Origin of the sequence: Pseudomonas putida, assembly GCF_002025705.1 — a bacterium.
Lineage (GTDB): Bacteria > Pseudomonadota > Gammaproteobacteria > Pseudomonadales > Pseudomonadaceae > Aquipseudomonas > Aquipseudomonas putida_J.
The window spans coordinates 1,107,553-1,220,981 of the sequence record NZ_CP018846.1; the positions used below are offsets into that span (position 1 = coordinate 1,107,553).

Sequence of the window (113,429 nt, forward strand, 5' to 3'; positions counted from 1 at the left end):
TCGCGCCCGCCGTGTGGGCCGCCGATGCCCTGACCGGCGAGGTGCAGAAACAACCGCTGAACGTCCCGGCGATCGCCATGTTCGTGGCCTTCGTCGCCTTCACTCTCGGCATCACCTACTGGGCCTCCAAACGCAACAAGTCGGCGGCGGACTACTACGCTGCCGGTGGCAAGATCACCGGTTTCCAGAACGGCCTGGCGATTGCCGGTGACTACATGTCGGCGGCCTCGTTCCTGGGTATTTCCGCCCTGGTGTTCACCTCCGGCTACGACGGTCTGATCTACTCGATCGGCTTCCTGGTCGGATGGCCGATCATCCTCTTCCTGATTGCCGAACGCCTGCGCAACCTTGGCAAGTACACCTTCGCCGACGTTGCCTCGTACCGTCTCGGGCAGAAGGAAATCCGCACCCTGTCGGCATCCGGTTCGCTGGTGGTGGTGGCGTTCTACCTGATCGCGCAGATGGTTGGCGCGGGCAAGCTGATCGAGCTGCTGTTCGGCCTGGACTACCACGTCGCGGTAATCCTGGTGGGTATCCTGATGTGCCTGTACGTGCTGTTCGGCGGCATGCTGGCCACCACCTGGGTACAGATCATCAAGGCCGTGCTGCTGCTGTCCGGTGCCAGCTTCATGGCGCTGATGGTGATGAAGCACGTCGGCTTCGACTTCAACACGCTGTTCTCCGAAGCGATCAAGGTACACGCCAAGGGCGAGGCGATCATGAGCCCGGGCGGCCTGGTCAAGGACCCGATCTCGGCATTCTCGCTGGGCCTGGCGCTGATGTTCGGTACCGCTGGCCTGCCACACATCCTGATGCGCTTCTTCACCGTCAGTGACGCCAAGGAAGCACGCAAGAGCGTGCTGTACGCGACCGGCTTCATTGGCTACTTCTACATCCTCACCTTCATCATTGGCTTCGGTGCAATCCTGCTGGTCAGCACCAACCCGGAATTCAAGGACGCCGCTGGCGCCCTGATCGGCGGCAACAACATGGCGGCGGTGCACCTGGCCGATGCCGTGGGTGGCAGCGTGTTCCTCGGCTTCATCTCGGCCGTGGCTTTCGCCACCATTCTGGCAGTGGTGGCCGGCCTGACTCTGGCTGGTGCCTCGGCGGTTTCCCACGACCTGTACGCCAGCGTCTGGCGCAAGGGCAAGGCCAACGACAAGGATGAGATCCGCGTGTCGAAGATCACCACCATCGCCCTTGGCGTGCTGGCGATCGGCCTGGGTATCCTGTTCGAGAAGCAGAACATCGCCTTCATGGTCGGCCTGGCGTTCTCCATCGCCGCCAGCTGCAACTTCCCGGTGCTGCTGCTCTCGATGTACTGGAAGAAGCTGACCACCCGCGGCGCCATGATCGGCGGCTGGCTGGGCCTGGTGAGCGCGGTTGGCCTGATGATCCTTGGCCCGACCATCTGGGTGCAGATCCTGGGTCATGAAAAAGCCATCTACCCGTACGAATACCCAGCGCTGTTCTCGATGATCATCGCCTTCGTCGGTATCTGGTTCTTCTCGATCACCGACAAGTCCAAGGCCGCGGATGACGAACGTGCCAAGTTCTTCCCGCAGTTCGTTCGCTCGCAGACCGGCCTGGGGGCTTCCGGCGCCGTTTCGCACTGATCCATCCGGCAATGAAAAACCGCGCCTCGGCGCGGTTTTTCGTTTGTGCCGGCTAGATCATGCCTAGCAACAACAGCACCAGCAGAATCACCAGCACCACGCCGACGATGCCGGATGGGCCATAGCCCCAGCTGCGCGAGTGCGGGAAGACCGGTAAGCCACCAATCAGCAGAAGGATCAGGATGATGATGAGAATCGTGGTCATGACGGAGTCCTTGCGTGGTTGAGGGTCAAGGGCCTCGGACTGCTGGCCTCTTGCTAATTCGGACTGCTGCCGCTTGCGAAAGATTCCATTTGAATACTGCCTGTGCCGGCCTCTTCGCGGCTTTAGCCGCGAAAAGGCCGGCACTGACTACGCGGTCATGCCCGCCCATTCACTATCCTGATGAACCCTGCCTCCCACCAAGGCCTTGATTAGACTCGTTGCACAACCTGTCAGAACAAGGCGTGCCACCATGCAAAACCGCATCATGATCACTGGCGCCGGCTCCGGCCTCGGCCGCGAGATCGCCCTGCGCTGGGCGCGCGAGGGCTGGCGCCTGGCGCTGGCCGATGTCAACGAAGCGGGCCTGCGCGAAACCTTGGAAATGGCACGGGCTGCAGGCGGCGATGGCTTCGTCCAGCGCTGCGACGTGCGCGACTACAGCCAGCTCACTGCCCTGGCCCAGGCCTGCGAAGAAAGGTTCGGCGGCATCGATGTGATCGTCAACAACGCCGGTGTCGCCTCTGGCGGCTTCTTCGCCGAGCTGTCACTGGAGGACTGGGACTGGCAGATCGCGGTCAACCTGATGGGCGTAGTCAAGGGCTGCAAGGCGTTCCTGCCGCAGCTTGAGCGCAGCAAGGGGCGCATCATCAACGTGGCGTCGATGGCGGCCCTGATGCAGGGGCCGGGGATGAGCAACTACAACGTTGCCAAGGCCGGTGTGCTGGCGTTGTCGGAGAGCCTGCTGGTGGAGCTGCGCCAGCTTGAAGTGGCGGTGCATGTGGTATGCCCGTCGTTCTTCCAGACCAACTTGCTCGACTCCTTCCGCGGGCCGAACCCGGCGATGAAGGCTCAGGTCGGCAAGCTCCTGGAGGGCTCGCCGATCAGTGCGGCGGATATTGCCGACTACATCCACCAGCACGTCGCGGCGGGTGAGTTCCTGATCCTGCCCCATGAGGCCGGGCGCCAAGCCTGGCAACTCAAACGCCAGGCGCCAGAGCGGCTGTACGAAGAAATGGCGGACATGGCGGTAAAAATGCGGGCCAAGGCGCAACCTCGCTGATTGCAGGCGTTGTCTGTAGGAGAAATTACCGGGCCTTGTAGGTTTGCTCTGAATTGCTGGTGAAGTATTGTCCAGACGAATATCCCCAAGCACTCTGCGGTTTTTCCTGTTGCGAGAGGACCGGAGCATGTTGGTGATTGGGCGTGAAGTAGGCGAAGTCATCACTGTTGGTGACGATATTCGGATCAAGGTGGTGGAGTCGCGCAATGGCATGGTGCGTTTTGGCGTGGAGGCACCGCGCAATGTGTCGGTGCACCGGGCCGAAGTCTATCGGCGCATCAAGGCGGCGGCAGAGCGCAAGGCTGATTGACCCGCGCCGATCCTACAGCACCCGCGAACTGCTCGATGTCAGTCGAGCAGTTCGCGGGGCACATCATGCTTGGCGAGCAACTGGCACTGCTGGCTCTCCAGGTCGAAAAGGATGAACGCCTGGCCCTTGGCCAACGCCTGGCGCACCCGCAGCACGCGGGTTTCCAGCGGGGTGTCGTCGCCGTTGTCGGTGCCGTCGCGGGTGACGAAGTCCTCGATCAGGCTGGTCAGTGTTTCGGCTTGCAGTTGGTCGTAGGGGATCAGCATGGGCAGCGCACGGTCTTGTTCATCAAGCCTTGCATGCTACGCGATTCTGCAGCCATCAGCTTTTGTTTCCTACCAGGCTGTCCACGGCCGGCACCCGGGTGTCGCTCTCCATCTGTGTATCGTGCTCCAGCTGGTGGCTGAAGCGCTCGAGCGAGGCATTGGCCGGTTGCGAATCGCTGGCGAACACTGGCGGGCTGAGCAGGTAGGCCGAGAGCAGGCGGCTGAGCGCGGCCAGGCTGTCGATATGGGTACGCTCATAGCCATGAGTGGCATCGCAGCCGAACGCCACCAGCGCGGTACGGATGTCATGCCCGGCAGTCACGGCCGAGTGCGCATCGCTGAAGTAATAGCGGAACAGGTCGCGGCGCACCGGGACATCCCGGTCGCCGGCCAGCTTCAGCAAGTGGCGTGACAGGTGGTAATCGTACGGCCCGGACGAATCCTGCATGGCCACGCTCACCGCATGCTCGCTGGAGGCCTGGCCGGGGGCGACCGGGGCGATGTCGATGCCGACGAACTCGCTGACATCCCAGGGCAGGGCAGCGGCGGCGCCAGAGCCGGTTTCTTCGGTGATGGTGAACAGCGGATGGCAGTCGATCAGCGGTTGACGGCCACTTTCCACCACTGCCTTGAGTGCCGCCAGCAGGGCTGCCACGCCAGCTTTGTCGTCCAGGTGGCGGGCACTGATGTGGCCACTTTCGGTGAACTCCGGCAGCGGGTCGAAGGCGACGAAGTCACCGATGGCAATGCCGAGTGCTTCACAGTCGGCGCGGGTGGTGCAGTAGGCGTCCAGGCGCACCTCGACGTGTTCCCAGCTGACCGGCATCTGGTCGATCGCAGTGTTGAAGGCGTGCCCGCTGGCCATCAGCGGCAGCACGCTGCCGCGGAACACGCCTGTGTCGGTGAACACGCTGACCCGGCTGCCCTCGGCGAAGCGGCTTGACCAGCAGCCCACCGGAGCCAGGGCCAGGCGGCCGTTGTCCTGCAATTGGCGTACGCTGGCGCCGATGGTGTCGAGGTGGGCCGACACGGCGCGGTCGGGCGAACTCTGCCGGCCTTTGAGGGTAGCGCGGATGGTGCCGCGGCGGGTCAGCTCGAAGGGGATGCCCAGTTCATCCAGGCGTTCGGCCACGTAGCGTACGATGGTGTCGGTGAAACCGGTCGGGCTGGGGATGGCGAGCATCTCCAGGAGGACGCGCTTGAGGTAGTCGAGGTCGGGTTCGGGGAGTCGTTCGGTCATGGGGATTCCTCGTTTCCTGTACTGGCCTCTTCGCGGGTGAACCCGCTCCCACAGGAATCTCACATCCCCTGAGAACGGCGAAGAGGCCATTGATGTGTCATGCCAGAGGCCGGCTATGCGGGAACAGCAGGTCGACAAACCGTTCAGCCGTCGGCTGCGGTTCGTGGTTGGCCAGCCCGGCGCGCTCGTTGGCTTCGATGATCACGTAATCCGGGTGCTCGGCATCGCGGACCATGAAGTCCAGGCCCACCACCGGGATTTCCAGCGCTCGCGCCGCACGTACCGCTGCATCGGCCAACACCGGGTGCAGGCGTTCGGTCACGTCCTCCAGTGTGCCACCGGTATGCAGGTTGGCTGTGCGCCGCACCGCCAGGCGTTGGCCGGCCGGCAACACATCGTCGTAACCCAGGCCCACGCCGAGCAGGGTACGCTCGGTCTCGTCATCCAGCGGTATGCGGCTTTCGCCACCGGTTGCCGCCTGGCGCCGACGACTCTGCGCCTCGATCAGCTGGCGGACAGTGTGCTTGCCATCACCGATCACCTGGGCCGGGTGGCGAATCGCCGCTGCCACCACCTCATAACCAATCACCAGGATGCGCAGGTCGCTGCCGGCATGGAAGCTCTCCAGCAGCACGCGGCTGTCGAAGCGGCGGGCATTTTCCACGGCCTGGGTCACTTCCTCGATGCAGGTCAGGTTGACCGCCACGCCCTGGCCCTGTTCGCCATCCACCGGCTTGACCACCACTGCGCCATGCTCGTCGAGAAACGCCAGGTTGTCGTCAGCATTGCCGGCCAGCTGCTGCGCCGGCACCTGCAGCCCGGCGTTGTGCAGGGCTTTCTGGGTCAGGCGCTTGTCCTGGCACAGGGTCATGGTCACCGCGCTGGTCAGGTCGCTCAGCGACTCGCGGCAGCGGATGCGGCGGCCACCGAGGCTAAGCGTGAACAGGCCGCCAGCGGCGTCGTCGACCTGCACCTCGATGCCACGGCGCAAGGCCTCGTCGACGATGATGCGGGCGTAGGGATTGAGGCTGGCTTCCGGGCCGGGGCCGAGAAACAGTTGCTGGTTGATGCCATTCCTGCGCTTGACCGCGAAGGTCGGCAGGTTGCGAAAACCAAGCTTCTCGTACAGGCGTTTGGCCTGGCGATTGTCGTGCAGCACCGACAGGTCCAGATACGTCAGGCCACGGCTCATGAAGTGTTCGATCAGGTGACGTACCAGCACCTCGCCAACGCCCGGGCGGGTGCACTGCGGGTCCACGGCGAGGCACCACAGGCTGCTGCCGTGTTCGGGGTCGTCGAACGCCTTGCTGTGGTTCAGCCCCATGACGCTGCCGATTACCGCGCCGCTGTCTTCATCCTCGGCCAGCCAGTACACCGGGCCACCGAGGTGGCGCGGGGTAACCAGTTCGGGGTCGACCGGCAGCATGCCGCGCGCCTGATACAAAGTGTTGATCGCCTGCCAATCGCCGGGGTTCTGCGCCCGGCGCACGCGGAAACCGCGGAACACCCGTTGCGCCGGGCGGTAGTCGGTGAACCACAGGCGCAGGGTGTCGGAAGGGTCGAGAAACAGTTGCTGCGGTGCCTGCGCCAGCAACTGCTGGGGCGCCGCCACGTACAGGGCGATGTCGCGCTCGCCGGGGCGTTCGTCCTGCAGCGCGGCGGCCAGGCTGGCGGCGTCCGGGTAGGTGTGGCCGATCAGCAGGCGGCCCCAGCCACAGTGCAAGGCCCGCGGCTGGTCGTGGGGCTCGCTGCCGTCGCCGGCCAAGCGCGCCTGCAGGCGCTCGTAGGACGGCGCCTGGCCGCGCAGAAGGCGCTGACCGTAAGCGATTTCGTGGGCTTTCATCGGTCAGATTCCTTGTTCGCTGAGCCACAGGTTCAGGGCCGCCAGCTGCCACAGCTTGGAGCCGCGCAGCGGGGTGAGCTGGCCGTGCGGGTTGCTCAGCAGGCGGTCGAGCATGGCCGGGTTGAACAGGCCACGGTCCTGGCTCGGGTCGGTCAGCAGGTCGCGCACCCAGCCCAGGGTCGCACCTTCCAGGTGCTTGAGGCCGGGCACCGGGAAGTAGCCCTTCTTGCGGTCGATCACTTCGTGGGGGATCACCCGCCGTGCGGCCTGTTTGAGCACCTGCTTGCCACCGTCGGGCAGCTTGAAGCGTGCCGGAATACGCGCTGACAGCTCGACCAGGCGGTAGTCGAGGAACGGCGTGCGTGCTTCCAGGCCCCAGGCCATGGTCATGTTGTCGACCCGTTTGACCGGGTCGTCGACCAGCATCACCGTGCTGTCCAGGCGCAGTGCCTTATCCACGGCATCGGGTGCGCCAGGGCGGGCGAAGTGCTCGCGGACGAAGTCGCCAGCAGCGTCGGTTTCCAGCAGCCAAGGAGCCTGGACGGTGTCGCGGTACTCGTCGTGGCTGCGGTCGAAGAAGGCGTCACGGTAGGCGGCGAAGGCATCCTCGGCGCCATTCACTTTCGGGTACCAGTGGTAACCGGCGAACAGCTCGTCGGCGCCCTGGCCGCTCTGCACGCCCTTGCAATGCTTGGCCACTTCCCGCGACAGCAGGTAGAAGGCGATGCAGTCATGGCTGACCATCGGCTCGCTCATGGCGCGGAAGGCGGCTGGCAACTGCTCGATGATCTCGTGCTCGGCGATGCGCAGTTGGTGGTGGCGGGTGCCGTAATGCTTGGCGATCAGGTCGGAGTACTGGAACTCGTCGCCGCGTTCGCCGCCGGCATCCTCGAAGCCGATGGAGAAGGTCGACAGGTCATCTACGCCGACTTCGCGCAGCAGGCCGACCAGCAGGCTGGAGTCGACACCGCCAGACAGCAGCACACCAACGTCCACGGCTGCGCGCTGGCGGATCGCCACGGCATCGCGGGTGGCGTCGAGCACGCGGGTGGTCCAGCCTTCCAGGTCGAGGTCGCGCTCGTCCGGGTTGGGGCCATAGTGCAGCTGCCACCAGGTCTGGCGTTCGACTTCACCGTGGCGGTCGATGCGCATCCAGGTCCCGGGTTCGAGCTTCTGTACGTTGGCCAGCAACGTGCGTGGCGCCGGTACCACGGCATGGAAGTTGAGGTAGTGGTTGAGCGCCACGGGGTCGATCATCGGGTCGATGTCGCCACCCTTGAGCAGTGCCGGCAAGGTCGAGGCGAAGCGCAGGCGCTCGCCGTTGCGCGACAGGTACAGCGGCTTGACGCCGAGGCGGTCGCGGGCCAGGAACAGGCGCTGGTTGTCGCGCTCCCAGATGGCCAGGGCGAACATGCCATTGAGCTTGGGCAGCAAGGCCGCGCCCCAGGCGTGGTAACCCTTGAGCAACACCTCGGTGTCGCCTTCGGACCAGAAGCTGTAGCCCAGATCCTGCAGCTCCTGGCGCAGTTCGGGGAAGTTGTAGATGGCGCCGTTGAAGGCCAGCGACAGGCCCAGAGTGTTGTCGACCATCGGCTGCGCCGAGCCGTCGGACAGGTCCATGATCTTCAGCCGGCGATGGCCGAGGGCGATCGGGCCTTGGCTATGGAAGCCCCAGGCGTCTGGGCCTCGGGGCGCCAAGTGATGGGTGATGCGCTCTACCGCAGCCAGGTCGGCTGGGCGAGGGGCTTGGTCGATGGGGGTGAAACGCAACTCTCCTGCTAATCCGCACATAAGTCCTTACCGGTTTTTCCGTTGGGGAATGAGTGCCCCGGATTAGGGCACCCTGTAAGGAACTGACCTGTGTGGTTTGTGGGAGTTTTAGATCGATCTGTTATAAGCAGTGGTGGGGGGTGGAAGTGTTTGACGATCGTTCTGTGTGGGCATCGAGATCGAGCGCCGCCCGCGCGGCGCATCGCGGATGAATCCGCTCCTACATTTGTTGCAACGTGCCGAACCTGTAACGCCATGGTTGCCAGCCCTGGCGCAAGGCTTGAGCCCTACAAACGGCTGACAACCATGGCCTTACAGGCATGGCCACGTTGCAACAAATGTAGGAGCGGATTCATCCGCGATGCGCCGCGCGGGCGGCGCTCGGTTTCACAGGCGTTGCAAACGTATCGTCATACCGCGCCAACCCTTCTCACTGCCCGCGAATCAGCTTGCGCAACATGAACCGATTGGGATGGCAGGCCTCAGCCACCGCCCGCGGCAACGGCAGCGGCTCACCACTGGCCCAGGCGGCAATCAGCTCGCCACTCAACGGCGCCGTGATCAACCCCCGCGAGCCATGCCCACTGTTCACATACAACCCTTCCAGCCACGGGCACGCCACCTCCGGCACCTGCCGCGCATCCTTGCCGAGCACCGCATAAGCCTCGGCGAACAGCGCCGGGTCGGCCAGCGGCCCGACAATCGGCAGGTAATCCGGGCTGGTGCAACGAAACGCCGCACGGCCTTGCAACTGCGTGGCGTCGAGTGCCCCTGCACCCAGGTGCGAGGCCAGGTCGGTGGAAATCTCGTCCAGCAACGCCAGGTTGCCCTGGTGCTCCGCTTCCGTCGGGGTCAGGTCGTCGCTGTGGAAGTCGAAGCTGGCGCCCAAGGTGTGTTCATCATGCCGGGGCGGTGCGACGTAGCCATCGGCACAAACCACGGTGCGCAATGCACGGCTGGCCTCGGTGGCCGGCAGGCGGGTGATCTGCCCGCGAATACGCTTGAGCGGCAGCTGCGCGCAGGGCGCGAAGCGGCGCACATCGGCGGCCCCGGCCAGCACCACCAGCGGCGCGCTGGCCAGCAAGCGCTCACCCTCCCACGCCTGCCACAGGCCGTCGGCCTTGCGCAGTTCGAGCACATCCTGGTGGAGTTGAAGGCGAATGTTCGGGTGCTGCAGCTGCGCCTGGCACAAGGCGGGTGGGTGCACCCAGCCACCTTGCGGGTAGAACAGGCCACCGGCAGGCAGCGCCACCCCGGCAATTGCCTCGGCTTCAGCCTGCTCCAGTGCACGCAGCAGGCTGCTGTCGAAGGCCTCGGCAAGCTTGGCCTGGCGCTCGCCTTCCTTGCTGTCGAAGGCCAGCTGCAGCACGCCGCAAGCGTCCCAGTCCTGGCCGCGCTGCAACTGCTCCAGCTGGCGCCGGGTGTAGCCGAAGCCGGCCAGGATCATCTGCGACAGGGCGGTGCCATGGGCGGACAGTTTCAGGTAAAGCACGCCCTGTGGGTTGCCCGAAGCCTCCTGCGCGGGAGCCGCGTGACGTTCCAGCACCGTTACTTGCCAGCCGCGTGCGGCCAGGCTGGCAGCACTGGCACTGCCCGCCAGGCCGGCACCGATCACCAGTGCCTGGCGCGGGCCTGCCACGGGGGCGGGGCGGGCGTACCAGGGGGCAGCGACGGCCGCTGATGCGTGCCCGGTGTATACGCCACTCATCACCTCCCACTTTTTGCCGATGCCGGGGATCTTCTTCATGGTGAATCCGGCATCGATCAACCCGCGGCGTACCCAGCCGGTGGTGGTGAAGGTCCCCAGTGCGGTACCGGCGTGAGCCAGCCGCGCCAGTTGCGCGAACAGCTCGGGGGTCCACATGTCGGGGTTCTTTGCGGGTGCGAAGCCGTCGAGGAACCACACGTCGATGCGCGCGTCGAGCTGCGGCAGTTGCTCCAGTACATCACCGATCAGCAGGGTCAGGGTGACCCGGCCATTGTCGAAGCTGAACTGCTGGAAGCCGGGGTGAACCGCCACGTACTGTGCCAGGAACGGCTCGGTGAAGGCCGCCATCTCAGGCCACAGGCGCACGGCGCGGGCCATGTCGTCATGACCGAGCGGGTACTTCTCGACACTGATGAAGTGCAGGCGCGCATCGGCATGGGCCTGTTCGGCGAACAGCTGCCAGGCGCAGAAGAAGTTCATGCCGGTGCCAAAGCCGGTCTCGCCGATTACCAGGCAGCCGTGTGGCGCCAGGTCGGCGAAGCGCTGCGCCAGGCGGGTCTGCTCGAGGAACACGTAGCGAGTTTCGTCGGTGCCTTCGTTTTTTGAGAAGTAGACGTCGTCATACTGCCGCGAGTGGGGGCGGCCCTGGTCGTCCCAGTCGATCTGGGCGTGTTGAAGAAGGGTGGACATGGTTGGCTCGGTTGCAGCGGATGTGCGGATTTTATGTCATCTACCGGGTTTGCACAGGTACAACGCAAATCCGCTAGTCTTGCTTATCCAATGAAGGAGCCAGTGCATGTTCGAATCCGCGGAAATCGGTCACAGCATCGACAAGGAAACCTACGAAGCAGAAGTCCCCGCCTTGCGCGAGGCGCTGCTCGAAGCCCAGTACGAACTCAAGCAACAGGCGCGGTTCCCGGTGATCGTGCTGATCAACGGCATCGAAGGCGCCGGCAAGGGCGAAACGGTCAAGCTGCTCAACGAGTGGATGGACCCGCGCATGATCGACGTGCTTACTTTCGACCAGCAGACCGACGAAGAACTGGCCCGGCCACCGGCCTGGCGCTACTGGCGTGCGCTGCCGCCCAAAGGGCGGATGGGCGTGTTCTTCGGCAACTGGTACAGCCAGATGCTCCAGGGCCGGGTGCATGGCCACTTCAAGGATGCCGTGCTCGACCAGGCGATCACCGGTGCCGAACGGCTCGAAGAGATGCTTTGCGACGAAGGCGCGCTGATCATCAAGTTCTGGTTCCACCTGTCCAAGAAGCAGATGAAGGCGCGCCTGAAATCGCTCAAGGACGACCCGCTGCACAGCTGGAAGATCAGCCCGCTGGACTGGCAGCAGTCGGAAACCTACGACCGTTTCGTGCGCTTTGGCGAGCGCGTGCTGCGCCGTACCAGCCGCGACTATGCACCGTGGCATATCGTCGAAGGGGTCGACCCGAACTACCGCAGCCTGGCGGTGGGGCGCATCTTGCTGGAGAGCCTGCAGGCGGCCCTGGCCAACAACCCAAAGGGCAAGCACCAGGCCAACGTCGCCCCGCTGGGCCAGAGCATCGACAAACGCAGCCTGCTCGGCGCGCTGGACATGACCTTGCGCCTGGACAAGCACGACTATCAGGAACAACTGGTCACCGAGCAAGCCCGCCTGGCCGGCCTGCTGCGTGACAAGCGCATGCGTCGGCATGCCCTGGTGGCGGTGTTCGAAGGCAACGACGCCGCAGGCAAGGGCGGTGCCATCCGCCGCGTGGCGGCAGCGCTGGACCCGCGTCAGTACCGCATCGTGCCGATTGCCGCGCCCACTGAAGAAGAGCGTGCACAGCCGTACCTGTGGCGCTTCTGGCGGCACATTCCGGCACGCGGCAAATTCACCATCTTCGACCGCTCCTGGTATGGCCGGGTACTGGTGGAGCGGGTGGAAGGTTTCTGTAGCCCGGCCGACTGGATGCGTGCCTACACCGAAATCAACGATTTCGAAGAGCAACTGGTGAATGCCGGTGTGGTGGTGGTCAAGTTCTGGCTTGCGATCGACCAGCAGACCCAGCTGGAGCGCTTTGAAGAGCGTGAGCAGATTCCGTTCAAGCGCTACAAGATCACCGAAGACGATTGGCGCAACCGTGAAAAGTGGGACGATTACACCCAGGCCGTGGGTGACATGGTCGACCGTACCAGCAGCGAGATCGCACCTTGGACGCTGGTTGAAGCCAACGACAAGCGCTGGGCGCGAGTGAAGGTGCTGCGCACAGTCAATGAAGCCTTGGAGGCGGCCTTCGCCAAGCACAAGAAATGACCAGGCATGCCATCAGGGAATGACCCGATGAATTTATTTCCCGGTATTTTCCTCCGGCCCTGTGCTTCAAGCCCTTAGAATTCGGTAACCCCCACCACGGGCTTATTCGAGGACTGTATGCACACAACTTCCGGCCGCTGGGGCTATGGCCTGTTCCTGGCACTGTTGACCGCGCTGCTCTGGGGCATCCTGCCGATCAAACTCAAGCAGGTCTTGCAGGTGGTCGACCCGGCGACCGTGACGTGGTACCGCCTTCTGGTCTCCGGCGGCTTGCTGTTCGCCTGGCTGGCCGCCCAGCGGCGTCTGCCTTCGTTGCGCAAACTGGCGCCCAGGGGCAAAGGCCTGGTGGCGGTGGCCGTGGCTGGCCTGATGGGCAACTACGTGCTGTACCTGATCGGTCTGAACCTGCTGAGCCCCGGCACTGCCCAGTTGGTGGTGCAGATCGGCCCGGTCCTGTTGCTGGTGGCCAGCGTGTTCGTGTTCAAGGAGCGTTTCAGCCTGGGGCAGGGCATTGGCTTGCTGGTGCTGCTGTGCGGTTTTGGCCTGTTCTTCAACCAGCGCCTTGAAGAGCTGCTGACCTCGCTGGGCACCTACACCACGGGCGTCCTGACTGTTTTGCTGGCCACCAGCATCTGGGTGTTCTATGCCCTGAGCCAGAAGCAGCTGTTGACGGTGTGGCATTCGCAACAGGTGATGATGGTCATCTACCTGAGCTGTGCGGCACTGCTGACGCCTTGGGTGCACCCGCTGGAGGCGCTGCAATTGACCCCGGTGCAGGGTTGGCTGCTGCTGGCCTGCTGCCTGAACACCCTGGTGGCCTACGGCGCGTTTGCCGAGGCGCTGGCGCATTGGGAGGCGTCGCGGGTGAGTGCCACGCTGGCGCTGACTCCGCTGGTGACCTTTGTCGCGGTGGCACTTGCGGCCGTGGTGTGGCCAGAGTATGTGCAGGCCGAAGACATCAATGCCCTGGGGTATGTCGGGGCGGTGACGGTGGTGGCGGGGTCGACCCTTGTGGCCCTGGGGCCGTCGCTGGTGGCTGGGTGGAAAGCCAGAAGAGCGCGGTTGGCGCAAATTCAATAAGCCAGCGCGCACTTTGTGGGAGCGGCCTTGCGTCGCGAAAGGGCCGCAAAGCGGCCCCAGGATTTCTGCACCGATGCATGTATTGCTGGGGCTGCTTTGCAGCCCTTTCGCGACGCAAGGCCGCTCCCACATTGACCGCGAAGTGGCACTAGGTCGGCTCAGCCCTTGCCGCCCGGCGCCAGCATGTTCTCCGGCCTTACCCACTGGTCGAACTGCTCATTGGTCAGGTACTTCAACTCCAGCGCCGCTTCGCGCAGGGTCTTGCCCTCGCCATAGGCCTTCTTGGCAATCTCGGCTGCCTTGTCATAGCCAATGTGCGGGTTCAAAGCCGTCACCAGCATCAGGCCACGCTCCAGGTGCGCGGCCATCTGCTCGGCATCCGGTTCGATTCCGGCCACGCAATGCTGCTGGAAGTTGCGGCAGCCATCGGCCAGCAGCTCGACCGACTGCAGCAGGTTGTGGATGATCACCGGCTTGAACACGTTCAGTTGCAGGTGCCCCTGGCTCGCGGCAAAGCCGATCGCCGCATCGTTGCCCAGTACCTGGCAGGCCAGCATCGACAGCGCTTCGCATTGGGTCGGGTTGACCTTGCCTGGCATGATCGAGCTGCCCGGCTCGTTAGCTGGCAGGCGTACTTCGGCCAGCCCCGCACGCGGGCCCGAGCCAAGCAGGCGCAGGTCATTGGCGATTTTCATCAGCGCCACCGCCAGGGTCTTCAGCGCACCAGCCAGGCTGGTCAGCGGCTCATGGCCGGCGAGGGCGGCGAACTTGTTGGGGGCAGTGATGAAGGGCAGGCCGGAGAGGGCGGCCAGTTCGGCGGCCACGGCTTCGGCAAAACCATGCGGGGCGTTCAGCCCTGTGCCCACGGCCGTACCGCCCTGGGCCAGCTCGCACACCGCCGGCAAGGTGGCGCGGATGGCGCGCTGGGCGTAGTCGAGCTGGGCGACGAAGGCCGAAACTTCCTGGCCGAAGGTGATCGGCGTGGCGTCCATCATGTGCGTGCGGCCGGTCTTGACCAGCTTGCTGTGGCGCGCCGACAGCTCGGCCAGCCCCGATGAAAGCTCGGCAATCGCCGGCAGCAGTTTTTCATGCACCGCCTGGGCGGCGGCGATGTGCATGGCGGTGGGGAAGCAGTCGTTGGAACTCTGCGAGCGGTTGACGTGGTCGTTGGGGTGCACCGGCACCTTGCCACCGCGGCCCTTGCCGGCCAGCTCGTTGGCGCGCCCGGCGATCACCTCGTTGACGTTCATGTTGCTCTGGGTGCCGCTGCCGGTCTGCCACACCACCAGCGGGAACTGGTCGTCATGTTCGCCGTCGAGCACTTCGTCGGCGGCCTGTTCGATAAGCCGGGCGATGTCGGCAGGCAGGTCGCCGTTGCGGTCGTTGACCCGCGCGGCGGCTTTCTTGATGAGTGCCAGGGCGTGCAGCACCGCGAGCGGCATGCGTTCCTTGCCAATGGCAAAGTTGATCAGCGAGCGCTGGGTCTGCGCGCCCCAGTAGGCGTGCTCAGGAACTTCGACCGGGCCCAGGCTGTCTGTCTCGATACGGCTCATGCTGCGTTCACTCCTTTGTCAGTCAGAATCAGCAGTTTAGGCCCTCATGCGTGCGAGCGGTTCATTCGCTCGTCGTGCCACTTGAGCGCTGCACCCCTGCGGGAGCAGAATGCTCTACTCTGAGGTACCGCCTCCCCCTCCTTGAAGGAAATGCAATGACCCGTCTTCGTGTCCTCTGTGCTGCCGTTGCCCTGGCCTGTGCCAGCGGCCAGGTACTCGCTGCCACCGCCAGCCACAACGCTGCCGCCGAGAAATTCCTGACCCTGGCCAATGCCGACAAGCTGGGCACTCCGGTGTACATGCAGGTCCAGCAGATGTTTGCCCAGCGTTTCGCCCAGACCAAGGCCCCGGCCTCCAAGCAGCCGGTGCTCGAGAGCTACCAGGCCAAGGCTAATGCCGCGCTGGACAACGCCATTGGCTGGAACAAGCTGAAGCCGAAGATGGTCGACCTGTACACCCAGACTTTCACCGAGCAAGAGCTCAAGGACCTGGTCAAGTTCTACGAGTCGCCGCTGGGCAAGAAAGTCCTGCGTGAAATGCCGAAGGTCACCCAGCAGTCGGCCCAGCTGACCCAGACCAGCCTGGAACCGGCCGTGCCGGTGGTCAACAAGCTGCTCGACGACATGACCAAGGAGCTGGACCCGAATGCTGGCAAGGCCGCCGCCCCGGCCAAGAAGTGAGCCATAACCGATGAGCATGCAGCAACGCATCGAGCAGCAACTGGCCGCGCTGGCCCCGCAACACCTTGAAGTGCTCAACGAAAGCCACATGCACAGCCGTGGCCAGGAAACCCACTACAAGGCGGTGATCGTCAGCGAACAGTTTGCCGGGCTCAACAGCGTCAAGCGCCACCAGAAGGTCTACGCCACCATGGGTGAGCTGATGGGCGAGATCCACGCCCTGGCGATCCACACCTACACGGCCGAGGAGTGGGCCAAGGTGGGCGTGGCACCGGCCTCGCCGGTGTGTGCTGGCGGCGGGCACTGAATCCTTTCCGTCGTTCTGGTACAATCCTGCAAAATCCGGGGGCCGCTTTGCGGCCCTTTCGCGACACGAGGCCGCTCCTACAGGAATACGCATTCCACTGTAGGAGCGGCCTTGTGTCGCGAAAGGGGCGCGTAGCGGCCCCATGCTTTTTTAAATTCAAACCCGGTCCGCCCCTTACGAGGGCAACCGCCTGGAGATCCACCTGAATGTCCCAAGCTATCGTCGTGGCGGCGCTGTACAAGTTCGTCACCCTGGAAGACTACGTCGAGCTGCGTGAGCCGCTGCTCAAGGCCATGCTCGACAACGGCGTCAAAGGCACCTTGCTGCTGGCCAACGAAGGCATCAACGGCACCGTTTCAGCCACCCGCGAAGGCATCGACGGCCTGCTCGCCTGGCTGCGCAACGACCCGCGCCTGGTCGATGTCGACCACAAGGAATCCTACTGCGACGAGCAGCCGTTCTACCGCACCAAGGTCAAGCTCAAGAAAGAGATTGTCACCCTCGGCGTGCCGGGCGTCGACCCGAACCAGGCTGTCGGCACCTATGTCGAGCCCAAGGACTGGAACGACCTGATCAGCGACCCCGAAGTGCTGCTGATCGACACCCGCAACGACTACGAAGTGGCCATCGGTACCTTCAAGGGCGCCATCGACCCGAAGACCGAGACCTTCCGCGAGTTCCCCGAGTACATCAAGGCCAACTTCGACCCGAGCAAGCACAAGAAGGTGGCGATGTTCTGCACCGGTGGCATCCGTTGCGAAAAAGCGTCCAGCTACATGCTCGGTGAAGGCTTCGAGGCGGTCTATCATCTTAAGGGTGGCATCCTGAAATACTTCGAGGAAGTACCTCAGGAACAAAGCCTTTGGGACGGCGACTGCTTCGTCTTCGACAACCGCGTCACGGTGCGCCATGACCTGAGCGAGGGCGAGTACGACCAGTGTCATGCCTGCCGCCACCCGGTCGATGCCAAGGACCGCGAGTCCGAGCACTATTCGCCAGGCGTGAGCTGCCCGCACTGCTGGGACACCCTGAGCGAAAAGACCCGGCGCAGCGCCATCGACCGGCAGAAGCAGATCGAGCTGGCCAAGGCCCGCAACCAGCCGCACCCGATCGGTTACAACTACAAAGCCGAGGCTTGAGCCATGACTGCCCGCCTGATCTATGTGATGGACCCGATGTGCTCCTGGTGCTGGGGTTTTGCGCCAGTGGCCGCAGCCCTGGTCGCACAGGCCGCCGAGGCGGGCGTCAGCACCCGTCTGGTGCCGGGTGGCCTGCGCAGTGGCGGCAGCGCGCTGGATGGCTCGACCCGCAAGTACATCCTCGAACACTGGCAGGCGGTGGCTGAAGCCACCGGGCAGCCGTTCCGTTTCGACGGCGCCATGCCTGACGGCTTCGTCTACGACACCGAGCCGGCCTGCCGCGCCCTGGTCACTGCCCGCGAGCTGGACGCCGAGCGCGTCTGGCCGCTGCTGGCGCTGATTCAGCGTTCGTTCTACGAACAGGGTTTGGATGTCACCCGCGCCCCGCAACTGGTCGAGTTGGCCGAACAGGCCGGCTTCGACCGCGAGCGCTTCGCTCAGCATTTCGCCAGCCATGACATTCGCGCCGCCACCGCAGCTGACTTCAGCTGGGTACAGGACCTGGGTATCGCCGGCTTCCCGACCCTGCTGGCCGAACGCAATGGCCAGCTGGCCCTGCTGACCAACGGCTACCAGCCGCTGGACAGCCTGCAACCGCTGCTTGGCCGCTGGCTGCAGCAGGCCGTCTGTGCTTGATCTGCCAGGGTCGCCAGACCCTGTACCAGGGAAGCCTGCCGCTGTGCCCGATCGCCTGAGCTGGGCGGAAATCCGCCGCCTGGCCCTGCATCACAAGAAAAACCTCTGGACCGCCAACCTGGTGGCTGTGCTGGCGGCCTGCTGCAGCGTGCCGATCCCGTTGCTGCTGCCGTTGCTGGTGGACGAAGTGCTGCTGGGCCACGGCGATGCCGCACTGAAATGGATGAATCACCTGCTGCCGAGCGGCTGGCAGGTGGCGGCCGGCTATATCGGCCTGATGCTGGCGGCCACGCTGTGCCTGCGCCTGGCGGCGCTGGCTTTCAACGTGGTGCAGGCCAAGCTGTTCGCCGGGCTGGCCAAGGATATCGTCTACCGCCTGCGCATTCGCCTGATCGAGCGCCTCAAGCGCATCTCGCTCAAGGAATACGAAAGCCTCGGCAGCGGCACCGTCACCACTCATCTGGTCACCGACCTGGATACCCTCGACAAGTTCGTCGGCGAAACCCTGAGCCGTTTCCTGGTGGCCATGCTGACGCTGACCGGCACTGCGGCGATCCTGATCTGGATGCACTGGAAGCTGGCATTGCTGATCCTGCTGTTCAACCCGTTGGTGATCTACTTCACCGTGCAGCTGGGCAAGCGTGTCAAACACCTGAAAAAGCTCGAGAACGACAGCACTTCGCGCTTTACCCAGGCGCTGTCGGAAACCCTGGATGCCATCCAGGAAATTCGCGCCGGCAACCGCCAGGGCTACTTCCTCGGTCGCCTCGGCCTGCGCGCCCGTGAAGTGCGCGACTATGCCGTGGAGTCGCAATGGAAGAGCGATGCCAGTGGGCGCGCCAGTGGCCTGCTGTTCCAGTTTGGTATCGATATCTTCCGGGCGGCGGCGATGCTGACCGTGCTGTTCTCCGACCTGTCGATCGGCCAGATGCTGGCAGTGTTCAGCTACCTGTGGTTCATGATCGGCCCGGTAGAACAGCTGCTCAACCTGCAATATGCCTACTACGCCGCCGGCGGTGCGTTGAGCCGGCTCAACGAGCTGTTGTCGCGGGCAGACGAGCCGCAGTACCCGGCCGCCAGCGACCCGTTCGCCGGCCGCGAAACGGTGGGCATCGAGGTGCGCGACCTGCGCTTCGCCTACGCCGATGAGCCGGTGCTCGACCAGTTGAACCTGGCCATCGCCCCTGGTGAAAAGGTGGCGATCGTCGGTGCCAGTGGCGGCGGCAAGAGCACCCTGGTGCAGTTGCTGCTGGGGCTGTACAGCGCCCAGGCCGGGAGCATCCGTTTTGGCGGTGCCAGCCTGCAGGAAATCGGCCTGGAAACCTTGCGCGAAAACGTCGCGGTGGTGCTGCAGCACCCGTCGCTGTTCAACGACAGTGTGCGCGCCAACCTGACCATGGGCCGCGAATGCACCGACGAGGCCTGCTGGCAGGCACTGCGCATCGCCCAGCTGGATGTCACCATTGCCGCCTTGCCGCAAGGGCTGGACAGCGTGGTCGGCCGTTCGGGGGTGCGCCTGTCCGGTGGCCAGCGCCAGCGCCTGGCGATTGCCCGCATGGTCCTGGCCGAGCCCAAGGTGGTGATTCTCGACGAAGCTACCTCGGCGCTGGATGCCGCCACCGAGTACAACCTGCACCAGGCATTGGCGCGTTTCCTCAGTGGCCGGACCACGCTGATCATTGCCCACCGTTTGTCGGCGGTTAAGCAGGCTGACCGTGTGCTGGTGTTCGACGGTGGGCATGTGGCCGAAGATGGCGACCATCAGCAGCTGATTGCCGAGGGTGGGCTGTATGCCAAGTTGTATGGGCATCTGCAGCAGACCTGACAACGTCCACTAATCGCCTCGCGGTTTTTGTAGGAGCGGCCTTGTGTCGCGAAAGGGCGCGAAGCGGCCCAATATATCCAGCTTCGCAGCGACGATCGATGGGGCCGCTTTGCGGCCCTTTCGCGACACAAGTCCGCTCCTACCAAAATCTCTCCCCGTTCTCGGCGCAAATTCCCCTCCATGTAGATGGCAAATGGCCTACGCTGAGCTTGTCTGGGTTGATTCCAAGTCTTATCTGCTCTGCGACAGGGACTAAATGAAGGGAAATCGCACTCAAGAAGCGCCAAGATTGGTAGGTATCATCTGGCCCTTCATCGCCGTTGTCGTGTTCCAGGTATTGCTGGGTAGCCTCAGCCTTTATGCGTTGTCGGCGGTCCGTGCCTATGTGGCCGGCGAAAGCCTGTGGTCCAAGGCGCAGAAAGACGCCATCTATTACCTCAACCTGTACGCCGATGACCGCGACGAGCGCACCTTTCTGCGCTATCGCCAGGTCATGGCCGTGCCCCAGGGCGACCACGAGCTGCGCGAACTGCTCGATCAGGCCAGCCCTGACCTGGAAGGCGCCCGTCAGGCCGTGCTGCAGGGCGGCAACCACCCCGACGACGTCGACCGCATCATCTGGTTCTACCGCAACTTCCGTCAGATCAGCTATATGCAGACGGCGATCGAGTACTGGAACATCGGCGATGACTACCTCAAAAAGCTTGATGTGCTGGCCAACGAGATGCACGACGGTTTCGCCGTTGGGCAGGTTGGCATCGCTCAGCTCAATGAGTGGAAGGGCCGCATCGTCGCGATAAACGAAGGCGTCACGCCAGCCGCCAAGGCGTTCAGTGATGCCTTGGGCGAAGGCTCGCGGATGCTGTTGCGGGTGCTGCTGGTCACCAACCTGTTGACCGCACTGTTCCTCATCACCATTGCCTGGCGCCGTTCGAGCAAGCTGCTGGCCCAGCGTCAGGCGTTCGCCAGTGCCCTGAGGGAGGAGAAAGAGCGGGCGCAGATCACTCTGGAGGCGATTGGCGATGCGGTGATCACCGCTGATGTCGAAGGTAATATCGGCTACATGAACCCTGCTGCCGAGCATCTGACCCACTGGCAGTCCGGCCAGGCGCAGGGCTTGCCGCTGGGGGCGCTGTTCAGTCTGCTCGACGAGCAGGAGCAGGGCGAAGGCTGCACGCTGGTCGAGCAGGTGCTCAGTGGCAGCCTCAAGGGCGGCGCCGAACATGCCCGGCTGATCCAGCGCCTGGATGGCAGCACGGTATCGGTCAACCTGGTTGGCTCGCCGATCATCAACAACGACCAGGTGGCCGGTATCGTGCTGGTACTGCACGACATGACCCAGGAACGCCAGTACATCGCCAACTTGTCGTGGCAGGCCACCCATGACGCCTTGACCGGCCTGGCCAACCGCCGCGAGTTCGAGTACCGCCTGGAGCAGGCGCTCAATGGCCTGGTGCGCCAGGCTGGGCGGCATTCGCTGATGTTCCTCGACCTCGACCAGTTCAAGTTGGTCAACGACACCTGCGGCCATGCGGCGGGTGACGAGTTGCTCAGGCACATCTGCGCAGTGCTGCAGTCGGGGCTGCGTGAAGGCGACACCCTGGCACGCCTGGGTGGTGACGAATTTGGCGTGCTGCTGGAAAACTGCCCGGCCGAACAGGCCGAGCGCATCGGCGAAAACCTGCGCCAGGCCGTGCAGAGCCTGCACTTCGTGTGGAAGGGCAGGCCGTTCGTGACCACCGTCAGTATCGGCCTGGTCCACATAGCCCAGGCGCCGGGCACGCTGGAGGCTTCCCTGCGGGCTGCCGACATGGCCTGCTACATGGCCAAGGAAAAGGGCCGCAACCGAGTGCAGGTATACCATGCCGACGACAGCGAACTGTCCATGCGCTTTGGCGAGATGGCCTGGATCCAGCGCCTGCATGTGGCCCTGGAGGAAAACCGCTTCTGCCTCTATTGCCAGGAAATCGCCGCGCTGAAGGCCATCGAAGGCCCGGGCCATATCGAAATCCTGCTGCGCCTGCACGACGAAAGCGGCCGCACCATCCTCCCGGACAGTTTCATCCCGGCCGCCGAGCGCTATGGCCTGATGACGGCCCTGGACCGTTGGGTAGTGCGCAGCGTGTTCCAGGTCATCCGCCAATGCCTGGACGAGGGCCGGGACGGGCCGCTGGCGATGTGCGCGATCAACTTGTCGGGTACCAGTATCGGTGACGACAATTTCCTCGAGTACCTGCAGCGGTTGTTCGTCGAATATGCCATCCCACCGCGCATGATCTGCTTCGAGATCACCGAGACCAGTGCCATTGCCAACCTGGGCAGCGCCATTCGATTCATCAACGAATTGAAGGGGCTGGGTTGCAAGTTCTCCCTGGACGACTTCTGTGCCGGGATGTCGTCATTTGCCTATTTGAAACATTTACCCGTCGACTTCTTGAAGATCGACGGAAGTTTTGTCAAAGATATGCTGGACGATCCGGTAAACCGTGCCATGGTCGAGGTGATCAATCACATCGGCCATGTCATGGGCAAGCGGACCATCGCCGAGTTCGTCGAAACACCGTTGATCGAGCAGGCCTTGCAGGAGATCGGCGTGGATTACGCCCAGGGCTATCTGATTGAACGACCGCAGGTGTTTACCTGTGACAGTCTGCAGCGCCAACGGATTGCTGCGCGGCCCTTGCTGCATCGGGCGCCAGGTACTTTTCGCTGAGAACACGTCCGCAAAATCACAAGGATCAAGGAGCTGAAAGTGATTGATGCATTCGTACGTATCGGGCCCTTGATGGACCCGGCCAGTTACCCCCAGTGGGCCCAGCAGCTGATCGAGGATTGCCGTGAAAGCAAGCGCCGGGTGGTCGAGCATGAGTTTTACCAGCGCCTGCGTGATGGCCAGCTGCGCCAGTCGACCATTCGCCAGTACCTGATCGGTGGCTGGCCGGTGGTCGAGCAGTTTTCCCTGTACATGGCCCACAACCTGACCAAGACCCGTTATGCCCGCCACCCTGGCGAGGACATGGCGCGGCGCTGGCTGATGCGCAACATCCGTGTCGAGCTCAACCATGCCGACTACTGGGCCCACTGGTGCCAGGCCCATGGCGTGCACCTGCACGAGCTGCAGGCCCAGGACGTGCCGCCGGAACTGAACGGGCTCAACGATTGGTGCTGGCGCGTTTGTACCACCGAGTCACTGGCGATTGCCATGGCAGCGACCAACTATGCGATTGAAGGGGCGACCGGCGAGTGGTCGGCGGTGGTCTGTGCCGAGGACACCTATGCCATGGGCTTCCCGGAGGATCAGCGCAAGCGGGCGATGAAGTGGCTGAAGATGCATGCCCAGTATGACGATGCGCACCCGTGGGAGGCGCTGGAAATCATCTGCACGCTGGCGGGTGAGAACCCGACAATGGGGCTGCGTAACGAGCTGCGCAAGGCGATTTGCAAGAGCTACGACTGCATGTACCTGTTCCTGGAGCGGTGCATGCAACTGGAAGGGCGCCAGCAAGGGCGCATGCGCCCGGCCTTGGCTGCCGGCTGAGTCCTGTGCCGGCCCCTTCGCGGGCAAGCCCGCTCCCACAGGGAAATCACAAGGCTTGAGGGCGGTGATGTTCCTGTGGGAGCGGGCTTGCCCGCGAAGAGGCCGGAACGGGCAACACAAGGCTCACTGAGCGTTGAAAGCCTGCCCATTCACTTCTTTGCTATCCGGCCCCATCAGGTACAGATAGACCGGCATGATCTCTTCGGGCAGAGGGTTATTCTGCGGGTTTTCGCTCGGGTAAGCCTGCGCCCGCATCGCCGTGCGCGTGGCGCCCGGGTTAATGCTGTTGGAGCGCACTGGCGCCACGCCTTCCAGTTCGTCGGCCAGTGTCTGCATCAGCCCTTCGGTGGCGAACTTCGACACGCCGTAGGCCCCCCAGTAGGCCCGGCCCTTGCGCCCGACGCTGCTCGAAGTGAACACCACGGAAGCATCTTCAGACAACTTGAGCAGCGGCAGCAGCGTGCTGGTGAGCATGAAGGTGGCGTCGACGTTGATGTGCATCACACGCATGAAGTTGTCGCCCGAAAGCTGCTCCAGCGGCGTGCGCGGGCCGATGATCGAGGCGTTGTTGAGCAGGCCGTCGAGGCGGCCGAACTGCTCCTCGATCATCGCTGCCAGTTCGTCGTACTGGTGGGGCAGGGCGGTTTCCAAGTTGAACGGGATTACCACGGGCTGCGGGTGGCCGGCGGCCTCGATCTGGTCGTAGACCTCGTTCAGGTTGGCCTCGGTCTTGCCCAGCAGCAGCACGGTAGCGCCCAGTGCGGCATAGGCTTTGGCGGCGGCGGCGCCGATGCCGCGGCCGGCACCGGTGACCAGGATGACGCGGCCGGCGAGCAGGCCAGGGCGGGCGGTGTAGTCGAACATTGATTATTCCCTATCTCTATGGGCTGACGCGGACCCTGTGGGGGCGGGCTTGCCCGCGAACACGGGCGCAGCCCGTGCCAGCCACAAGCTCCCACAGGGTGGGTCGTCAGTCGTTACGAGTCAGCAGCCGCACAGGGCGCTGTCGATCACCTTGCGCAGTTCCAGCGGGTGGTCCACCACCACATCGGCGCCCCAGTTGTTCGGGTTGTCCTCTGGATGAATATAGCCGTAGCGCACCGCGGCCGTGCGGGTGCCGGCGTCGCGGCCGGATTCGATGTCGCGCAGGTCGTCGCCGACGAATAGCACGCTGGCCGGGTCCAGGCCCAGGGTCTTGCAGGCGAGGATCAGTGGCTCCGGGTCAGGCTTGCTGTTCTTCACGTGGTCCGGGCAGATCAGCAGGGCCGAGCGCTCGGCCAGGCCCAGCTGCTGCATGATTGGCTCGGCGAAGCGCACCGGCTTGTTGGTCACCACGCCCCACAGCAGGTTGCCCTTTTCGATGTCGGCCAGCAGTTCGCCCATGCCGTCGAACAGTTTGCTGTGCACCGCGCAATCACGCTGGTAGCGCTCGAGGAACTCCAGGCGCAGGGCTTCGAAGCCCTCGGCGTCCGGGCTCATGGCAAAGGTTGCAGCGACCATGGCGCGGGCGCCGCCGGAGATCACGTCACGGATCAGCTGGTCATCGATCGCCGGCAGGCCGCGCTCGGCGAGCATGGCCTGGCAGATGGCGATGAAGTCCGGCGCCGTGTCGAGCAGGGTGCCGTCCATGTCGAAGAGTACTGCTCGCAAACGCATGCTCATTCCTCGCGCAGGGTCTGGATCATGTAGTTGACGTCAACGTCGCTGCTCAGCTTGTAGTGCTTGGTCAGCGGGTTGTAGGTCAGGCCGATGATGTCCTTGACCTCGAGGCCGGCAACGCGGCTCCAGGCGCCGAGCTCGGACGGGCGGATGAACTTCTTGAAGTCGTGTGTGCCGCGCGGCAGCATCTTGAGGATGTACTCGGCGCCGACAATGGCCAGCAGGTAGGCCTTGGGGTTGCGGTTGATGGTCGAGAAGAACACCTGGCCGCCGGGTTTGACCATGCGGTAGCAGGCGCGGATGACCGAGGATGGGTCGGGCACGTGCTCGAGCATTTCCAGGCAGGTGACCACATCGAACTGCTCGGGCATTTCCTCGGCCAGGGCTTCAGCGGTGATCTGCCGGTACTCGACTTCGACGCCGGACTCCAGCTGGTGCAGTTGGGCTACGGCCAGTGGCGCCTCGCCCATGTCGATGCCGGTGACGGTAGCGCCGCGCAAGGCCATGGCCTCGCTGAGGATGCCGCCGCCGCAGCCGACGTCCAGCACCTTTTTGCCGGCCAGGCCGACGCGCTCGTCAATCCAGTTGACGCGCAGCGGGTTGATGTCGTGCAGCGGCTTGAACTCGCTTTCACGGTCCCACCAGCGGTGGGCCAAGGCTTCGAACTTGGCGATTTCGGCGTGATCGACGTTGCTCATTGAACAATCCTCTGGAACTTGCACTTCAAATGGGGCGCAGTATACCCGAGCGTCTGCGGCCGAGGGTCGCTATAATCGCCGGCTTTTGATATCCGAACGACGGGGAGAGGCAATGCGCGAGCGACTTTTGGCGGCGGAGAAGGTGACCGGGATGCGCTGGCAAGGCGGCGCCCTGCACCTGCTCGACCAGCGCCTGCTGCCGTCGGAAGAACGCTGGCTGACCTGCGACAATGTCGCGCAGGTGGTGGCGGCGATCCGTGACATGGCCGTGCGAGGTGCCGCAGCCATTGGCATTGCTGCGGCCTACGGCCTGGTCCTGGCCCTGGAAGAGCGCCTGGCCGAGGGCGGCGACTGGGAAATGGACCTGGAAGAGGACTTCATCAGCCTGGCCGAAGCACGCCCCACCGCGGCCAACCTGTTCTGGGCGCTGAACCGCATGCGCGAGCGCCTGCTGCGTGTGCGTGGCGAAGAGGACGTGCTGGCAGCGCTGGAAGCCGAAGCGATTGCCATCCATGAAAGCGATCGCGAAGCCAATCTGACCATGGCCCAGCATGGCATCGACCTGATCCGTCGCCATCAGGGCAACGCGCAGACCTTGCTGACCTACGGCAATGCCGGCGCCCTGGCCAGCGGTGGTATCGGCACGGCTCTTGGGGTGATTCGCGCCGGTTATCTGGAGGGTATGGTCGAGAGGGTGTATGTCGGCGAGACCCGCCCCTGGTTGCAGGGTTCGCGGCTGACGGCCTGGGAGCTGGCCAGCGAAGGTATCCCGGTGACCCTGTGCGCCGACTCGGCGCTGGCCCACCTGATGAAGACCAAAGGCATCACCTGGGTGGTGGTCGGCGCCGACTGCATCGCCGCCAACGGCGATGTGGCCAGCAAGATCGGGACCTACCAGTTGGCCGTCAGTGCGATGCACCATGGCGTGCGCTTCATGGTGGTGGCACCGAGCACCAGCATCGACCTCAACCTGGCCACCGGTGAGGACATCCCGCTGGAAGAGCGTGAAGCCGATGAGCTGCTGGACTACGCCGGAACCCGCGTGGCGCCGCAGGTCGAGGCGTTCAATCCGGTGTTCGATGTGACCCCGGCCGACCTGATCGACGTGATCGTCACCGAACGCGGCATTGTCGAGCGGCCCGATACCGCCAAACTGGCCCAGTTGATGTGCCGCAAGCGGTTGCACTGATCAGGGTGTAGGGCGGGGGATTTTCGGCGCCTGTGAGGTCGAGCGCCGCCCGCGCGGCGCATCGCGGATGAATCCGCTCCTACATTTGTTGCAACGTACCGAACCTGTAAGGCCATGGCTGCCCGCCCTGGCGCATGGCTTAAGCCCTACAGGCAAGGCTGACAACCATGGCCTCACAGGCATGGCCACGTTGCAACAGATGTAGGAGCGGATTCATCCGCGATGCGCCGCGCGGGCGGCGCTCGATCTCCCAGGCGACACAAAACTCACGGCGAGCCCCCCGTCCCAGCTCTCCCCACCGCCCCGCCTTTGTGATAACATTCGGCAGTTTCCAAGACCGCCCATGAAGGCGGCCTTCATTGCGCAAATCCATGCAACAACTCATTGATTTGTCGTAAGTCGTCGCACCCCTATGCGCTGCGGCGGCGAGCTTCGTTCGGCCCTTGATGGAGCTGCGAAGTTTCACCAGAAAAAGGAATCAGGCTTCTCATGGGCGAACTGGCCAAAGAAATCCTCCCGGTCAATATCGAAGACGAACTGAGACAGTCTTACCTCGACTACGCGATGAGCGTGATTGTCGGGCGAGCGCTGCCCGATGCGCGTGACGGCTTGAAGCCCGTGCATCGCCGCGTCCTCTATGCAATGAGCGAACTGGGCAACGACTGGAACAAGCCGTACAAGAAATCCGCCCGTGTGGTCGGTGACGTGATCGGTAAGTACCACCCGCACGGCGACACTGCGGTCTACGACACCATCGTGCGTATGGCCCAGCCGTTCTCGCTGCGCTACCTGCTGGTCGACGGCCAGGGCAACTTCGGTTCGGTCGACGGTGACAACGCCGCGGCCATGCGATACACCGAAGTGCGCATGACCAAGCTGGCCCACGAGCTGCTGGCCGACCTGCACAAGGAAACTGTCGACTGGGTGCCCAACTACGATGGCACCGAGCAGATCCCGGCGGTCATGCCGACCCGCATCCCCAACCTGCTGGTCAACGGTTCCAGCGGTATCGCCGTGGGCATGGCGACCAACATCCCGCCACACAACCTCGGTGAAGTCATCGATGGTTGCCTGGCGCTGATCGACAACCCGGACGTCACCATCGATGAGCTGATGCAGTTCATCCCGGGTCCGGACTTCCCGACTGCCGGCATCATCAACGGCCGTCAGGGCATCATCGAGGCCTACCGTACCGGCCGTGGCCGCATCTACATGCGCGCCCGTTCCGAGATCGAAGACATCGACAAGGTCGGTGGCCGCCAGCAGATCGTCGTCACCGAACTGCCGTACCAGCTGAACAAGGCCCGCCTGATCGAGAAGATCGCCGAGCTGGTCAAAGAGAAGAAGATCGAAGGCATCACCGAGCTGCGCGACGAGTCCGACAAGGACGGCATGCGTATCGTCATCGAGCTGCGCCGCGGCGAGGTGCCGGAGGTGGTGCTCAACAACCTCTATCAGCAGACCCAGCTGCAGAGCGTGTTCGGTATCAACGTGGTTGCTCTGGTCGACGGTCGTCCGCGCCTGCTCAACCTCAAGGACCTGCTCGAAGCGTTCGTCCGTCACCGTCGTGAAGTGGTGACCCGCCGTACCGTGTTCGAGCTGCGCAAGGCTCGCGAGCGTGGCCATATCCTTGAAGGCCAGGCGGTCGCGCTGTCCAACATCGACCCGGTCATCGCCCTGATCAAGGCCTCGCCGACGCCGTCCGAAGCCAAGGAAGCCCTGGTTTCCACGCCGTGGGAATCCAGCGCCGTACAGGTCATGGTCGAGCGCGCCGGCGCCGATTCCTGCCGCCCTGAAGACCTGCCAGAACAGTACGGCCTGCGTGAAGGCAAGTATTACCTGTCGCCGGAACAGGCCCAGGCCATCCTCGACCTGCGCCTGCATCGCCTGACCGGCCTGGAGCACGAGAAGCTGCTGGCCGAGTACCAGGAGATCCTGGAACAGATCGGCGAGCTGATCCGCATCCTCAGCAGCGCCCAGCGCCTGATGGAAGTGATCCGCGAAGAGCTGGAAGCGATCCGTGCCGAGTACGGCGATGCCCGTCGTACCGAAATCCTCGATGCCCGTCACGACCTCAACTACGGCGACATGATCCCGGAAGAAGAGCGCGTGGTGACCATCTCCCACGGCGGCTATGCCAAGACCCAGCCGTTGTCCGCGTACCAGGCCCAGCGCCGTGGCGGCAAGGGCAAGTCGGCCACCGGCGTGAAGGACGAGGACTACATCGAGCACCTGCTGGTCGCCAACAGCCATGCCACCCTGCTGCTGTTCTCCAGCAAGGGCAAGGTGTACTGGCTGAAGACCTACGACATCCCTGAAGCGTCGCGCGCCGCCCGTGGTCGCCCGCTGGTCAACCTGCTGCCGCTGGAGGAGGGTGAGCGCATCACCGCCATGTTGCAGGTCGACCTTGAGGCCCTGCAGCAGAACGCCGACCCTGAAGAAGAGCTGGAAGACGGCGATGACGGTGTCATCGAAGGCGAAATCGTCGAAGCAGAAGAAATCGACGAGGAAGACGGCGACACCCCTGAGTGGGTGGCCGAGCCTACCGGCGCTTATATCTTCATGGCGACTGCTTCCGGTACCGTCAAGAAGACGCCGCTGGCACAGTTCGCCCGCCCACGCTCCAGCGGCCTGATCGCCCTGAAGCTGAAGGAAGGCGACACCCTGATCGCTGCGGCGATCACCGACGGCGCCAAGGAAGTCATGATGTTCTCCGACGCCGGCAAGGTGATCCGCTTCGCCGAAAGCGTGGTCCGCGAAATGGGCCGTACTGCCCGTGGTGTGCGTGGCATGAAGCTGGGCAAGGGGCAGCAGATCATTTCGATGCTGATTCCGGAGTCCGGTGCGCAGATCCTCACCGCTTCCGAGCGTGGCTTCGGCAAGCGCACCCCGCTGTCCAAGTTCCCGCGTCGCGGGCGGGGCGGCCAGGGCGTCATCGCCATGGGTACCAAGGGGCGCAACGGCCTGCTGATCGGCGCCATCCAGGTGCAGGAAGGCGAGGAGATCATGCTGATTTCCGACCAGGGCACCTTGGTGCGCACGCGGGTTGGTGAAGTGTCGAGCCTGGGCCGTAACACCCAGGGTGTGACGCTGATCAAGCTGGCCACCGACGAAACCCTGGTGGGCCTGGAGCGTATCCAGGAGCCATCCGAGGACGAGCTCGATGATGTGGTCGAGACGGATGAAGAGGGCGTCGAGGCCGATGCGCCGGATGATGAAGCTGCAGGCGCCGAAGAGGCCCCGCAGGAATAAGCAAGCGTGAAACCCGAGCGGGGCGACCAAGGTCGCCCCGTTTGACTGATTAGGCCGGGCAATGCCTGGCCCTGTGGGAGCGGGCTTGCCCGCGAATGAGGCACCGCGGTGCATGGCACCGGCTTTGCCGGTGTTCGCGGGCAAGCCCGCTCCCACAGGGTTCCCGCAGAACTAGCTGTTTAGATCTATTAGAGCGAGAGTGGATGTGAGCAAACGAGCCTTTAACTTCTGCGCAGGCCCTGCCGCGCTTCCTGACGCTGTGTTGCAGCGTGCCCAGGCCGAGATGCTGGACTGGAACGGCAAGGGCTTGTCGGTGATGGAAATGAGCCATCGCAGCGACGACTACGTGGCCATCGCCGAAAAGGCCGAGCAGGACCTGCGTGACCTGCTGTCCGTCCCCTCCAACTACAAGGTCCTGTTCCTGCAGGGCGGTGCCAGCCAGCAGTTCGCCGAAATTCCGCTGAACCTGCTGCCGGAAAACGGCACGGCCGACTACGTCGAAACCGGCATCTGGTCGAAAAAGGCCATCGAGGAAGCGCGCCGCTTCGGCACCGTCAATGTCGCCGCCAGCGCCAAGCCCTACGATTACCTGGCCATTCCTGGCCAGAACGAGTGGAAGCTGACCAAGAACGCCGCCTACGTGCACTATGCGTCCAACGAAACCATCGGTGGCCTGCAGTTCGACTGGGTTCCAGAAACCGGCGAAGTACCGCTGGTGGTCGACATGTCCTCCGACATCCTCTCGCGCCCGATCGACGTTTCGCAGTACGGCATGATCTACGCTGGCGCACAGAAGAACATCGGCCCGAGCGGCCTGGTGGTGGTGATCGTCCGTGAAGACCTGCTCGGCCGCGCCCGCAGCAGCTGCCCGACCATGCTCGACTACAAGGTCGCGGCTGACAACGGCTCGATGTACAACACCCCGGCCACCTATTCCTGGTACCTCTCAGGCCTGGTGTTCGAGTGGCTCAAGGAGCAGGGTGGCGTCGAGGCCATGGAGCAGCGCAACCGCGCCAAGAAAGACCGCCTGTACGGCTTCATCGACGCCAGCGAGTTCTACACCAACCCGATCAGCCACAATGCCCGTTCGTGGATGAACGTGCCGTTCCGCCTGGCTGACGAGCGCCTGGACAAGGCGTTCCTGGCCGGCGCCGACGCCCGTGGCCTGCTCAACCTCAAGGGCCACCGTTCGGTCGGCGGCATGCGCGCCTCGATCTACAACGCCCTGGGCCTGGAAGCGGTAGAGGGCCTGGTGGCTTACATGGCTGAATTCGAGAAGGAGCACGGCTGATGTCCGAACAGGAACTCAAAGCCCTGCGCGTACGCATCGACAGCCTCGACGAGAAGATCCTCGAGCTGATCAGCGATCGCGCCCGTTGCGCCGAAGAAGTGGCGCGGGTCAAGACCGCTTCCTTGCCTGAGGGCGAAAAGCCGGTGTTCTACCGCCCTGAGCGCGAAGCTGCCGTGCTCAAGCGCGTGATGGAGCGCAACAAGGGCCCGCTGGGCAACGAAGAGATGGCGCGGTTGTTCCGCGAAATCATGTCGTCCTGCCTGGCCCTGGAAGAGCCACTCAAGGTTGCCTACCTCGGCCCTGAAGGCACCTTCACCCAGGCTGCGGCCATGAAGCACTTCGGCCACGCCGTGGTCAGCCGCCCGATGGCGGCCATCGACGAAGTGTTCCGTGAAGTGGCGGCTGGTGCCGTCAATTTCGGCGTGGTGCCGGTGGAAAACTCCACCGAGGGTGCGGTCAGCCATACCCTGGACAGCTTCCTTGAGCACGACATGGTGATTTGCGGCGAAGTCGAGCTGCGCATCCACCATCACCTGCTGGTGGGTGAAAGCACCAAGACCAACAGCATCACCCGCATCTACTCCCACGCCCAGTCCCTGGCCCAGTGCCGCAAGTGGCTGGACGCGCACTACCCGAACGTCGAACGCGTTGCTGTTTCGAGCAATGCCGAGGCGGCCAAGCGGGTCAAGGGCGAGTGGAACTCGGCGGCGATCGCTGGCGACATGGCGGCCAACCTGTATGGTTTGACCCGCCTGGCTGAAAAGATCGAAGACCGCCCGGACAACTCCACGCGCTTCCTGATGATTGGTCAGCAGGAAGTGCCGCCGACCGGCGACGACAAGACCTCGATCATCGTCTCGATGAGCAACAAGCCAGGTGCGCTGCACGAGCTGCTGGTGCCGTTCCACGAGAACGGTATCGACCTGACCCGTATCGAAACCCGCCCGTCGCGCAGTGGCAAGTGGACCTACGTGTTCTTCATCGACTTCGTCGGCCACCACCGCGACCCGCTGATCAAGGCGGTGCTGGAGAAGATCAGCCAGGAGGCTGTGGCGCTCAAGGTGCTGGGGTCCTATCCGAAGGCGGTGCTTTGATTTGAGAGGGTTGGGGTCGCTTCGCGCCCCATCGCGACACAAGGCCGCTCCTGCAGGTATTGTGCAGACCTCGAAACTGTACTGGTCCCTGTAGGAGCGGCCTTGTGTCGCGATGGGCTGCAAAGCAGCCCCAATGGGTCTCCCAGACTGCTTAGATTTCAGAACAGGGTTCGCAACAGTGGTAAATGCAGCAAAAACCAAACCCGCGCCAATCATCGATCGCTTGGTCGTGGTTGGTCTCGGCCTGATCGGCGGCTCCTTTGCCAAAGGGTTGCGTGAAAGCGGCCTGTGCCGCGAAGTGGTCGGTGTCGACCTCGATGCCCCGTCGCGCAAGCTGGCAGTGGACCTGGGCGTGGTCGATCGCTGCGAAGCCGACCTCGCCGCCGCCTGTGTCGGCGCCGATGTCATTCAGCTCGCCGTGCCGATCCTGGCCATGGAAAAGGTCCTGGCCCGCCTGGCCCAGCTCGACCTCGGTGACGCGATCATCACCGACGTCGGTAGCGCCAAGGGCAATGTCGTGCGTGAGGCGCGTGCCGTCTTCGGCGAACGCCTGCCGCGCTTCGTTCCCGGCCACCCGATCGCCGGCTCCGAGCAAAGTGGGGTTGAGGCCGCCAACGCCACCCTGTTCCGTCGTCACAAAGTCATCCTCACACCACTGGAGGAAACCGACCCGGCCGCCCTGGCCTTGGTCGATCGCCTGTGGCGCGCGCTGGATGCCGATGTCGAGCACATGCCGGTGGAGCGCCATGACGAAGTGCTGGCTGCCACCAGCCATCTGCCGCACCTGCTGGCCTTCGGCCTCGTCGATTCGTTGGCCAAGCGCAATGAAAACCTCGACATCTTCCGGTACGCTGCGGGAGGTTTCCGCGATTTCACGCGAATCGCCGGTAGCGACCCGACCATGTGGCACGACATCTTCCTCGCCAACCGCGAGGCTGTCCTGCGCACCCTCGACACATTTCGCAGCGACCTCGACGCCTTGCGCGACGCGGTCGATGCTGGGGACGGGCACCAGCTGCTGGGTGTTTTCACCCGTGCACGCGTTGCCCGCGAGCATTTCAGTAAAATCCTGGCCCGCCGGGCCTATGTGGACGCTATGAACGCCAACGATCTGATTTTCCTGGCCCAACCGGGTGGCCGCCTGACCGGGCGAATCCGCGTACCGGGCGACAAGTCGATTTCCCACCGTTCGATCATGCTCGGCTCGCTGGCCGAAGGCACGACCGAAGTCGAAGGTTTCCTCGAGGGCGAGGATGCCCTGGCGACCCTGCAGGCATTCCGTGACATGGGTGTGGTCATCGAGGGCCCGAACCACGGCCGCGTGACTATTCATGGCGTCGGCCTGCACGGCCTCAAGCCGCCACCAGGTCCGCTGTATGTCGGCAACTCCGGCACTTCGATGCGCCTGCTCTCCGGCCTGCTGGCCGGCCAGTCGTTCGATGTCACCATGACCGGCGACGCCTCGCTGTCCAAGCGCCCGATGAACCGTGTGGCCAACCCGCTGCGCGAAATGGGTGCCGTGGTCGAGACTGGCCCGGACGGCCGCCCACCGCTGACCATTCGTGGTGGTAGCAAGCTGAAAGCGCTGACCTACACGCTGCCGATGGCCAGCGCCCAGGTCAAATCCTGCCTGCTGCTGGCGGGCCTGTACGCTGAAGGCAAGACCACCGTCACCGAGCCGGCGCCGACCCGTGACCACACCGAGCGCATGCTGCGCGGCTTCGGCTACTCGGTCGAAAGCAACGGCCCGGTCGCTTCGCTGCAGTCTGGTGGCAAGCTCACCGCCACCCGCATCGAAGTGCCGGCGGACATCTCTTCGGCTGCGTTCTTCCTGGTCGCTGCATCGATCGCCGAAGGCTCCGAGCTGGTGCTCGAGCACGTCGGCATCAACCCGACCCGTACCGGCGTGATCGATATCCTGCGCCTGATGGGCGGCGACATCACCCTGGAGAACCAGCGTGAAGTCGGCGGCGAGCCAGTGGCCGACCTGCGCGTGCGTGGCGCCAAGCTCAAGGGCATCGACATCCCTGAAGAACTGGTGCCACTGGCCATTGACGAGTTCCCGGTGCTGTTCGTGGCTGCCGCCTGCGCCGAAGGGCGTACTGTGCTGCGCGGAGCCGAAGAGCTGCGGGTGAAGGAGTCCGACCGTATTCAGGTGATGGCTGATGGCCTGATCACCCTGGGTATCAAGTGCGAGCCGACCCCGGATGGCATCATCATCGATGGTGGCCAGATCGGCGGTGGCGAAGTGCACGGCCACGGTGACCACCGTATCGCCATGGCCTTCAGCGTTGCTTCGCTGCGTGCCAGTGCGCCGATCCGCATCCATGACTGCGCCAACGTCGCCACTTCGTTCCCGAACTTCCTCAAGCTGTGCGCCGATGTCGGTATCCGTGTCGCCGAAGAGGGCAAGTCGTGAATTCGCAAGCACCGGTCATCACCATCGACGGCCCAAGCGGCTCGGGCAAGGGTACCGTTGCCGGCATCCTCGCTCGCGAGCTGGGCTGGAAGCTGCTGGATTCCGGCGCGCTTTACCGCTTGCTGGCGTTCAACGCCAGCAACCACGGCGTCGATCTGACCAACGAAGAGCTGCTCAAGGCCCTGGCCGCCCATCTGGATGTACAGTTCATCGCCGCCGAGCCGGGTAAGCTTCAGCAAATCATCCTCGAGGGCGAGGACGTCAGTAACGTCATTCGTACCGAGACGGTCGGCGCCGGTGCGTCGATGGTCGCCTCGCTGCCGGCAGTGCGTGAAGCATTGCTGCAGCGTCAGCGCGCCTTCCGTGAAGCGCCAGGCCTGATCGCCGACGGCCGCGACATGGGTACCGTGGTGTTCCCGGACGCGCCGCTGAAGGTTTTCCTTACCGCCAGCGCCGAGGAGCGTGCCCGTCGCCGCTACCTGCAGTTGAAGGGCAAGGGTGAAGATGTTAGTCTGTCGAGTCTGCTAGATGAGATTCGTGCGCGCGATGAGCGTGACACCCAGCGTGTAGTGGCCCCGCTGAAACCAGCGGTCGACGCCATTCAGCTGGACTCTACCGAGTTGTCCATCGAGCAGGTGCTGCAACGTATCAGGAGCGAGCTCGCCCAGCGCGACTTGGTCTGATAGCCAGGAGAGCAGGCAGGGGCACCAGTCAACGTCCTGCCGGCTTTCCTTTACTTAAAACAAACCCACATTGTCTGGAATGTGGCGAGGGGCGTCTGTTTCGCCCGAATCTACAGGAATTAAAATGAGCGAAAGCTTTGCAGAACTCTTTGAAGAAAGCCTGAAAACCCTCAATCTTCAGCCGGGTGCCATCATCTCCGGTATCGTTGTCGACATCGACGGCGACTGGGTTACCGTACACGCTGGCCTGAAGTCCGAGGGCGTCATCCCGCTCGAGCAGTTCTACAACGAAGCTGGCGAGCTGACCATCAAGGTCGGTGACGAAGTTCACGTTGCGCTGGACGCGGTCGAAGACGGCTTTGGCGAAACCAAACTGTCCCGTGAAAAAGCCAAGCGCGCCGAGTGCTGGATTGTTCTGGAAGCAGCTTTCGCCGCCGAAGAAGTGGTCAAGGGCGTTATCAACGGTAAGGTTAAGGGCGGCTTCACTGTCGACGTTAACGGCATCCGTGCGTTCCTGCCGGGCTCCCTGGTTGATGTCCGCCCAGTGCGCGACACCACCCACCTGGAAGGCAAAGAGCTGGAATTCAAGGTCATCAAGCTGGACCAGAAGCGCAACAACGTTGTCGTTTCCCGTCGCAGCGTGCTGGAAGCCGAGAACTCCGCCGAGCGCGAAGCCCTGCTGGAAACCCTGCAGGAAGGCCAGCAAGTCAAAGGTATCGTCAAGAACCTCACCGACTACGGCGCATTCGTGGACCTGGGCGGTATCGACGGCCTGCTGCACATCACCGACATGGCTTGGAAGCGCATCAAGCACCCATCGGAAATCGTTAACGTTGGCGACGAAGTCGACGTACGCGTTCTGAAGTTCGACCGTGAGCGCAACCGCGTTTCCCTGGGTCTGAAGCAGATGGGCGAAGATCCGTGGGTAGCTATCACTGCACGTTACCCAGAAGGTACTCGTGTACAGGCTCGCGTTACCAACCTGACCGACTACGGCTGCTTCGCTGAGCTGGAAGAAGGCGTTGAGGGTCTGGTACACGTTTCCGAAATGGACTGGACCAACAAGAACATCCACCCGTCGAAAGTCGTTCAGGTTGGCGACGAAGTGGAAGTCATGGTTCTGGACATCGACGAAGAGCGTCGTCGTATCTCCCTGGGCATCAAGCAGTGCAAGTCCAACCCATGGGAAGACTTCTCCGGCCAGTTCAACAAGGGTGACAAGATCACCGGTACCATCAAGTCGATCACCGACTTCGGTATCTTCATTGGTCTGGACGGCGGCATCGACGGTCTGGTTCACCTGTCCGACATCTCCTGGAACGAAACCGGCGAAGAAGCCGTACGTCGTTTCAAGAAGGGCGACGAGCTGGAAACCGTCATCCTGTCGGTTGACCCAGAGCGCGAGCGCATCTCCCTGGGCATCAAGCAGCTGGAAGACGATCCGTTCTCCAACTTCGTTGCTGTCAACGACAAGGGCGCTATCGTCAAGGGCATCGTGAAAGAAGTTGACGCCAAAGGCGCCATCATCACCCTGGCCGACGACATCGAAGCCACTCTGAAAGCTTCCGAAATCAGCCGTGACCGCGTTGAAGACGCGCGTAACGTCCTGAAAGAAGGCGAAGAGATCGAAGCCAAGATCATCAGTGTTGACCGCAAATCGCGCGTCATCAGCCTGTCGATCAAGTCGAAAGACGACGCTGAAGAGCGTGAAGCCATCCAGAGCCTGAAAAACGCTCCGGAAGCGGCTGCCGACACCACCATGGCTGCGCTGCTGCGCGAAGCAATGGCCAAGCAGAACTGAGTTCTGTTTGATCGGTAAAAAAAAGGGTGGCCTTCGGGCCACCCTTTTTTTATGCGTTCAAGATTTAGAGTGCTGGCTGTAGCGGCTTTATCGAGGTGTCGAGCTACCGCTGGCGCGGGGCAAGGCCGCGCCATCCGCAAGTTGTCTCAGAGCTGAAAGGCGTTACCGAACAGCTGGCTCCGGGCGCGAAACGCCAGTTGCCGAGCTCATTCCCAGGGTTTTCAAGTCCGCTGCCGAAGGCGTGAACGTCACGGTATAGCGGCTCAGGTCATTTTCGTTGCGCTGGAAATGCACTGCAACTCGCTTGCCTTCCCACGAGATGGTCTTCATCTCATAAGAGGCGCCCGAACTTAACTGAATACGACGGTTCAGGCTTGAGCCAGGCTGCCCGAGTGTATCGGTCAGAAAATCATCGACCAGTTCGAGGCTGCTGGAGTTGCCGGTCAGCATCAGCTGGCTGATTGCGCCATCCTTCAGCGCTGCGAAAAGCTGATACCCCGAACTGATCGGAAGGTAAGGCAGTCCGTGAATCTCATACCGATCTGGGTCCGTGGTGCTGGTCCGGCACAGTGTCGGTTGGCGCGGGCTGCTGTCGGGGCATTCAGGGACCTGGGCTTTGAAATCGCCGTGAAACGGAACGCCTAAAAACTCGGAAGGCTCATCGTCCCAAGGCTGGGTGTGGTGGGCGGATTGAGCGAAAGTGCCAGTGGCGCTTACCAGGGTCGCCAGGGCGAGCGAAAGGGGGGTTATCCGCATAAACGATCCTTGTGAGTACGACTCAACGAGCAAGGTAGGTAAGCTGTTCTGCGATCTGCTTTTAACTTGGATCAAAGCAGATGCGTCCTACTCGCGATTATGACAAATCCTACAAGGCTTAGGTGTGTCATCGTGGCGTTTTTCATGTATACGCCGACTTCCTTTCCGCTTTGTGACATGACAGGCACTTGCACAGAAGGGCGACCCGAAGCCGTGTGGCTGGGTTCCGGCTCTTATTTCATTACAATCCAATCTTGAATTTTTTTATTAAGTCAAGAACCACCCTGTTCAAATCCTTCCGAGCGTGCTACAACCTGATTAAGCAATGATCTAGCTGCTTGATAACGAAGGGAAAAATATGACGAAGTCGGAGCTGATCGAACGTATTGTCACCCATCAGGGGCTGCTCTCGTCCAAGGACGTGGAGTTGGCCATCAAGACCATGCTTGAACAGATGTCCCAGTGCCTGGCCACCGGAGATCGCATCGAGATCCGCGGTTTCGGCAGCTTTTCCTTGCACTACCGCGCTCCGCGGGTAGGTCGCAATCCCAAGACCGGCCAGTCGGTGGAGCTCGAAGGCAAGTTCGTGCCGCATTTCAAACCAGGCAAAGAGCTGCGTGATCGGGTCAATGAAGAAGAGCACGAGCACACTTGAGTCAGAAGGAGCAGTCTGATGCGTAACCTGAAGCGCGCCCTGGCGGCGTTGTTCGTGCTGCTGCTGGCGGCTGTAGTGCTGTTCTTCGTGCTGGAGAATCAGCAGGCCGTATCGCTGGTGCTCTTTGGATGGTCGGCTCCGGCCTTGCCGGTGGCGGTGCCTGTGCTGGCGGCGCTGGTGGTGGGGTTGTCTGTTGGTCCGCTGCTTGGTGCTTATGGCGTGCAGCGTAGCAAGCGCAAGATTCGCGCATCGGCACGCCAGGCGGTGCTTAATAGCAATTGATGAAGGCGCCTACAGCTTTGCAGGAGGGCGTCACCTATGCATGCAGCCAGTGAAATGGAGTAATAGACATTCATTCAGCAGCCCGGGCGAGCGTGCAGCACTATGCAATTTCCCAGTATTTCCCATCACGGCGGCACCCGCGGCGTAACCGGGTCCTGTCATCGGCTTCATCTGGACTCAACTACCAGCCTGCTGATTGATTGCGGCCTGGAGCAGGGTGCTGAGGTGGTCTCGGGTTCGGGGTGGCTGCCTTCCGCTTTTGAGGTCCAGGGCATCCGGGCACTGGTAATCACCCATGTGCATCTCGATCATGTCGGGCGCATCCCGGCACTGCTCGCTGCGGGTTACCGCGGTCCCATCATTTGCAGTGAACCATCGGCAAAGCTGCTGCCGTTGGTTCTGGAAGATGCCTACAAACTGACCATCAGTAGTGAACCTGCTCAGGTTGCACATTATCTCGAGTTCATCGGCAGCTTGGTAGTGCCGGTTGCCTTTGGGCAGTGGCATCCAGTGGCCGATCAGCCTGAACTGAAATGCATGATCCGTTTGCAGCGCGCCGGGCACTTGCTGGGCTCCACTTACGTGGAGTGTGACGTGGAGGTTGCAGGTAGCAATCAGCGCATTGTGTTTTCAGGTGATATTGGCCATGAAGGTAATCCGCTGCTGCGCCCGGTACAGCCACCAGAGCGGGCAGATGTACTGGTGCTGGAAAGCACCTATGGTGATCGTCTTCATGCGGATCGAAGAGATCGCCAGCAGCAGCTGGAGCTGGTTATCGACCGTGCTCTGCAGGATCGTGGGACCATCCTTATCCCCGCTTTCAGTCTGGGTCGCACTCAGGAGTTGCTATTCGAACTCGAAGACATCCTCCATCGCAAGGCGCTGCTGGGTGATCCTGCTGTAGTGCAGGGCGACAACGCCTTTGCATGGTCACAGCTACCAGTTATCCTCGACTCGCCGCTGGCTCAGCGTATCACTGGTGCCTACCGGCAGTTGCATCACTTCTGGAATGACGAGGCCAAGGCTCGGGTAACTCAGGGGCGCGACCCGCTGGGCTTCGGTCAGCTGGTATGCGTCGATACACATGCCCGCCACCGGCAAGTGGTTAATTATCTCAAGAGTACGGGGCGGCCAGCGATTGTCATTGCTGGCAATGGAATGTGCTCAGGTGGGAGGATTGTTGGCTATCTCAAGGCAATGCTGGCGGATCCGCGGCATGAGGTGGTATTTGTCGGCCACCAGGCCAAAGGCACCCCGGGCGCCGTGATTCAGGCTAGCGAAGGGGCGGAAGGATTTTTGCAGATTGACCTGGACGGAGGCATGTATGAGATCCGGGCGAAAGTGGTGACGCTGGGCGGGTATTCTGGGCATGCGGATCAGGCGGGGTTGGTGAGGTTCGCGCAAGGCTGCAATGCCCGGCGGGTGGCGTTGGTGCATGGGGAGGAGCGGGCGAAGCAGGCATTGGCAAAAGTGCTACGCGAATCGTTTGCGCAGGCGGGAAATGAGCTGAGCGTCACAGTTCCAGAATGACCATTGGGCGGGAAGCGGCGGGTATGGCAAAAAGTGAGGAACTTCTATAGGTAAGGTCTCTCTACTACTGATTAATGCGAAGTGAGTGAAAGATCGCAAGCAGATTGGCAAATTGCCGCTACGCTTGACCCGAGAGGGGCTGGGAGGGCGTTTGGCCTGGAGGTAGCCCCCTCTGTGATGCAATCAGACGGACCCAAGGAAAAAAAGACTAAATGCGCAATGAACGCGAGCGCCTGAGTGGTAGCGATGAGATTGACCTGGTTGAGCTTGTGCGGGGGGTTTGGCGGCAAAAGCTTTGGATGGCGCTAGTCGCGGTACCGGTAATTGGTGTGGCTTTGGCTTATGTAATGCTCGCTGCCCCGGTGTACGAGGCGAAACTTTACATTCGGTCCCCTACTCAAAATGATATCGCGCAGCTGAATTTTGGCCGAGGGGAGGGCACAGGCCTGACCCCACTGAGCGCCAAGGATGTATACAGCATATATATGAAGGCCCTTCAGTCTGAGGCAGTGCGCGACAAGTTCTTCCGGAATGCCTTTCTTCCCACGCTAACCCAAGATGAGCGTAAGGGGTCCCGTGACGCCTTGTATGCCCAATTCAACGGCATGCTTACGGTGGCTCAGGCGGCGAGGGATGTGCCTGATCGATATGTTATTACCGCTAGCGTTGAGGATCCGCGGTTAGCTGCAATATGGGTGTCCAACTATGCAGAAATGGCCGCAGATCGGGCGAAGGATGAGCTGTTAAGCGGTACTCGCAGTGACATATCAATCATGGCTGACAACCTTGAGCAACAGATTCGGGCTTCGCGTGCCAGTGCCAGTAATCAGCGCGCCGACCAGATTGCGCAGCTTAATGAAGCGCTGCGGATTGCAAAATCCATTGGCTTGGAGAAGCCGCCGATCATCTCGAACACCTTGTCCAGCGAGGTATCTGCCGGTATGGGGGGCGCTCTCACGTACATGCGCGGTGCAAAGGCGCTGGAGGCTGAAATCGCCAACCTCGAAGCTCGGTCATCAAATGATCCGTACATTCCAGGTCTACGTGAGAGGCAAGAGAAGCTCAATTTTCTGCGCAATCTGAAGATTGACCCTTCGCTGGTCGCTATGTATCAGCAGGATGGAGCGGTGTCTCCGCCGGATAAGCCGGTCAAGCCACGCAAGGTGATCATCATGCTGCTCGCAGCGTTGGTGGGCATAGGCATGGGGGCGTGTGTAGCGATCGGTCGCGAGCTGTGGTTGAGGCGACGACCCATTGAGTGATTGAACTTAGCTAGCTTAAGCGGGTCGAGAGGCGTTGTTGTTGGTCACGGAAGGTGCAACAATGCGCCCTCGCCGCCGATGACATGGATAGCTGGAAGAAGGTGCAAGAAGCGCTTGCCTGCCCTGCCTGTCTTGGGTGATACCACCGTTAGCTTGCAGGCAAATCATTTTGAATATCGACCCTCGTGGCCCCTACGTGGCTGCTTCTGGCGAAGTAGATCTTTTCGGTCTTTTCCGTACTATCTGGCGCAGACGTGTATTCATCCTCGCAATGGGGTTGATTTTTGCGATCATTGGTGTCGCCCTGGCCTATGTCATTCCTCCAGTATATGAAGTCTCTACCACCTTGCGACCAGTTGAGCTCAATCAGCTGGATGCATTGAATCGCTCGAAAATCTACTCACTGCCCCCGACGGAAGCGTTGAAAAGGGTGGGTGCAAGGCTGGACTCCTACAATGCAAGGCTAGAGTTTTTTCGAACTAGGCCTGATCTGATCGAAGCCTTCCAGGATGACGGGCAGAGTATTGAGCAGGCTTTTCAGGAGTTCAACAATACTGCACTTAGTGTGGTTCTGGCTGACCCCAAAAAGACCGACTTGTTGAGCGAGTATATTGGGCTAAGGATGCGTTATGGAAAAGATATCAATGGCGCGACTGTTCTCAATGAATTCGTAGATTATGCCGTTGAGCAGGAACGGATTCAGCTGTCTAGGGATGTGCAGGTCATTTTGTCCAATCGCTTGCTTGAGGTAGATTCCAAGCTTAACTCTGCTCTCTCTGAATACCGGGCAGGGAATGATGGGCGTATCGCTCGCCTCGAGGAAGATGACGCTATCAAGCGAGCACAGCTGGACGATGAGCTTAAGGCGTTGCGTGTGCAATTGAAATTGCAGCGTCAATCACGTTTGGCAGAGCTTGATGAGGCCATATCAATTGCCAGTAGCCTAGGCTTGAAGAAGCCATCTACGCCTTCACTTATGGCTGATGAAGTCTCCGCGGGTGGCAATATCATTCGTACCGAAGTTAATGGCCGGCCGGTCCCGTTGTACTTCATGGGCACAGAGGTGCTTGAGGCTGAGCGAGCGGCCTTGCGCAAGCGTGCGTCAGACGATTTTGTTGAGCCAAGAATCGGCCAGATTCGTAAAGAACTCATATTGCTCTCCAATAATCGAAGTGTGGAGGCTATTAAGGCGCGCGCAAACGATCAAGATTTTCTGGAGGGCATCGAAGCTCTGAGGGTTGAGCGTGCACGCCTGCAATCCATTGATACTCAATTGCTAGGTTTGCATCTGGTTAGCATTGACCAGCGAGCGGTGGCTTCCAATATACCGATAAAGCCGCGCAAAGCATTTGTTGTGGGGATTGCAACAGTAGTCGGTCTCCTGCTAGGGGTAATCATTGCTGTCCTGCGGGCAGCTTTCAAAAGTCATGTGCGTCAAATGCGTACACTGCGGCTAGGGGATGCTGTCGCGCCCGTATTGCCTGAGGACCTTTCGCGCCAGGGCGGCGTACTGTTGTCGGAGGCTCAGTTCAGATCTTCGAATGGATGATGGTGTTTTGATGGCCTTCTGCTTGTCGGTTTCAGCGAAAACACCGATGGAATGCGGCAGCTGAACAGCCTATGATTGTGGCGCCTTTCAATTTTTGGCAGCCATCGGGCGGTCCTCCTGGCATGTCGGGCGGGCGCTTTGCGGCGGGGCGGCGAGTACGTACTGCTGGTGGGTGGGTTCACTCGACTAACGAATGAATCACTGTAGGTTCTTTGACCCGTTATGCAAAAAAGGCGGCGGGCAGCTAAATTCAAGGTGAGTTACAAAGCATGACAGACAAGAATACGGTGGTTGAAAAGTTTAAAAGCCGACAGGCGTTGATTGGTATTGTCGGTCTCGGTTATGTCGGCTTGCCTCTAATGCTGCGTTATAATGCTATCGGCTTTAACGTATTGGGCATTGATATTGATCAGGGTAAGGTGGAAAAGCTCAATCGTGGTGAGAGTTACATTGAGCATATACCAGGATCCAGTATTAGCAAGGCGCGTCAGACCGGTTTTGAAGCGACCGTTGACTTTGAGCGTGCCAGTGAATGCGATGCGTTGATTCTTTGCGTGCCAACACCGTTGAATAAATATCGCGAGCCAGACATGAGCTTCGTGATAAATACTACTGATGCACTCAAGCCTTATATGCGCGCCGGTCAAGTGGTCTCGCTAGAGAGTACAACCTACCCAGGTACTACCGAGGAAGAGTTGCTGCCACGTGTGCAGGAAGGTGGTTTGGTAGTCGGCGAGAACATTTACCTGGTTTACTCGCCTGAGCGTGAGGACCCGGGTAACCCTAATTTTGAAACTCGCACCATTCCAAAAGTCATCGGTGGCCATACACGCGAGTGCCTTGAAGTAGGTGTCGCGCTGTATGAGCAAGCAATTGACAAAGTTGTACCTGTTACCTCGACCAAAGCTGCCGAGATGACAAAGTTGCTGGAAAATATCCATCGCGCAGTGAACATCGGCCTAGTGAACGAGATGAAGATCGTTGCCGATCGTATGGGAATCGATATTTTCGAAGTTGTCGATGCAGCGGCTACCAAGCCATTCGGTTTCACTCCGTATTATCCTGGTCCGGGTCTGGGTGGTCACTGTATTCCCATTGATCCGTTCTATCTTACATGGAAAGCTCGAGAATATGGTTTGCATACCCGTTTCATTGAGCTTTCAGGTGAAGTGAACCAAGCAATGCCCGCCTATGTTTTGGGTAAGCTCATGGATGGCTTGAATGACAGTGGCAAGGCGTTGAAGGGTAGTCGCGTGCTGGTGCTTGGCATCGCGTACAAGAAAAACGTCGACGACATGCGCGAGTCACCTTCTGTTGAAATCATGGAGTTGATCGAGGCCAAGGGAGGTATCGTTGCTTACAGCGATCCGCATGTTCCGGTTTTCCCTAAGATGCGCGAGCACCATTTTGATCTCAGTAGCGAAGCATTAACTGCGGAAAACCTGGCCAGCTTTGACGCTGTCGTGCTGGCAACCGATCACGACAAATTTGATTATGAATTGATCCAAGCCAAGGCTCAGCTGATTGTTGATAGTCGAGGCAAATATCGCGATGTCACAGCTAATGTAATTAAAGCGTGATCGAAAGGTTTACTGTGTTCCGCCTGGGGTAATAGCTGGGCGGCTTTTTCGTTGCTTTGGAAGGTAGACGCATGAAAAACTTTGCTCTGATCGGCGCCGCTGGTTACATTGCCCCGCGACATATGCGTGCGATCAAGGATACTGGTAACCGTCTTGTCTCTGCCTATGATGTGAATGATTCCGTAGGCATCATCGATAGTATTTCCCCTCAAAGTGAATTTTTTACTGAGTTCGAATTTTTCTTGGATCACGCTTATTCATTGAAGCGAGATCCAGCAAGTGCGTTGGACTATGTCGCCATTTGCTCGCCAAACTATCTGCACTATCCGCATATTGCTGCCGGGCTGCGTTTGGGGTGTGACGTCATCTGTGAAAAGCCACTTGTTCCAACCCCGGAAATGCTTGATGAGCTCTCTCTCATAGAGCGGGAAACCGGTAAGCGGCTTTTCAATATTCTTCAGCTTCGACATCATCAGGCGATTATCAAGCTGAAGGACAAGGTCGCGAGTGAAGAGCGAGCACACAAGTATGAGGTCGATCTAACTTACATCACCTCTCGAGGTAACTGGTATCTGAAAAGCTGGAAGGGAGATCCGCGCAAATCGTTTGGTGTGGCCACGAATATTGGTGTGCATTTCTATGATATGCTGCATTTCATTTTCGGAAAGCTTCAGCGTAACGTAGTTCACTATACGTCGGAACATAAGGCGGCCGGCTACTTGGAGTATGAAAAGGCTCGCGTGCGGTGGTTCTTGTCAGTTGATGCCAATGACCTGCCAGAGTCTGTCAAAGGTAAAAAGCCAACTTATCGCTCGATAACCGTTGACGGAGATGAGATGGAGTTCTCCGAAGGCTTTACGGATCTGCATACTACCAGTTATGAGGAGATACTGGCTGGCCGTGGTTATGGCATTGAAGATGCACGCCACTGTGTTGAAACCGTTAATGTTATCCGGAGTTCTGTTGTTTCGCAGGCGAAAGACAATGAGGCACATCCTTTTGTCCTTGGGCTTTCGCGCTGATAGAGCGTAAATATTCGGGTGGTCATTGGCCACCCGAATCAGCGTGTAATCAATTACATTTACAAGGTCTACACTAGCTTGGCTACCATCAATCCACGCCTATCTGTCCTATCGGGTTCGCCAAAATCGACTGGGGGCATCCGCCTGGATGTTCAGGGATTGCGCGCGGTGGCTGTATTGGCTGTCATTCTCTATCACGTGAACGGGGCGTGGCTAAAGGCTGGCTTTATTGGTGTTGATGTATTTTTTGTCATATCCGGCTTTATTATTACGACTCTCCTGACAGAGCCTGGCCGCCAGGTTGACCTTTTGGCGTTTTATGTTGGTCGTGTCAAGCGTATTGTGCCGGCATATGCTGTCATGTTTACGACTGTCTGCGTGGTTTCAGCCATTCTGTTCCTTCCACCTGATTTCAGTTTTTTTTATCGAAGCCTTAAGTCTGCCGCACTTTTCTTCAGTAATCACTATTTTGCTGAGTTTGGCAGTTATTTTGCGCCCAAGGCCGAAGAGTTGCCTTTGCTGCATACATGGTCCCTGGCCATCGAAATGCAGTTTTATATATTTTTCCCGTTACTGATTTTATTTTTGCCACGGCCCTGGCATCTTCCGGTGTTATCAGTGATTGCGCTGGTTTTGTTTGTGGGGTCGGGCATTCAGGTTTTATCGGGTCATCAGGATAAACTCTATTTTTCATTAGTAGCACGTGTGCCTGAATTCATGGTTGGGGCAATCGTAGCGATTGGCGCGCGCCATACGGCAATATCCTCACCATTGTCGGCGCTTCTCGGTGTGTTGGGCGCGGCACTGCTTATTGGCGGTTTTCTATTCATCGACAAAGGAAGCTTTCCAGGCTTTTTGTCGATAGTGCCTTGCGTTGGAACGGCCGCGATAATAATCGCGCGCCGCGGACCTATTACTGATTTGCTCTCGACGCGTGCCTTGGTTTGGCTGGGCGGTATTTCCTACTCGCTCTACCTTTGGCATTGGCCAGTTCTAGCATTTATTCGCTATTACACGGGGCATTATGAGCTCGGTTCGGGATGGGTGGTATTGGCACTGGTAGCATCTTTGGCGTTGGCCTGGATGTCGTATAACTTCGTCGAAGTGCCGGGGCGAAGGAAATCGAATATCGGTAAACCATTTGCTAAATGGGCTGCCGCAGCGGGTGGGATGCTTATACTTATCCTGCTCGCGCGCCATGGCAATCGGCTATTGGATTCCCCGTTGCCCGTAGAGCAAAAACGCTATGCGGACGCTGAATTGATTTGTCATGGACAACAAGTGGGGGACTGCAAGCGAGGTGCCGAAAAAGTACAGCCTTCCATCTTGGTGATTGGTGATAGCCATGCAGCCCAGCTAAATTATTTTTTTGATCAAGCTGGTACTGAACTAGGTATAGCTTATCGAGTATTGACAGCGAGTAGCTGCGTACCTATTCCAGGTTTTGACATTGAGCGATTGCCTGAATGGGCTCGAGAACCTTGCAAAGCACAGATAGCTGCTGTGGAAGAGGCGCTGCCGCATACAGATAAACTCATAATCGCTGCCCTGTGGCAATACCAGATGCAGAGCGCACCTTTCGTAACGGCGCTGAAGTCATTTTTAGATGATCTCGAGCGATCTGGCAAGCAAGTTATTGTCATGGGTCAGGTGCCGATGTTCAGTTCTAATGTACAGCGTGTCAGGCGATTTCAGGAAATCGGGTTACCCGCTTCTCTTGTGTTAGGTGATGACTGGCGTATTGCCAATCGCCAGGTCGAGGCTGTGGCTGCAAGTTATAAGTCGGTGCACTACGTGGATTTCTCCAGTTCGGCTTTTTTTGCAGATGCCCCTTACGACCAGGGTGATCTGATTTACTTGGATAATCAACATTTGAATGAGGTCGGCTCGCGTCGCTACGGGCATTTTGCTGGCGCGAAGCTACAGAGCTTGTTCGAGTCAACCCAATCTGAGGTGAGTCTTAAACAATGAACCACTATCAACATCCCAGTGCGATCGTCGATGAGGGCGCCCAGATTGGTGCGGGATCGCGTGTATGGCACTTTGTGCATGTCTGCGCGGGTGCGCGCATTGGAGCAGGCGTTTCCTTGGGGCAAAACGTATTTGTCGGCAACAAGGTAGTTATCGGCGACCACTGTAAAGTGCAAAACAATGTTTCGGTCTATGATAATGTTACTCTTGAAGAGGGTGTATTCTGCGGGCCCAGCATGGTTTTTACCAATGTTTATAACCCGCGATCCTTGATTGAACGTAAAGATCAGTATCGGGACACCTTGGTAAAGCGTGGAGCGACGCTAGGTGCAAACTGCACGGTAGTTTGCGGAGTCACTATTGGTGAATTCGCTTTCATCGGGGCGGGTGCCGTGATAAATCGTGATGTGGCTGACTATGCTCTGATGGTTGGTGTTCCTGCTCGTCAGATCGGTTGGATGAGTGAGTACGGAGAGCAGCTAGATTTACCGTTAAGCGGTGAGGCAGCGGTAACCTGTGAGCACAGCGGTGCAACGTATAAGTTGCAAGGCAATGTTATCTGCAAAATGGAAGTCGTTAAATGATCGAGTTCATTGACCTGAAAAAGCAGCAATCACGAATCAAGGGTAACCTTGATGAGGCTATTCAGCGAGTGCTAAGTCACGGCCAGTACATCTTAGGGCCAGAAGTGTCGGAGCTCGAGGAGAGGCTTGCGTCTTTCGTTGGTGTTAAGCACTGCATTACGTGTGCCAATGGAACTGATGCTCTTCAAATTGCTCTCATGGCCTTAGGCGTAAAAGCTGGCGATGAGGTTATAACTCCCGGATTTAGCTACATCGCTACCGCCGAGGCCGCTGCGGTGCTTGGCGCCAAAGCCGTATACGTTGATATCGACCCTAAGACTTTCAATATGGATCCGGGCCTGTTGGAGGCGCGGATCACGGAAAAAACCAAAGCAATCATTCCTGTCTCCCTGTACGGTCAATGTGCAGATTTTGACAAGATTAACGCGATTGCGAACAAGCACAAGATTCCTGTTATCGAGGATGCAGCCCAGAGTTTCGGTGCGGTTTATAAAGGTAGACGCTCCTGCAGTCTTAGTACTGTAGCTTGTACGAGTTTCTTTCCGAGTAAGCCACTGGGTTGCTATGGTGACGGTGGTGCTATGTTCACTGATGATGATGATATTGCACTGGCTTTGCGGCAAATTGCGCGGCACGGGCAGGATCGTCGATATCATCACGTTCGGGTAGGTATGAATAGCCGTTTGGATACGCTCCAGGCAGCGATTATCTTGCAAAAATTAACTATTTTCGACGAGGAGATCTCTCTTCGTCAGAAAGTTGCTGGTCTATACGCAACGAAATTGAAGGGCTTGGGCTTGCTAAGCCTGCCTTACATAGAGGAGCACTCTACTAGTGTGTATGCTCAATATACAGTAAGGGTTGCTGATCGCCCTTCGGTGCAGGAAAAGCTAAGCGCTGAAGGAATTCCTAGTGTGGTTCACTACCCCATCCCCCTAAATAAACAGCCAGCTGTGGCGGATGAAAACTCCGTTTTGGATGTGGGTGACGAAGTTGCTGGTCAAGTTCTAAGTTTGCCCATGCATCCGTATCTCACGGAGCAAGAGATCAACCTTGTCGCTGCAGCCCTTGAGAAATGCTGACTCGAATATACTCGAAATTCAATACTGGATTTGCCCGCGCCGTGGTTTTGGTGGCGGGCGGGGCCTTTGTGTCTCAAGGAATCATAGTTGCTGTCACGCCGATCCTGACGCGATTATTTAGTCCAGAAAGCTTTGGAGTGCTAGCGGCGTTCACATCGGCCCTAACGATATTGATATCGCTTGCATCGTTAAAGTTTGAGTTGGCCATTCCTCAAGTAAAATTTGAAAAGCAAGCCTTTGAAGTGGCGGTGCTATCTTTTTATATCCTTGGCGGATTGGCAATGGCGTCGATGGCTCTGCTGGGGGGGGCTTGGTTGTTGGTTCCGGGCTCTCTCCACGGTTATTATTGGCTGGTTCCTCCCGGTTTATTGTTTGCCGGTGCATTTCAGATTGCGACTTACATCGCTATCAGAAATAAAGATTTTAAAGGGCTGACCAGCGCCAATATTCAGCGTAGTGTAGTTCAATCTATTCTGCAGGTGGCAGCTGGGCTATTGTCGCTAGGCGGTTTTGCATTAGTTATTGGGTATGTAATTAGTCAAGCTGCCGCTGGCTTGGGGATTATTAGCAGGGCCTTTAAGGGGCGTAGTGCTCCAAGCAGGCTCAGGCTGTTAGCGCTTGCAAAAAAGTACAAAAATTTTCCGCTTTTGGCCGCGCCTGCAGCCATGCTGAATGCAATGGCGCTAAATATCTCCCCATTCGTAATCATCTACGCGTTCGGTATGCATGAAGCAGGCCTGTTTGCGCTTGCACAACGAGCAATGGGCGTGCCTATGGCGTTTTTGGGGACAGCAATTGCGAATGTGTACTTGTCTGAAATACCAAGGGTTGTCGAGGCCTCCAGGTCGGATGCCCTTAGCTTCTACAAGCGGTCATTAAGAAACCTGACGATTGCAGGCTTGCCTGTGGTTATTTTGGCGGCAGTGGTTCTTTATTTTGCAGTTGATATGATCTTCGGTGCGGAGTGGTCAGAGGCATCGGGGATCATGCTCGTGCTGGTTCCTATGTTTTTCGGGCAGTTTGTGGTTTCACCGCTAAGCCAAACGTTGAATGTTATTCAACGGCAAGATGTTCAATTGAAATGGGACCTTGCTAGGCTCATCGTGCCAAATTCTGGCTTGCTGGTATCTGCTGTTTCAGGCGCAAGCTTTGCCATGAGTATGTTGGTGTTTAGTGTGCTGATGTTTATCATGTATGCAGTCAATGTTCTTGTGACGTTGCGGGTTTTGAAAGATTAAAAAATGGATTGAGTTTTGGGGGCTGTATAAAAAATGAAAGTATTCACTGTCGTAGGCGCAAGGCCACAATTTATCAAGGCTGCTGTTGTGTCGAGAGCTCTCGCCGAGGCAGATTTTCCGGTTAGAGAAATTTTGGTTCATACAGGGCAACATTATGACAATAATATGTCGGATGTGTTTTTCGATGAATTGAGCATTCCGAAGCCGGATTACAATCTGGGTCTCGGTGGTGGCACCCATGGGCAGAACACAGGCAAGATGATCGAGGGCCTTGAAGCTCTAATGCTCAAGGAGCAGCCGGACTGGGTGCTTGTCTATGGGGATACTGATAGTACCCTTGCAGGTTCTATTGCTGCCGCTAAGTTGCACATACCCATCGCACACGTCGAAGCGGGGCTGCGTTCGTTCAATCGTGTAATGCCTGAGGAGATCAATCGGGTTTTAACGGATCACGTTTCTAGCGCACTCTTCGCACCGACTGTAGTTGCCAAGCTAAACCTGGAGCGCGAAGGTATTAGTGCGGACAAGATTCATGTCGTTGGTGATGTGATGTGTGATGCGACTGCCTTCTACAAGAGCAAGGCCGAAAAGCCAAGCTGGTTTGAGGCGCTCAATCTCGCAGAGCATGAATTTATTCTTTGTACAATCCATCGCGCCGAGAATACAGATTCAGAGGTGCGCCTTAGAAATATTGTGCAAGGGCTTCAGGAATCTCAGTTGCCAATCATTTTGCCTCTCCATCCGAGAACGCGTAAAAAAATGAAAGATCTGGGAATTGCTTTCTCAGGCAATATTCATGTCGTGGACCCGCTGGGATACCTCGAGATGAATTGGCTAGAGTCCAGATGCAAGATGATTGCAACCGATTCAGGTGGGGTGCAAAAAGAGGCGTACTTCCATGGAAAATTCTGCGTCACCCTGAGGGATGAGACCGAATGGGTGGAGCTTACTGAAAAGGGAGTAAACGTGCTTGTAGGCGCTTCCGCAGAAAAAATCGCTGCAGCACTTCGATCAAATGTTGATCATGATTTTGGTGAAGATTTGTATGGGAATGGTCAAGCAGCGGGCAACATTGTTCAGGTGCTGAAAAAGTTGGCTTGATTCAGAATTTAGCGATACTTAATGTGCAAGGGTGAGTCAATTGTATAGAGGTCTGGGTGCAAAATTATTCTCCCCGCGATTCGGGTTTTACCTGTTCGTGTGTGCCGTAGGGTTTACCTACGGCATATTGCCATTTTTCTTGTATTCTTACGGAGGGGTGAGTGAGTATTTTTTGAAGCTTTCGCTTCTTACTGCCGTGGCTATAATAAGCCTTTTTGTAGGTTTCAAGCTTTCTGTGCTTGACGGGCAATTCGTGCCTGGGGCGCCGAGAGTTATTTTGTCGAGTGGGCTATTTAATTTTGTTGTATGGGCTTTCTTTTTCGTATTTGCTTTTTATACGTTTTACACTGCGCCTTCCATACCGTTGCTGAGTGCAATTCAGGGTGCAGGTGCTGATGATCTTAGTCAGCAGCGGGGGGACTTTTTCAAGGGGCGGAGTGGTTTTGAATCCGCCTTGCTGTATTTGAGCACTATTTTCACAACCGTGTTGATTCCATACAGTTTGGTGCTGATGTTTCTCAAGAGATCAGCGCTCAGGTATCCGTTACTTTTAGTGGCGTTCGTTTTCTGTATCAGCTTTTTGCAGAAGTCGCTTTTTTTGAATGTGTTCATGCCCGTCATGGTCTGCTTTGCTTTATCGGGTAGGTTGTCGTTCAAAGCGTTGATAACATGCATGGCTCTAGCGGTATTGGTATTGTTGGCCGCAGTCTTTATATCTCTGGGTGGTGGGGATAGCGGTGGCGCAGTTGCAGAGAGCACGCCGTTGGCAGAGTATTTTTCCGCTACCTATTTACCGTCCGGGGGAGGGGATTATTTTCTCTGGCGCGCTTTCGCCGTTCCGCTATTCACGGCGACAGATACATTGCAGGTTCACGCTGACATTTTTAATGGCGAATACCTGATGGGGGCGACTAGCCTTCTTCTTTCTCTTCTCACCGGTGCTGAGCGAATTAATATCGAGCGCTATGTGTTCCAGCACCAGTTTGGCAGTTGGAATGAGATTGCCAATGCTAATGCTGTATTCATCACCGATGCGTTTGTTAATTTTGGCTGGCTGGGGGTGATACTTTTCAGCGTGGTGATCGGGCAGGTGTTCAGGTGGTTTAGGCTATCTGGCGACATAGCATTTAAGTCGTTGTGGCCGGTGTTCGCGTTTACCTTGTTTTCCGCGTCGCTGATAGGTATGCTTATAAGTAACGGCTTTGTGTACATGTTGTTACATGCTTTGTTGATTCGGGTTAGCCTGGGCGCAGGGGATAGAGCTATTGCTGGCGAGCAAGTCGATTCGTCAAGTGTGCAAAAGGTGCATGTAGAATGAATATTGTTTTTTTGGTTCATTATTTTCCGCCGGTGAATAGCTCTGGTGCGAAACGCGTAGAGGCGATCTCGAAGTATCTTGCGGCTGATGGGCACGATGTTACGGTTATTACCACGAGTAAAACTGCCTCCGATGGTCGCTTTACTGAAGTTTACCCGAAAGGTGTTCGTGTTTTAGAGCTTGATTCTTTCGGTCGCTTGCAGAGCTCTCAAGAGTCGTCGGGCGTTTTCGAGCCGATGTATACAGAGCGGCCTTCTTTGAAGCGGCGGGTGAAAGACGTTGTTTTGAACCTGTTCGGCCAAGTGCCGGATCCTCGGCTGCCATTCGCAATTTCGTTCGCCAGCCCTTGGATGAATTCGAGTGTCAAGGATGCTCTGAGCAAGGCGGATGTTGTTATTGGGTCCGCGCCTCCGTGGCCAATGTTGCTCGCTGCGGTTATTTGCAAGAAGCGGTTTAAAGTCCCTTGTGTTCTTGATTATCGTGATCACTTTAGCGAGTGCCACGAGATGCCAGGGGGGGTATTTGCTAAATGGTTGGAGCTCAAAATAGACCGTTGGTTAGTTGGCTGTGCCAATCAACTGGTAACTATTTCTGAGCCGATGAGTTCGTACTATCGAACCATGTCGCAAAACGTGGCGACGATCATGAATGGCTACGACCATGAAGTTCTCGATGCGGCCAGACTTCAAGCCAGGGCCTCAGCCGCCGGAACGGTAGTGCTTCGTTACATGGGTATCGTCTCGCCGGGTCGAGTACCACATAATATCATGCAGGCTTTGGTGAAGCTCAAACAAGTTTCGCCAGAGTTGTTTGAGCGCTTTCGCATTGAGTATTACGGGGGGGCGGACTTGATCAAGGATGCTGTCTCTCGACAGTATCCTACCATTGCGTCGGCATTCTCTTATTATTCAGCAGTTCCTTATCTGGATTCTCTGCGTTTGATTGTCGAGGCGGATTATTTGCTTTTTGCAGAAACGTCTTCAACCCAGACGTTGAGTGCTCAAGGTATCTTGACTACAAAGCTCTTTGAGTACCTGGGGGCGGGTCGGCCCGTGTTAGGTGATATTTCAACTGAAACGCTGGCGGGGTCTTTCCTAAAGCGGGCAGGCGAAGAGAATGTGATTGGTGTTCGCTCGGAAATCTTCTTTGAAAGATTTTGTGAGGCCGAATTTTATGAGCGTAAACCCAACTCGGTTTCGGAGTTTTCTCAAGGATTATCGCGGCGCTCGCAGGCGACACAGTATGCGGAAGTTATTGGCCAGGTAAAGGCAAGAGATCACAAATGAACATGAAGAACCCAAATTATAAAATTTGCACGTCTTGCATCATGGATACTTCGGATCCAAATATCTCTTTTGATGCTCAAGGTGTTTGCGAGTATTGCAACAACTTCAACAATAATATCAAGCCTAACTGGGACACTGGCTCGGCGGGTGAAGCCGAGTTGATGAAAATCGCTCAGAAAATCAAGGCTGACGGCAAGGGGCGCGATTACGATTGCATCATCGGTCTGAGCGGCGGTCTTGACAGTTCCTACCTGGCTTATGTCGCCAAGGAAAAAATGGGTTTGCGGCCCCTGCTATTCCATGTCGACGCAGGGTGGAATACCGATCAGGCAGTCGGCAATATCGAGCGTCTGGTTGACGGCTTGGGTCTCGAGCTTTTTACCGATGTTATCAACTGGGAAGAGATGAAAAGCCTGCAAGTGGCCTTCCTCAAGGCGCAGGTGCCGGACCAGGATATCCCGCAAGATACCGCGTTTTTCTCTGGCCTTTACAAATTTGCCAAAGCGAACAAGATCAAATATGTGCTAACCGGTGGCAATTACTCGACGGAGTGCTGCCGGGAGCCCGAAGAGTGGGGCGCCTACCCGGGTATCGACACAACCCTGATCAATGACATTCACGGCAAGTTCGGCAAGCGCAAGCTCAAGTCGTTCCCGTTGGTGGATGTTCTCTCGTACAAGATCTACTACCGCTATGTTCTGGGTATGCAAGTTGTCCGGCCATTGAACCATGTTCCGTACGTCAAGCATGAAGCTGAAGCGACGCTGGAGCGCCTGTTCGGCTGGAAGCGATTCCAGCACAAGCATCACGAGTCCCGGTTCACTCGTTTCTACGAAGACTACTGGATGCCACGCAAATTCGGTTACGAGAAGCGACGTGCGCATTTCTCCAGCCTGATCATGACCGGGCAGATGACACGCGAAGCAGCACTTGAGCGCATCGCCAAGCCTGAGCTGGACGAAAATTTCCTCAAGTCTGAGTTCGAGTATGTGGCTCACAAGCTTGACTTGACTGTGCCCGAGCTTCAGGGCATTTTCGAGGGTCAGAACAAGACCTTCCATGACTACAAAAACAAGCGTTTCTTGATCGGTATTGGCGCTCGCGTGCTCAGTGCAATCGGGCTGGAGAGAAGGCTGTTCAGATGATTACCATCATTGACTATGGTCTCGGCAATATTCAGGCCTTCGTGAACGTCTATCGACGCTTGCACATCCCCGTGGCAGTCGCACAGAGCGCTGCGCAGCTGGACGGCGCAACAAAGCTGATCTTGCCCGGGGTTGGTGCTTTTGACCACGCGATAGAGCGGCTGGATGCTTCGGGCATGCGGCCGACGCTGGATGAGCTGGTGCAAAAGCACAAGGTACCGGTACTCGGTATCTGCGTCGGCATGCAGATTCTTGCCAATAGCAGCGACGAGGGCCGGTTACCAGGGTTGGGCTGGGTGCCGGGGCGCGTGCGCTCGTTCAAGTCGGTACCTGACCTCGCGGAGCTTCCATTGCCTCACATGGGCTGGAATGACGTGGCTGCGCTCAATGAAAACGTTTTGTTCAAGGGCTTCGAAGAGGAGGCGCGCTTTTACTTCCTCCATTCGTACTTCTTCGAGTGCGAGCAACAACAGCATCGGGCAGCCATGTCTTCCTATGGCCTGGAGTTCAGCTGTGCCGTACAGGCGGAAAACGTCTACGGAGTGCAGTTCCATCCGGAGAAAAGCCATCATTTTGGCGTAGGCCTGTTGAAAAACTTCGCGGAATTGTGAGCGGAAACTGATAAATGCTAAGACCCAGGATCATTCCATGCTTGCTCATCCAGGACGGTGGGCTGGTAAAGACGGTTAAGTTCAAGGACCCGAAGTACGTCGGAGATCCCATCAATGCGGTGAAGATCTTCAATGAAAAGGAAGCCGATGAACTGATCGTCGTCGATATCGACGCAACCGTGCATGGTGTCGAGCCGAATTACACGCAGATAGCCAAGCTGGCAGCAGAGTGCCGCATGCCGCTTTGCTACGGCGGCGGCATACGCACTGCCGAGCAAGCCAAGAAGATCATCCAGTTGGGGGTCGAGAAGGTCGCCATCAGTTCGGCAGCTCTCGACAATCCTCGCCTGATTACCCAGATTGCCGAAGAGATCGGCAGCCAAAGTGTGGTCGTGGTGCTTGACCACAAGTCTCGTCTGCTGAGCAAGACGCAAGAGGTCTGGACCCACAACGGTACGCGCAATACCAAGCGCAGCGTGCTGGAAGTCGCCCAAGAGTTCGAGCAGCTGGGTGCTGGTGAAATAGTCCTCAACTCCATCGAAAATGACGGAAAGATGAAGGGTTATGACGTCGAACTGGCAAGCAAGCTTCGCGCTGCAGTTCATATTCCGATCACCATCCTTGGGGGTGGCGGTTCGCTCGAAGACATGGCTAGCGTAATCAAGGCATGTGGTGTGGTGGGCGTGGCTGCGGGCAGTTTCTTTGTGTTCAAAGGGGCCTACCGCGCTGTGTTGATCAGCTATCCAAGTGCTCAGCAGAAAGACGACATCATTTATTCAGCTCTGCGGGCTCGATAACTCCTCAGGCGCGTGGCAAGGGTCAGATCATATGTTCAAGGGTAAAAAGCTTCTCATCACCGGTGGTACCGGCTCGTTCGGCAATGCTGTGCTCAAGCGGTTTCTTGACAGTGACATCGCGGAGATCCGTATTTTCAGCCGTGATGAGAAAAAGCAGGACGACATGCGCAAGCGTTATGACAACGCCAAGCTGAAGTTCTACATCGGTGATGTTCGCGATTATCAGAGTGTGCTGAACGCTACGCGGGGTGTTGACTACATCTTCCATGCGGCGGCGTTGAAGCAGGTGCCGTCTTGCGAGTTCCACCCCATGGAGGCAGTGAAGACCAACGTCATCGGCACCGAGAATGTCCTTGAAGCAGCGATTCAAAATGAAGTACGGCGTGTTGTTTGCCTGAGCACCGACAAGGCTGTTTACCCCATCAATGCCATGGGTATTTCCAAGGCGATGATGGAAAAGGTCATGGTTGCCAAGTCGCGAAACGTCGACGAGGCAAAAACCGTCATTTGCGGAACCCGTTATGGCAACGTCATGGCGTCCCGCGGTTCGGTGATTCCGTTGTTCATCGATCAGATTCGTGCCGGCAAGGCGCTGTCTATCACTGATCCCAACATGACCCGCTTCATGATGACCCTGGCTGATGCCGTGGATCTGGTGCTTTACGCTTTCGAGCACGGTAATAACGGCGATCTGTTCGTGCAAAAAGCCCCCGCAGCGACTGTTCAGACGCTGGCAAAAGCGTTGACCGCGCTGCTGGGGCAGGACCAACACCCGATTCAGGTCATTGGCACGCGCCATGGTGAGAAGCTTTACGAAGCATTGTTGAGCCGTGAGGAGATGGCATGCGCCGAGGACATGGGGGATTACTTCCGTGTACCACCGGACCTGCGTGACCTCAACTACAGCAAGTTCGTCGAGCAGGGCGAAGAAAAGATTTCTCACACCGAAGACTACAACTCGCACAATACCGAGCGTCTTGACGTCGCCGGCATGCAGGCACTCCTGCTGAAACTCGAGTTTATCAAGGCCATCCAGCGTGGCGAGCATGCAACGCCGGAGGAGTGATAAATGAAAGTTCTGGTTACCGGTAGCAACGGTTTTATTGCCCGCAACCTGCTCGTTCACCTGGGTGAGCGCAAGGATGTCGAGGTAAGCCTGTTCGCGCGAGGTGATGATCTGCAGACACTGCAGGAAAAAGTCGCCGAGGCGGATTGCATCTTCCATCTGGCAGGGGTTAACCGGCCCCAAGACCCACTGGAATTTGCCAGCGGCAATAGCGAGCTCACAGAGCAGCTTTGTAAAGCGGTGAGGGCATGTGAGCGCAAGCCGGCAGTGCTCTATACCTCGTCCATCCAGGCCGAACGCGATAACCCATACGGTATCAGCAAACTGGCGGCCGAGCGCGCGCTACTGGAACTGGCAGATGAGCATGGCAGCCCGGTTTACATCTTCCGTCTGCCTAATGTCTTCGGCAAATGGGCGCGACCGAACTATAACTCGGCTGTAGCAACCTTCTGTCACAACATCGCACGTGACCTGCCTGTTCAGATACACGACGGGTCGGCTGCTCTGAACCTGGTCTACGTGGATGATGTGGTTCGGTGCTTCATCAGCATCATGGATGGTGCTGCGGTAGCACCTGGCATGGTTGATGTAGAGCCCGTCTACGGCACAACAGTGGGCGAGCTGGCTGAGCAACTGCGCCGCTTCCGCGCCAGTCGCGCCACGCTGGTTACCGAGAATGTCGGTGTCGGCTTGGTCCGGGCGCTTTATTCCACTTACCTGAGTTATCTGCCGCCGGAATCGTTCACGTACGAAGTGCCAAAATACGGCGACCCTCGTGGTGTGTTCGTGGAAATGCTGAAAACCCCGCAGGCGGGTCAGTTCTCCTATTTCACTGCGCATCCCGGTATCACTCGCGGTGGTCATTATCACCACTCCAAGACCGAAAAATTCCTGGTGATCAAGGGCAAGGCCAGCTTCCGCTTCCGCCACGTGGTCACAGATGAATTCTATGAGCTGCAGACCAGCGGTGACTCGCCAACCATCGTCGAAACAGTGCCTGGTTGGACCCATGACATCACCAACGTTGGTGATGACGAGATGATCGTCATGCTCTGGGCCAATGAAATCTTCGACCGCGAACTACCGGATACCTATGCATTGCCAGTCTGCCCCGACTTGGCAAAGGCATGAACTGAGGTTTTTATGAAAAAGCTGAAAATCGTTACCGTCGTCGGCACTCGCCCCGAAATCATTCGCCTGTCGCGCGTTTTAAGTGCCCTTGACGAGCATTGTGATCATATTTTGGTCCACACCGGGCAGAACTACGATTACGAACTGAACGAGATCTTTTTCCAGGACTTGGGTATTCGCAAACCGGACCATTTCCTGAATGCGGCTGGTGCATCCGGTGCAGAGACGATCGGTAATGTGATCATTGCGGTGGACAAGGTTCTGGCCGAAGTCCAGCCGGAAGCCATGCTGGTGCTCGGCGATACCAACAGCTGCATGGCGGTGATCCCGGCCAAGCGCCGCAAGATCCCGACGTTCCACATGGAAGCCGGCAACCGGTGTTTCGACATGCGCGTGCCTGAGGAGATCAACCGCCGCATCGTCGATCACACTGCTGACATCAACCTCACCTACAGCACTATCGCCCGTGACTACCTGTTGCGTGAAGGCCTGCCTGCAGATCGCGTCATCAAAACTGGTAGCCCGATGTTCGAAGTCCTCAACTTTTACAGAGAAGGTATTGAGGCTTCCGACGTGCTGGAGCGCCTTGGCCTGGAGGCAGGCAAGTTTTTTGTGGTGAGCGCCCATCGCGAGGAAAATATCGATTCCGACAAGAACTTCCTCAAACTGGTCGATGTGCTCAATACCGTGGCAGAGCAGTTCGATCTTCCGGTCATCGTCTCTACTCACCCACGTACCCAGAAGCGGGTCGATGCCATGGGCGTGACTTTCCATGCCAACGTGCGCCTGCTCAAGCCGCTGGGCTTCAAGGACTACAACAAACTGCAACTCACTTCCAAGGCAGTGCTGTCAGATAGCGGCACGATCAATGAGGAAGCGTCGATACTCAACTTCCCCGCGCTGAACATACGTGAAGCGCATGAGCGCCCGGAAGGCATGGAAGAGGCAGCAGCGATGATGGTCGGGCTGGATACGGCTCGTGTGCTGCAAGGAATGAGCATTCTTGAAAGCCAGCTGCGTGGTGCAGAGCGCAGCTTGCGCCTGGTCGGCGATTACAGCATGCCCAATGTTTCGGACAAGGTCGTGCGTATTGTTCACAGCTACACCGATTACGTGAACCGAACTGTCTGGAAGCGGTACTGAACCAGTGGAAGTACTAACGCAAAAGAAGCTGAAGATTCTCGTTGTAACCCAGTACTTCTGGCCTGAGAACATGCGTGTCAACGACATGGTCCGCGACTTTGTCGAGAAAGGTCACGAGGTTACCGTACTTACCGGATTGCCCAACTACCCGGAAGGGCAGGTGTTTCGGCGTTACAAGGATAATCCCGGGGCGTTTTCCTGCTATGAAGGTGCCGAAATCGTGCGTGTGCCGCTGGTTCCGCGCGGGAAACGTAGTATTCAGCTGGTTCTGAATTACCTTTCGTTCCTGGTATCGGCATCGATTCTGGGTGCTTTCAAATTGAGAGGGCGCCACTATGACGCGATGTTCGTCTATGCGGTGTCGCCGATACTTTCGGCAATTCCTGCAGTGCTGCTCGGCAAACTCAAGCGCGCACCGGTTTTCGTCTGGGTCCTTGATCTATGGCCTGAAACGCTTCGTGCGGTGAATGTCATTCATAACCCCAAGCTGTTGGGGTTGGTTGGCAAAGCTGTGTCCTGGATTTACAACCGCACCGATTATCTGCTGTTGCAGTCACACGGTTTCTTCGACAATGTGCGGCAGTACTGCACGCGCCCGATCAATCCCGAGCGCCTTGTGTACTTCCCCAGCTGGGCTGAAGATGATTTCTCGGCCAAACACCTTGAGCCTTCAAAGCTGGTAGATCGTGATGACTCCACTTTCACTGTGGTGTTCGCAGGCAACGTGGGGGAGGCGCAGGACTTTCCTGCGATTCTTGACGCTGCCCAAGCGCTGCGCGGCAAGCTGTCCATTCGCTGGGTGATCGTCGGTGATGGGCGAATGAGTGGTTGGCTCGAGGAACAGGTTCGCAACCGGTCGCTGGACAATGTCCTGCTGCTTGGCCGCCATCCACTGGAGGCCATGCCGCCCTTGTTCGCTCAGGCGGATGCGCTGTTGGTATCCTTGCGTACCAACGATGTGTTCGAAAAAACCATTCCCGGCAAGGTGCAAGCCTATCTGGCTTCCGGCCGGCCTGTGATCGGCATGATCAATGGTGAGGCTGCCCGGGTGATCGAAGAGTCAGGTGCTGGCTTCGCCTGCGAGTCGGGAAATGGCTCGGCGCTCGCCGCCATTACCGAGCAGCTGGCGGGCTTGTCGTTGACTGAGCGCAAGAAGATGGGCGAATCAGGGCGCCAATATTATGAACGGGAATTCGCAAAGCCCGCGCTGATGTCGCGTCTGGAACGTCTTTTCAGCGAGGCTACTTTGAGAAGGTCAGGACGATGACACAAAAGGTTTTTCTCACCGGAGCCAGTGGTTTCGTGGGCGGCGCCGTATTGCGCAGGCTCTGCTCAGAGAGGCGTGAGGTGATCGCCGCAGTGCGTAAGGGTGGCTCCAAGCTGCCTGCAAACGTGCGCACCGTGGCCTTCGAGGCATTCGAAGAAGGTAATGATTGGCATGGTGCACTGGCTGAATGCGACGTAGTCATTCACAGTGCGGCCCGTGTCCACGTGATGAATGACACCGAGTCCGATCCATTGGCTGCCTTCCGCAAAGTCAATGTGCAAGGAACGCTTGCCTTGGCACGGCAAGCGATCGCCGCTGGTGTCAAGCGCTTCGTGTTCATAAGTTCGATCAAGGTCAATGGTGAAGGGACACCCAAGGGCAAACCTTATACCGCTGAAGATCAACCAATGCCTCTGGACCCTTATGGCGTGTCCAAGATGGAAGCGGAAGTGGAGTTGCGCAAGCTGGCGCAGCAGTCTGGCCTGGAAGTGGTGATCATCCGTCCGGTGCTGGTGTATGGGCCAGGAGTAAAGGCCAACTTCCTCAACATGATGCGTTGGCTCGACCGCGGAGTGCCACTTCCATTCGGTGCTATTGACAATCGCCGTAGCCTGGTGGCGTTGGATAACCTGGTTGATTTGATCGTGACGTGTATCGACCACCCGGCGGCGGCCAACCAGACCTTCCTGGTCAGTGACGGTGAAGACCTGTCCACCACGGCACTGCTGCGGAGAATGGCAGCGGCGCTGGGCAAGACTGCTCGACTGTTGCCAGTCCCAGCCTGGGCACTGAGCGCAGCTGCTGTGTCGCTTGGCAAACGCTCGTTGTCCCAACGGTTGTGTGGATCGTTGCAAGTGGATATTCGTAAAACCCGTGAGTTGCTCGATTGGCAACCACCGGTCAAAGTCGATGCGGCCTTGCTCGCCGCTGCCAGGCACTACCAGGAAACCGATAAGAAATGATGCTTTTGTGGTCTCTTCTCGCCGTATTGATCTTGTCCCTGGTGATGACGGCCGCTTTGCGACGCTACGCCATGGCGCGCAGTGTCATTGATGTGCCCAATGCACGTAGCTCTCACACTGTGCCTACGCCACGAGGCGGCGGGGTAGCGATTGTCATGTCGTTCTTGATTGCGATCGTGGCATTGATAGCGACCGGCTCGGAGCACATCCCCACCCTCGTTGCGCTTGGCGGCGGAGGCGCGCTGATTGCAATCATCGGTTTCATGGATGACCACGGCCATATCGCCGCACGTTGGCGCCTGCTAGGCCATTTTGCTGCTGCGGCATGGATCCTTGCCTGGATGGGAGGGCTGGCCCCCTTGTCACTTTTTGGCTGGCACCTGGAGCTGGGTTGGATCGGAGGCGTGCTTGCAGCTGTCTATCTGGTCTGGTTGCTCAATCTCTACAATTTCATGGATGGTATTGATGGTATCGCCAGCATTGAGGCTATTACTGCCTGCTTGAGCGGTGCTCTGCTGTATTGGCTTTCTGGCCTCAATGGGCCCGCAATCCTGCCATTGCTCATGGCCGCAGCAGTGGGCGGTTTCCTCTTCTGGAATTTCCCGCCGGCGAAAATTTTCATGGGCGACGCTGGCAGCGGCTTCATTGGCATTGTTCTGGGCGGGTTATCGTTACAGGCAGCCTGGGTATCGCCGCCGATGTTCTGGTGCTGGTTGATTCTGCTCGGCGTATTCATCGTCGACGCGACCTACACCCTGATCAGGCGTTTGTTGCGGGGTGATAAGGTATACGAGGCGCACCGCAGCCATGCCTACCAGTTCGCTTCCCGTGAGTATGGTAAGCATTTGCCTGTTACCCTTGCCGTCGCAGCGCTCAACCTGTGCTGGCTTTTGCCGGTTGCTTATTGTGTCGCGCAGCTCGGCCTGGATGGCACTCTGGGCGTGGTTATCGCCTATGTACCATTGGTCGTCCTTGCGGTCCGCTACCGCGCAGGCGACCTGGAAGATCGGCACTAGAGTTGGTTGGAGCGTTTCGCTTGGGTAATGTGGAAGCCTTCAGAGGATTTATGGATAACGTGCGTACAAAACTGCTAGCTCTGCCACGGCGGCATAAACGGCTGTTGCAGGTCATTACCGATATCGGGCTGATATGGGTTGCCTTGTGGCTGGCTTTTGTCGTGCGTCTGGGCATTGATGAGATGGCCAACCCGATCATCGATCACACATGGCTCTTCGTGTGTGCGCCACTGGTCGCGATCCCGCTGTTTATCCGGTTTGGCCTCTATCGTGCCGTGATGCGTTATTTTGGTAACGACGCGCTGATTGCCATCATCAAGTCCGTCACGCTCTCGGCTCTGATTCTCGGTTTCATCATCTATTGGGCAAGCAACCATCAGAATGTGGTGCCACGCTCGATTACCTTCAACTACTGGTGGTTAAGCCTGATCCTGGTTGGCGGGTTGCGTTTGGCCATGCGTCAGTATTTTCTTGGTGACTGGTTCTCCGCCGCGGTGCAGCACGTGCCGTTCGCCAGCCGTGACGATGGTCTGCCTAAAGTCGCTATTTATGGCGCTGGTGCAGCAGGCAACCAGTTGGTGGCTGCGTTGCGCATGGATAAAGTCATGCGTCCGGTAGCCTTCATTGATGATGACGCTAGCCTGACCGACCGTGTGATTGCAGGCCTCCAGGTATATCACCCGGAACAGCTGCAGCGGCTGATCGACGTAACGGGTGCTCAAGAGATTCTGCTGGCAATACCATCGTCCACTCGCACGCGTCGACGGGAGATCCTCAATTTCCTTGAAGGCTTCCCGTTGCATGTCCGGACGATCCCCGGATTCATGGATCTGGCCAGTGGCAGGGTCAAGGTCGATGATATTCGCGAAGTCGATATTGCCGATCTGCTGGGCCGCGATGCGGTACCTGCACAGCCTGACCTGTTGCAGCGTTGCATTGTGGAACAGACAGTGCTGGTGACGGGGGCAGGGGGTTCGATCGGTTCGGAACTGTGCCGGCAGATACTTGGCCAGAAGCCTCGCACTTTGCTGCTGTTCGACCACAGTGAGTTCAACCTGTACAGCATCCTGTCGGAGCTGGAGCAGCGGATTGCTCGTGAGTCCCTGGCAATTCGCCTGATCCCGATTCTCGGGTCCGTGCGCAACCAGGCACAGTTGCTGGACATTATGAAGACCTGGCGTGTTGACACGGTTTACCACGCCGCAGCTTATAAACACGTGCCGATGGTCGAGCACAACATTGCTGAAGGTTTGCTCAACAATGTGATCGGTACCCTGCACACTGCCCAGGCTGCCTTGCAGGCTGGTGTCGCCAACTTCGTGCTTATTTCTACCGACAAGGCCGTGCGCCCGACCAACGTGATGGGCAGCACCAAGCGTCTTGCCGAAATGACTCTGCAGGCTCTCAGCCGAGAGCTGGCGCCGGTACTGTTTGGTGATCTCGGGAATGTCTCGCAGGTCAACAAGACCCGCTTCACCATGGTCCGCTTCGGTAACGTGCTGGGCTCGTCAGGGTCAGTGATTCCACTGTTCCACAAGCAGTTGAAGACTGGTGGCCCCCTCACTGTCACGCATCCGAAGATTACTCGCTACTTCATGACCATCCCGGAAGCTGCGCAGCTTGTCATTCAGGCTGGGTCGATGGGTAAGGGCGGGGATGTATTCGTCCTCGACATGGGCGAGCCGGTGCGCATCGTGGAGCTGGCCGAAAAAATGATTCACCTGTCAGGCTTCAGCGTTCGCTCCGAGCGCAACCCGATGGGCGACATCGCCATTGAGTTCACCGGCTTGCGCCCTGGAGAGAAGTTGTACGAAGAGCTCCTGATTGGAGACAACGTGCTTGCCACGCGGCACCCGATGATCATGAGTGCCAACGAAGACTTCATCCAGTGGGACGCGCTCAAGGACGCTTTGTCGCAATTGCTGGACGCGGCATCGCGTGATGACTTTGTGCGGGTCCGGCAGTTGCTGCGTGAAACCGTGATTGGCTATGCCCCTGAGGGCGACATCGTTGACTGGATCTACCAGCAGCGCCGGCTTGAACCCTAGGCCATCACCTTGACGTATAGATGAGCCCGTGCCATTTGCCGTACATCGTTCGACGAATGGCACGGGTGATCGCTGCTCCTGACCTCGCGAAAGGTGCAGCAGCCGTTCAGGCCACTGCTTTGTGCAGTGTCTGTACAATTCGCTCCTGCTGTTGCAGTGACAGGCCATGCCACAACGGCAGGCGCAACAGGCGCTCCGAGTGCCCCTCGGTTACTGTCAGGTCACCATGGGTTCGCCCGTAGCGCCGTCCACCCGGTGAGGAATGCAGCGGAACATAGTGGAACACAGCGTTTATTTCGTTTTTCTTCAGTTCGGCCAGCACATGCCGCCGGTCGATCTCGGGCGCCAGCAGTACGTAATACATATGAGCATTGTGCTGGCAGTCTGTTGGAATGATCGGCCGACGCAGGAAACCTTGTTCTTCCAGCGGCTGCAACAGGTCATGGTAGCGCTGCCAGATCGCCAGGCGGTCTTCGGTTATCCGTTCGGCTTCCTCCAGTTGCGCCCAGAGAAACGCTGCGATCAGTTCCCCTGGCAGGAACGACGACCCCACTTCCTGCCAGGTGTATTTGTCCACCTCGCCACGGAAGAATCGGCTGCGATCGGTGCCTTTTTCACGGATGATTTCCGCACGCTGCGTCAGTACCGGATCGTTGACCAGCAGCGCGCCGCCTTCGCCCGAGATGACGTTCTTGGTTTCATGGAAGCTGTAGGCCCCCAAGTCGCCGATGCTGCCCAGCGAGCGACCTTTGTAGGAAGCCATGACCCCTTGGGCGGCATCCTCTACAACTTTCAGCCCATGACGCGCGGCGATTGCCATGATGGCGTCCATTTCGCAGGCAACGCCTGCATAGTGCACGGGCACGATGGCGCGGGTGCGTGACGTGATGGCGGCTTCGATCAGGCGCTCGTCAAGGTTCAGCGTGTCTTCGCGTATATCCACGAAAACCGGTACTCCCCCGCGCAGCACGAAGGCATTGGCTGTCGATACGAAGGTGTACGAAGGCATGATGACTTCATCGCCTGGCTGAATGTCCAGCAGCAGGGCCGCCATTTCCAGTGCGGCGGTGCAGGAGTGGGTTAGCAAGGCTTTGTTGCAGCCGCTCTTATGTTCCAGCCAGTTGTGGCAATACATGGTGAAAGGGCCATCGCCAGCCAGTTTGTTCCCGAACTTGGCTTCGGCAATGTAGTACAACTCTTTACCGGTCATGTAGGGACGGTTGAACGGAATCTTTTCAGTCACAGGTTGATACCTTTTAACTTAAGATGTCTGTCGACAAGTTCGATGCGGGTCATCAGCGTTCGCTGGTGTGGGATGAAAGCGCAGCTTGGATGCCGAGCGTGGTAGAGGTACGCCGACTAAGTGTCCTTGATTCCGACCAGCAGGCGGGAGCCGCCTACGGGGAGATCTAGTCCCCATTTGATGAACTGACGTTCGATGCGCATGATCGCTTCAAACACTCGCTCAAGTGTCGGATTCAGTAAAATGGCCTCGCTGCCCCCGGCACGACCGGTGCGTCGAGCCTTCCAGCGTGCCGCCATCATCATTGGCAATAACAAGGTTACGAATGAGGTGCTACGCACAACCCGAAAGCCTGCGGCTGTCACTTTCCTATGCAGCTCTTCAGCGCTGTAACGGCGCTTGTGGCAGGCCGCATCGTCAGCCGGGCTCCATAGCCATTGGTGCTGCGGTACCGTCAACAGGCAAAGCCCACCGGGTTTGGTGGCCCGGTAGAAGTTCTGCAACACCAGTTCGTCCTCGACGATATGCTCTATCACGTCGAATGCGGCTACAACATCGAATTCGGCTTCGTAGGGCAGGCGCCGTGCGTCCATTTGCAACAGTTCGGCGCCTGGCAGTCGCTTGGCTGCGAATGAAAGCCCGGCAGTGTGGATCTCACTGCCGCAAATCCGCGCATTCGGGAACGCTTTAGCGATGCCGGACAGCACGAACCCGGTACCACAGCCCACCTCCAGCAGCGACTGAAAGCTCGGATAGTATTTGCGCAGCGCCCATTGCACGATCGCATTGCGTGATTTGAACCAGAAGCTGCCGGCTTCTACGCGAGCTAGCCCTTCGAAGCTTGTCTCGTGAAAACTGTCGTTATGCTTTGCAAGTTCAGGCGCCCAAGCCAGGAAACCATCGACCCGTGCGGGTTCGAAGTGGCATTGAGGACAGGCATGTTCTGCATTGATGTTCTGTTTACCGCACGAAGGGCATAGAAGCATGATTTGCTCAAGATGGCATTGGGCGATTGGGGAAAACGAACCAACGGAAGAGTATGAACAGAATGCCGGCCACCGCGAAAATAGCGAAGATCTGCACCAACTGGTGAGCAAACCCCAATTTGTCGGAAAGCACGTAAAGGATACCGATGTTTGCGCTGTAACCGATCGCATGGGCAATACAGTAACGCAGCACCCCGTGCGCCGCGCTTCCGTTGTATGAAAATGAATAGCGCGCATGCCCGAAGTACGCCATGGTCGCGCCCACGGGATACATGATTGCAACCGCTGTCTTGGGCTCGAGCCAGAGCCACGTCAACAACAGGTAGATCAAGTAACCACGCAGGTTATTGAGCACGCCGACGATGCCATACCGAACAATCGGATAACGGGTGCCTTGTCGAAACAGATCGACGAGGCGCATGCGGCTTGCACTCATGGGTTTCACGCGGCGTGTGTGTTGGCGTAAGCCACCAGGTCATCGAGGGTTTGCAACTGGTCGACCTCTGCATCGTTGTTGGCGATGCCGTAGGCATCCTGTACGGCCAGCACAACGCTGAACAGGCCGAGAGAGTCAACGCCCTGCTCGGTAATGCTCATCTCTGGTCGCAGACTTTCCGGTGCTTCGATCGCCTTTGCCTTACGGATTACCTCAACAATGTCTTCGCGGGTGATGGGCATTAAGTGTTCCTCTTGTTCTGATTCACGTTGCTGCTGTGCAGATGTTGGGTCGAGACGGCTAAGGCCTGGTCATACGGTTGCCATGCTGCGCCGGAGCCTATCACGATGCCGGCTTGGCGCTGAAAAAGATTTGTCCAAGCTGGCAGTCGTTCAACATGACGTCGGCACGGGTCAGGCGTGATCCCAGCGTTTGTCTCAGAATGATTTCAGCGTGGTTCAAATCCTCGGGCATGGGCCAGCCAGAGCTGTCCCAGCGGCAAAATACCCATTGAGTGTCGGCAGGTTTCTCAAGTACGGCCAAGTGCAAGGCTTTGTTCATCGACACCAGCCTTTCGATGCTGCTGTGGCCGGAGCAGTCTTCGGCCAATCGAATGCTTCTGCCCGCGGTATTGATCTGACAGTGCCGGGTGACCAGCGATTCGTCATAAGGTACGCGAGCCTGCGGTGCACCTGGCGCAGTCACCAAACGCGCGACAAACCGTTTTTCGCCAATCGTGAATTTGATCACGGCAACATCATCGGGACCGGCGCTTCGGGAGCCTTCTGCCTGTTCTACTTCAAGTTGCAAGTACTGGGTGGCCATGCGCTGGATGATAAATTCGATATCACGGATTTCGCCCGATCGATGTTGTCGAATAATGCGCATTGCGTGATCGAACATATCCGTGCCATGGATATAGTTTCGTTCCCCTTTGAAACCAATGTCGAGCGGATAGCGTTCCATCAGGCAGTTCCCTTCAGGTAGCGGGTCATGTTCACCCGGTGATTGACGGCGAAGTTACCTGACATCACTGCGCCGGCCGGAACGTCGGCCACCACCACTGCGCCCATCTTGATTTGTGCGCCTTGGCCCACAACCAGGCCTTGCGCGACCGATGCCGAAGTACCTACCCACACTCGATCTTCCAGTCGGCTGCGCCCGGCAATGACGGAGTTGCCCGAGATGACGCAGGCCTCACCCACGTAAGCGCCATGGCCGATATTGGTCATGATGCCGATCTGGCTGTGTCGGCCAATGAACGTGAAGCCGCGAAACAGCGACTTGGCAATAACTGCACCTGAGAGGATTTGGCAGCCCTCACTGATCGTGACGCCGCCGGCATGGCTGACTCGCACCAGCCGCCCATCGGCCTGGCGAAGGGTGAGTAGGCCCTCAGCACCGATGACCACATTCGCGCCTATCTCGACGTCGTCGCCGAGCTCGCAATAATCTTCGATGACGCTGTGGGCGCCAATGACCACGCGATTACCCAGTCGGGCCTTGGGCGATACCACTGCGCTGGGATGGATACTGCATCCCTCGCCGACGCCGTAGCTCATCTGGGGGAGGATGTCACCGCTGGCTTTGAGGCGCAGATATAGTTCGAAGAATACGTGGCGTGGGTTCTCGGCAACGATGATTGCCTTGCCGGTGCCAGCCAGTTCGTCGATTAGCGCGGGTGTGCAGATAACCGCGCAGACGTTTGGGTTCGTTGCGGCCTTCTGCAGATAATGCAGGTTCTGGCAGTACACCAGGCTACCCAATGTGATGGTGTCAGCTTCGTCGAGAGTGGCGAAGCTGCCGTCCTCGACGATGACTTCAGTAGCGAAGTGATCACTGATGTTGAAGTGGTGAGCGAGGCGAGTGGTCATCAGAGCTTCTCTTCAAAAACCGAAAACTGTTCAACGTTACTGGCTTCCTCCACCAGGCGGCCAAGGTATTCCCCAAGTACGCCCAGTGCCAGGAGTATGTTTCCGCTCAGGAATGACACCAGCACTGCAAGAGACGCCCAGCCGGGGGCGGAATGCTCGGCAAAGATGGCTTGCACGATGACCCATATCGCATAAGCGATACTCAGCAAACTGATCATCACCCCCCAACCGATCATGAAGCGCAGCGGGAGATAAGAGTGGTTGATCACGAGATATGACAACGTCTTGATCAGCTTCGCCAGCGAGTAGGTGGTTTTCTGCCCGTCCAGCCGAGAGGCATGGCGGATGGGCACGTTGCAGATCAGCGAGTGCGGTACCGATTTGAACAGCATCGCGGCGATGTGAGGGTGCGCGCCTTTGTAGGCGGTCAACTTGCGAGCCACGTCCAGGGTCATGGCACGAAAGCTGGACAGGGCCATCGTCTTGGGTTTTCCGATGATTTTGCCCGCGAGGTGCAAGTTCAGCCGTGAGCCGATGTTGCGCCACCAATGGTGCTGTTTCTCAGAGGCTTCGATCTTGCCGATGACCACTCGTTTTCCCGCATCTAGCTGTTTGGTGAAAAGCGGCAAGTCTTCTGGAAAGCACTGCAGGTCGTCATCGATGGTGAATACATAGCCCTTGTTGGCATACCCCAAGCCACACAAGGTGGCGTGCTGCTGCCCAAAGTTGCGCGCCAGGCGGATGCACCTGACACGGGTATCCTTTTCATGTAATTCACACGCAATGCTCCAGGTGTCGTCCGGGCTGGCGTCGTCAACCAGGATCAGTTCCCAATCATCGGTGAGGGCATCCAGTTGCCGTGAGATCCGTTCGTGGAAGACATGCAGCGTGTCTTTACTGCGATAGACCGGCACCACCACACTGATGCCCGAGTGCCGGCCGTGGGTAGTCGAAAGGTTCTCAGTGGTTGGCATCATTGTTCTCTTTTAGCCAGGCAAGCACGTGTAGTGTCTTCGACGTTGACAGGAGCATAGAGCACTTGCTCCCGCTCAAAGGCATATCCGCCAGCACCAAGTGCAGTTCGCCAAGTGCCCACTTGGCGATAGTCGTCCGGGAACCGAGCACCTTGCTGCAAAAGTGTTTCAACGGGCAGGCTGCGCGGGCCATCTGGTTCCCATAGCACCCATGAAGCGGCCACTGTCTGGCAGTTCACCAGCGAAAGAGCTTCACTGGCGCGCTTGAGGCTGCCGGGGTAGCCGCCTACCAGCCACGCTTGGCCGATGTTTTTTGCACCTAGCGCATAAAGGATGCCTGGCGACTGGCCAGAGAGATCGATCATCGGCGTGCCTGGCTGCAGCCCGGCCGTTCGGGCTACCGCCATCGCACTGGAGAAATATTGCGCGTAGCCTTCGGACAGCTGGAGTTTGGCCCCATTGGCCCCCAGTGCTTGAGTGCTGGTGTTGAGCTTGAGGGGCTGGGGCTGGCGGTAAGGTTGCTCGAGACCCGTTTGCACCAGGGTGGCTACCATTGCCTGGGTGGCGAGAACGGCGGGAACCAGGGGGAGCAATGAAACCTGCTGTCGGAATAGCGGCCCCAGCAGCGTCAACCCGGCGAGCAGCCAGAAAATCGCGGCGTATCCCCCGGTATTCCAGTAGTTGCCATTGGTGCCGAATGCGTACATGTGCGGAGTGACCATGAGCAGCACGGCCATCACCCATTGCGCGAGGGTTATGTTCGCCAGCGCCTTGAGGCGTCCGATGAGCAGGCAAACCAGCAATGCGGCCAGTATTACAGCGAAGATCCACAGACTTTGGTACGGCCCTAGAGAGGCAGCCCAGAACTGGTGGCCAAGCACCTGCGTCACAGTGAAAACGAAAAATGCAAGTGACAATGGCAAACTCAGATATTGCCAATGTTTGTGTTTTGCCAGCAGCAATCCCGTGGCGATGAAAATGGCGAGGGCTGTCGCCAAAAGCGGGTACAAGAGCATGTCGTCCAGCGTAAAACTGTCAACCCTCAGGATATTGAGCAGTGTATGACCTCCGCCCAGGTCCTGAGTAAGCTGGATGCCCTTTTGAATGCGTGCCGCGAATTTGACAACAGAACCGTCGATCAGCCAGGCACTGGCCAGCAATGGCAATAGCGCACAAGCGCCCGCGAGCAGCAGTGAGCGCACGGTGCATCGTCGCAAAGCCAGCAACCACAATGTCACAACTAGCGCTAGCGCCATCGCGGTGCTCGGTTTGGCCATGAATGCGAGCCAGCCGCCGATACCGATCAGCACCCAGCCCGCCAGGCTGGCACGATGCAGAGGTTTGTCCGCCATCAGCAAGCCGGTAGTCGTGATCAGCAGCGCCTGCAGCGTGAGGCTGTTGTAGCTCGGGGTCACCAGCCAGGTGTCGAAAATCAGCAGTGCGGCTGTTGCCAGGCCAGCGCTCAATGTCACTCGTAACAGGCGTTGTTCTGACTGCTTTGGCGAGATTGAGTTGAGGAACGCTTGAGACAGACCCCAGGCCAGGGCAAAGGTGATGAGTATGTTCGCTTGCCGCAAGGCAGTAATATCGCCTCCCAGTAGTTGATAGAGAGGGTGGTAAACAAAGCCGAACTGGGTAGTGGAGGCGCTGTAGAGGAATGGCGTGGCGATCCAGACCAGATAGAAGCTTTCGTCGGTGAAGTCGATGCCGTATGCGCTGAACTTGAGCAGCCAACCCAGTAACATGAGTGTGCCGATTGCGCATGCTGCGATCGGTGCTCGTTGAAACACTGCATTCACGGCGTTGAATTCCTTATCGAATTTGACTGTTGCAGACGATTCAGTCATTAGGTTTAAAAATGGAGGCACTTTACGCGTTGCCCCAGAGGTTGTCAGTAGCATGAGCCTTACACCGTTCATGCATCGGCTGCCTTGACCATTAAACCAAGCCCCACCCCTGCCGATACGCTTTCAATGATCTCGTTTACACTTACGGAATCTTTCCTACCGACCTGCGTGAGATCGACCTGAATCCATGACTATCCTGGTTACCGGCGGCGCCGGCTTTATCGGTGCGAACTTCGTACTGGATTGGATGAGCCAATCGGGCGAAACCCTCATCAACCTCGACAAATTGACCTACGCTGGCAATCTGCAAAGCCTGGCCAGCCTGCAAGGCAATCCGCAACATGTATTCGTGCACGGGGATATCGGTGACGGTCCGCTGCTGCAGCGGCTTCTGGCCGAGCATCGACCGCGCGCGGTGCTCAACTTTGCTGCCGAGTCGCATGTCGACCGTTCCATCCACGGTCCGCAGGCGTTCGTCGAGACCAATGTGGTCGGCACCTTCCAGTTGCTCGAAGCGGTACGGAGCTACTGGCAAGGCCTGGCAGGGGCGGAGCGTGAAGTATTCCGGTTTCTGCATGTTTCCACTGATGAAGTTTACGGCTCGCTCAAGGCCGGCGAGCCGGCGTTCACCGAAACCCATCAGTACCAACCCAACAGCCCCTATTCGGCGAGCAAGGCAGCAAGTGACCATCTGGTGCGCTCCTACCACCACACCTATGGCTTGCCCGTGCTGACCACCAACTGCTCGAACAACTACGGGCCACTGCACTTTCCGGAGAAGCTCATTCCGCTGATGATCGTCAACGCGCTGGGTGGCAAGGCGCTGCCGGTGTATGGCGACGGTCAGCAGATTCGCGACTGGCTTTACGTCAAGGACCATTGCAGCGCTATCCGCCGGGTGCTGGAGGCTGGCACGGTGGGTGAGGTGTACAACGTCGGTGGCTGGAATGAGAAACCGAACCTGGAAATCGTCGAGCGGGTCTGCACTTTGCTGGATGAGCTGCGCCCGCGGCCAGACGGCAAGCCCTATGCAGCGCAGATCAGCTATGTCGCCGATCGCCCGGGGCATGATCGACGCTATGCCATTGATGCCCGCAAGCTGGAGCGGGAGCTGGGCTGGAAACCGAGTGAAACGTTCGAGACCGGTATTCGCAAGACAGTGCAATGGTACCTGGATAACGCGGCGTGGGTCGAAGGGGTGCAGTCGGGCAGTTATCGGGAATGGGTTGAAAAGAACTACAGCTGCCGTTCAGGGAAGCACGACAAATGAGTACACTCAAACAACGCAAAGGCATCATTCTGGCAGGCGGTTCGGGTACTCGCCTGCATCCTGCCACACTGGCGATTTCCAAACAGTTGTTGCCGGTATACGACAAACCGATGATCTACTACCCGCTGACCACGCTGATGCTAGCGGGCATTCGCGACATTCTTATCATCTCTACCCCGCAGGACACGCCGCGTTTCGAGCAGTTGCTCGGCGATGGCCACAAGTGGGGCATCAACATCACCTATGCCGTGCAACCCTCGCCGGACGGCCTTGCGCAAGCCTTCATCATTGGTGAGGATTTCATCGGGAATGACCTCTCGGCACTGGTGCTGGGTGACAACATCTATCACGGCCATGATTTCCAGGCGCTGCTGTACGATGCGATGGGGCGCAACCAGGGCGCCAGTGTCTTCGCGTACCATGTGACCGACCCAGAGCGTTATGGTGTGGTCGAGTTTGATAGCCGCGGCAAGGCCATCAGTCTGGAAGAGAAGCCGCAAAAGCCCAAGTCCAGCTACGCAGTCACAGGGCTGTATTTCTACGATCAGGACGTGATCGAGATGGCCAAAGGGCTCAAACCTTCGCCTCGCGGCGAGCTGGAGATCACCGACCTCAACCGCCTTTACCTTGAGCGCGAGCAGTTGTCCGTCGAGGTGATGGGGCGGGGGTATGCATGGTTGGATACCGGCACCCACGATTCGCTGCTCGAAGCCAGCGGCTTTATCGCCACCATCGAACGCCGGCAGGGCCTGAAGGTCGCTTGCCCTGAAGAGGTTGCCTACCGTCAGCGCTGGATCGACGCTGAACAACTGGAAAAGCTGGCCGCGCCGCTGATGAAGAACGGCTATGGGCAGTATCTGCAACGAGTGCTACACGACACTATCTTCTGAATTTGAAGGGCCTGTGCACGCCTGCTGTGGGATATTTCACCAGTCGGGCGTGCAACATCCAGTGACGTCTAATCTGGTAACCATTCCCTTGCGGCAAACGCTGGGAGAATGGCCTGTGAGCCGCTAGCTTGAGTGGGCAGCCAAGGATCTTGCTGCGTTCCAACTCAACTCACAGGAGTGATTGCCATGCGAAATACCGTTCTCAATTATCTGCTCTTGCCGCTCTTTGCCGGCTTGTCCTTTTCGCTCAGCGCCGCGCCAGCCACTGCCACTGCACCAATGGAACCGGTGCCGATGGTAAGTCAGGTGCAGGCGTCATCCGGCATGTTGAACCTGAATACCGCAGATGCACTGACCTTGCAAAAGGAGCTCAATGGCATTGGCAAAGCGAAGGCCGAAGCAATCGTGGCTTATCGAGAGGCCAACGGGCCGTTCGCTTCAGTTGATGAACTGCTGGAAATCAAGGGAATAGGCAATGCGCTGCTGGAGCGTAACCGTGGCAAGTTGGTAGTGGAGTAGGGTAACTGGCCGGGGCTGGCGACTGTCTGCCCCGGCGTCATCGCCGGCAATCTACCGATCCTGCGCATCCTTGGCATCCGCCTCGGCATTGCGCTCATGCACCTTGCGCAGCTGTTCATCCGTCAGCGGCAGCTTCTTCGCCGTATCGCGCAGCATCATCAGCCCGCCCACGATCGAGCCGAGGGCTATGATGAGTATCAGCCAGGCATACCAGGGCATTGTCGTTCTCCTATGGGCTTTGGGGGCTTCGCTTGTATAAAATTTGAGCGGCGGCCTTATCCGTTGGTTCAATTATAGGAGCCGTAACCGCTTGGGCCAATTCTGATGGTCCGTGGGCCCCAAGGCATGCTCACTTCGTTTACAATGCGCGCCGTTTACGAATTACCAAAGAGACCTTGACCATGTCCGCCTGCCAGACGCCCCTGATCGTCGCCCTGGATTTCCCCACCCGTGACGCCGCCCTCAAGCTGGCCGACCAGCTCGACCCTGCCCTGTGCCGGGTGAAGGTGGGCAAGGAGCTTTTCACCAGCAGTGCTGCAGGCATTGTCGAGACCCTGTGCGAGAAGGGCTTCGAGGTGTTCCTCGACCTCAAGTTCCACGATATTCCGAACACCACCGCCATGGCCGTGAAGGCTGCCGCGGAAATGGGTGTTTGGATGGTCAACGTCCACTGCTCCGGCGGCCTGCGCATGATGGCGGCCTGCCGTGAAGAGCTGGCCAAGCGCAGCGGCCCGCAGCCGTTGCTGATCGGCGTCACCGTGCTGACCAGCATGGAGCGTGAAGACTTGGCGGGTATTGGCCTGGATGTCGACCCGCAGGAGCAGGTGTTGCGCTTGGCGGCACTGGCCGAAAAGGCCGGCATGGACGGGCTGGTATGCTCGGCACTGGAAGCGCCAGCCCTGAAAGCTGCGCATCCAGGCCTGCAACTGGTGACCCCAGGCATTCGCCCGGCCGGTAGCGCCCTGGATGACCAGCGCCGGATCCTCACGCCTCGCCAGGCGCTGGACGCCGGTTCGGATTACCTGGTGATCGGCCGCCCGATCAGCAAGGCGGCGGACCCGGCCCAGGCACTGGCCGCGGTGGTCGCTGAAATACGCGGCTAAACCGCATCAACAAAAAAGGGCTGCGATGCAGCCCTTTTTCGTTTTCAAATCTTGATATCAACTGTGGGCCGTCGACCAGTCGATCCAGCCAAACTGCCAGGTCGCCAGGATCAGCAGCCCGAAGGCGATGCGGTACCAGGCAAAAGCCGCGTAGCTGTGGTTGGCGATGAACTTCAGCAGCGCGCGCACGGCGATCATGGCGAAGATGAACGAAGTCACGAAACCGATGGCAAACACCGGCAGGTCGCTTGGCTCGAACAGGTGGCGGTACTTGTAGCCCGAATACACCGCCGCACCGACCATGGTCGGCATCGCCAGGAAGAACGAGAACTCGGTGGCTGCCTTGCGCGACAGGCCGAACAGCAGGCCGCCGATGATGGTGGAGCCAGAGCGCGAGGTACCTGGGATCATCGCCAGGCACTGTACGAAACCAATCTTCAGGGCATGGGTCCAGCGCATGTCGTCGACATGGTCGACAGCCACCTTGTGATCACGGCGTTCAGCCCAGAGCATGATCACGCCACCGATCACCAGTGCCGTGGCCACGGTAATCGGGTTGAACAGGTACTCGTGAATCAGGTCGGCGAACAGCACACCCAGCACCACCGCCGGCATGAATGCCAGTAACAGGTTGCCGGTAAAGCGCCGCGCTTTTGGCTGGCTGGTCAGGCCGAACACCACTTCGAGGATCTTGCCGCGAAACTCCCACACGACTGCCAGGATCGCTGCCAGCTGAATGATGATATTGAACGCCATCGCGCGTTCACCACCGAAATCGATCAAGTCGGCCACGATGATCTGGTGCCCGGTACTGGAAATCGGCAGAAACTCCGTAAGCCCTTCAACCACGCCCAGGATGATAGCCTGGAAGGCCGTCCATAAATCCATTTCTTCCCCCGTTGGAACCTGGCTGATTGCGAGGCTCATATTCTTGATTTGCTTACGATTACCGGCTCAGGCAGCGCAGTTTTTGCGCGAGCGGGATGCTAACAGAGCAACCACACATTGTTGTGTGTGGGGTTGTAACGGCGGTAAGAAAAAGGGCCGATATGCAGCTGCATATCGGCCCCCTTGTCTTGCAGTACGCTGACTTAAGCGATAACCAGCGGGGCGAAGCCCTTGATCAGGTCATCCAGTGCCTTGATCTGCGCCAGGAACGGCTCCAGCTTGTCCAGCGGCAGGGCGCTCGGGCCATCGCACTTTGCCTGGTCCGGATTTGGGTGGGCTTCCAGGAACAGGCCGGCCAGGCCAACCGCCATGCCGGCACGGGCCAGGTCGACCACCTGCTCGCGACGGCCGCCGGAGGCTGCACCGGACGGGTCGCGGTTCTGCAGGGCGTGGGTGACGTCGAAGATGATCGGCAGGTTGTCGCAGGTGCGCTTCATCACGCCGAAGCCGAGCATGTCGACCACCAGGTTGTCGTAGCCCATGCAGGTGCCGCGGTCGCAGAGGATAAGCTGGTCGTTACCGGCTTCCTTGAACTTGTGCACGATGTTCTGCATCTGCGAAGGGCTGAGGAACTGCGGCTTCTTGATGTTGACCGGTTTGCCGGTCTTGGCCAGGGCCACAACCAGGTCGGTCTGGCGGGCGAGGAAGGCTGGCAGTTGCAGCACGTCAACCACTTCGGCCACTGGCGCGCACTGGTAGATTTCATGCACGTCAGTGATGATCGGTACGTCGAACTCGGCCTTTACCTTCTCAAAGATGCGCAGGCCTTCTTCCATGCCCGGGCCGCGGTAGGAGTGGATCGAGGAGCGGTTGGCCTTGTCGAAGCTGGCCTTGAACACGTAAGGGATGCCCAGCTTTTCGGTAACCCGAACGTACTCGGCGCAGGCGGTCAGGGCCAGGTCCTCGGACTCGAGCACGTTGATGCCGCCGAAGAGGACGAACGGGGCGGTGTTGGAGCACTCGATGGTGGGGGTGATCTTGATCATGGTCTACTCTGCAAATCCCAGTCACTGGTTTCAGTGGCGATAGCCAATCTTACAGACTCACACCTTCAACACCAACTTGCCGAAGTTCTCCCCGCTGAACAGCTTGAGCAGGGTCTCGGGGAACGTCTCCAGCCCGTCCACCACGTCCTCCTTGCTCTTGACCTTGCCGGTGGCCAGCCATCCGGCCACCTCCTGCGCGGCCTTGCCATAGTCCTTGGCGTGGTCCATCACCACAAAACCTTCCATACGGGCGCGGTTCACCAGTAGCGCCAGGTAGTTGGCCGGACCTTTGACGGCTTCCTTGTTGTTGTACTGGCTGATGGCGCCGCAGATGACGATGCGCGCCTTGAAGTTGATGCGGGTGAGCACGGCGTCGAGGATTTCGCCGCCGACGTTATCGAAGTACACGTCGACGCCCTTGGGGCATTCGCGCTTCAGGCCGGCCAGCACATCTTCGGCCTTGTAGTCGATTACGCCGTCGAAGCCCAGTTCGTCCTTGAGGTACTGGCACTTCTGCGCGCCACCGGCGATGCCGACCACATGGCAGCCCTTGAGCTTGGCGATCTGGCCGACGATGCTGCCCACCGCGCCGGCCGCGCCGGAGATGACCACGGTGTCGCCGGCCTTGGGCTGGCCAACCTCGAGCAGGGCGAAGTAGGCGGTCATGCCGGTCATGCCCAGAGCCGAGAGGTAGCGGGGCAGCGGGGCGAGGCTGGGGTCGATCTTGTGCAGGCCCTGCGGCTCGCCGGTGAAGTAGTCCTGCACGCCGAGGGCGCCGCTGACATGGTCACCGGGTTTGTAGTCCGGGTGGCTGGAGGCGACCACTTCGCCGACGCCCAAGGCGCGCATCACCTGGCCCAGGGCAACGGGCGGGATGTACGACTTGCCTTCGTTCATCCAGCCGCGCATGGCCGGGTCCAGTGACAGGTAGAGGTTGCGTACCTGGATCTGGCCGGCGGCTGGGGCTTCGGCAGGTACCGTCTCGAAGGTGAAGTCGTCACGGCGCACGGCGCCGACCGGGCGTTTGGCAAGCAGGAAGCGGCGGTTGGTCTGGGTCATGGCAGGTCCTTGTAGGCGATGAGGCACAGCGGTCAATTTAACCTGCTGATGCAGGTTGGTCCGCAAAATCACTGGTAAGCATGGTAGCTCAACCGTTGCCCTGATGATGCTGCCCAGCCGGGCGGTGGGCTGACTAGACTCTGCCCAGAAATTTGGAAGCCGGCGCGATCCCTGTAGGAGCTGCGCTTGCCGGCGATGGGCCGCACAGCGGCCCCAGGTTTCGGACGTTGCGAAAACCCTGCTGGCCCGGGCGAGGGCTGCGCCCTCGATCGCCGGCAAGCGCGGCTCCCACAGGGACTCATGATTGGAGCAGACGATGAGCATGACCTTTTCCGGCCAGGTAGCCCTGGTCACCGGCGGTGCGGCAGGTATCGGCCGGGCGACGGCACTGGCCTTTGCCCGCGAAGGCCTGAAGGTAGTAGTGAGCGATCTCGACGCGGCCGGTGGCGAGGCCACGGTGGCCTTGGTTCGTGAAGCGGGTGGCGAAGCGCTGTTCGTGGCCTGTGATGTGACCCAGGACGCCCAGGTGCGCCAGCTGCATGAGCGCGCCATCGAGGCCTATGGACGCCTGGACTACGCCTATAACAATGCCGGTATCGAAATCGAAAAAGGCCGCCTTGCCGAGGGTAGCGAGGCGGAGTTCGACGCCATCATGGGTGTCAATGTCAAAGGCGTGTGGCTGTGCATGAAATATCAGCTGCCGCTGCTGCTTGCCCAGGGGGGCGGGGCGATCGTCAACACCGCCTCGGTGGCGGGCCTGGGCGCGGCACCGAAGATGAGCATCTACGCCGCCTCCAAGCATGCGGTGATCGGCCTGACCAAATCGGCAGCCATCGAATATGCCAAGAAAGGTATCCGGGTGAATGCCGTGTGCCCGGCGGTGATCGACACCGACATGTTCCGCCGTGCCTACGAGGCAGACCCACGCAAGGCCGAATTTGCCGCTGCGATGCACCCGGTGGGGCGAATCGGCAAAGTCGAAGAAGTGGCCAGTGCGGTGTTGTATCTGTGCAGTGACGGGGCGGGGTTCACCACCGGCCATAGTCTGACAGTGGATGGAGGGGCGACTGCGATCTGACCCGCAGGATCCAAGCCCGTGCATAGTTAGTTTGCTTATTAGCTGTGTATACTAATGCTCTTCAATTTTTGGAAAGCGACATGGAGACAGTCAGCGCCCAAAAAACCGGCTGCCAAGCCTCGATATCGGATTTCGAGGCGTGCCGGGGTATCGCCGAAGGGCCCGTGTTCATCGTTGCATCGGGAGCCTCTGCCAAGGGCTTTCCACTGCAGCGCTTCGCGGGCGTGCCGATGATCACCGTCAACGGCGCGATCTCGATGTTCGCGGAACATGGTGTGCGCCCGTATTTTTATGTGTGCACCGACACCGGGTTTGCGCACCAGCAGCCTGAGCTTTACGCAAAAGCTGTACGGCTTAGCAAGCGCCTGGCGATCTGGCCGAGTGAGGTCGAGGGGCTGCCGGTAACCTGCGAGGCGCAGATCTTCCCGCTGGCCAAGGCGGCTCGCTCGGGCCTGTACGACGCGCTGTTCAATGCCGGCCCGCAACTCGTGCGCAGCCGGGCAATCTGGGGTAGCCGCTCGCGTTCGGTGGGCTTCAGCAAAGACCTGTCCCAAGGGTTTTTCGATGCACGCACGGTGGCCTATGCGGCGCTGCAGCTTGCCTGTCACCTGGGTTTCAATCAGGTTTTTTTGGTGGGTGTGGACCTCGACCAGTCGGTGGGGCGCTTCTACGAGGGCCCGGGGCAGGCGGTGTCGCGCTGCCATCTGGATGAAGCCTTTGAGCGGCGCATCTTGCCCTCGCTCAAGTTGATGGCCGACCGGGTTGTCGATGAACATTTTGCCGTCTACAACCTGTCTGCCACCTCGAAAATCCCGGATGCGATCATCCCCAAGGTCACCCTCGACCAGGCCCGGGCGATGATCCAGGGTAACGCGCCTCAGGCTTTCATGTGCAGCCACCCCGCGTGACGGCTTTCTTCCTTCAGCACGCAAGGCGACCTTCAGCTTGCTGATAGCGACAAGCTCATAGCCATTTGACACCATTTTGGCGCCAACCCCTTGTTAGCAGGGCAAAAACGTTGCCACGCTTGGCCCTTGGCAAAACCATGCATGGTGAGGGGGATCGGCGATGGCGGCGAGCAGGCACGGTGTTCTGGCCAACCTGGGCATGGCCCGCAAACTGGGTCTGGGGTTTGCCCTGGTGTTGCTGCTGACCCTAGCGGTGGCAGCCATTGGCATTGCGGCGCTGCATGGCGTTGGCCAGCGTTTCGACGGCCTGCGCCAGCTGGGCCAATTCAATACCGACCTGCTGCGGTTGCGCCAGCACGAGCAGGCCTTTGCCTTGCGCTCCGACATCAAGGAGGCCGAGGCTTTGCGCAGCGGCTTGCAGAACCTTGCCGAGCGCGCCCGCAATCTGCCGGCGCTGGTTGCGGCCGAGGCTGACCTGGCGGCTTATGGCCAGGCCTTCGAGGCTTTCGTCGAGGCGGTGCAGGCCAAGGAGCTGGCGCTGGACATGGCCAGCTGGTCGGTGTCCAGCGTGGCCAACAACCTCGATGTGCTGCAGGCCGGCCTGGCCGATGATGCCGCCTACACGCTCAAACAGTCCCAGGGCCAGCAAGGGAGTGAGTTCCTTGAACAGGCCGGGCAGGTGGCGCAGGTGTCGCGGCTGATGCTGCAGGCCATGGACGAGGCACGGGTGCGCCTGGACAAGAGCCGCAAAGGCGAGGAGAGCGACGCCCAGGGCCGTATCGCGCAGACGGTCGAGGCGGCGCAGTTGGTCGAGCAACTCAAGGCCGGCGTCAATGACGCGGGTTACCAGAGTGTGCTCGGCGAGGTGGCCGGGCACATTGCCAGCTTCTCCGACAAGCTCAACGAATACACCGACCTCCTGGGCAAGGAGCAAGGCATCAAGGCTCAGTTGCAGGCGCGTGCCGAGCAGGTCACGGGCCGGGTCGACCAGGCCTATGCCGTCGATCAGCAGGCCATGCAGGCTGAACTGGCGCGCAACAGCGTGGCCATTGCGCTGGCAACCGGGCTGGCGTTGTTGGTGGGCATCCTTGCCGCCTGGTTGATCACCCGTGCCGTGGTCGGCCCGCTCAAGCGCGTGATAGGCCGTGCCCAGCGCATTGCCGCTGGCGAGTTGAGCATGGAGCACGAAGCGCCGCGCACGGATGAAGTCGGTCAGTTGATGCAGGCCATGCAGCAGATGGCTGCCGGGTTGTCTGGCGTGGTCAGCGGCTTGCAGCAAGGTATCGAGCAGCTGGCGGGCAGCGCCCAGGCGTTGTCGGCAGTGACCGAGCAGACCAACCGCGAAGTCGGCAGCCAGAAGGAAGAGACCGAGCAGGTGGCTACCGCCATGCAGCAGATGACTGCCACCGTGCATGATGTGGCGCGCAATGCCGAAGAAGCGGCGCAGGCAGCGCAGGCGGCCGATGACAAGGTCGACGCCGGCCAGCGCGTGGTGCGCGAGAGCATGCAGCGCATCGAGCAACTGGCAACGGCAGCGGACACCGCCAGCGCCGGCATCGACAGCTTGAGTGCCGAGATCCACACCATTGGTGATGTGCTGGAGGTGATCAAGAGTGTTGCCGAGCAGACCAACCTGCTGGCGCTCAACGCGGCCATCGAAGCGGCCCGGGCGGGTGAGCAGGGGCGTGGTTTTGCGGTGGTGGCCGACGAAGTACGGGCGCTGGCCCGGCGTACCCGGCAGTCGACCGAGGAAATCGAGCGGCTGGTGGCCAGCTTGCGTGGCAATGCCCAGCAGTCGGTGGCGCAGATCCGTGGCAGTACCGAGCTGGTGCGCCTGGCCGTGGCCGATGCGCTACAGACCGAAAGCGCGCTGGGCAGCATCGCGGTGGCGGTGTCGTTGATCCAGCAGATGAATCAGCAGATTGCCGCGGCGGCCGAACAGCAGAGTTCGGTGGCCGAGGAAATCAGCCGCAGCGTGACGCAGATCCGTGGCAGCGCCGACCAGGCGGCGTTGGCCATGCAGGACAATGCCCGGTCCAGTATCGAGCTGGCTCAGCTGGGCAGTGACCTCAAAGGCATGGTCGGCCACTTCAGATTGTGAGGGGCTGGCGCAAGAGTTTGCGGGGGGGAGGTCGAGCGCCGCCCGCGCGGCGCATCGCGGATGAATCCGCTCCTACATCTTTTTCGGGCCCATCGCGCCTGTGAGGTCACCGCTGTCCGCGTGTTCGTACCTTTCAATATCGAGGTGGCAGCCCCTCTGGCACAGGACACACTGGCACGAAACAGATGTAGGAGCGGATTCATCCGCGATGCGCCGCGCGGGCGGCGCTCGGTCTCAATCTCGACACCGATCTACTGCCGAACACCTCGCGGATTGAGGATCAGCAAGGTCAGCACCCCCGCCACGATCCCCCAGAACGCCGAGCCGATCGAGAACAGGGTGAACCCCGAAGCCGTCACCATGAAGGTGATCAGCGCCGCTTCCCGCTCCCGTGCCTCACTCATGGCCACGGTCAACCCGTTCATGATCGAACCGAACAACGCCAGCGCCGCGATCGACAGCACCAGCTCCTTCGGCAACGCCGCGAACAATGCCGCCAGGGTGGCGCCGAAGGTGCCGGCAATGCCATAGAAAATCCCGCACCACACCGCTGCGGTATAGCGTTTGCTCGGGTCTTCATGGGCATGCGGCCCGGTGCAGATCGCCGCACTGATGGCCGCCAGGTTGACCCCGTGCGAGCCGAACGGTGCCAGCAGCAGCGAGGCGAATCCGGTCGCTGAAATCAGCGGCGAGGCGGGTACCTGGTAACCGTCGGCACGCAGCACGGCCACGCCAGGCATGTTCTGCGAAGTCATCGCCACCACGAACAGTGGAATGCCGATGCTGATGGTCGCGGCCAGCGAAAAGCTTGGCGTAGTCCACACTGGAGTAGCCACCTCCAGCTTGAAGCCGCTGAAGTCCAGCAGGCCGAGGGCGCCGGACAGTGCCGTGCCCACCAGCAATGCGGCCAGTACGCAGTAGCGCGGCGACAGGCGCTTGACCAGCAAATAGCTGAAGAACATGCCCAGTACCAGCAGGGTACGGTGCTGTGCGGCAACGAAGATTTCGCTGCCGATCTTGAACAGGATCCCAGCCAGCAAGGCCGATGCCAAGGACGCCGGAATGCGCTTGACCAGCCGCTCGAAGCTGCCGGTCAGGCCGCAGATCACCACCAGCACCGCACAGGTGATGTAGGCACCGATGGCCTCGCCGTAACTGACGCCACCCAGGCTGGTGATCAGCAGCGCCGCACCGGGAGTCGACCAGGCCACGGTGATGGGGGTGCGATAGCGCAGTGACAGGCCGATACTGCACACCGCCATGCCGATCGAAAGCGCCCAGATCCACGAAGAAATCTGCGCGCTGGTCAGGCCGGCCGCCTGGCCGGCCTGGAACATCAGTACCAGCGAGCTGGTATAGCCGGTGAGCATGGCGATGAAGCCGGCGACCACCGCCGACGGTGAGCTGTCTGCCAGGGGCCGCAGGCGTGCGGAGGTGGCATCGGTCATTGGGTTGGGTCCTTGTCCATGTGTAAGCAGTTTTTTCAGACTAACGCGGGCCGGATTGATCTTTGCCATACAGCAGGCATTGCTTTTAGCCGTACAGTCGCCAACTATTGGGCAAGTTCGCGTAACTGCATGGGAGGGGAGGGGCGATGTTCAAGGTGTATGGTGACTACCAGTCGGGCAATTGCTACAAGGTCAAGCTGATGCTCAGCCTGCTCGACCGCCCGTATGAATGGCAGGCGGTGGATATCCTCAAGGGCGAGACCGAAACGCCTGAGTTTCTGGCCATGAACCCCAACGGCAAGGTGCCGGTGCTCAAGCTTGACGACGGTACCTGCCTGTGGGAATCGAACGCCATCCTCAACTACCTGGCCGATGGCAGCGAATTCCTGCCCAGCGAGCCGCGCCTGCGAACCCAGGTGCTGCAGTGGCAGTTCTTCGAGCAGTACAGCCATGAGCCATACATTGCCGTGGCACGCTTCATCCAGTTCTACCTGGGGCTGCCGGACGAGCGCGTGGAGGAATACCGCAAGCTGCACAAGGGCGGTTACAAGGCGTTGAGGGTTATGGAGCGGCAGTTGCAGATGACGCCGTATCTGGTCGGGGACCAGTACTCGATCGCCGATGTGGCGTTGTATGCCTACACCCATGTGGCGCATCAGGGTGGCTTTGACCTGACGGATTACCCGGCAGTGCGCGAGTGGCTGGCGCGGGTGGCCAGCCATCCTCGGCATGTGCCGATGGTCGAGTAAGGCAGGACCGCCTTCTGTGGGAGCGGCCTTGCCGGGGCGCCGGACCGGTCGGAAAGCGCCGCAGAGCGACCCCGGAATTTCAGCGACGGTGCCACTATTGCTGGGGCTGCCTTGCAGCCCTTTCGCGACGCAAGGCCGCTCCTACAAGGGCCGCGCAGGGCTTACGCGAAGCGCTTGTCCAGATAGGCAATGATGGCCTTGGATTCATACATCCAGGTCACCTTGCCTTGTTCCTCGATGCGCAGGCACGGCACTTTCACCCGGCCGCCACCTTCGAGCAAGGCCTGGCGATGCACGTCGTCGTTCTTGGCATCACGCAATGCCACCGGCACGTTCAAGCGGTGCAGGGTGCGGCGGGTCTTCACGCAGAACGGGCAGGCATGGAACTGGTACAGCGCGAGGCCCTTGGCCTCCTGCTCGACACGCGCCTGGGCCGCCGCATCACGCTTCTGCTTGGCCGGGCGGCTGATCCAGTCGCCGAAAACGATGAGCTGGCCGAGGCCGACCCGCAGGGCTTTGACGATCATGGGCTACTCCTGAAATGAAAAAGCCGACCCCTTGGGGCCGGCTCGGAACATGCGCCGATCACTTGATCAGGCTGAGGAACTCGCCACGAGTCGAGGCGTTCTCGCGGAACTCACCCAGCATCACCGAAGTGAGCATGGTCGAATTCTGCTTTTCAACGCCGCGCATCATCATGCACATGTGCTTGGCTTCGATGACCACCGCCACGCCTGCGGCGCCAGTCACCTGCTGAACGGCCTCGGCGATCTGGCGGCTGAGGTTTTCCTGGATCTGCAGGCGGCGGGCGAACATGTCGACGATGCGCGCAACCTTCGACAGGCCCAGGACCTTGCCCTTGGGCAGGTAGGCCACGTGGGCCTTGCCGATGAAAGGTAGCATGTGGTGTTCGCACATCGAGTACAGCTCGATGTCCCGGACTAGCACCATCTCACTGTTGTCGGAGGTGAACAGCGCGCCGTTGGTGACTTCTTCCAGCGTCTGCTCGTAACCGCGGCAAAGGTACTTCATGGCCTTTGCAGCCCGCTTGGGCGTGTCGAGCAGGCCCTCACGGGAGACGTCCTCGCCAAGTTGGCTGAGGATCTCGGTGTAGTTCTGTTCCAGGGACATGTATCTACCTGTGGGTAAAAATCGCAAAAATGAAGGGTACGGCGGAGCGGGCGGCGCTGCAAGCACGGCGTTACTCGTCGCGGCCTTCCATCATGGTTCGCTTGAGCATTACATACACCGCGCCGGTGCCGCCATGGCGGGCCTGGCACGAGGTGAAACCGAGCACTTGCGGGTGCTGGCGCAGCCAGGTATTGACGTGGCTCTTGATCATCGGGCGCTTGCCGTCCAGGCGTGCGGCCTTGCCGTGGGTCACCCGGACGCAGCGTACTTCGAGTTTGGTGGCTTCGGCGATGAAGGCCCACAGGGTTTCCCGGGCCTTCTCCACGCTCATGCCATGCAGGTCGAGGCTGCCCTCGAAGGCGATCTGGCCGAGCTTGAGCTTGCGGATCTGGCTTTCCTGCACACCGTCGCGGCGCCACATCAGCTCGTCTTCGGCACCGACGTCGATGACGAACTGGTCGGACAGGCCGTCGATGACCAGGGCCTGGTCGCTGCGGATGGTCGCCGCCTGGCGCAGGCCGGCCAGTTGCTTGCGGTCAGTTTTCGGCTTGCCCACATCGGCGCGGTCGTGCTTGATCGGCTTGACGCCGCGCACTTCGGCACTGAACAGGGAAAAATCGTCGTCTTGCATGCTGCCTCCACGTGGGCGGCGTAGTTTACGCGATCAGCCTTGTGTCGTCAGTACCGGCCTCTTCGCGGCGGTTCGACGTCACGATAAACCCGCTCCCACAGGGCCGGTGCAAAGCTTGAATGTTGCGCTGTACTTGTGGGAGCGGGTCACCCGCGAAGAGGCCAGTGGCACAAACCACTAATCGTGCTTTTTCATCAGGTGCGGCGACAGGTTCAGTTCGCGCCCGCGGCGCAGGCGAATGCGGCTGCGCCGCCAGAAGCGCACGCCAAAATACAGCAGCAACAGCCCGACCACAGCCAGGATACTGGCCAGCGGGCGGTTGGCATTGAGTTCGGCCAGGGCGGTGTAGTTGCCGAGCAGCCCGGCGATGCCGGCCATGGCCAGCAACACGCCGAGGGTGGCGATCAGGGCCGACAGGCCGGCGGCAATGCGCGCACCCCAGTTACGCGGTTCCCGCGGGCGCAGACGCTTGGCGTCGAAACTGCCTTTGAGCTTCATTCCAGTTTCCTCTGTGGACATCCGGAATTCGACCTGGGCGCGGCCCTCGGGTTCCGCCCGGCTGCCGGGCGGTCATCGTATCGTCAGCTCAGATCAGGCTGGCGGTAGGGGCGACACAGGCGAAGTTGTCGGCCATCACGGCCATTTCGCACGCGTGGATCTGCGCGGCGGGGATCACCTGATCCTTGAGCGCCAGGTCGCGTGTTGCCGAGGCGTCTTCCACCAGGGTGCAACGATAACCATAGTCCTTGGCGCGGCGCACGGTTGTGCTGACGCTGGAGTGGCTCATGAAACCGCACACGATCAGGTCCAGGTGCCCCAGCTCCTGCAGGGTGTCGTGCAGCTTGGTGTTCTTGAAGGCGTTGGGCATGCGCTTTTCGATGATGAATTCACCTTCGCGCGGCTCCAGGCCCGGGATGAACTGGCCGGCCGGGCCCTGCGGGTCGAAGCGCCCGCCAACGGTACCGAGGTGGCGAACGTGGATGATCGGACGGCCGGCCTTGCGGGCGGCGTCGAGCAACCGGGCGATGTTGGCCACGGCCTCGTCCATGCCCGACAGTTGCAGAGGACCGCTCAGGTATTCCTTCTGCGCATCGATGATGATCAGGCTGGCTTGGCTCAGCTTGGCCGGCGGATAATCGCGGCCAGTGAGGCGGAACATCGTGGTTGGAACGGACATCAAGGGCTCCTTGGGTAGGGCTTTTGTATACCTATTCTCCCTTGCCTTGGCGCCAATGGGAATGGTTGACATCGCAAGCAGCGTGATTACTGGCCTGTGGCCTGCCATCGGGGCATCGCGAGGAACAATTGTGCGGGTTGGGCTGTTAGACTTTTGTACGGTCTGAATAGGAGTACCCCGTGATCACATCTCGTCTGCGCACGTTGCGCGACCATATCCGCTGGGCGGTCAGCCGCTTCCATGAGCACGAGCTGTTCTTCGGCCACGGTGCCGACAATGCCTGGGACGAAGCCCGCCTGCTGGTGCTGGGCGCGGTACACCTGCCGTGGGAAATCGCCGATAGCTACCTGGACTGCCAGCTTGAGGACGACGAGCGGGTACGCCTGCAGCACCTGCTCAAGCGCCGCATCGAAGATCGCGTACCGACCGCCTACCTGCTGGGTGAGGCCTGGTTCTGCGGCATGTCGTTCATCGTCGATGAGCGCGTGCTGGTGCCCCGTTCGCCGATTGGCGAGCTGATCGAAAAACGTTTCGAGCCGTGGCTGGCGGCGGAGCCGGCCCGTATCCTCGACCTGTGCACCGGCTCTGGCTGCATTGGCATCGTGGCTGCCGAAGTGTTCCCCGAAGCCGAAGTGGTGCTGGCCGACCTGTCGTTCGACGCGCTGGAAGTGGCCAACCAGAACATCGAGCGCCACGGCCTCGACGAGCGCGTGTTCACTGTGCAGGGTGACGGCTTCGCCGGCCTGCCGGGGCAGCGTTTCGACCTGATCCTGTCCAACCCGCCGTATGTCGATGCCGAGGACTTCGGTGACATGCCGGCTGAGTATCACCACGAGCCGGAAATGGGCCTGGCCTGCGGCAACGATGGCCTGGACCTGGTGCGGCGGATGCTGGCCGAGGCGGCTGATCACTTGACCGAAAAGGGGCTGCTGATCGTGGAGGTTGGCAACAGCCAGGTGCACGTCGAGGCGCTGTACCCGGAGGTGGACTTCGCCTGGCTGGAGTTCGAGCGTGGTGGGCATGGCGTATTCATGCTCACCGCCGAGCAGTGCCGTCAGCATCAGGAACTGTTCAAGGCTCGCGTCTGACGTAGGCCCGCTGGGGCTGCTTCGCAGCCTTTCGCGGCACAAGGCCGCTCCTACAGATGTGCGCGTGCCCTGTAGGAGCGGCCTTGCCGGGGCGCCGGACCGGTCGGAAAGGGCCGCAACGCGGCCCCGGTTGTTTACCGGGTAGCGATCCAGATCAGCAGCCCGGCCTGGAACACGGCAAACGCCACCAGGCAGGTGATGGTAAAGCGCAACCCGCTGTCTTCACGCCGATACTTGGCCACCCGCTCATCACGCTCGCGCAACTGGCCCTCTTTTTCCAGCAGGTTCTGCTCGGCCTGCTGCAGCATGCCTGCGGCATCGAGCATGCTCACTTGCTGCACCTTTTCGGTATTCCAGCCGCCCTTGAGCTGGCTTACCGTGGTGTCGAGCGTACGGCCCTTGAGGTGCTGCGGGTCGGCGTATTCCACTTCCAGGCCGGTTGCGGTGATGAAGCGGTCGCGGCGCAGGCGGGTGTCTTCGTTCAGCGCATCCTTGTTCGGCAGGGCCATGCCTTCGACCCGGTAGTTCGACCAGCGCCGCTGCAGCCACTGCACGGCCTGGCCCAGCATGAAGCGGCCGATGCCACGATTGAGCGGCTCCAGTTGCAGGCCGCTGTCGCTGCCAAGGGTCACCAGGCGCTCGGCGTGATCCACCCGCACATCCAGCTGGTTCTGCTCTTTGCGCACTTTCTGCCCGGGCAGACGGATTTCCATGCGCAGCAGGCTGTGGGCCTTGTCATGGCGCTCGGCATAGGCGAACTCGACGAAGCGCAATGGCCGTGCACCACTGTTGCGGTCGGTGGGCAAGGGCGCCAGGCGCAGCAGCTGGAAGTGTTCGACAGCAAGGTCGGCCCAGGGCAGGGCGGCGGGTTCCGTGGCGTGCGGCTCTTCGGCTGGCTCTACGGCGGCAGGGGCATCGGTCATCAGGGTGTTTCCTCGGATACGGGCTTGCACTGACCGGGGCTGCTTTGCAGCCCATCGCCGGCAAGCGCGGCTCCCACAGGGTCTGCACAGGCCTGGATCCTGTACGCACCCTGTGGGAGCCGCGCTTGTCGGCGATGGGCCGTAAAGCGGCCGCAATCAACACCAATACCGCGTTATCGGCAGGTTTTGCCGATGTTTGAGGGTCAGGCTGATGGCAGTTGGTGAATGAAGCTGACCACCCGCTCGCCGAGTTCCCTTGCCAGTGGCAACTCCGGGTTGAGGTAGCTGTCACGCTGCAGGTGCATGTCCTTGGGGCTGATGCGCAGCATGTGGTTCATGCCGTCGATCAACACCAACTGGGCATCCGGCTTGGCCGCTTTGAGGCGTTCGGCGTCGGCCACGTCGACCTGAACGTCGTTGCGGCCCTGCACGATCAGCGCCGGCATCGGCAACCGGGCGAAGGCCTGCGCCGGGTCTTGCTGGAGCAGGGTGATCAGGTAGGGCTGCACGCTGGGGCGAAACACCTGGCGCAAGGGGGCCGGCACGTCCAGGCTGGTCTGCCCCGCTTGCAGGCGGTCGAGCAAGGCACTGCCTTGGGCCATCTGTGCCGGTGGCATGCGCTGTGCCAGTTGCTCGCGCAGTACGTCCGCCAGTGGCCGGCCCATGCCGGCCAGGGTGATCACTGCGCTGGCGCCAGCGCGTTCTGCGGCCAGGCTGGCGATCAGCGCACCTTCGCTGTGGCCGACCAGGATCAGCGGACCGAAGCGGGGGTCGGCCTTGAGCTTGCGGCTCCAGGCCACCACGTCGTCGACGTAGCGTTGCACGCTCAGGTCGCGCTCATCGGGAGTGGCCGGCTGGCTGGCGGCCACTCCGCGCTTGTCGTAGCGCACGCTGGCGATGTGCTCGTTGGCCAGTACCAGCGCCAGGCGCTTGAGGTTGTCGATGCGCCCTGAGGCCGGGTTGTTGCCGTCGCGATCGGTCGGGCCGGAGCCCGCGATGATCAACACCACTGGCGGCGGTGTGGCCTGTTGCGGCAGCAGCAGGCTGCCGTGCAGCACACCCTGGCCGGTGTCAAGGTCGATGGGGCGTTGCAGCACGGTGGGTGCGGCGGCCTGGGCCAGGCCCGTGCACAGCAGAAGGAAAAAGGCGACGAAGCGCGACATCATGCGGTACTACATGGAGAGATGACGGTTTGACCCAATGTTTGCGGGAAGGTTCGATGGCTGTATACGGCAGGTCTGGCCTGTTCGGGGCGGTTCGACGCTTCGATGAACCCGCTCCTGCAGGCTTGGCGCGGCCCCTGTGGGAGCGGGTTCACCCACGAAGAGGCCAGCACAGGCAACCAAAGCATCTGTATACTGCCCGCTTTCGTTCATCTCAGGCAGATTTCGCGGAGCGTCCATGTCCGGCAATACCTACGGCAAGCTGTTCACTGTCACCACCGCAGGCGAAAGCCATGGCCCGGCGTTGGTCGCCATTGTCGATGGGTGCCCACCTGGCCTGGAAATCTCCCTCGCCGACCTGCAGCACGACCTCGACCGGCGCAAGCCTGGCACCAGCCGGCACACCACCCAGCGCCAGGAAGCCGACGAAGTGGAGATCCTCTCCGGGGTGTTCGAAGGCCGTACCACGGGCTGCTCGATCGGCCTGCTGATCCGCAACACCGACCAGAAGTCCAAGGACTACTCGGCGATCAAGGACCTGTTCCGCCCGGCCCACGCCGACTACACCTATCACCACAAATACGGTGTCCGCGACTACCGTGGTGGCGGCCGCAGTTCGGCCCGCGAAACTGCCATGCGCGTGGCTGCCGGTGCCATCGCCAAGAAATACCTGGCCACCCAGGGTATCCAGGTGCGTGGCTACATGAGCCAGCTGGGCCCGATCGAAATCCCGTTCAAGAGCTGGGACTCGGTAGAGCAGAACGCCTTCTTCAGCCCCGACCCGAGCAAGGTGCCAGAACTCGAGGCTTACATGGACCAGCTGCGCCGTGACCAGGATTCGGTCGGCGCCAAGATCACCGTGGTCGCCGAAGGCGTGATGCCCGGCCTGGGCGAGCCGATCTTCGACCGCCTCGACGCGGAACTGGCCCATGCGCTGATGAGCATCAACGCGGTCAAGGGCGTGGAAATCGGCGCCGGTTTCGCCAGCGTTGCCCAGCGTGGCACCGAGCACCGTGACGAGCTGACCCCACAAGGCTTCCTCAGCAACAATGCCGGCGGCATCCTCGGCGGCATCAGCTCGGGCCAGCCGATCGTCGCCCACCTGGCACTGAAGCCGACTTCCAGTATCACCACTCCGGGCCGTTCGATCGACGTCGATGGCAACCCGGTCGACGTCATCACCAAGGGTCGCCATGACCCGTGCGTAGGCATCCGCGCCACGCCGATCGCCGAAGCGATGATGGCCATCGTGCTGATGGACCACCTGCTGCGCCACCGTGCGCAGAATGCCGAGGTGAAGGTCAACACCCCGGTGCTGGGCCAGCTCTGATTCGCCAGTAGCGGCCCTGTCGGTTGTAGGAGCGCCCCGGCAAGGCCGCTCCTACAGGCGACAGCGCCGGCACAGGCATACCACAAGGCCCACCCCATGTCCCCGATTCCCTACTGGCGCCTGTCCAGCTTCTACCTGTTCTACTTCGCCCTGCTGGGCTCCACCGCGCCGTTCCTGGCCTTGTACTTCGACCACCTGGGCTTTTCCCCGGCACGCATCGGCGAACTGGTGGCCATCCCCATGCTGATGCGCTGCATCGCCCCCAACCTGTGGGGCTGGCTTGGAGACCGCAGCGGCCAGCGCCTGCTGATCGTGCGCCTGGGCGCCTTGTCGACCCTGGCCACCTTCTCGCTGATCTTCTTCGGCAAGAGCTACGCCTGGCTGGCGTTGGTCATGGCCCTGCACGCGTTCTTCTGGCACGCGGTGCTGCCGCAGTTCGAAGTCATTACCCTGGCCCACCTGCATGGGCAGACGTCGCGCTACAGCCAGGTGCGCCTGTGGGGCTCGATCGGCTTCATCCTCACCGTGGTCGGCCTGGGGCGGCTGTTCGAGTGGCTGAGCCTGGACATCTACCCGGTGGCGCTGGTGACCATCATGGCCGGCATCGTTGCCGCCAGCCTGTGGGTACCAAACGCCCAGCCGGTAGAGCAGGGCGAGCGCCGTGAAGCAGGCGGCTTCCTGCGCCAGCTCTCCGCGCCGGGGGTGATTGCCTTCTACATCTGTGTGGCGTTGATGCAGCTCAGCCACGGCCCGTACTACACCTTCCTCACCCTGCACCTGGAACACCTGGGCTACAGCCGCGGTGCCATCGGCTTGCTGTGGGCGCTGGGGGTGGTCGCCGAAGTGCTGATGTTCATGGTCATGAGCCGCCTGTTTGCACGCTTCAGCGTGCAGCGGGTGCTGCTGGTCAGCTTCCTGCTGGCGGCGCTGCGCTGGCTGCTGCTGGGCAACCTGGCGGATGAACCGGCCGTGCTGATCTTCGCCCAATTGCTGCATGCGGCCACGTTTGGTTGCTTCCATGCCGCCTCCATCGCCTTCGTCCAGGCCAGCTTCGGCGCCCGCCAGCAAGGCCAGGGCCAGGCGCTGTATGCGGCTCTGTCGGGTACCGGCGGTGCACTGGGCGCCTTGTATTCGGGCTACAGCTGGAAACTGCTGGGGCCGACCTTCACCTTTGGTATGGCCAGCGCCGCAGCGTTGGCCGCAGCCGTTATCATTGCCACTCGTTCTAAATCGATCAGGACCAGCAGCCGATGAGCATCCTCTGTGTTTTCCACCCATCCAGCCCGGACCTGCCGAACAAGGTGCTGACCCACCACGATGACATCGCCGCGACCCTGGCCGAGCAGGGCGTGCGCTTCAGCCACAGCCCGCTGGCGCTGCGTGTGCGCCCGGGCAGCAGCCAGGCTGAAGTGCTCGACGCCTGCCGTGAGCACCTCGACCAGCTGATGACGGCCCAGGGCAGTGTGGCGTTCACGCTGCTCAACCGTGATGGCCTCGACCCGATGCAAGTCGATGTGCGTGATGAACATGTGCACGACAGCGAAGAAGTGTTCGCCGTGGCAACCGGCCGCGCGCAAGTCGGCTTGCGCCTGGGCGAGTACGTGTACGCGGTGCTGTGCGAGAAGGGGGATCAACTGGTGGTGCCTGCAGGGACGCGGCGCTGGGTGGAGCTGGGGGACAATCCGTTCTGCCTGGCGTTGCGCCTGTTTGGCAGCGAGCAGGGTGTCGAGCCGCGGTTTACCGGTGATGCGACCGCTCGGGCGTTTCCTGGGATCGACGAGCTTTAGTGTCTGACCCGGCCTCATCGCGGATAAATCCGCTCCCGCAAACGGGTACCCCGCCATCCCTAAGGGCAATGCAGTACCTGATTGCAGGAGCGGATCTATCCGCGAAAGGCCGGTACAGACAAACCTCAGCGGTAGGTCGGCAGCGCAAACCGCTGCTGACTCTGCAGCATGGAAATCACCGGCAGCTCACTGGCCTGCTCGGCCAGGTCACGGCGAATGGCACTGATCGCCCAGGACAGCTGCTCGGCACTGTGCAGTTGGCCGTAGGTCAGCACGCGTCGGGTAACCTTGCCGTCGGCAGCGCGCAGCGTCAGCAATACGCCACCGTCAGGGCGGGGCTGGGTGGCAACCTGGTAGGCCGAGAACACCGAGACGAATTTTTCCTGGATGAGGTCCATATCAACTCCTGACTGTTGTGTGGGCAGACGTGAGTTGATCGTTGCAGTGACCGTGCCAGAACGCACTTGGCGGGAAAACCCAGTAAATACAGGGTGTTATCAAGACTTTTCAGAAGCGGCATCGTGCAGGCTGCATGGTCGTGCATTTTGCACAGTGCATTTTGCACGGCTCAGGCGTTGCCTATCGACCCTATAGAATCTGAACCTTTGACCGAACTGGCATGCCTGACAAAGACTTGGGCAATCATTTATGCCAGGAGGTTCCTGATGTCCGCTCAACCCACCGCTACCGCCATGACCGATGATGAGACCGCCGCCTTTGCCGAGCAGGTCTTCGAGCGTGCCCGCCAAGGCGACGCCGAGATGCTTGGGCGTCTGCTGGCCAGCGGCCTGCCGGCCAACCTGCGCAATCACAAGGGCGACACCTTGCTGATGCTGGCCAGCTACCACGGCCAGCATGAAGCGGTACGCGTGCTGCTGGCCAACGGTGCCGACCCGCTGATCGCCAACGACAATGGCCAGCTGCCAATCGCTGGTGCGGCATTCAAAGGGGACCTTGCGATGATCCGCCTGTTGCTGGACAGCGGCGTTCCGGTGGATGCCGCCGCGCAGGACGGGCGTACCGCGTTGATGCTGGCGGCGATGTTCAACCGCGGCGAGATTCTCGACTTCCTGCTGGCCCAGGGCGCTGACCCAGCGCGCCAGGATGCCCGCGGCGCCACGGCGCTGATGGCTGCGCAGACCATGGGCGCGGTGGACGCCGCTGCGCGCCTGCAAGCGCTGGTCGGCTAACCGCCCGGGGGCATTTGCGGCTATCCTTGGCGACTTTTCACCCGTCGCAGGCCCCCGCCATGAAAAACCAGTTGCTCGAATTCATCAGCCTTATCGGCGCCGGCTGCATGCGCGATGAGGAAATCGAGCGCATCGCCGACGAGGCCGCCCAGGCCTACGCCGACTCCGCCGCCTTCCTGGCCGCCAACCCCGATATCAATTACGACGACAGCTTCCCGATCCCGTTGGGGGAATGGGTGGTGCTCGGCAGCCTGCCAGACACCGTGGTGTTCCAGGCCGATAGCTATCAGGAGCTGTTCCAGCACATCAGCGATTCGTTCGACCAGAGCGTGCCGTTCACCCTCAAGCCCAAGCAGCTGGCGCGCACCGAGCCACTGACCGCGCTCAACCGCATCCAGGTGCAGATGGGCGCATTGAACAAGGAAGCCGGTGGCTATGTGCTGCTCAACTTCAGCCAGCTGCTCGATGACGAACTGCAGATGGTGATGGTTGGCCAGCACGACCTGGCGCGGGTGCTGGAGCTGGGGGCAGAGCTCGGGATCAAGGTGGAGCCGGCGCTTGAGGCACTGAAGGTCGCGGTTCACATCTGACAGCACAGTTTGCTTTTTCGTGGGCAAGCCCGCTCCCACAGGATCTCCACCCTCTCGAATAGAGTGCGGTCCCTGTGGGAGCGGGTTCACCCGCGAAGAGGCCAGTACAGGCTAACGATTGTTCCTAGCCCAGCGCGGTGTCGAGAAACATCATCACCGCAAACCCACCCATCAACCCCAGGGTCGCCGATGTCTGGTGCCCGTTACGGTGGGTCTCGGGGATCACCTCGTGGGACACCACGAAGATCATCGCCCCTGCCGCCAGCCCCATGCTGATCGGGTAGGCCAGGGCAAACCCGGTGGAAATGCCCAGGCCGATCACCGCGCCCAAGGGTTCCATCAGCCCCGAACCAATCGCCACCAGCGCAGCTTTCAGGTTCGACAGCCCGGTCGCACGCAAGGCCAGGGCTACGGCCAGGCCCTCGGGGATGTCCTGGATGGCAATGGCGCTGGTCAGCGGCAGGCCGATGTTCATGTCGCCGTTGGCAAAGCTCACCCCGATTGCCATGCCCTCGGGCAGGTTGTGCAAGGTGATCGCCAGCACGAACAGCCATACCCGGTTGATACGCTCGGCCTCCGGGCCGCAAGGGCCGGTGCTTTCATGCTCGTGCGGGGTGAAGCGGTCGAGGCCGAGCATCAGCAGCACGCCCAGGCCCATGCCCAGCACCACGGTGAACGCTGCCGCCGGGCCATTGCCAGTGATCGCGCGGGCAGCATCCAGGCCCGGCAAAATCAGCGAAAACGAACTGGCAGCCAGCATCATGCCGGCGGCAAAGCCGAGCATCACATCCTGGCTGCGCGCGCTGACATCGCGCAGTACCACGGCCAGCACCGCACCCAGGGCGGTAGCGGCAAAACCGGAAAGCCCGCCGAGCGCAGCCAGGTGCAGGTTGTCGGCATGGTCGCCGTTGATGGCGTTCCAGAAGCTGGCCGCCAGCAGCACGATGACCGCCAACAAGCTCACGGCCAGGCCCGCGCTGAGCCATGGCGTGTTGAGCGCCTGCTGGCGCCAGGCGCTCAGCAGGGAGGGTGAAGTGGCGCTTTGGCTGTGGGCGGGGGGCATGTGAACCTCGTATCCATGAATGGTTGCAGTCTATCCAGTGACCCGCGTGGCAGGCCAAGGATTCCCTTCTATGGCCTTGATAGAGGACTATGCTCAGCAACAGCCTTTCAAGGAGAACGTGGCAATGGGCTCTACTTTCAATGGCCTGGTCGGCCTGATCATCCTTGCCCTGGACATCTGGGCGATCCTCAACGTGATCAAGAGCGGTAGCGAAGTGGGGATCAAGGTACTGTGGATTCTGCTGATTGCCCTGCTGCCGGTGATCGGCCTGGTGATCTGGGCGATTGCCGGGCCGCGGGGCAATGTCCGTATATGAAAGCCGCGTCCCAGACAAAATCAGCAACAGAGTCGTGACAAAATTTTCACATTGGTTTAAACAGAATTCGCACCCGCATAATGCTGCGTTGGGCCACCCCCATCGCCATCTCCGCAAACCGCAATCCTAGGACCTTCCCATTCATGGCTAACACGGATGCCTTGAAGCAACAGGGCGCGCGAGCTTTCACGCCGACCTTGAAATCGCACCTGGCCTACACGCTGCTCAGCGGCCTGGTGATCATGTTGATGCTCAGCCTGGTGCGCCTGGCGCTGCTGGTCTACAACAGCGACATGATCGGCGACACCCCTTATTCGACCGTCGCAGAAGGCTTCTTCAACGGTTTGCGCTTCGACCTGCGGGTGGTGGTGTACCTGAGCATTCCTCTGCTGCTGGCGATGCTGAGCCCCTGGCTCATGGCCCGGCGCGGGCTGTTCCGCTTCTGGCTGACCCTCGCCTCGAGCGTGGTGATGTTCCTCGGCCTGATGGAGATGGACTTCTACCGCGAATTCCACCAGCGCCTCAACGGCCTGGTCTTCCAGTACATCAAGGAAGACCCGAAGACCGTGCTGAGCATGCTCTGGTACGGCTTCCCGGTGGTCCGCTACCTGCTGGCCTGGGCCTTCGGCACCTGGCTGTTGAGCCTGCTGTTCAAGGGCATCGACCGCCTGACCCGCGGTACCGGCGAGCAGCGCGTGGCGCCGTGGTACAACCGCCTGGCGGTGTTCATGGTGATCCTGCTGGTAGCCGTGGTCGCCGCCCGCGGCACCCTGCGCCAAGGGCCGCCGATGCGTTGGGGTGATGCCTTCACCACCGATTCCAACTTCGTCAACCAGTTGGGCCTGAACGGCACCCTGACCCTGATCGACGCCGCCAAGAGCCGCTTCGGCGAAGACCGCGCCAATATCTGGAAGCCGGTGCTGAAACAGGAACTGGCCACCGAGACCGTGCGCAAGCAGTTGCTGACCGCCAACGATACCCTGGTCGATGCCGACGAGGCTGCCGTGCGTCGCGACTTCGTGCCGCCGGCCGACCGCACCCTGCCGATCAAGAACGTCGTGGTGATCCTCATGGAAAGCTTCGCCGGCCACTCGGTAGGCGCTCTGGGCAGCCCGAACAACATCACCCCGTACTTCGACAAGCTGGCCAAAGAAGGCCTGCTGTTCGACCGCTTCTTCTCCAATGGCACCCATACCCACCAGGGCATGTTCGCCACCATGGCCTGCTTCCCCAACCTGCCAGGCTTTGAATACCTGATGCAGACCCCTGAAGGCGGCCACAAGCTGTCTGGCCTGCCAGCGCTGCTCAGTGCCCGCGACTACGACGACGTCTATGTCTACAACGGCGATTTCGCCTGGGACAACCAGTCCGGGTTCTTCGGCAACCAGGGCATGACCACCTTCATCGGCCGTAACGACTTCGTCAACCCGGTGTTCTCCGACCCGACCTGGGGCGTGTCCGACCAGGACATGTTCGACCGCGGCAACGAGGAACTGGCCAAGCACGATGGCAAGAAGCCGATCTACGCGCTGCTGCAGACCCTGTCCAACCACACCCCGTACGCGTTGCCTGCCAACCTGCCGGTCGAGAAAGTCACTGGCCAGGGCCGCCTGGACGAGCACCTGACCGCCATGCGCTACTCCGACTGGGCGCTGGGGCAGTTCTTCGAGAAGGCGCGTAAAGAGCCGTACTTCAAGGACACTCTGTTCGTCATCGTCGGCGACCACGGCTTCGGCAACCAGCAGCAGGTCACCGAGCTGGACCTGGGCCGCTTCAACGTGCCGCTGCTGCTGATTGCCCCGGGCATCCAGGAGAAGTTCGGTGCAGTCAGCCACACCGTGGGTACCCAGGTAGACATCGTGCCGACCATCATGGGCCGCCTGGGCGGCGAGACCCGTCACCAATGCTGGGGCCGCGACCTGCTCAACCTGCCTGAGGGCGACCCGGGCATGGGCATGATCAAACCGTCGGGCAGCGAGCAGATCGTCGGCCTGGTCAAGGGCGATCACTTGCTCATCGAGTCCAAGGACATGAGCCCGCGCATGTACCGCTACCAGCTGGGCAGCGAGTTCAAGGCCGAGCTGATCGAAAGCCCTGAGCAGCCGCAGATGCTGCAGCAGCTCGAAGCCTTCATCCAGACGGCGACCAAGAGCTTGCTGGAAAACACGGCTGGTGTCGTTCACGGCACGCCCAAGAAGTAACCAGTAAACAGCCAGCACCAGACAGAAAGGGCCGCATTGCGGCCCTTTCTGTTGCAGGAACGAATCCCCAGGTCCAAGGTCTGCATCTACAGGTGTCACTCACTGGGTCTTCTTTGACTGAGGGCAATTCAATGAAAGAGTGGGAAGTCATCTTTGCCGACCAGAAAGGCGAGCCAACCACTTTGCTGCTGCACGGTGAACAGTGCCCCAGCGAGGAAGAGGCGGCCCGTGCCATTCGTTCGCACCTGTTTCCGGTCATGGATGAGCTGGACCTCAACGACTTCCAGGACCGCGCCCCATCCCCTACTGCACGCTGGCTCAAGGAGCAGAACGGCGTGATCATCACCAGCATCCACGAAGCGCCCTGAATCACAGGTTGGCGTGGTGCCTGCGCAGGCACTACGCTGGTGGGAGGTGCTGGCCTTTTCTGCGGGCTTGCACCCATTCAATTCGCGTCTTGCATCAGCTCGATCTGCTGGCAGTGCCGGCAGGTGCGTAGTGCACGGAAAGTCTATCCATCGCATTATTCGGGAGGACGATTCATGAGCAGCCTGAACGACGATATCAGCAGTAATGTCCTACGCCAGATGAAAGCTGGCGGTTTCGACTTCACCCGCATCCACCCCATCGAGTTCTACGCGGTATTTCCAGATGAAGCCGGCGCGCGAAGGGCTGCCGGGCAGTTTCGTGGCGAATCGTTGAATGCTCAGGTGCGTGAACGGGACGATGGCGCGTGGCACCTGGAACTGAGCAAGGTCATGTATGCCACCTACGGTGGGATCGGTGACTTCGAGGAGGCTTTCGAGCAGGTCGTGTCACCCTATGGCGGCGAAGTCGAAGGGTGGGGCGTCAAGCAGGAAAGGCCGATTGCCTGAGTTTCTGGGGCCGCTCTGCGGCCCATTGCGGGCAAGCCAGTTCCCACAGGATCTCTACAGTATTCAGGGCTTGCAATGACCCTGTGGGAACTGGCTTGCCTGCGATGGGCTGCGCAGCAGCCCCAACAATCTCAAAGCTTGCGCCCTGCCATATGCCCCAGATAAGCCAGCAGCTCATCCAGCTCCTGTTCACTCAGCACACTCTCTGCAAACCCCGGCATCCGCGCCTGCGGCCATTGCCGCAAGCTTTGCGGGTCTCGAATGTACTTGCGCAGGTATTCAGGCCGGAAATACTCGGTCGGGTTGTGCGGCACGTTCAAGTCTGGCCCGAACTGCGCATCCCCTGCGCCATTGAGCCGATGGCAGGCCAGGCAATTCTGCTGGAACAGGGCAAAGCCCTGGCGCACCGGGCTATTGGCCGGCAGCCTGGGGTCGGGCAGCAGCGCCGGAAAGCGCTGTTCGATCGGCGCCAGGCGTCGGATCGTGGCGACCTGGAAGGGCCATTGCTCGGGGCGGATGCCGCTTGCCTGCGGGTTGCTCCAGACCAGGTAGAACGGCCCTGCGCTGGGTTTGTCGTTGCCCAGCGCCGGCCACGGCCTGGCTGGGTCTTCGACGGCCAGCCAGGCGCGTGCCGGGCCTTCCTGCAGCAACGGCCCGGCCGGCATTTCGGCGGCAAAGCCATCCAGCGCCACTGCCTGCAGATGGTCATCGGCCTTGACCCCTTCCAGCAGCGCTGCCAAAGGCACGGCGCGATAGTGCATGGGCCGCTTGTAGGAAACGTCCTGATCGATATCGATGTCGCGAGCCAGAGGGTGCTTGAGCAGTTCTTCAGTGGACCACTGCCGGGCGCTGTCGCCCAGCTCCAGGTGCAACTGCGCCGCCGATAGCGGCAGGCTCAACAACAGGGCTAGCGCGGCAAGGCAATGGCGCATGGGCAATCTCCGACCATAAAGCCGGAAGATTAACCCAAGCGAAGCATTGGCGCTGTCAGCCGAACAACCGCGTGAGGTTGGGAAGAATCAGCAGCAAAGTCGTGGCGAAGAGAATAAGCCCGGCTTGGCGAAGTTTCGATTGTCTGAACATGGCGGACCGCCTTCTTGTTGTTATTCCTGAATACCCGGTGGCTTCCTTGTCGGGTCTGCTTGCCTCATGTATGTGGATATAAACCACCCGCAGGCCGAGCGTTATCCATTATTGAGAACCCTTTGTTCTAAGCGGATAACGGATCAGATTCCATTGGCTATGAGGCCAGTGGCCATAACGCTGGCAAGCTCTGCCTAGACAGCCGCGTATCCACCTGCGTCTCTCCGACAAAATGTGACCGTTCGTCAGTGCAGCCTACTTGCTTGTACGTGGCTTTCGCGGCAGTCTCTACAACAGATTCCCACCCATGTCGTTCAGGACTATCCCTATGTCGTTACGCATCTGCATCCTTGAAACCGATGTCCTGCGACCGGAGTTGACCGCGCAGTACCAGGGCTACGGAAGGATGTTCGAGCAGCTCTTCTCGCGTCAGCCGATCGCAGCCGAGTTTCGCGTCTACAACGTGATGAACGGCGATTACCCGCCCGATGGCGAGCGCTTCGATGCCTATCTGGTCACCGGCAGCAAGGCCGATTCGTTCGGCAGCGATCCATGGATCCAGACGCTCAAGGCCTACCTGCTCAAACTCTACGAGCGTGGCGAGAAGTTGCTGGGTGTGTGCTTCGGTCATCAGTTGCTGGCGCTGACCCTGGGTGGCAAGGCCGAGCGCGCCGACAAAGGCTGGGGCGTAGGTATTCACCGCTATTCGCTGGCGGCGCATGCGCCGTGGATGGACCCGGAAGTTTCCGAGCTGACCTTGCTGATCAGCCACCAGGACCAGGTCACCGAGCTGCCCGAAGGCGCCACGGTGATTGCCTCCAGTGACTTCTGCCCGAATGCGGCGTACCACATCCGTGATCAGGTGCTGTGCTTCCAGGGCCACCCGGAGTTCGTCCATGACTACTCGCGGGCGCTGCTCGATGCGCGTCAGGAATACCTGGGTGACGAGGTGTACCACAAGGCCATTGCCAGCCTGGCCACCGAGCACCAGGGCGACCTGGTGGGCGAGTGGATGATGCGCTTCATTCAGCAGCCGGCCAAGGCCAGCGACAGCGCTGCCTGATCAATAGCTGGGGCCGCTTTGCGGCCCTTTCGCGACACAAGGCCGCTCCTACAAGGGCACACGATATCCTGTAGGAGCGGCCTTGTGTCGCGATAGGGGCGCAAAGCGCCCCCGGCAATCTAAAGCCAGCCAGATTTCTTGAAGCTGGCATAAAGCCCGGTACATCCCAGCACGATCACCCCCAGCACCCCGAAGTAGCCATAGTGCCACCCCAGCTCCGGCATGTTCTGGAAGTTCATCCCGTAGATGCCGGCAATCGCCGTGGGGAAGGCCAGGATCGCTGCCCAGGCGGCGAACTTGCGCTGTACGATGCTCTGCCGTGACGACTCCAGCAGCATGCCGATCTCGATGGTCTGGCTGGCAATGTCGCGGATCCCGGCCAGGTCCTCCATCTGCCGCGTGACGTGGATCTGCACATCACGGAAATACGGGCGCATGTTCTTGTCGATGAACGGGAAGCTCAAGCGCTGCAGTTCCTCGCTGACTTCCACCATCGGTGCCACGTAGCGGCGCAGGCGCAGGATGTCGCGGCGCAGGCTGTGCAGGCGCTGAATGTCCTCTTCCTGCAACGAGTTGCTCAGCACGCTCTGCTCCAGCTCCTCGATTTCGCCATGAATGGCCTCGCTGACCGGCTGGTAGTTCTCGGTGACGAAGTCGAGCAGGGCGTACAGGACGAAGTCTTCGCCATGTTCGAGCAGCAACGGGCGCGCCTCGCAGCGCTGGCGCACCAGTGCGTAGGATTTCGAGTGGCCGTTGCGGCAGGTGATGATGTAGCCATTGCCAGCGAAGATGTGGGTTTCGATGAACTCCAGCTTGCCTTCGTGGCGTACCGGCGAGTAGGTGACGATGAACAGCGCGTCACCGAAGGTTTCCAGCTTGGGCCGGCTGTGCTTTTCCAGCGCATCCTCGATGGCCAGTTCGTGCAGGTTGAACTGGCACTGCAGGTTGGCCAGTTCCTCGGCATTGGGTTCTTCCAGGCCGATCCACACGAAGTGCCCCGGCTTGCGTGCCCACTCGCTGCCTTCGTCGATGCTGATGTTGGTGACCTTTCTGCCTGCGGCATACACCGCCGATGCCACGACTCGACCCATGGTTATCCACTTTTTCGGTTGCACACGGGTTACAGCTTGGGCTGTAGTTGGCCGCAGAGCAACCTAGTGCTGGGTGAGTTCACCTTCCATATGGTCGATGCACTGCTGCATCTGGGTGCGGCACTGCTCGATCAGCGCCGGCACGTCCTGCTGGCTGAGGCCGCTGGTGGCGATCGGTGGCAGTGAGCGCACGATCACGGTACGCCGCCGCCAACTGTTCAGGCTCAGGCGCCGGGCATAGCGGCTGACGCACACCGGGACGATGGGCACGCCGGCTTCGACGGCCATGTGGAACGCCCCTTTCTTGAACGCCAGCAGCTGCTCTGCCGGGTTGCGTGTGCCTTCCGGGAAGATCCAGATCGAAGTGTCGTCACGCAGGATGCGCGTGGTGGTCTGCATGGCCTTGCGCGCCTGGTAGGCGTTCTTGCGGTCGATCAGCACATTGCCGCCGAGCCAGAACAGCTGGCCGAACAGTGGAATCCAGCCGAGGCTCTTCTTGCCTATGGCAACGGTGCGTTGCGGCACCACATGGCCAAGGATGAACAGGTCGAAGTTGGACTGGTGATTGGCGACGATTACGCAGCCGGGCGGCTGGTCCCACAGGGGGCCGACTTCAGCCTTGACCTTGATGCGCATCAGCCAGGTGGCCGGCAGGCTGTAAAGGCGGGCAAAGAGGCGACTGTTGTCGCGGTTGAAGGGGCGCAGCAGGCCGATCAGCAAGCCAACAGCGCCAACCAGCAAAAAGTGCAGCGCCAGCAGGAGCATGCGAAGGGAGTAAAGCATGGTACGACTCACACCAGACAGTCGCGGCGCAGTGTACGGCTGTGCACTGGCCGGGGCAAACCCTGGTGTGAGCCGGTGCAGTCAGCCCATGTGGCCCTGATCGAGCAGAATGGCTTCGTCCAGGGTATCCAGCAGCCCCTTGCGCACTTTCAGCTTGGTGTTCTTGTGCGCCAGCATGTTCAGCTTCTTCAGCTCTCGGGCAACGCCTAGGGCGACTTCAAGCAGCTGCTCGGCCGGTACCACCTGATCGAGGAAGCCGGCGTCCAGTGCGTCCTTGGGCTCGAACATTTCGGCATTGATCACCGAGCGGTGGAAGGCCGAGCGACGCAGGCGGTCGCGGGCCAGTTCGATGCCGGCGTGGTGCATGGTCATGCCGATCTGCACTTCGTTCAGGCCGATCTTGTAGGGGCCTTCGACGCCGATGCGGTAATCCGCCGACAACAGCAGGAAGGCGCCTTTGGCCACGGCATGGCCGGGGCAGGCGACGATCACCGGGAACGGGTTCGACAGCAGGCGGCGCGCCAGGGTGGACCCGGCGGTGACCAGGGCCACGGCCTCCTTGGGGCCGGAGGTCATTACCTTGAGGTCGTAACCGCCGGAGAGGATGCCCGGCTGGCCGGTGATGATCACCACGGCACGTTCCTGCGTGGCGCGGTCGAGGGCGGCATTGAAGGCCGCGATGACGTCTGGCGAGATGGCATTGACCTTGCCGTTGTTCAGGGTCAGGGTGGCGATGCCGTCTTCGGCGTGGTAGGTAATCAGCTCGCTCATGGCGGAATCCTTTGGGTGGCGTGGCGACGACGTTACCCAGCACGGCGGGCCAGGTAAAGCAGCAAGGCTGACCGGCCAGTCAGCGCCAGGGCGCGACGCCTTGCACGGCGAGGGTAGGGCGCTGGCAGGGGGAAAAAGCGCTGGCGAGATTGGCAGCTTTGCCCTGGCAACCTCGGTTTTTCAGTGGGTTGGCTTAAATGCATGAAAAATTTGAAAAAAATGCTTGCCAAAGAAAAGCTCTTCTACTAAATTAGCGCGCCTCGACGGGGTGAAAGCCTTGAAGAGAAAACGGTGAAGTGTCCGAGTGGTCGAAGGAGCACGCCTGGAAAGTGTGTATACGAGAAATCGTATCAAGGGTTCAAATCCCTTCTTCACCGCCACATTCTGCGAAAGCCCCCGAGCTGAAAAGTTCGGGGGCTTTTTGCATTCTGGGCCTTTGTAGGAGCGGCCTTGCCGGGGCGCCGGACCGGTCGGAAAGGGCTGCGAAGCAGCCCCAAGGATTCAGCGCAGACGCTTGAAGTGATGGGGCTGCTCCGCAGCCCTTTCCGACCGGTCCGGCGCCCCGGCAAGGCCGCTCCTACAAGAGCCGTCTCGCCTTCCCTGAGACTCAAAAGTTCACAGATGCCGACAACCGCGCCGTGCGCGGCGCCCCCTGGAACAGGTAGTTGTCACCCAGGTAATCCCCCACATCGCGCCAGTAGCGCTTGTCGAAGACGTTATCCACTGTCAGCCGCAGCGTCGTGTTGTAGCCGCCAATGCGTGTGCGATAGCGGCTGCCGACGTCGAACACGGTATACCCGCCCACCTCCACATTCCCCGCCTGGCTCGCATACTTGCTGGCGCTGTAACGTGCCCCACCAAGCAATGCCAGGCCGGGCAATGGCAGGCTGTACTCGGCATGCAGGGCCGCACGCAAGCGCGGCACGTTGATCGCCTGATGGCCTTCATAGGCGTCGGTGTCACTGCCCTGCACCCGGGCACGAATCGCGGCGGCGCTAGCCTGAAGCTGCAGGTTCGAGGTTGCCCAGCCGCTGGCGCCCAGTTCCAGGCCAATGTTCTTCTGCTGGCCTTGCTGCACATAGGTGAAACTGCCGTCGCCTTCCGGGCGTGCGTACTGGTACGCCTGGCGGATCTGGAACAGCGCGGCGCTGAAGCTCATGCCCTGCCAGTCGCGCTTGATGCCGAGTTCCAGCTGGTGCGAGAGGGAGGGGGCAAGAATCTCCGCCGCGTTGCTGGCATACCATGGCGCTGTGCCGCCAGCCGACAGCCCCTTGGCGTAGCTGGCATACACAGTGGTGTCGGGGCGTGGTTTGTAGATCAGCGCGGCATTGGGCAACAGCTGGTATTGCCGGGTATGTCGCCCGGCAACGCCGTTCTCGTCCCAGGTCTTCTCATCCAGGCGTACTTCGCGTGCGCCAATCACGGTCTGCCATTGCTCGTTGAAGCTGATGCGATCGCTGATGAACAGGCCGTACTGGCGGCTGTCCAGTCGGCGTTCGCTCGATTCTATGGGGTTGGCAGATGGCTCCAGAAGCGGGGCACCCGTGTAGATATTTCCTTTGCCAATCCAGTCCATGTAGCTCGGACGTTGATCCAGAGTCCGACGCTGGGCGCTGCCACCTAACGTCAGGTCGTGTCCTGCACCGAGCGCTTCAAAATGCCCGCTGAGCATTGCTTGGGCTTCGTCTGTGCGCCTCGTGTCGTCCGGGCTGCGGAAGTCATAGATGTCGTAGTCGCCATTACTGCCAAAAAACGCACCTTCACTAGAGCCCCAGGCGAAAGCGCTGTAGTCATCGATCACCACCTTGCTGCGCGACGCACTCAAGGTGCCGGTCCAGGCCTCGTTGAAGCGGTACTCGAAGCGCCCACCGAGGTTCAGCGTGTCGTTCTGCACCGGCTTGGCCCAGTGCTGATAGGCCAGGCGGTCGCCTGGGTCGATGCCGTGGGGCAGTTCGCTGCCGCCCAGCAGCTGGTAGCCAGGCACCGAGCGCTGTTCGCGGTGCTGGTACTCGGCATCCAGCTGCAATGTGGCATCGGGGCTGATCTGCCAGTCGAAGGCCAGCGAGGCGAAGTCGCGCTTGCCGTCGGCATGGTCGACGTAGGAGCGGATGTCCTCGTGGGCCAGGTTGGCGCGCAGGCCGAACTGGCGCTCTCTGCCGAACCAGCCGCCGAGGTCGGTGGCAAGATAATGCTCGCCTTGCGCGTTGGTCGAAACCGTCACGCTGCGTACGTCTGCGGCGCGCTTGGTCACGTAGTTGATCAAGCCACCCGGCTCCGAGACGCCGCTCTGCAGCCCGGATAAGCCCTTGAGCAACTCGACCTGCTGCTTGTTCTCCAGCGCCACGTTCTGCTCGCCGGCGATAGTCTGCCCGTTGATGCGATAGCTGCTGGCGGCGTTGAGCTCGAAGCCGCGCACATTGAAGTTCTCGTAGTAGCCGATCGGGGCATAGCTTTCGCCCACCGAGGCATCGCTTTGCAGTACTTCGCTGAGCAGGCGGACCTGGCGGTCTTCCAGCAGTTGCTGGTTGAACACGCTGACCGAGGCGGGGGTGTCGAGCAGTGGTGCGGGCTGAAAGCCGCCGACCGAAGCCTCGCGCACCTGGTAGCCCTCATCGCCGTAGGTATCGGACACTTGCACTGGCGCCAGTTCGAGGCTGTTCTCGGCCAGGCCTTGCGGGCTGTGCAGGGCCAGGCCCAGGCTGAGCAGGCTCAGGGGCAGGTGAGGGCGAAGCAGGGGCATGCGTGGCGTCCTTGAGGCAAGTACTGCGCAGGCCTTTTCGCGGGCAAGCCCGCTCCCGCAGGTGCTGCACTGCCCACGAAGACAGTGCGTGACCTGTGGGAGCGGGCTTGCCCGCGAAAAGGCCGAAACAGGCAGAAAAAAGGGGCGCTATCTTATCAGGCCCCAGTCTTGCGGGTCTTCAGTCGGCAGGTGCCGGGCGGCGATGCTGGCGCCAGGTGTCGTCGATTTTCGACCAGGTCTTGCCGTCGGTAATGGCCATCAGTTTGCGGCCATCCTTGAAGGTGGCCAGGAAGGTGGCTTCTTCCTCCTTGCCGCCCAGCCAGAGCCCGGCCAGCAAGCCCACCGGGCCAGCCACCAGTGCCCCGGCCACGCCCCAGCCGAGCGCAGTACCCAGGCTGCGGCTGGATTCCAGGCTGGCCAGGCGCAGGTCAGCGATGCGCGCAAGTGAAATGCGTTCGCCGGGTGAAGGGCTGCGCGGGGTCTTGAGTGTGAGCGATCCATTGCGAAACTCGCCTTCACCTTGCAAGAAATCGCCGGATTGCACCGTGAGTCTTGTCATTGATTCGTCCTGTCAGTGAAAGGTCCTTGACCAGCGCCTACTGAGCGCCGCCGGGGCGGGCAAGTCAACGGCCAGGCGACGGAGGGTAATGCGCCGGGTTGTCGCACTCGATGGTGGCCTCAGGCTAGTTGCGCGGCGGCTTTGCGCTGCGCCACGCCCCATACCACCAGGGCCAGCGTGCCGATCACCAGGCCTGCCACCACGATGCCCATCCACCCTTGCCGCTGGAACAGCTGCGTGCCCAGCAACGAGCCTAGCGCACCGCCTATGAAGTAACAGGTGATGTAGCCGGCATTCAGTCGCGTACGTGCTTCAGGTCGCAAGGCGATCACCGCATTCTGGTTGCTCACGTGCACCAGCTGCACGGCAAGGTCCAGTACCAGCACGCCTGCCAGCAAGGCCATCAGCGAGTGTTCGGCAAAGCCCAGCGGGACCCATGACAACAACAGCGCCACCAGCCCAACGGTGGTGCCCAGCGAGCCCTGGCCACGGTCGGCCAGGCGCCCGGCCCAGTTGGCCGCCAGTGCGCCAGCCGCGCCGGCCAGGCCGAACAGCCCGATGGCCGCGTCGGAGTAGTGATAGGGCTCGCGCGCCAGCAGAAATGCCAGCGGCGTCCAGAACAGCGCGAACAGGCTGAACGCCAGCAGGCCTAGCAGCGAGCGCAGACGCAGCACGGGCTCTTCGATGAACAGGCGGAACACCGAGCCGATCAGCGCCGGGTACTTCAAGCCGGCATGGCTGTTGTGCTCGGGCAGGTTGCGGTACAACGCCAGCGCCGCAAGCGCCATCAGCACCGCTGCCAGCACATAGATGCTGCGCCAGCCGCCCAGCTCGGCCATGAAGCCAGCTGCGGTGCGTGCCAGCAGGATGCCCAGCAGCAAGCCGCTCATCAGCGTACCCACCGCGCGGCCGCGCTGATGCGGCTCGCTCAGGGTGGCGGCCAGCGGCACGAGGATCTGCGCCACCACCGAGAACAGGCCGGTGAGCGCGGTGCCGAGCAGCAACCAGGGCAGGCTCGGCGAGCAGGCGCTGATTACCAGGCCCAGGGTGGAAATGGCTGTCATCACCACGATCAACCGGCGCTGTTCGAACAGGTCGCCCAGTGGTGCCAGCAGCAACAGGCCGGCGCCATAGCTCAGTTGCGCGGCGACGACGATGCTACCGGCACTGGCGGTACTCAGGCCGAACTGTTGGGCGATGCTGTGCAGCAGCGGTTGGGCGTAGTAGTTGCTGGCCACGGCCAGGCCGGTGGCGGTGGCCATCAGCAGGATCAGGGTGCGGCTCAGGGATGGGGATTTCATGGGTAATCTCGTCGCGGGCAGTCAGTGACAATAAGTATCGGGAAGTGTCTTGGATGACGCCAATGTATAGTTTTCAACATATCCATCTTGAAAGCAGATAGATCGATGAATCTGAAACAGCTCGAATACGCCTTGGCGGTGGCTGACACCGGCAGTTTTACCCGTGCTGCCGAGCGTTGCCACGTGGTGCAATCGGCACTCAGCCACCAAGTGGCCAGGTTGGAATCGCAGTTGGGCGTCAGCCTGTTCGAGCGTAGTTCGCGGCGGGTGCGCCTGACGCCTGCTGGCGAGGCGTTCGTGCTGAGTGCCCGGCCTGCAGTGGAGGCCGCCAGACGCATTGGCGATGACGTGGCTGCGGCCTGCGGCCAAGTCCGTGGGCGGCTGTCGATTGGCGAAATCAGTTCGCTGACAGCGCTGGACCTGGTGGATGTTCTGGCGGTGTTCCATGGCCGCTACCCGGAAGTGGATGTGCGCTGGCTCACCGCTAAAAGCGAACTGTTGATTGCCGATGTCTGCGAACGTCGGCTGGATGTCGGTTTCATCGGCTTGTGGCAGGGCGAGGTATTGCAAGGTGTGCAGCATCGGTTGCTGGCGAGGGAGGAACTGGTGGCGGTGTTGCCGCTGACCCATGCGCTGGCGGGCAGGGCGCAACTGACGTTGGCTGACCTGGCTGATCAGGTGCTGGTGGACTTTCCCGAAGATACCGGAGCGCGACGCCAGACGGACGAGGCGTTTCAGGCTGCGGGGCTGGCAAGGCGTGTGAAGTTCGAGATCGGGCATATTCGACTGGTGGAAAAGTTCGTGCGGCGGGGCATGGCGATCGGCCTGGTGCCGGAGCGTATAGGCCAGAGCTTTCAGGGGGTGGCGGTGGCACGCTTGGTGGACGCGCCAGTGCGGCACCTGTATGCGGTGTGGGCAAAAAGCCCGACACCGGCCGCGCGGGCATTTCTTGAAGTCATGGAGCAGAGTCTGGCGGTCAGCGGCTGATTGTTTCCTTGCCTGTGCTGGCCCTGTCGCAGTGGTTCGTCGCCACGGCGATGGGGCCGGTGCAGGCTGAAGTCAGGCGGCAAAACCACCATCGGCGGTCAGGCTGGCGCCGGTGATGTAGCCGGCCTCGGGCCCCGCGAGGTAGGCGACGAAGCTGGCAATCTCATCGGCCTGCCCGTAGCGCCCGATCGCCATCAGCGGAATCAGGCTCTCGGCGAACTCGCCACTGGCCGGGTTCATGTCGGTGTCCACCGGCCCCGGCTGCACGTTGTTCACGGTAATGCCCTGCGGGCCCAGGTCACGGGCCATGCCTTTGGTCAGGCCGACCAGGGCCGATTTGCTCATGGCGTAGGGGGCACCGCCGGCGAACGGCATGCGTTCGGCGTTGGTGCTGCCGATGTTGATGATGCGCCCGCCCTGGCCCATGTAGCGGGCAGCTGCCTGGCTGGCGACGAACACGCTGCGCACGTTGATCGCGAGTGTGCGGTCGAAGTCGGCCAGGTCGAACTCCGCGAGTGGCGCCACAGCCAGCACGCCGGCGTTGTTGACCAGGATATCGAGGTGGCCGAACGCTTTCATCGCATCGTCCACAGCCAGTTGCAGTGCGGCGGCGTCGGCGCTGTCGGCGCGCAGGGCCAGGGCTTGGCCGCCGGCTGCCTTGACCTCTTCGGCCAGCGCTTCGGCCGGGCCGGCCGAGCTGATGTAGGTGAAGGCTACATGTGCACCTTCGCGGGCCAGGCGCCGCACGATGGCCGCACCGATACCGCGCGAGCCGCCTTGGACGAAGGCAACTTTGCCTTCGAGGGTAAGTTGCTTGGACATGCTGATCTCCTGCTGGAAGCAAGGCCGGATGCCTTGGATGGACGCAGTATCGACCGATGATTACCCGCTGATAAGATGGCAATCACTATCAGCAGAGTAAACCTTTGGTTGGTAATCATGGCCATGGAGTCTTTCAATGCCCTCGAGTGCTTCATCCGAAGCGCCGAGGTGGGCAGTTTCGCCGAGGCGGCCCGGCGCCTGAGCATCACCCCGGCGGCAGTGGGCAAGCACGTCGCCCAGCTGGAAGCGCGCCTTGGGGTGCGGCTGTTCCAGCGTAGTACGCGCAAGCTGACCTTGACCGAGGCGGGGCAGCGTTTTCTTGGCGAGGTGAGCGACAGTTTTCGGACCATCCAGTACGCAGTGGCCAACCTGGCCAGCGCCGAGGGCCAGCCGGCCGGGCTGCTGCGGGTGAGCATGGGCACCGTGTTCGGCCGCCTGTACGTGCTGCCGCTGCTGGGCGAGTTTCTGCGCCGTTACCCGGCGATTACCCCCGACTGGCATTTCGACAACCGCCAGGTCGATCTGATCGGCCAGGGCTTCGATGCGGCCATTGGTGGTGGTTTCGAGCTGCCGCTTGGGGTTGTGGCACGCAAGTTGACCCCGGCGCATCGGGTGCTGGTGGCGGCGCCCGCGTACCTGAGCAGGCATGCCGCCATCGAAGACCCACAGGTGTTGCAGCGCCATGACGGGATTCTGATCCGCTCGCCGCAGACCGGGCGGGTACGTTCCTGGCCATTGACCAGCCGCTGGCAGGCGCAGCAGCCGCTGCTGTTGCGCCAGGCGATGAC

Annotated in this window: 105 protein-coding genes, 1 tRNA gene and 1 pseudogene (2 of these 107 only partly in view); 66 read left to right on the forward strand and 41 right to left on the reverse strand. The window is 60.3% G+C overall.

Going from position 1 to position 113,429, the window contains the following annotated elements; genetic code table 11:
• A protein-coding gene (locus BUQ73_RS05110; RefSeq protein WP_079226931.1) for a cation acetate symporter crosses the window boundary here: on the forward strand, positions 1-1,619 show its 3' portion. 46 nt of this gene lie to the left of the window's left edge; 1,619 of the gene's 1,665 nt are visible here — the last part of the coding sequence; the start codon falls outside the window, past its left edge; its stop codon occupies positions 1,617-1,619.
• A 52-nt stretch (positions 1,620-1,671) separates the two neighbouring features.
• Here the strand turns inward: BUQ73_RS05110 and BUQ73_RS05115 are convergent, their stop codons facing one another.
• Entirely contained in the window at positions 1,672-1,824 is a 153-nt protein-coding gene (locus tag BUQ73_RS05115) for a DUF3309 family protein (RefSeq protein WP_012271016.1), read from the reverse strand.
• A 250-nt stretch (positions 1,825-2,074) separates the two neighbouring features.
• On the opposite strand from BUQ73_RS05115, the gene BUQ73_RS05120 reads away from it, so the two are divergent.
• Positions 2,075-2,884 carry an SDR family oxidoreductase gene (locus BUQ73_RS05120; RefSeq protein WP_079226932.1) on the forward strand — a complete coding sequence of 270 codons (810 nt, stop codon included), beginning with the start codon at positions 2,075-2,077 and terminating at the stop codon, positions 2,882-2,884.
• A 127-nt stretch (positions 2,885-3,011) separates the two neighbouring features.
• The gene (gene csrA / locus BUQ73_RS05125; protein WP_079226933.1) at positions 3,012-3,194 is read left to right on the forward strand and encodes a carbon storage regulator CsrA; all 183 of its coding nucleotides are present in this window, start codon (positions 3,012-3,014) and stop codon (positions 3,192-3,194) included.
• A gap of 38 nt (positions 3,195-3,232) precedes the next feature.
• Here csrA and BUQ73_RS05130 read toward each other — a convergent pair whose 3' ends face one another.
• From BUQ73_RS05130 to mnmC, 5 genes are all read right to left on the reverse strand, one after another.
• On the reverse strand, positions 3,233-3,460 hold the full coding sequence (locus BUQ73_RS05130; RefSeq protein WP_079226934.1) for a YheU family protein: 228 nt from the start codon (positions 3,458-3,460) through the stop codon (positions 3,233-3,235).
• A gap of 55 nt (positions 3,461-3,515) precedes the next feature.
• On the reverse strand, positions 3,516-4,700 hold the full coding sequence (locus BUQ73_RS05135; protein ID WP_079226935.1) for an osmoprotectant NAGGN system M42 family peptidase: 1,185 nt from the start codon (positions 4,698-4,700) through the stop codon (positions 3,516-3,518).
• A 97-nt stretch (positions 4,701-4,797) separates the two neighbouring features.
• Positions 4,798-6,543, reverse strand: a complete 1,746-nt coding sequence (gene ngg, locus BUQ73_RS05140) for an N-acetylglutaminylglutamine synthetase (protein ID WP_079226936.1) — start codon at positions 6,541-6,543, stop codon at positions 4,798-4,800.
• A gap of 3 nt (positions 6,544-6,546) precedes the next feature.
• Positions 6,547-8,334: an N-acetylglutaminylglutamine amidotransferase gene (locus BUQ73_RS05145; RefSeq protein ID WP_079226937.1), complete on the reverse strand. Its 1,788-nt coding sequence runs from the start codon at positions 8,332-8,334 to the stop codon at positions 6,547-6,549.
• Positions 8,335-8,743: 409 nt separating this feature from the next.
• Complete coding sequence (gene mnmC, locus BUQ73_RS05150) at positions 8,744-10,711, reverse strand: bifunctional tRNA (5-methylaminomethyl-2-thiouridine)(34)-methyltransferase MnmD/FAD-dependent 5-carboxymethylaminomethyl-2-thiouridine(34) oxidoreductase MnmC (protein ID WP_079226938.1); 1,968 nt, start codon at positions 10,709-10,711, stop codon at positions 8,744-8,746.
• 106 nt (positions 10,712-10,817) lie between these two features.
• Between mnmC and pap the strand changes: the two genes are divergently transcribed.
• The gene (gene pap / locus BUQ73_RS05155; RefSeq protein ID WP_079226939.1) at positions 10,818-12,311 is read left to right on the forward strand and encodes a polyphosphate:AMP phosphotransferase; all 1,494 of its coding nucleotides are present in this window, start codon (positions 10,818-10,820) and stop codon (positions 12,309-12,311) included.
• A 117-nt stretch (positions 12,312-12,428) separates the two neighbouring features.
• Positions 12,429-13,391, forward strand: a complete 963-nt coding sequence (locus BUQ73_RS05160; RefSeq protein WP_079226940.1) for a DMT family transporter — start codon at positions 12,429-12,431, stop codon at positions 13,389-13,391.
• A gap of 158 nt (positions 13,392-13,549) precedes the next feature.
• On the opposite strand, the gene BUQ73_RS05165 is transcribed toward BUQ73_RS05160, so the two are convergent.
• Complete coding sequence (locus BUQ73_RS05165) at positions 13,550-14,944, reverse strand: class II fumarate hydratase (protein WP_079226941.1); 1,395 nt, start codon at positions 14,942-14,944, stop codon at positions 13,550-13,552.
• A 155-nt stretch (positions 14,945-15,099) separates the two neighbouring features.
• On the opposite strand from BUQ73_RS05165, the gene BUQ73_RS05170 reads away from it, so the two are divergent.
• The 7 genes from BUQ73_RS05170 (at position 15,100) to BUQ73_RS05200 (ending at position 23,069) form a co-directional block, all read left to right on the forward strand.
• On the forward strand, positions 15,100-15,624 hold the full coding sequence (locus BUQ73_RS05170) for a DUF2059 domain-containing protein (RefSeq protein ID WP_027918170.1): 525 nt from the start codon (positions 15,100-15,102) through the stop codon (positions 15,622-15,624).
• A gap of 10 nt (positions 15,625-15,634) precedes the next feature.
• Positions 15,635-15,931: a BolA family protein gene (locus BUQ73_RS05175; protein WP_027918171.1), complete on the forward strand. Its 297-nt coding sequence runs from the start codon at positions 15,635-15,637 to the stop codon at positions 15,929-15,931.
• A gap of 206 nt (positions 15,932-16,137) precedes the next feature.
• Positions 16,138-17,070 carry a rhodanese-related sulfurtransferase gene (locus BUQ73_RS05180; RefSeq protein ID WP_079226942.1) on the forward strand — a complete coding sequence of 311 codons (933 nt, stop codon included), beginning with the start codon at positions 16,138-16,140 and terminating at the stop codon, positions 17,068-17,070.
• Positions 17,071-17,073: 3 nt separating this feature from the next.
• Positions 17,074-17,706, forward strand: a complete 633-nt coding sequence (locus tag BUQ73_RS05185) for a DsbA family protein (RefSeq protein WP_079226943.1) — start codon at positions 17,074-17,076, stop codon at positions 17,704-17,706.
• Positions 17,699-19,531: an ABC transporter ATP-binding protein gene (locus BUQ73_RS05190; protein ID WP_079226944.1), complete on the forward strand. Its 1,833-nt coding sequence runs from the start codon at positions 17,699-17,701 to the stop codon at positions 19,529-19,531. Before BUQ73_RS05185 ends, BUQ73_RS05190 begins: the two co-directional genes overlap by 8 nt.
• A gap of 256 nt (positions 19,532-19,787) precedes the next feature.
• Entirely contained in the window at positions 19,788-22,244 is a 2,457-nt protein-coding gene (locus BUQ73_RS05195; protein WP_079226945.1) for an EAL domain-containing protein, read from the forward strand.
• Positions 22,245-22,283: 39 nt separating this feature from the next.
• A complete protein-coding gene (locus BUQ73_RS05200) occupies positions 22,284-23,069 on the forward strand; it encodes a TenA family transcriptional regulator (RefSeq protein WP_079226946.1) in 786 nt (261 codons plus the stop codon).
• A gap of 123 nt (positions 23,070-23,192) precedes the next feature.
• Here the strand turns inward: BUQ73_RS05200 and BUQ73_RS05205 are convergent, their stop codons facing one another.
• The 3 genes from BUQ73_RS05205 to ubiG form a co-directional block, all read right to left on the reverse strand.
• The gene (locus BUQ73_RS05205) at positions 23,193-23,933 is read right to left on the reverse strand and encodes a YciK family oxidoreductase (protein WP_079226947.1); all 741 of its coding nucleotides are present in this window, start codon (positions 23,931-23,933) and stop codon (positions 23,193-23,195) included.
• 120 nt (positions 23,934-24,053) lie between these two features.
• Complete coding sequence (gene mupP / locus BUQ73_RS05210) at positions 24,054-24,725, reverse strand: N-acetylmuramic acid 6-phosphate phosphatase MupP (RefSeq protein ID WP_027918178.1); 672 nt, start codon at positions 24,723-24,725, stop codon at positions 24,054-24,056.
• Positions 24,726-24,727: 2 nt separating this feature from the next.
• Positions 24,728-25,426 (reverse strand): bifunctional 2-polyprenyl-6-hydroxyphenol methylase/3-demethylubiquinol 3-O-methyltransferase UbiG, encoded by a 699-nt coding sequence (gene ubiG, locus BUQ73_RS05215; RefSeq protein ID WP_027918179.1) that lies wholly within the window; start codon positions 25,424-25,426, stop codon positions 24,728-24,730.
• 112 nt (positions 25,427-25,538) lie between these two features.
• Between ubiG and mtnA the strand changes: the two genes are divergently transcribed.
• The 7 genes from mtnA (at position 25,539) to rpsA (ending at position 37,155) form a co-directional block, all read left to right on the forward strand.
• Positions 25,539-26,615 (forward strand): S-methyl-5-thioribose-1-phosphate isomerase, encoded by a 1,077-nt coding sequence (gene mtnA / locus BUQ73_RS05220; RefSeq protein ID WP_079226948.1) that lies wholly within the window; start codon positions 25,539-25,541, stop codon positions 26,613-26,615.
• 489 nt (positions 26,616-27,104) lie between these two features.
• Positions 27,105-29,867, forward strand: coding sequence for a DNA gyrase subunit A (gyrA, locus tag BUQ73_RS05225; protein ID WP_079226949.1), 2,763 nt, complete (start codon positions 27,105-27,107; stop codon positions 29,865-29,867).
• A gap of 205 nt (positions 29,868-30,072) precedes the next feature.
• Positions 30,073-31,158, forward strand: coding sequence for a 3-phosphoserine/phosphohydroxythreonine transaminase (serC, locus tag BUQ73_RS05230; RefSeq protein ID WP_079230480.1), 1,086 nt, complete (start codon positions 30,073-30,075; stop codon positions 31,156-31,158).
• A complete protein-coding gene (gene pheA, locus BUQ73_RS05235) occupies positions 31,158-32,252 on the forward strand; it encodes a prephenate dehydratase (protein ID WP_079226950.1) in 1,095 nt (364 codons plus the stop codon). Before serC ends, pheA begins: the two co-directional genes overlap by 1 nt.
• Positions 32,253-32,430: 178 nt before the next feature.
• Positions 32,431-34,671 (forward strand): bifunctional prephenate dehydrogenase/3-phosphoshikimate 1-carboxyvinyltransferase, encoded by a 2,241-nt coding sequence (locus BUQ73_RS05240; RefSeq protein ID WP_079226951.1) that lies wholly within the window; start codon positions 32,431-32,433, stop codon positions 34,669-34,671.
• Positions 34,668-35,354, forward strand: coding sequence for a (d)CMP kinase (gene cmk / locus BUQ73_RS05245; RefSeq protein WP_079226952.1), 687 nt, complete (start codon positions 34,668-34,670; stop codon positions 35,352-35,354). The genes BUQ73_RS05240 and cmk overlap by 4 nt, the downstream gene beginning before the upstream one ends.
• Before the next feature lie 124 nt (positions 35,355-35,478).
• Positions 35,479-37,155, forward strand: coding sequence for a 30S ribosomal protein S1 (rpsA, locus tag BUQ73_RS05250; protein ID WP_027918186.1), 1,677 nt, complete (start codon positions 35,479-35,481; stop codon positions 37,153-37,155).
• A gap of 162 nt (positions 37,156-37,317) precedes the next feature.
• Here rpsA and BUQ73_RS05255 read toward each other — a convergent pair whose 3' ends face one another.
• Positions 37,318-37,911, reverse strand: coding sequence for a hypothetical protein (locus BUQ73_RS05255; protein ID WP_079226953.1), 594 nt, complete (start codon positions 37,909-37,911; stop codon positions 37,318-37,320).
• A 358-nt stretch (positions 37,912-38,269) separates the two neighbouring features.
• Between BUQ73_RS05255 and ihfB the strand changes: the two genes are divergently transcribed.
• From ihfB to BUQ73_RS05375, 24 genes are all read left to right on the forward strand, one after another.
• Entirely contained in the window at positions 38,270-38,566 is a 297-nt protein-coding gene (gene ihfB, locus BUQ73_RS05260) for an integration host factor subunit beta (protein WP_054886605.1), read from the forward strand.
• 18 nt (positions 38,567-38,584) lie between these two features.
• Positions 38,585-38,848 carry a LapA family protein gene (locus BUQ73_RS05265; protein WP_079226954.1) on the forward strand — a complete coding sequence of 88 codons (264 nt, stop codon included), beginning with the start codon at positions 38,585-38,587 and terminating at the stop codon, positions 38,846-38,848.
• A gap of 102 nt (positions 38,849-38,950) precedes the next feature.
• Positions 38,951-40,378, forward strand: coding sequence for an MBL fold metallo-hydrolase RNA specificity domain-containing protein (locus BUQ73_RS05270; protein WP_079226955.1), 1,428 nt, complete (start codon positions 38,951-38,953; stop codon positions 40,376-40,378).
• Between the two features lie 212 nt (positions 40,379-40,590).
• Positions 40,591-41,640 carry an LPS O-antigen chain length determinant protein WzzB gene (locus tag BUQ73_RS05275; RefSeq protein WP_079226956.1) on the forward strand — a complete coding sequence of 350 codons (1,050 nt, stop codon included), beginning with the start codon at positions 40,591-40,593 and terminating at the stop codon, positions 41,638-41,640.
• 169 nt (positions 41,641-41,809) lie between these two features.
• Positions 41,810-43,189: a Wzz/FepE/Etk N-terminal domain-containing protein gene (locus BUQ73_RS05280; RefSeq protein ID WP_237772740.1), complete on the forward strand. Its 1,380-nt coding sequence runs from the start codon at positions 41,810-41,812 to the stop codon at positions 43,187-43,189.
• 269 nt (positions 43,190-43,458) lie between these two features.
• Positions 43,459-44,769 (forward strand): UDP-N-acetyl-D-glucosamine 6-dehydrogenase, encoded by a 1,311-nt coding sequence (wbpA, locus tag BUQ73_RS05285; RefSeq protein ID WP_079226957.1) that lies wholly within the window; start codon positions 43,459-43,461, stop codon positions 44,767-44,769.
• A 71-nt stretch (positions 44,770-44,840) separates the two neighbouring features.
• Positions 44,841-45,791: a UDP-N-acetyl-2-amino-2-deoxy-D-glucuronate oxidase gene (gene wbpB, locus BUQ73_RS05290; RefSeq protein ID WP_079226958.1), complete on the forward strand. Its 951-nt coding sequence runs from the start codon at positions 44,841-44,843 to the stop codon at positions 45,789-45,791.
• Positions 45,792-45,869: 78 nt separating this feature from the next.
• Entirely contained in the window at positions 45,870-47,762 is a 1,893-nt protein-coding gene (locus BUQ73_RS05295; RefSeq protein ID WP_237772741.1) for an acyltransferase family protein, read from the forward strand.
• Positions 47,759-48,346 (forward strand): UDP-2-acetamido-3-amino-2,3-dideoxy-D-glucuronate N-acetyltransferase, encoded by a 588-nt coding sequence (gene wbpD, locus BUQ73_RS05300; protein ID WP_079226959.1) that lies wholly within the window; start codon positions 47,759-47,761, stop codon positions 48,344-48,346. The genes BUQ73_RS05295 and wbpD overlap by 4 nt, the downstream gene beginning before the upstream one ends.
• Complete coding sequence (locus BUQ73_RS05305; protein ID WP_079226960.1) at positions 48,343-49,428, forward strand: DegT/DnrJ/EryC1/StrS family aminotransferase; 1,086 nt, start codon at positions 48,343-48,345, stop codon at positions 49,426-49,428. The genes wbpD and BUQ73_RS05305 overlap by 4 nt, the downstream gene beginning before the upstream one ends.
• Entirely contained in the window at positions 49,422-50,666 is a 1,245-nt protein-coding gene (locus BUQ73_RS05310; protein ID WP_079226961.1) for an oligosaccharide flippase family protein, read from the forward strand. Before BUQ73_RS05305 ends, BUQ73_RS05310 begins: the two co-directional genes overlap by 7 nt.
• Before the next feature lie 33 nt (positions 50,667-50,699).
• Positions 50,700-51,767 (forward strand): non-hydrolyzing UDP-N-acetylglucosamine 2-epimerase, encoded by a 1,068-nt coding sequence (gene wecB / locus BUQ73_RS05315; protein WP_079226962.1) that lies wholly within the window; start codon positions 50,700-50,702, stop codon positions 51,765-51,767.
• Positions 51,768-51,807: 40 nt separating this feature from the next.
• Entirely contained in the window at positions 51,808-53,085 is a 1,278-nt protein-coding gene (locus BUQ73_RS05320) for a hypothetical protein (protein WP_152031508.1), read from the forward strand.
• A complete protein-coding gene (locus BUQ73_RS05325; RefSeq protein WP_079226964.1) occupies positions 53,082-54,371 on the forward strand; it encodes a glycosyltransferase in 1,290 nt (429 codons plus the stop codon). Before BUQ73_RS05320 ends, BUQ73_RS05325 begins: the two co-directional genes overlap by 4 nt.
• 2 nt (positions 54,372-54,373) lie before the next feature.
• Positions 54,374-55,516, forward strand: a complete 1,143-nt coding sequence (locus tag BUQ73_RS05330; protein ID WP_079230483.1) for an N-acetyl sugar amidotransferase — start codon at positions 54,374-54,376, stop codon at positions 55,514-55,516.
• The gene (gene hisH, locus BUQ73_RS05335) at positions 55,513-56,127 is read left to right on the forward strand and encodes an imidazole glycerol phosphate synthase subunit HisH (protein ID WP_079226965.1); all 615 of its coding nucleotides are present in this window, start codon (positions 55,513-55,515) and stop codon (positions 56,125-56,127) included. Before BUQ73_RS05330 ends, hisH begins: the two co-directional genes overlap by 4 nt.
• A 14-nt stretch (positions 56,128-56,141) precedes the next feature.
• A complete protein-coding gene (locus BUQ73_RS05340) occupies positions 56,142-56,924 on the forward strand; it encodes an AglZ/HisF2 family acetamidino modification protein (protein WP_079226966.1) in 783 nt (260 codons plus the stop codon).
• Between the two features lie 31 nt (positions 56,925-56,955).
• A complete protein-coding gene (locus BUQ73_RS05345; protein WP_079226967.1) occupies positions 56,956-57,990 on the forward strand; it encodes a polysaccharide biosynthesis protein in 1,035 nt (344 codons plus the stop codon).
• Between the two features lie 3 nt (positions 57,991-57,993).
• On the forward strand, positions 57,994-59,121 hold the full coding sequence (gene wbjC / locus BUQ73_RS05350) for a UDP-2-acetamido-2,6-beta-L-arabino-hexul-4-ose reductase (protein WP_079226968.1): 1,128 nt from the start codon (positions 57,994-57,996) through the stop codon (positions 59,119-59,121).
• Between the two features lie 12 nt (positions 59,122-59,133).
• A complete protein-coding gene (wecB, locus tag BUQ73_RS05355; RefSeq protein ID WP_079226969.1) occupies positions 59,134-60,264 on the forward strand; it encodes a non-hydrolyzing UDP-N-acetylglucosamine 2-epimerase in 1,131 nt (376 codons plus the stop codon).
• 70 nt (positions 60,265-60,334) lie between these two features.
• Positions 60,335-61,531, forward strand: coding sequence for a glycosyltransferase family 4 protein (locus tag BUQ73_RS05360; RefSeq protein WP_079230484.1), 1,197 nt, complete (start codon positions 60,335-60,337; stop codon positions 61,529-61,531).
• Positions 61,528-62,493, forward strand: coding sequence for a UDP-glucose 4-epimerase family protein (locus BUQ73_RS05365; protein ID WP_079226970.1), 966 nt, complete (start codon positions 61,528-61,530; stop codon positions 62,491-62,493). The genes BUQ73_RS05360 and BUQ73_RS05365 overlap by 4 nt, the downstream gene beginning before the upstream one ends.
• A complete protein-coding gene (locus BUQ73_RS05370; protein WP_079226971.1) occupies positions 62,490-63,509 on the forward strand; it encodes an MraY family glycosyltransferase in 1,020 nt (339 codons plus the stop codon). The genes BUQ73_RS05365 and BUQ73_RS05370 overlap by 4 nt, the downstream gene beginning before the upstream one ends.
• A gap of 50 nt (positions 63,510-63,559) precedes the next feature.
• Positions 63,560-65,557, forward strand: coding sequence for a polysaccharide biosynthesis protein (locus BUQ73_RS05375; protein ID WP_079226972.1), 1,998 nt, complete (start codon positions 63,560-63,562; stop codon positions 65,555-65,557).
• 106 nt (positions 65,558-65,663) lie between these two features.
• Here the strand turns inward: BUQ73_RS05375 and rffA are convergent, their stop codons facing one another.
• The 8 genes from rffA to BUQ73_RS05415 form a co-directional block, all read right to left on the reverse strand.
• Positions 65,664-66,767 (reverse strand): dTDP-4-amino-4,6-dideoxygalactose transaminase, encoded by a 1,104-nt coding sequence (gene rffA / locus BUQ73_RS05380; RefSeq protein ID WP_416171816.1) that lies wholly within the window; start codon positions 66,765-66,767, stop codon positions 65,664-65,666.
• A gap of 149 nt (positions 66,768-66,916) precedes the next feature.
• The gene (locus BUQ73_RS05385) at positions 66,917-67,786 is read right to left on the reverse strand and encodes a class I SAM-dependent methyltransferase (protein WP_079226974.1); all 870 of its coding nucleotides are present in this window, start codon (positions 67,784-67,786) and stop codon (positions 66,917-66,919) included.
• A 7-nt stretch (positions 67,787-67,793) separates the two neighbouring features.
• Positions 67,794-68,207 (reverse strand): GtrA family protein, encoded by a 414-nt coding sequence (locus BUQ73_RS05390; protein WP_079226975.1) that lies wholly within the window; start codon positions 68,205-68,207, stop codon positions 67,794-67,796.
• Between the two features lie 20 nt (positions 68,208-68,227).
• Positions 68,228-68,464: an acyl carrier protein gene (locus tag BUQ73_RS05395; RefSeq protein ID WP_079226976.1), complete on the reverse strand. Its 237-nt coding sequence runs from the start codon at positions 68,462-68,464 to the stop codon at positions 68,228-68,230.
• A 100-nt stretch (positions 68,465-68,564) separates the two neighbouring features.
• Complete coding sequence (locus BUQ73_RS05400; RefSeq protein WP_079226977.1) at positions 68,565-69,188, reverse strand: hypothetical protein; 624 nt, start codon at positions 69,186-69,188, stop codon at positions 68,565-68,567.
• Positions 69,188-70,096 (reverse strand): hypothetical protein, encoded by a 909-nt coding sequence (locus tag BUQ73_RS05405; RefSeq protein ID WP_079226978.1) that lies wholly within the window; start codon positions 70,094-70,096, stop codon positions 69,188-69,190. Before BUQ73_RS05405 ends, BUQ73_RS05400 begins: the two co-directional genes overlap by 1 nt.
• Positions 70,096-71,070 (reverse strand): glycosyltransferase family 2 protein, encoded by a 975-nt coding sequence (locus BUQ73_RS05410; RefSeq protein WP_161492830.1) that lies wholly within the window; start codon positions 71,068-71,070, stop codon positions 70,096-70,098. The genes BUQ73_RS05405 and BUQ73_RS05410 overlap by 1 nt, the downstream gene beginning before the upstream one ends.
• Entirely contained in the window at positions 71,070-72,971 is a 1,902-nt protein-coding gene (locus tag BUQ73_RS05415; protein ID WP_152031509.1) for a hypothetical protein, read from the reverse strand. The genes BUQ73_RS05410 and BUQ73_RS05415 overlap by 1 nt, the downstream gene beginning before the upstream one ends.
• Positions 72,972-73,104: 133 nt before the next feature.
• Between BUQ73_RS05415 and rfbB the strand changes: the two genes are divergently transcribed.
• From rfbB to BUQ73_RS05430, 3 genes are all read left to right on the forward strand, one after another.
• Positions 73,105-74,187: a dTDP-glucose 4,6-dehydratase gene (gene rfbB / locus BUQ73_RS05420; RefSeq protein ID WP_079226980.1), complete on the forward strand. Its 1,083-nt coding sequence runs from the start codon at positions 73,105-73,107 to the stop codon at positions 74,185-74,187.
• The gene (rfbA, locus tag BUQ73_RS05425; RefSeq protein WP_079226981.1) at positions 74,184-75,077 is read left to right on the forward strand and encodes a glucose-1-phosphate thymidylyltransferase RfbA; all 894 of its coding nucleotides are present in this window, start codon (positions 74,184-74,186) and stop codon (positions 75,075-75,077) included. The genes rfbB and rfbA overlap by 4 nt, the downstream gene beginning before the upstream one ends.
• A gap of 186 nt (positions 75,078-75,263) precedes the next feature.
• Entirely contained in the window at positions 75,264-75,596 is a 333-nt protein-coding gene (locus BUQ73_RS05430; RefSeq protein ID WP_060483760.1) for a ComEA family DNA-binding protein, read from the forward strand.
• Between the two features lie 51 nt (positions 75,597-75,647).
• On the opposite strand, the gene BUQ73_RS05435 is transcribed toward BUQ73_RS05430, so the two are convergent.
• Positions 75,648-75,815 carry a DUF2897 family protein gene (locus BUQ73_RS05435; protein WP_016500979.1) on the reverse strand — a complete coding sequence of 56 codons (168 nt, stop codon included), beginning with the start codon at positions 75,813-75,815 and terminating at the stop codon, positions 75,648-75,650.
• Between the two features lie 182 nt (positions 75,816-75,997).
• Here BUQ73_RS05435 and pyrF point away from each other — a divergent pair, with 182 nt between their 5' ends.
• Positions 75,998-76,699 (forward strand): orotidine-5'-phosphate decarboxylase, encoded by a 702-nt coding sequence (pyrF, locus tag BUQ73_RS05440; RefSeq protein WP_060508910.1) that lies wholly within the window; start codon positions 75,998-76,000, stop codon positions 76,697-76,699.
• Between the two features lie 57 nt (positions 76,700-76,756).
• On the opposite strand, the gene BUQ73_RS05445 is transcribed toward pyrF, so the two are convergent.
• From BUQ73_RS05445 to BUQ73_RS05455, 3 genes are all read right to left on the reverse strand, one after another.
• The gene (locus BUQ73_RS05445; RefSeq protein WP_079230486.1) at positions 76,757-77,587 is read right to left on the reverse strand and encodes an undecaprenyl-diphosphate phosphatase; all 831 of its coding nucleotides are present in this window, start codon (positions 77,585-77,587) and stop codon (positions 76,757-76,759) included.
• A 203-nt stretch (positions 77,588-77,790) separates the two neighbouring features.
• Entirely contained in the window at positions 77,791-78,633 is an 843-nt protein-coding gene (kdsA, locus tag BUQ73_RS05450) for a 3-deoxy-8-phosphooctulonate synthase (protein WP_079226982.1), read from the reverse strand.
• Positions 78,634-78,690: 57 nt separating this feature from the next.
• Positions 78,691-79,692 carry an NADP-dependent oxidoreductase gene (locus BUQ73_RS05455; RefSeq protein ID WP_079226983.1) on the reverse strand — a complete coding sequence of 334 codons (1,002 nt, stop codon included), beginning with the start codon at positions 79,690-79,692 and terminating at the stop codon, positions 78,691-78,693.
• Positions 79,693-80,008: 316 nt separating this feature from the next.
• On the opposite strand from BUQ73_RS05455, the gene BUQ73_RS05460 reads away from it, so the two are divergent.
• From BUQ73_RS05460 to BUQ73_RS28890, 4 genes and pseudogenes are all read left to right on the forward strand, one after another.
• Positions 80,009-80,770, forward strand: coding sequence for an SDR family oxidoreductase (locus BUQ73_RS05460; RefSeq protein ID WP_079226984.1), 762 nt, complete (start codon positions 80,009-80,011; stop codon positions 80,768-80,770).
• A gap of 80 nt (positions 80,771-80,850) precedes the next feature.
• On the forward strand, positions 80,851-81,678 hold the full coding sequence (locus tag BUQ73_RS05465; RefSeq protein WP_079226985.1) for a lipopolysaccharide biosynthesis protein: 828 nt from the start codon (positions 80,851-80,853) through the stop codon (positions 81,676-81,678).
• A 1,015-nt stretch (positions 81,679-82,693) separates the two neighbouring features.
• A pseudogene (locus tag BUQ73_RS28885) lies at positions 82,694-82,870 on the forward strand (hypothetical protein); the annotation flags it as partial.
• 204 nt (positions 82,871-83,074) lie between these two features.
• Positions 83,075-83,779 (forward strand): methyl-accepting chemotaxis protein, encoded by a 705-nt coding sequence (locus tag BUQ73_RS28890; protein ID WP_416171817.1) that lies wholly within the window; start codon positions 83,075-83,077, stop codon positions 83,777-83,779.
• A 251-nt stretch (positions 83,780-84,030) separates the two neighbouring features.
• Here the strand turns inward: BUQ73_RS28890 and BUQ73_RS05475 are convergent, their stop codons facing one another.
• Positions 84,031-85,227 carry a benzoate/H(+) symporter BenE family transporter gene (locus tag BUQ73_RS05475; RefSeq protein WP_079226987.1) on the reverse strand — a complete coding sequence of 399 codons (1,197 nt, stop codon included), beginning with the start codon at positions 85,225-85,227 and terminating at the stop codon, positions 84,031-84,033.
• A gap of 146 nt (positions 85,228-85,373) precedes the next feature.
• Between BUQ73_RS05475 and BUQ73_RS05480 the strand changes: the two genes are divergently transcribed.
• Positions 85,374-85,976: a glutathione S-transferase family protein gene (locus tag BUQ73_RS05480; RefSeq protein WP_079226988.1), complete on the forward strand. Its 603-nt coding sequence runs from the start codon at positions 85,374-85,376 to the stop codon at positions 85,974-85,976.
• Between the two features lie 161 nt (positions 85,977-86,137).
• Here BUQ73_RS05480 and BUQ73_RS05485 read toward each other — a convergent pair whose 3' ends face one another.
• From BUQ73_RS05485 to BUQ73_RS05505, 5 genes are all read right to left on the reverse strand, one after another.
• Complete coding sequence (locus BUQ73_RS05485) at positions 86,138-86,503, reverse strand: glutaredoxin (protein WP_079226989.1); 366 nt, start codon at positions 86,501-86,503, stop codon at positions 86,138-86,140.
• A 58-nt stretch (positions 86,504-86,561) separates the two neighbouring features.
• On the reverse strand, positions 86,562-87,107 hold the full coding sequence (gene folE / locus BUQ73_RS05490; RefSeq protein WP_027919525.1) for a GTP cyclohydrolase I FolE: 546 nt from the start codon (positions 87,105-87,107) through the stop codon (positions 86,562-86,564).
• Between the two features lie 70 nt (positions 87,108-87,177).
• Positions 87,178-87,738 (reverse strand): Smr/MutS family protein, encoded by a 561-nt coding sequence (locus BUQ73_RS05495; RefSeq protein WP_027919524.1) that lies wholly within the window; start codon positions 87,736-87,738, stop codon positions 87,178-87,180.
• Positions 87,739-87,915: 177 nt separating this feature from the next.
• Positions 87,916-88,236: a hypothetical protein gene (locus BUQ73_RS05500; RefSeq protein ID WP_079226990.1), complete on the reverse strand. Its 321-nt coding sequence runs from the start codon at positions 88,234-88,236 to the stop codon at positions 87,916-87,918.
• An 88-nt stretch (positions 88,237-88,324) separates the two neighbouring features.
• Positions 88,325-88,915, reverse strand: a complete 591-nt coding sequence (locus BUQ73_RS05505) for a cysteine hydrolase family protein (RefSeq protein ID WP_079226991.1) — start codon at positions 88,913-88,915, stop codon at positions 88,325-88,327.
• A gap of 179 nt (positions 88,916-89,094) precedes the next feature.
• Between BUQ73_RS05505 and prmB the strand changes: the two genes are divergently transcribed.
• The gene (gene prmB, locus BUQ73_RS05510) at positions 89,095-90,003 is read left to right on the forward strand and encodes a 50S ribosomal protein L3 N(5)-glutamine methyltransferase (protein ID WP_079226992.1); all 909 of its coding nucleotides are present in this window, start codon (positions 89,095-89,097) and stop codon (positions 90,001-90,003) included.
• A 134-nt stretch (positions 90,004-90,137) separates the two neighbouring features.
• Here prmB and BUQ73_RS05515 read toward each other — a convergent pair whose 3' ends face one another.
• Both BUQ73_RS05515 and BUQ73_RS05520 read right to left on the reverse strand, forming a co-directional pair.
• Positions 90,138-90,926, reverse strand: a complete 789-nt coding sequence (locus BUQ73_RS05515) for a hypothetical protein (protein WP_079226993.1) — start codon at positions 90,924-90,926, stop codon at positions 90,138-90,140.
• Between the two features lie 203 nt (positions 90,927-91,129).
• Positions 91,130-92,092: an alpha/beta hydrolase gene (locus tag BUQ73_RS05520; protein ID WP_079226994.1), complete on the reverse strand. Its 963-nt coding sequence runs from the start codon at positions 92,090-92,092 to the stop codon at positions 91,130-91,132.
• Between the two features lie 235 nt (positions 92,093-92,327).
• Here BUQ73_RS05520 and aroC point away from each other — a divergent pair, with 235 nt between their 5' ends.
• The 3 genes from aroC to BUQ73_RS05535 all read left to right on the forward strand — a co-directional run bounded on the left by aroC (position 92,328) and on the right by BUQ73_RS05535 (position 95,206).
• On the forward strand, positions 92,328-93,419 hold the full coding sequence (gene aroC, locus BUQ73_RS05525; RefSeq protein ID WP_079226995.1) for a chorismate synthase: 1,092 nt from the start codon (positions 92,328-92,330) through the stop codon (positions 93,417-93,419).
• Between the two features lie 96 nt (positions 93,420-93,515).
• Positions 93,516-94,673 (forward strand): MFS transporter, encoded by a 1,158-nt coding sequence (locus BUQ73_RS05530; RefSeq protein WP_079226996.1) that lies wholly within the window; start codon positions 93,516-93,518, stop codon positions 94,671-94,673.
• Positions 94,670-95,206 carry an oxidase gene (locus tag BUQ73_RS05535; protein WP_079226997.1) on the forward strand — a complete coding sequence of 179 codons (537 nt, stop codon included), beginning with the start codon at positions 94,670-94,672 and terminating at the stop codon, positions 95,204-95,206. The genes BUQ73_RS05530 and BUQ73_RS05535 overlap by 4 nt, the downstream gene beginning before the upstream one ends.
• A gap of 125 nt (positions 95,207-95,331) precedes the next feature.
• On the opposite strand, the gene BUQ73_RS05540 is transcribed toward BUQ73_RS05535, so the two are convergent.
• Entirely contained in the window at positions 95,332-95,604 is a 273-nt protein-coding gene (locus tag BUQ73_RS05540; protein ID WP_027596016.1) for a DUF3509 domain-containing protein, read from the reverse strand.
• Positions 95,605-95,871: 267 nt separating this feature from the next.
• Between BUQ73_RS05540 and BUQ73_RS05550 the strand changes: the two genes are divergently transcribed.
• Both BUQ73_RS05550 and BUQ73_RS05555 read left to right on the forward strand, forming a co-directional pair.
• A complete protein-coding gene (locus BUQ73_RS05550; RefSeq protein WP_079230487.1) occupies positions 95,872-96,396 on the forward strand; it encodes an ankyrin repeat domain-containing protein in 525 nt (174 codons plus the stop codon).
• 59 nt (positions 96,397-96,455) lie between these two features.
• Positions 96,456-96,986 carry a hypothetical protein gene (locus tag BUQ73_RS05555; protein WP_060483771.1) on the forward strand — a complete coding sequence of 177 codons (531 nt, stop codon included), beginning with the start codon at positions 96,456-96,458 and terminating at the stop codon, positions 96,984-96,986.
• A gap of 124 nt (positions 96,987-97,110) precedes the next feature.
• Here BUQ73_RS05555 and BUQ73_RS05560 read toward each other — a convergent pair whose 3' ends face one another.
• On the reverse strand, positions 97,111-98,049 hold the full coding sequence (locus tag BUQ73_RS05560) for a ZIP family metal transporter (protein ID WP_079226999.1): 939 nt from the start codon (positions 98,047-98,049) through the stop codon (positions 97,111-97,113).
• 124 nt (positions 98,050-98,173) lie between these two features.
• Between BUQ73_RS05560 and BUQ73_RS05565 the strand changes: the two genes are divergently transcribed.
• The 4 genes from BUQ73_RS05565 to BUQ73_RS05580 all read left to right on the forward strand — a co-directional run bounded on the left by BUQ73_RS05565 (position 98,174) and on the right by BUQ73_RS05580 (position 101,441).
• Positions 98,174-98,365, forward strand: coding sequence for a PLDc N-terminal domain-containing protein (locus BUQ73_RS05565; RefSeq protein ID WP_027919512.1), 192 nt, complete (start codon positions 98,174-98,176; stop codon positions 98,363-98,365).
• A 143-nt stretch (positions 98,366-98,508) separates the two neighbouring features.
• Positions 98,509-100,566, forward strand: coding sequence for an LTA synthase family protein (locus BUQ73_RS05570; protein ID WP_079227000.1), 2,058 nt, complete (start codon positions 98,509-98,511; stop codon positions 100,564-100,566).
• 131 nt (positions 100,567-100,697) lie between these two features.
• Entirely contained in the window at positions 100,698-100,934 is a 237-nt protein-coding gene (locus BUQ73_RS05575) for a hypothetical protein (RefSeq protein WP_027919510.1), read from the forward strand.
• 174 nt (positions 100,935-101,108) lie between these two features.
• The gene (locus BUQ73_RS05580; protein WP_027919509.1) at positions 101,109-101,441 is read left to right on the forward strand and encodes a ribonuclease E inhibitor RraB; all 333 of its coding nucleotides are present in this window, start codon (positions 101,109-101,111) and stop codon (positions 101,439-101,441) included.
• A 131-nt stretch (positions 101,442-101,572) separates the two neighbouring features.
• On the opposite strand, the gene BUQ73_RS05585 is transcribed toward BUQ73_RS05580, so the two are convergent.
• Positions 101,573-102,373: a c-type cytochrome gene (locus tag BUQ73_RS05585; RefSeq protein WP_079227001.1), complete on the reverse strand. Its 801-nt coding sequence runs from the start codon at positions 102,371-102,373 to the stop codon at positions 101,573-101,575.
• Positions 102,374-102,852: 479 nt separating this feature from the next.
• Between BUQ73_RS05585 and BUQ73_RS05590 the strand changes: the two genes are divergently transcribed.
• Positions 102,853-103,587 (forward strand): amidotransferase, encoded by a 735-nt coding sequence (locus tag BUQ73_RS05590; RefSeq protein ID WP_079227002.1) that lies wholly within the window; start codon positions 102,853-102,855, stop codon positions 103,585-103,587.
• Positions 103,588-103,706: 119 nt separating this feature from the next.
• On the opposite strand, the gene BUQ73_RS05595 is transcribed toward BUQ73_RS05590, so the two are convergent.
• The 3 genes from BUQ73_RS05595 to BUQ73_RS05605 all read right to left on the reverse strand — a co-directional run bounded on the left by BUQ73_RS05595 (position 103,707) and on the right by BUQ73_RS05605 (position 106,232).
• Positions 103,707-104,678, reverse strand: coding sequence for a magnesium and cobalt transport protein CorA (locus tag BUQ73_RS05595; RefSeq protein WP_079227003.1), 972 nt, complete (start codon positions 104,676-104,678; stop codon positions 103,707-103,709).
• A gap of 63 nt (positions 104,679-104,741) precedes the next feature.
• On the reverse strand, positions 104,742-105,461 hold the full coding sequence (locus BUQ73_RS05600) for a lysophospholipid acyltransferase family protein (RefSeq protein WP_079227004.1): 720 nt from the start codon (positions 105,459-105,461) through the stop codon (positions 104,742-104,744).
• A gap of 81 nt (positions 105,462-105,542) precedes the next feature.
• Positions 105,543-106,232, reverse strand: coding sequence for a crotonase/enoyl-CoA hydratase family protein (locus BUQ73_RS05605; protein WP_079227005.1), 690 nt, complete (start codon positions 106,230-106,232; stop codon positions 105,543-105,545).
• Between the two features lie 290 nt (positions 106,233-106,522).
• Here BUQ73_RS05605 and BUQ73_RS05610 point away from each other — a divergent pair.
• Positions 106,523-106,612: transfer RNA gene (locus tag BUQ73_RS05610), tRNA-Ser, on the forward strand.
• Between the two features lie 227 nt (positions 106,613-106,839).
• On the opposite strand, the gene BUQ73_RS05615 is transcribed toward BUQ73_RS05610, so the two are convergent.
• From BUQ73_RS05615 to BUQ73_RS05625, 3 genes are all read right to left on the reverse strand, one after another.
• The gene (locus BUQ73_RS05615; RefSeq protein WP_079227006.1) at positions 106,840-108,972 is read right to left on the reverse strand and encodes a TonB-dependent siderophore receptor; all 2,133 of its coding nucleotides are present in this window, start codon (positions 108,970-108,972) and stop codon (positions 106,840-106,842) included.
• 178 nt (positions 108,973-109,150) lie between these two features.
• Positions 109,151-109,531, reverse strand: coding sequence for a hypothetical protein (locus BUQ73_RS05620; protein ID WP_060483775.1), 381 nt, complete (start codon positions 109,529-109,531; stop codon positions 109,151-109,153).
• 119 nt (positions 109,532-109,650) lie between these two features.
• Positions 109,651-110,832, reverse strand: coding sequence for an MFS transporter (locus BUQ73_RS05625; RefSeq protein WP_079227007.1), 1,182 nt, complete (start codon positions 110,830-110,832; stop codon positions 109,651-109,653).
• A gap of 105 nt (positions 110,833-110,937) precedes the next feature.
• On the opposite strand from BUQ73_RS05625, the gene BUQ73_RS05630 reads away from it, so the two are divergent.
• Positions 110,938-111,819 carry a LysR family transcriptional regulator gene (locus BUQ73_RS05630; protein WP_079227008.1) on the forward strand — a complete coding sequence of 294 codons (882 nt, stop codon included), beginning with the start codon at positions 110,938-110,940 and terminating at the stop codon, positions 111,817-111,819.
• Positions 111,820-111,891: 72 nt separating this feature from the next.
• Here the strand turns inward: BUQ73_RS05630 and BUQ73_RS05635 are convergent, their stop codons facing one another.
• On the reverse strand, positions 111,892-112,641 hold the full coding sequence (locus tag BUQ73_RS05635) for a 3-oxoacyl-ACP reductase family protein (RefSeq protein WP_079227009.1): 750 nt from the start codon (positions 112,639-112,641) through the stop codon (positions 111,892-111,894).
• A 117-nt stretch (positions 112,642-112,758) separates the two neighbouring features.
• On the opposite strand from BUQ73_RS05635, the gene BUQ73_RS05640 reads away from it, so the two are divergent.
• On the forward strand, positions 112,759-113,429 hold the 5' portion of the coding sequence (locus BUQ73_RS05640; protein WP_079227010.1) for a LysR family transcriptional regulator. 262 nt of this gene lie beyond the right edge of the window; only the first 671 of its 933 coding nucleotides appear in the window; its start codon is at positions 112,759-112,761; the stop codon falls past the right edge of the window.

Bases quoted from the DNA above. Each gene is read 5' to 3' on its own strand.
- BUQ73_RS05595 (WP_079227003.1), bottom strand. From the start codon at position 104,678: ATGGGTCGAGTCGTGGCATCGGCGGTGTATGCCGCAGGCAGAAAGGTC.
- csrA (WP_079226933.1), top strand. From the start codon at position 3,012: ATGTTGGTGATTGGGCGTGAAGTAGGCGAAGTCATCACTGTTGGTGAC.
- rpsA (WP_027918186.1), top strand. From the start codon at position 35,479: ATGAGCGAAAGCTTTGCAGAACTCTTTGAAGAAAGCCTGAAAACCCTC.
- BUQ73_RS05390 (WP_079226975.1), bottom strand. From the start codon at position 68,207: ATGCGCCTCGTCGATCTGTTTCGACAAGGCACCCGTTATCCGATTGTT.
- BUQ73_RS05345 (WP_079226967.1), top strand. From the start codon at position 56,956: ATGTTCAAGGGTAAAAAGCTTCTCATCACCGGTGGTACCGGCTCGTTC.
- gyrA (WP_079226949.1), top strand. From the start codon at position 27,105: ATGGGCGAACTGGCCAAAGAAATCCTCCCGGTCAATATCGAAGACGAA.
- BUQ73_RS05455 (WP_079226983.1), bottom strand. From the start codon at position 79,692: ATGACCCAGACCAACCGCCGCTTCCTGCTTGCCAAACGCCCGGTCGGC.
- wbpB (WP_079226958.1), top strand. From the start codon at position 44,841: ATGAAAAACTTTGCTCTGATCGGCGCCGCTGGTTACATTGCCCCGCGA.
- BUQ73_RS05385 (WP_079226974.1), bottom strand. From the start codon at position 67,786: ATGCTTCTATGCCCTTCGTGCGGTAAACAGAACATCAATGCAGAACAT.
- mtnA (WP_079226948.1), top strand. From the start codon at position 25,539: ATGCGCGAGCGACTTTTGGCGGCGGAGAAGGTGACCGGGATGCGCTGG.
- BUQ73_RS05145 (WP_079226937.1), bottom strand. From the start codon at position 8,334: ATGTGCGGATTAGCAGGAGAGTTGCGTTTCACCCCCATCGACCAAGCC.
- BUQ73_RS05410 (WP_161492830.1), bottom strand. From the start codon at position 71,070: ATGCCAACCACTGAGAACCTTTCGACTACCCACGGCCGGCACTCGGGC.
- BUQ73_RS05270 (WP_079226955.1), top strand. From the start codon at position 38,951: ATGCAATTTCCCAGTATTTCCCATCACGGCGGCACCCGCGGCGTAACC.
- BUQ73_RS05625 (WP_079227007.1), bottom strand. From the start codon at position 110,832: ATGAAATCCCCATCCCTGAGCCGCACCCTGATCCTGCTGATGGCCACC.
- wecB (WP_079226962.1), top strand. From the start codon at position 50,700: ATGAAAGTATTCACTGTCGTAGGCGCAAGGCCACAATTTATCAAGGCT.
- BUQ73_RS05485 (WP_079226989.1), bottom strand. From the start codon at position 86,503: ATGATCGTCAAAGCCCTGCGGGTCGGCCTCGGCCAGCTCATCGTTTTC.
- pheA (WP_079226950.1), top strand. From the start codon at position 31,158: ATGTCCGAACAGGAACTCAAAGCCCTGCGCGTACGCATCGACAGCCTC.
- wbpA (WP_079226957.1), top strand. From the start codon at position 43,459: ATGACAGACAAGAATACGGTGGTTGAAAAGTTTAAAAGCCGACAGGCG.
- BUQ73_RS05590 (WP_079227002.1), top strand. From the start codon at position 102,853: ATGTCGTTACGCATCTGCATCCTTGAAACCGATGTCCTGCGACCGGAG.
- BUQ73_RS05375 (WP_079226972.1), top strand. From the start codon at position 63,560: ATGGATAACGTGCGTACAAAACTGCTAGCTCTGCCACGGCGGCATAAA.
- rfbB (WP_079226980.1), top strand. From the start codon at position 73,105: ATGACTATCCTGGTTACCGGCGGCGCCGGCTTTATCGGTGCGAACTTC.
- pyrF (WP_060508910.1), top strand. From the start codon at position 75,998: ATGTCCGCCTGCCAGACGCCCCTGATCGTCGCCCTGGATTTCCCCACC.
- kdsA (WP_079226982.1), bottom strand. From the start codon at position 78,633: ATGATCAAGATCACCCCCACCATCGAGTGCTCCAACACCGCCCCGTTC.
- BUQ73_RS05530 (WP_079226996.1), top strand. From the start codon at position 93,516: ATGTCCCCGATTCCCTACTGGCGCCTGTCCAGCTTCTACCTGTTCTAC.
- BUQ73_RS05135 (WP_079226935.1), bottom strand. From the start codon at position 4,700: ATGACCGAACGACTCCCCGAACCCGACCTCGACTACCTCAAGCGCGTC.
- BUQ73_RS05465 (WP_079226985.1), top strand. From the start codon at position 80,851: ATGGAGACAGTCAGCGCCCAAAAAACCGGCTGCCAAGCCTCGATATCG.
- BUQ73_RS05515 (WP_079226993.1), bottom strand. From the start codon at position 90,926: ATGACCGATGCCCCTGCCGCCGTAGAGCCAGCCGAAGAGCCGCACGCC.
- BUQ73_RS05580 (WP_027919509.1), top strand. From the start codon at position 101,109: ATGAGCAGCCTGAACGACGATATCAGCAGTAATGTCCTACGCCAGATG.
- ngg (WP_079226936.1), bottom strand. From the start codon at position 6,543: ATGAAAGCCCACGAAATCGCTTACGGTCAGCGCCTTCTGCGCGGCCAG.
- folE (WP_027919525.1), bottom strand. From the start codon at position 87,107: ATGTCCCTGGAACAGAACTACACCGAGATCCTCAGCCAACTTGGCGAG.
- wbpD (WP_079226959.1), top strand. From the start codon at position 47,759: ATGAACCACTATCAACATCCCAGTGCGATCGTCGATGAGGGCGCCCAG.
- BUQ73_RS05575 (WP_027919510.1), top strand. From the start codon at position 100,698: ATGAAAGAGTGGGAAGTCATCTTTGCCGACCAGAAAGGCGAGCCAACC.
- BUQ73_RS05535 (WP_079226997.1), top strand. From the start codon at position 94,670: ATGAGCATCCTCTGTGTTTTCCACCCATCCAGCCCGGACCTGCCGAAC.
- BUQ73_RS05330 (WP_079230483.1), top strand. From the start codon at position 54,374: ATGAAGAACCCAAATTATAAAATTTGCACGTCTTGCATCATGGATACT.
- BUQ73_RS05445 (WP_079230486.1), bottom strand. From the start codon at position 77,587: ATGGATTTATGGACGGCCTTCCAGGCTATCATCCTGGGCGTGGTTGAA.
- BUQ73_RS05415 (WP_152031509.1), bottom strand. From the start codon at position 72,971: ATGCTACTGACAACCTCTGGGGCAACGCGTAAAGTGCCTCCATTTTTA.
- BUQ73_RS05360 (WP_079230484.1), top strand. From the start codon at position 60,335: ATGCGTGTCAACGACATGGTCCGCGACTTTGTCGAGAAAGGTCACGAG.
- BUQ73_RS05565 (WP_027919512.1), top strand. From the start codon at position 98,174: ATGGGCTCTACTTTCAATGGCCTGGTCGGCCTGATCATCCTTGCCCTG.
- BUQ73_RS05205 (WP_079226947.1), bottom strand. From the start codon at position 23,933: ATGTTCGACTACACCGCCCGCCCTGGCCTGCTCGCCGGCCGCGTCATC.
- mupP (WP_027918178.1), bottom strand. From the start codon at position 24,725: ATGCGTTTGCGAGCAGTACTCTTCGACATGGACGGCACCCTGCTCGAC.
- BUQ73_RS05120 (WP_079226932.1), top strand. From the start codon at position 2,075: ATGCAAAACCGCATCATGATCACTGGCGCCGGCTCCGGCCTCGGCCGC.
- BUQ73_RS05265 (WP_079226954.1), top strand. From the start codon at position 38,585: ATGCGTAACCTGAAGCGCGCCCTGGCGGCGTTGTTCGTGCTGCTGCTG.
- pap (WP_079226939.1), top strand. From the start codon at position 10,818: ATGTTCGAATCCGCGGAAATCGGTCACAGCATCGACAAGGAAACCTAC.
- BUQ73_RS05480 (WP_079226988.1), top strand. From the start codon at position 85,374: ATGTTCAAGGTGTATGGTGACTACCAGTCGGGCAATTGCTACAAGGTC.
- BUQ73_RS05310 (WP_079226961.1), top strand. From the start codon at position 49,422: ATGCTGACTCGAATATACTCGAAATTCAATACTGGATTTGCCCGCGCC.
- rfbA (WP_079226981.1), top strand. From the start codon at position 74,184: ATGAGTACACTCAAACAACGCAAAGGCATCATTCTGGCAGGCGGTTCG.
- BUQ73_RS05520 (WP_079226994.1), bottom strand. From the start codon at position 92,092: ATGATGTCGCGCTTCGTCGCCTTTTTCCTTCTGCTGTGCACGGGCCTG.
- BUQ73_RS28890 (WP_416171817.1), top strand. From the start codon at position 83,075: ATGACTGCCACCGTGCATGATGTGGCGCGCAATGCCGAAGAAGCGGCG.
- BUQ73_RS05460 (WP_079226984.1), top strand. From the start codon at position 80,009: ATGAGCATGACCTTTTCCGGCCAGGTAGCCCTGGTCACCGGCGGTGCG.
- aroC (WP_079226995.1), top strand. From the start codon at position 92,328: ATGTCCGGCAATACCTACGGCAAGCTGTTCACTGTCACCACCGCAGGC.
- BUQ73_RS05585 (WP_079227001.1), bottom strand. From the start codon at position 102,373: ATGCGCCATTGCCTTGCCGCGCTAGCCCTGTTGTTGAGCCTGCCGCTA.
- BUQ73_RS05630 (WP_079227008.1), top strand. From the start codon at position 110,938: ATGAATCTGAAACAGCTCGAATACGCCTTGGCGGTGGCTGACACCGGC.
- BUQ73_RS05275 (WP_079226956.1), top strand. From the start codon at position 40,591: ATGCGCAATGAACGCGAGCGCCTGAGTGGTAGCGATGAGATTGACCTG.
- BUQ73_RS05505 (WP_079226991.1), bottom strand. From the start codon at position 88,915: ATGTCCGTTCCAACCACGATGTTCCGCCTCACTGGCCGCGATTATCCG.
- BUQ73_RS05615 (WP_079227006.1), bottom strand. From the start codon at position 108,972: ATGCCCCTGCTTCGCCCTCACCTGCCCCTGAGCCTGCTCAGCCTGGGC.
- BUQ73_RS05620 (WP_060483775.1), bottom strand. From the start codon at position 109,531: ATGACAAGACTCACGGTGCAATCCGGCGATTTCTTGCAAGGTGAAGGC.
- hisH (WP_079226965.1), top strand. From the start codon at position 55,513: ATGATTACCATCATTGACTATGGTCTCGGCAATATTCAGGCCTTCGTG.
- BUQ73_RS05325 (WP_079226964.1), top strand. From the start codon at position 53,082: ATGAATATTGTTTTTTTGGTTCATTATTTTCCGCCGGTGAATAGCTCT.
- ubiG (WP_027918179.1), bottom strand. From the start codon at position 25,426: ATGAGCAACGTCGATCACGCCGAAATCGCCAAGTTCGAAGCCTTGGCC.
- ihfB (WP_054886605.1), top strand. From the start codon at position 38,270: ATGACGAAGTCGGAGCTGATCGAACGTATTGTCACCCATCAGGGGCTG.
- BUQ73_RS05160 (WP_079226940.1), top strand. From the start codon at position 12,429: ATGCACACAACTTCCGGCCGCTGGGGCTATGGCCTGTTCCTGGCACTG.
- BUQ73_RS05475 (WP_079226987.1), bottom strand. From the start codon at position 85,227: ATGACCGATGCCACCTCCGCACGCCTGCGGCCCCTGGCAGACAGCTCA.
- BUQ73_RS05635 (WP_079227009.1), bottom strand. From the start codon at position 112,641: ATGTCCAAGCAACTTACCCTCGAAGGCAAAGTTGCCTTCGTCCAAGGC.
- BUQ73_RS05500 (WP_079226990.1), bottom strand. From the start codon at position 88,236: ATGAAGCTCAAAGGCAGTTTCGACGCCAAGCGTCTGCGCCCGCGGGAA.
- BUQ73_RS05130 (WP_079226934.1), bottom strand. From the start codon at position 3,460: ATGCTGATCCCCTACGACCAACTGCAAGCCGAAACACTGACCAGCCTG.
- mnmC (WP_079226938.1), bottom strand. From the start codon at position 10,711: ATGTCCACCCTTCTTCAACACGCCCAGATCGACTGGGACGACCAGGGC.
- BUQ73_RS05405 (WP_079226978.1), bottom strand. From the start codon at position 70,096: ATGACCACTCGCCTCGCTCACCACTTCAACATCAGTGATCACTTCGCT.
- BUQ73_RS05115 (WP_012271016.1), bottom strand. From the start codon at position 1,824: ATGACCACGATTCTCATCATCATCCTGATCCTTCTGCTGATTGGTGGC.
- BUQ73_RS05435 (WP_016500979.1), bottom strand. From the start codon at position 75,815: ATGCCCTGGTATGCCTGGCTGATACTCATCATAGCCCTCGGCTCGATC.
- BUQ73_RS05195 (WP_079226945.1), top strand. From the start codon at position 19,788: ATGAAGGGAAATCGCACTCAAGAAGCGCCAAGATTGGTAGGTATCATC.
- BUQ73_RS05365 (WP_079226970.1), top strand. From the start codon at position 61,528: ATGACACAAAAGGTTTTTCTCACCGGAGCCAGTGGTTTCGTGGGCGGC.
- BUQ73_RS05430 (WP_060483760.1), top strand. From the start codon at position 75,264: ATGCGAAATACCGTTCTCAATTATCTGCTCTTGCCGCTCTTTGCCGGC.
- BUQ73_RS05180 (WP_079226942.1), top strand. From the start codon at position 16,138: ATGTCCCAAGCTATCGTCGTGGCGGCGCTGTACAAGTTCGTCACCCTG.
- BUQ73_RS05185 (WP_079226943.1), top strand. From the start codon at position 17,074: ATGACTGCCCGCCTGATCTATGTGATGGACCCGATGTGCTCCTGGTGC.
- BUQ73_RS05570 (WP_079227000.1), top strand. From the start codon at position 98,509: ATGGCTAACACGGATGCCTTGAAGCAACAGGGCGCGCGAGCTTTCACG.
- BUQ73_RS05255 (WP_079226953.1), bottom strand. From the start codon at position 37,911: ATGCGGATAACCCCCCTTTCGCTCGCCCTGGCGACCCTGGTAAGCGCC.
- BUQ73_RS05495 (WP_027919524.1), bottom strand. From the start codon at position 87,738: ATGCAAGACGACGATTTTTCCCTGTTCAGTGCCGAAGTGCGCGGCGTC.
- BUQ73_RS05600 (WP_079227004.1), bottom strand. From the start codon at position 105,461: ATGCTTTACTCCCTTCGCATGCTCCTGCTGGCGCTGCACTTTTTGCTG.
- BUQ73_RS05605 (WP_079227005.1), bottom strand. From the start codon at position 106,232: ATGAGCGAGCTGATTACCTACCACGCCGAAGACGGCATCGCCACCCTG.
- rffA (WP_416171816.1), bottom strand. From the start codon at position 66,767: ATGACCGGTAAAGAGTTGTACTACATTGCCGAAGCCAAGTTCGGGAAC.
- BUQ73_RS05370 (WP_079226971.1), top strand. From the start codon at position 62,490: ATGATGCTTTTGTGGTCTCTTCTCGCCGTATTGATCTTGTCCCTGGTG.
- BUQ73_RS05560 (WP_079226999.1), bottom strand. From the start codon at position 98,049: ATGCCCCCCGCCCACAGCCAAAGCGCCACTTCACCCTCCCTGCTGAGC.
- wecB (WP_079226969.1), top strand. From the start codon at position 59,134: ATGAAAAAGCTGAAAATCGTTACCGTCGTCGGCACTCGCCCCGAAATC.
- BUQ73_RS05305 (WP_079226960.1), top strand. From the start codon at position 48,343: ATGATCGAGTTCATTGACCTGAAAAAGCAGCAATCACGAATCAAGGGT.
- BUQ73_RS05550 (WP_079230487.1), top strand. From the start codon at position 95,872: ATGTCCGCTCAACCCACCGCTACCGCCATGACCGATGATGAGACCGCC.
- BUQ73_RS05165 (WP_079226941.1), bottom strand. From the start codon at position 14,944: ATGAGCCGTATCGAGACAGACAGCCTGGGCCCGGTCGAAGTTCCTGAG.
- BUQ73_RS05540 (WP_027596016.1), bottom strand. From the start codon at position 95,604: ATGGACCTCATCCAGGAAAAATTCGTCTCGGTGTTCTCGGCCTACCAG.
- BUQ73_RS05175 (WP_027918171.1), top strand. From the start codon at position 15,635: ATGAGCATGCAGCAACGCATCGAGCAGCAACTGGCCGCGCTGGCCCCG.
- wbjC (WP_079226968.1), top strand. From the start codon at position 57,994: ATGAAAGTTCTGGTTACCGGTAGCAACGGTTTTATTGCCCGCAACCTG.
- BUQ73_RS05395 (WP_079226976.1), bottom strand. From the start codon at position 68,464: ATGCCCATCACCCGCGAAGACATTGTTGAGGTAATCCGTAAGGCAAAG.
- BUQ73_RS05170 (WP_027918170.1), top strand. From the start codon at position 15,100: ATGACCCGTCTTCGTGTCCTCTGTGCTGCCGTTGCCCTGGCCTGTGCC.
- BUQ73_RS05340 (WP_079226966.1), top strand. From the start codon at position 56,142: ATGCTAAGACCCAGGATCATTCCATGCTTGCTCATCCAGGACGGTGGG.
- BUQ73_RS05400 (WP_079226977.1), bottom strand. From the start codon at position 69,188: ATGGAACGCTATCCGCTCGACATTGGTTTCAAAGGGGAACGAAACTAT.
- BUQ73_RS05555 (WP_060483771.1), top strand. From the start codon at position 96,456: ATGAAAAACCAGTTGCTCGAATTCATCAGCCTTATCGGCGCCGGCTGC.